This is a genomic window from Vibrio sp. SCSIO 43155, assembly GCF_023716605.1.
GTDB lineage: Bacteria > Pseudomonadota > Gammaproteobacteria > Enterobacterales > Vibrionaceae > Vibrio > Vibrio harveyi.
In genome coordinates, this window is the sequence record NZ_CP071852.1 from 2,475,186 (window position 1) to 2,590,528 (window position 115,343).

General features: G+C 44.9%; 107 protein-coding genes, 1 tRNA gene and 2 pseudogenes (2 of these 110 cut by a window edge). 49 read left to right on the plus strand and 61 right to left on the minus strand.

Translation table 11 applies throughout. The features are described from left to right. The 7 genes from rsxC to J4N44_RS11870 form a co-directional block, all read left to right on the plus strand. On the plus strand, window positions 1–576 hold the 3' end of the coding sequence (rsxC, locus tag J4N44_RS11840) for an electron transport complex subunit RsxC (RefSeq protein WP_252044490.1). It extends 2,265 nt beyond the left edge of the window; only the last 576 of its 2,841 coding nucleotides appear in the window; its start codon lies beyond the left edge, outside the window; it ends in the stop codon at window positions 574–576. Continuing rightward, a complete protein-coding gene (gene rsxD / locus J4N44_RS11845; RefSeq protein WP_009702728.1) occupies window positions 576–1,622 on the plus strand; it encodes an electron transport complex subunit RsxD in 1,047 nt (348 codons plus the stop codon). Before rsxC ends, rsxD begins: the two co-directional genes overlap by 1 nt. A 7-nt stretch (window positions 1,623–1,629) precedes the next feature. Then, the gene (gene rsxG / locus J4N44_RS11850; protein WP_005444679.1) at window positions 1,630–2,268 is read left to right on the plus strand and encodes an electron transport complex subunit RsxG; all 639 of its coding nucleotides are present in this window, start codon (window positions 1,630–1,632) and stop codon (window positions 2,266–2,268) included. After that, window positions 2,261–2,953 (plus strand): electron transport complex subunit E, encoded by a 693-nt coding sequence (locus tag J4N44_RS11855; RefSeq protein WP_009698515.1) that lies wholly within the window; start codon window positions 2,261–2,263, stop codon window positions 2,951–2,953. Before rsxG ends, J4N44_RS11855 begins: the two co-directional genes overlap by 8 nt. 79 nt (window positions 2,954–3,032) lie before the next feature. After that, a complete protein-coding gene (nth, locus tag J4N44_RS11860; RefSeq protein ID WP_005444675.1) occupies window positions 3,033–3,674 on the plus strand; it encodes an endonuclease III in 642 nt (213 codons plus the stop codon). 32 nt (window positions 3,675–3,706) lie between these two features. Further along, on the plus strand, window positions 3,707–4,123 hold the full coding sequence (gene gloA / locus J4N44_RS11865; protein ID WP_009698517.1) for a lactoylglutathione lyase: 417 nt from the start codon (window positions 3,707–3,709) through the stop codon (window positions 4,121–4,123). 136 nt (window positions 4,124–4,259) lie between these two features. Then, window positions 4,260–4,694 (plus strand): DUF2753 domain-containing protein, encoded by a 435-nt coding sequence (locus tag J4N44_RS11870; protein ID WP_005444671.1) that lies wholly within the window; start codon window positions 4,260–4,262, stop codon window positions 4,692–4,694. Between the two features lie 109 nt (window positions 4,695–4,803). Here J4N44_RS11870 and motY read toward each other — a convergent pair whose 3' ends face one another. After that, window positions 4,804–5,685: a flagellar protein MotY gene (gene motY / locus J4N44_RS11875; protein ID WP_009698518.1), complete on the minus strand. Its 882-nt coding sequence runs from the start codon at window positions 5,683–5,685 to the stop codon at window positions 4,804–4,806. Window positions 5,686–6,041: 356 nt separating this feature from the next. On the opposite strand from motY, the gene rnt reads away from it, so the two are divergent. After that, window positions 6,042–6,686, plus strand: a complete 645-nt coding sequence (gene rnt, locus J4N44_RS11880; protein WP_009698519.1) for a ribonuclease T — start codon at window positions 6,042–6,044, stop codon at window positions 6,684–6,686. A 28-nt stretch (window positions 6,687–6,714) separates the two neighbouring features. Next, entirely contained in the window at window positions 6,715–8,040 is a 1,326-nt protein-coding gene (locus J4N44_RS11885; protein WP_005444668.1) for a Na+/H+ antiporter family protein, read from the plus strand. Window positions 8,041–8,129: 89 nt separating this feature from the next. Here the strand turns inward: J4N44_RS11885 and J4N44_RS11890 are convergent, their stop codons facing one another. Continuing rightward, window positions 8,130–8,759, minus strand: coding sequence for a DsbA family protein (locus J4N44_RS11890; RefSeq protein ID WP_005444667.1), 630 nt, complete (start codon window positions 8,757–8,759; stop codon window positions 8,130–8,132). Between the two features lie 75 nt (window positions 8,760–8,834). After that, entirely contained in the window at window positions 8,835–9,170 is a 336-nt protein-coding gene (locus J4N44_RS11895; protein ID WP_005444666.1) for a Grx4 family monothiol glutaredoxin, read from the minus strand. A gap of 242 nt (window positions 9,171–9,412) precedes the next feature. Here J4N44_RS11895 and sodB point away from each other — a divergent pair, with 242 nt between their 5' ends. From sodB to J4N44_RS11910, 3 genes are all read left to right on the plus strand, one after another. Next, window positions 9,413–9,997, plus strand: coding sequence for a superoxide dismutase [Fe] (gene sodB / locus J4N44_RS11900; RefSeq protein WP_005444665.1), 585 nt, complete (start codon window positions 9,413–9,415; stop codon window positions 9,995–9,997). Window positions 9,998–10,154: 157 nt separating this feature from the next. Further along, window positions 10,155–10,658 (plus strand): VC2046/SO_2500 family protein, encoded by a 504-nt coding sequence (locus tag J4N44_RS11905; RefSeq protein WP_009698520.1) that lies wholly within the window; start codon window positions 10,155–10,157, stop codon window positions 10,656–10,658. A gap of 134 nt (window positions 10,659–10,792) precedes the next feature. Then, window positions 10,793–11,536 carry an SDR family oxidoreductase gene (locus J4N44_RS11910; protein WP_017189356.1) on the plus strand — a complete coding sequence of 248 codons (744 nt, stop codon included), beginning with the start codon at window positions 10,793–10,795 and terminating at the stop codon, window positions 11,534–11,536. Between the two features lie 149 nt (window positions 11,537–11,685). On the opposite strand, the gene adhE is transcribed toward J4N44_RS11910, so the two are convergent. Beyond that, window positions 11,686–14,388 carry a bifunctional acetaldehyde-CoA/alcohol dehydrogenase gene (gene adhE / locus J4N44_RS11915; RefSeq protein WP_005444662.1) on the minus strand — a complete coding sequence of 901 codons (2,703 nt, stop codon included), beginning with the start codon at window positions 14,386–14,388 and terminating at the stop codon, window positions 11,686–11,688. A 651-nt stretch (window positions 14,389–15,039) separates the two neighbouring features. Here adhE and J4N44_RS11920 point away from each other — a divergent pair. Together J4N44_RS11920 and J4N44_RS11925 are read left to right on the plus strand one after the other, a co-directional pair. After that, window positions 15,040–15,678, plus strand: coding sequence for a YchE family NAAT transporter (locus J4N44_RS11920; protein WP_005444661.1), 639 nt, complete (start codon window positions 15,040–15,042; stop codon window positions 15,676–15,678). 62 nt (window positions 15,679–15,740) lie between these two features. Next, complete coding sequence (locus J4N44_RS11925) at window positions 15,741–16,589, plus strand: ion transporter (RefSeq protein ID WP_005444660.1); 849 nt, start codon at window positions 15,741–15,743, stop codon at window positions 16,587–16,589. A 311-nt stretch (window positions 16,590–16,900) separates the two neighbouring features. On the opposite strand, the gene asd is transcribed toward J4N44_RS11925, so the two are convergent. Further along, entirely contained in the window at window positions 16,901–18,016 is a 1,116-nt protein-coding gene (asd, locus tag J4N44_RS11930; RefSeq protein WP_005444658.1) for an aspartate-semialdehyde dehydrogenase, read from the minus strand. Window positions 18,017–18,453: 437 nt separating this feature from the next. On the opposite strand from asd, the gene nhaC reads away from it, so the two are divergent. Then, complete coding sequence (gene nhaC / locus J4N44_RS11935) at window positions 18,454–19,890, plus strand: Na+/H+ antiporter NhaC (RefSeq protein WP_085319961.1); 1,437 nt, start codon at window positions 18,454–18,456, stop codon at window positions 19,888–19,890. A gap of 84 nt (window positions 19,891–19,974) precedes the next feature. Here nhaC and J4N44_RS11940 read toward each other — a convergent pair whose 3' ends face one another. The 3 genes from J4N44_RS11940 to yejK all read right to left on the minus strand — a co-directional run bounded on the left by J4N44_RS11940 (window position 19,975) and on the right by yejK (window position 23,706). After that, window positions 19,975–21,138, minus strand: a complete 1,164-nt coding sequence (locus J4N44_RS11940; RefSeq protein ID WP_252044491.1) for a chemotaxis protein — start codon at window positions 21,136–21,138, stop codon at window positions 19,975–19,977. A gap of 111 nt (window positions 21,139–21,249) precedes the next feature. Beyond that, window positions 21,250–22,599: an Hpt domain-containing protein gene (locus tag J4N44_RS11945; protein WP_252044492.1), complete on the minus strand. Its 1,350-nt coding sequence runs from the start codon at window positions 22,597–22,599 to the stop codon at window positions 21,250–21,252. Between the two features lie 108 nt (window positions 22,600–22,707). Continuing rightward, window positions 22,708–23,706 (minus strand): nucleoid-associated protein YejK, encoded by a 999-nt coding sequence (gene yejK, locus J4N44_RS11950; protein WP_252044493.1) that lies wholly within the window; start codon window positions 23,704–23,706, stop codon window positions 22,708–22,710. A gap of 85 nt (window positions 23,707–23,791) precedes the next feature. Between yejK and J4N44_RS11955 the strand changes: the two genes are divergently transcribed. The 3 genes from J4N44_RS11955 (at window position 23,792) to J4N44_RS11965 (ending at window position 26,080) form a co-directional block, all read left to right on the plus strand. Next, complete coding sequence (locus J4N44_RS11955; RefSeq protein WP_005444651.1) at window positions 23,792–24,019, plus strand: YejL family protein; 228 nt, start codon at window positions 23,792–23,794, stop codon at window positions 24,017–24,019. A 22-nt stretch (window positions 24,020–24,041) separates the two neighbouring features. Continuing rightward, a complete protein-coding gene (locus J4N44_RS11960) occupies window positions 24,042–25,850 on the plus strand; it encodes a DUF3413 domain-containing protein (RefSeq protein ID WP_009698525.1) in 1,809 nt (602 codons plus the stop codon). Between the two features lie 139 nt (window positions 25,851–25,989). Further along, window positions 25,990–26,080, plus strand: a tRNA-Ser gene (locus J4N44_RS11965). Between the two features lie 554 nt (window positions 26,081–26,634). On the opposite strand, the gene J4N44_RS11970 is transcribed toward J4N44_RS11965, so the two are convergent. Then, window positions 26,635–26,793, minus strand: coding sequence for a hypothetical protein (locus J4N44_RS11970; protein WP_005444649.1), 159 nt, complete (start codon window positions 26,791–26,793; stop codon window positions 26,635–26,637). A 109-nt stretch (window positions 26,794–26,902) separates the two neighbouring features. Beyond that, the gene (locus J4N44_RS11975) at window positions 26,903–27,826 is read right to left on the minus strand and encodes a histone deacetylase family protein (RefSeq protein ID WP_050938527.1); all 924 of its coding nucleotides are present in this window, start codon (window positions 27,824–27,826) and stop codon (window positions 26,903–26,905) included. 281 nt (window positions 27,827–28,107) lie between these two features. Between J4N44_RS11975 and J4N44_RS11980 the strand changes: the two genes are divergently transcribed. The 3 genes from J4N44_RS11980 to J4N44_RS28155 all read left to right on the plus strand — a co-directional run bounded on the left by J4N44_RS11980 (window position 28,108) and on the right by J4N44_RS28155 (window position 29,295). Then, complete coding sequence (locus tag J4N44_RS11980) at window positions 28,108–28,797, plus strand: SDR family oxidoreductase (RefSeq protein WP_038899686.1); 690 nt, start codon at window positions 28,108–28,110, stop codon at window positions 28,795–28,797. Window positions 28,798–28,949: 152 nt separating this feature from the next. Beyond that, a complete protein-coding gene (locus tag J4N44_RS11985; RefSeq protein ID WP_005444646.1) occupies window positions 28,950–29,156 on the plus strand; it encodes a hypothetical protein in 207 nt (68 codons plus the stop codon). Window positions 29,157–29,169: 13 nt separating this feature from the next. After that, the gene (locus J4N44_RS28155; RefSeq protein WP_256592977.1) at window positions 29,170–29,295 is read left to right on the plus strand and encodes a hypothetical protein; all 126 of its coding nucleotides are present in this window, start codon (window positions 29,170–29,172) and stop codon (window positions 29,293–29,295) included. Window positions 29,296–29,509: 214 nt separating this feature from the next. On the opposite strand, the gene J4N44_RS11990 is transcribed toward J4N44_RS28155, so the two are convergent. The 3 genes from J4N44_RS11990 to J4N44_RS12000 all read right to left on the minus strand — a co-directional run bounded on the left by J4N44_RS11990 (window position 29,510) and on the right by J4N44_RS12000 (window position 34,302). Continuing rightward, window positions 29,510–31,474: a DNA topoisomerase III gene (locus J4N44_RS11990; RefSeq protein ID WP_017817824.1), complete on the minus strand. Its 1,965-nt coding sequence runs from the start codon at window positions 31,472–31,474 to the stop codon at window positions 29,510–29,512. Window positions 31,475–31,577: 103 nt separating this feature from the next. Then, window positions 31,578–32,126: an NAD(P)H nitroreductase gene (locus J4N44_RS11995; RefSeq protein ID WP_005444644.1), complete on the minus strand. Its 549-nt coding sequence runs from the start codon at window positions 32,124–32,126 to the stop codon at window positions 31,578–31,580. Window positions 32,127–32,289: 163 nt separating this feature from the next. After that, on the minus strand, window positions 32,290–34,302 hold the full coding sequence (locus J4N44_RS12000; protein ID WP_009698533.1) for an NADPH-dependent 2,4-dienoyl-CoA reductase: 2,013 nt from the start codon (window positions 34,300–34,302) through the stop codon (window positions 32,290–32,292). Window positions 34,303–34,528: 226 nt separating this feature from the next. Between J4N44_RS12000 and sppA the strand changes: the two genes are divergently transcribed. Continuing rightward, the gene (sppA, locus tag J4N44_RS12005) at window positions 34,529–36,379 is read left to right on the plus strand and encodes a signal peptide peptidase SppA (RefSeq protein WP_005444641.1); all 1,851 of its coding nucleotides are present in this window, start codon (window positions 34,529–34,531) and stop codon (window positions 36,377–36,379) included. A 112-nt stretch (window positions 36,380–36,491) separates the two neighbouring features. Then, window positions 36,492–37,505 (plus strand): asparaginase, encoded by a 1,014-nt coding sequence (gene ansA / locus J4N44_RS12010; protein WP_005444639.1) that lies wholly within the window; start codon window positions 36,492–36,494, stop codon window positions 37,503–37,505. Window positions 37,506–37,577: 72 nt separating this feature from the next. Here ansA and J4N44_RS12015 read toward each other — a convergent pair whose 3' ends face one another. Beyond that, window positions 37,578–37,862 carry a YeaC family protein gene (locus tag J4N44_RS12015; protein ID WP_005444637.1) on the minus strand — a complete coding sequence of 95 codons (285 nt, stop codon included), beginning with the start codon at window positions 37,860–37,862 and terminating at the stop codon, window positions 37,578–37,580. A 101-nt stretch (window positions 37,863–37,963) separates the two neighbouring features. On the opposite strand from J4N44_RS12015, the gene J4N44_RS12020 reads away from it, so the two are divergent. Then, on the plus strand, window positions 37,964–38,785 hold the full coding sequence (locus J4N44_RS12020; protein ID WP_005444635.1) for a DUF2989 domain-containing protein: 822 nt from the start codon (window positions 37,964–37,966) through the stop codon (window positions 38,783–38,785). Window positions 38,786–38,888: 103 nt separating this feature from the next. Here the strand turns inward: J4N44_RS12020 and msrB are convergent, their stop codons facing one another. Next, a complete protein-coding gene (msrB, locus tag J4N44_RS12025) occupies window positions 38,889–39,302 on the minus strand; it encodes a peptide-methionine (R)-S-oxide reductase MsrB (RefSeq protein WP_005452043.1) in 414 nt (137 codons plus the stop codon). A 334-nt stretch (window positions 39,303–39,636) separates the two neighbouring features. Here msrB and gap point away from each other — a divergent pair, with 334 nt between their 5' ends. Both gap and J4N44_RS12035 read left to right on the plus strand, forming a co-directional pair. Further along, window positions 39,637–40,632, plus strand: coding sequence for a type I glyceraldehyde-3-phosphate dehydrogenase (gap, locus tag J4N44_RS12030; RefSeq protein ID WP_005452046.1), 996 nt, complete (start codon window positions 39,637–39,639; stop codon window positions 40,630–40,632). Window positions 40,633–40,786: 154 nt separating this feature from the next. Next, window positions 40,787–41,671, plus strand: a complete 885-nt coding sequence (locus tag J4N44_RS12035; RefSeq protein ID WP_005452049.1) for a D-hexose-6-phosphate mutarotase — start codon at window positions 40,787–40,789, stop codon at window positions 41,669–41,671. Window positions 41,672–42,033: 362 nt separating this feature from the next. On the opposite strand, the gene J4N44_RS12040 is transcribed toward J4N44_RS12035, so the two are convergent. Next, entirely contained in the window at window positions 42,034–43,002 is a 969-nt protein-coding gene (locus J4N44_RS12040) for a nucleoside hydrolase (protein WP_252044494.1), read from the minus strand. Between the two features lie 339 nt (window positions 43,003–43,341). Here J4N44_RS12040 and J4N44_RS12045 point away from each other — a divergent pair, with 339 nt between their 5' ends. From J4N44_RS12045 to J4N44_RS12085, 9 genes are all read left to right on the plus strand, one after another. Next, a complete protein-coding gene (locus J4N44_RS12045) occupies window positions 43,342–45,378 on the plus strand; it encodes a methyl-accepting chemotaxis protein (RefSeq protein ID WP_009698536.1) in 2,037 nt (678 codons plus the stop codon). A 110-nt stretch (window positions 45,379–45,488) separates the two neighbouring features. Next, on the plus strand, window positions 45,489–46,331 hold the full coding sequence (rlmA, locus tag J4N44_RS12050) for a 23S rRNA (guanine(745)-N(1))-methyltransferase (RefSeq protein ID WP_252044495.1): 843 nt from the start codon (window positions 45,489–45,491) through the stop codon (window positions 46,329–46,331). Between the two features lie 83 nt (window positions 46,332–46,414). Beyond that, a complete protein-coding gene (locus tag J4N44_RS12055; protein ID WP_252044496.1) occupies window positions 46,415–47,362 on the plus strand; it encodes a ChaN family lipoprotein in 948 nt (315 codons plus the stop codon). Window positions 47,363–47,558: 196 nt separating this feature from the next. Continuing rightward, window positions 47,559–47,918 carry a hypothetical protein gene (locus tag J4N44_RS12060; protein WP_005452054.1) on the plus strand — a complete coding sequence of 120 codons (360 nt, stop codon included), beginning with the start codon at window positions 47,559–47,561 and terminating at the stop codon, window positions 47,916–47,918. A 121-nt stretch (window positions 47,919–48,039) separates the two neighbouring features. After that, entirely contained in the window at window positions 48,040–49,938 is a 1,899-nt protein-coding gene (locus J4N44_RS12065) for a BCCT family transporter (protein WP_252044497.1), read from the plus strand. Between the two features lie 174 nt (window positions 49,939–50,112). Next, window positions 50,113–51,690, plus strand: coding sequence for an alkaline phosphatase (locus J4N44_RS12070; RefSeq protein ID WP_005452058.1), 1,578 nt, complete (start codon window positions 50,113–50,115; stop codon window positions 51,688–51,690). Between the two features lie 139 nt (window positions 51,691–51,829). Continuing rightward, the gene (locus J4N44_RS12075) at window positions 51,830–52,126 is read left to right on the plus strand and encodes a ribbon-helix-helix domain-containing protein (RefSeq protein WP_029790484.1); all 297 of its coding nucleotides are present in this window, start codon (window positions 51,830–51,832) and stop codon (window positions 52,124–52,126) included. Window positions 52,127–52,209: 83 nt separating this feature from the next. Then, window positions 52,210–52,605 carry a VOC family protein gene (locus J4N44_RS12080; RefSeq protein WP_005452061.1) on the plus strand — a complete coding sequence of 132 codons (396 nt, stop codon included), beginning with the start codon at window positions 52,210–52,212 and terminating at the stop codon, window positions 52,603–52,605. A 25-nt stretch (window positions 52,606–52,630) separates the two neighbouring features. Then, window positions 52,631–52,915 (plus strand): putative quinol monooxygenase, encoded by a 285-nt coding sequence (locus J4N44_RS12085; protein ID WP_005452063.1) that lies wholly within the window; start codon window positions 52,631–52,633, stop codon window positions 52,913–52,915. 62 nt (window positions 52,916–52,977) lie between these two features. Here J4N44_RS12085 and J4N44_RS12090 read toward each other — a convergent pair whose 3' ends face one another. Then, window positions 52,978–54,669 carry a mechanosensitive ion channel family protein gene (locus J4N44_RS12090; RefSeq protein ID WP_252044498.1) on the minus strand — a complete coding sequence of 564 codons (1,692 nt, stop codon included), beginning with the start codon at window positions 54,667–54,669 and terminating at the stop codon, window positions 52,978–52,980. 325 nt (window positions 54,670–54,994) lie between these two features. Here J4N44_RS12090 and J4N44_RS12095 point away from each other — a divergent pair, with 325 nt between their 5' ends. Beyond that, window positions 54,995–55,246 carry a GlsB/YeaQ/YmgE family stress response membrane protein gene (locus J4N44_RS12095; protein WP_005452067.1) on the plus strand — a complete coding sequence of 84 codons (252 nt, stop codon included), beginning with the start codon at window positions 54,995–54,997 and terminating at the stop codon, window positions 55,244–55,246. A 54-nt stretch (window positions 55,247–55,300) separates the two neighbouring features. On the opposite strand, the gene J4N44_RS12100 is transcribed toward J4N44_RS12095, so the two are convergent. Both J4N44_RS12100 and J4N44_RS12105 read right to left on the minus strand, forming a co-directional pair. Then, window positions 55,301–56,011 carry a spondin domain-containing protein gene (locus J4N44_RS12100; RefSeq protein ID WP_252044499.1) on the minus strand — a complete coding sequence of 237 codons (711 nt, stop codon included), beginning with the start codon at window positions 56,009–56,011 and terminating at the stop codon, window positions 55,301–55,303. A gap of 184 nt (window positions 56,012–56,195) precedes the next feature. After that, window positions 56,196–56,633 (minus strand): YcgN family cysteine cluster protein, encoded by a 438-nt coding sequence (locus tag J4N44_RS12105; protein ID WP_005452070.1) that lies wholly within the window; start codon window positions 56,631–56,633, stop codon window positions 56,196–56,198. 221 nt (window positions 56,634–56,854) lie between these two features. On the opposite strand from J4N44_RS12105, the gene J4N44_RS12110 reads away from it, so the two are divergent. Further along, window positions 56,855–57,103, plus strand: coding sequence for a YkgJ family cysteine cluster protein (locus J4N44_RS12110; protein WP_005452071.1), 249 nt, complete (start codon window positions 56,855–56,857; stop codon window positions 57,101–57,103). Here the strand turns inward: J4N44_RS12110 and J4N44_RS12115 are convergent. The 3 genes and pseudogenes from J4N44_RS12115 to J4N44_RS12125 form a co-directional block, all read right to left on the minus strand. Next, window positions 57,100–57,758: pseudogene (locus tag J4N44_RS12115) on the minus strand (helix-turn-helix transcriptional regulator). The gene J4N44_RS12110 and the pseudogene J4N44_RS12115 sit on opposite strands and share 4 nt — an antisense overlap. 29 nt (window positions 57,759–57,787) lie before the next feature. Then, window positions 57,788–59,066: pseudogene (locus tag J4N44_RS12120) on the minus strand (L-cysteine desulfidase family protein). Window positions 59,067–59,080: 14 nt separating this feature from the next. Next, window positions 59,081–59,461, minus strand: coding sequence for a RidA family protein (locus tag J4N44_RS12125; RefSeq protein WP_005452076.1), 381 nt, complete (start codon window positions 59,459–59,461; stop codon window positions 59,081–59,083). Window positions 59,462–59,776: 315 nt separating this feature from the next. Here J4N44_RS12125 and J4N44_RS12130 point away from each other — a divergent pair, with 315 nt between their 5' ends. Continuing rightward, a complete protein-coding gene (locus J4N44_RS12130; RefSeq protein WP_005452078.1) occupies window positions 59,777–61,036 on the plus strand; it encodes an amino acid permease in 1,260 nt (419 codons plus the stop codon). A gap of 203 nt (window positions 61,037–61,239) precedes the next feature. Further along, entirely contained in the window at window positions 61,240–61,938 is a 699-nt protein-coding gene (gene aqpZ, locus J4N44_RS12135; protein ID WP_009698545.1) for an aquaporin Z, read from the plus strand. A gap of 53 nt (window positions 61,939–61,991) precedes the next feature. On the opposite strand, the gene recR is transcribed toward aqpZ, so the two are convergent. The 7 genes from recR to J4N44_RS12165 all read right to left on the minus strand — a co-directional run bounded on the left by recR (window position 61,992) and on the right by J4N44_RS12165 (window position 67,808). Then, window positions 61,992–62,591, minus strand: a complete 600-nt coding sequence (gene recR, locus J4N44_RS12140; RefSeq protein WP_017817816.1) for a recombination mediator RecR — start codon at window positions 62,589–62,591, stop codon at window positions 61,992–61,994. A 30-nt stretch (window positions 62,592–62,621) separates the two neighbouring features. Next, complete coding sequence (locus J4N44_RS12145; RefSeq protein ID WP_005432961.1) at window positions 62,622–62,951, minus strand: YbaB/EbfC family nucleoid-associated protein; 330 nt, start codon at window positions 62,949–62,951, stop codon at window positions 62,622–62,624. An 82-nt stretch (window positions 62,952–63,033) separates the two neighbouring features. After that, window positions 63,034–65,202 (minus strand): DNA polymerase III subunit gamma/tau, encoded by a 2,169-nt coding sequence (dnaX, locus tag J4N44_RS12150; RefSeq protein WP_252044501.1) that lies wholly within the window; start codon window positions 65,200–65,202, stop codon window positions 63,034–63,036. An 8-nt stretch (window positions 65,203–65,210) separates the two neighbouring features. Further along, complete coding sequence (apt, locus tag J4N44_RS12155; protein ID WP_005452085.1) at window positions 65,211–65,756, minus strand: adenine phosphoribosyltransferase; 546 nt, start codon at window positions 65,754–65,756, stop codon at window positions 65,211–65,213. A gap of 166 nt (window positions 65,757–65,922) precedes the next feature. After that, the gene (locus J4N44_RS12160; protein ID WP_005452088.1) at window positions 65,923–66,327 is read right to left on the minus strand and encodes a YbaN family protein; all 405 of its coding nucleotides are present in this window, start codon (window positions 66,325–66,327) and stop codon (window positions 65,923–65,925) included. A 15-nt stretch (window positions 66,328–66,342) separates the two neighbouring features. Then, on the minus strand, window positions 66,343–66,474 hold the full coding sequence (locus tag J4N44_RS28160; RefSeq protein ID WP_005452089.1) for a hypothetical protein: 132 nt from the start codon (window positions 66,472–66,474) through the stop codon (window positions 66,343–66,345). Window positions 66,475–66,701: 227 nt separating this feature from the next. Beyond that, on the minus strand, window positions 66,702–67,808 hold the full coding sequence (locus J4N44_RS12165) for a response regulator (RefSeq protein WP_005452090.1): 1,107 nt from the start codon (window positions 67,806–67,808) through the stop codon (window positions 66,702–66,704). A 284-nt stretch (window positions 67,809–68,092) separates the two neighbouring features. On the opposite strand from J4N44_RS12165, the gene J4N44_RS12170 reads away from it, so the two are divergent. After that, complete coding sequence (locus tag J4N44_RS12170; RefSeq protein WP_005452091.1) at window positions 68,093–68,968, plus strand: LysR family transcriptional regulator; 876 nt, start codon at window positions 68,093–68,095, stop codon at window positions 68,966–68,968. Window positions 68,969–69,043: 75 nt separating this feature from the next. Here the strand turns inward: J4N44_RS12170 and purF are convergent, their stop codons facing one another. The 10 genes from purF to fabB form a co-directional block, all read right to left on the minus strand. Continuing rightward, window positions 69,044–70,558 (minus strand): amidophosphoribosyltransferase, encoded by a 1,515-nt coding sequence (purF, locus tag J4N44_RS12175; RefSeq protein WP_009698549.1) that lies wholly within the window; start codon window positions 70,556–70,558, stop codon window positions 69,044–69,046. Between the two features lie 36 nt (window positions 70,559–70,594). Beyond that, window positions 70,595–71,086: a CvpA family protein gene (locus tag J4N44_RS12180; RefSeq protein ID WP_005432921.1), complete on the minus strand. Its 492-nt coding sequence runs from the start codon at window positions 71,084–71,086 to the stop codon at window positions 70,595–70,597. Between the two features lie 61 nt (window positions 71,087–71,147). Beyond that, window positions 71,148–71,741, minus strand: coding sequence for an SPOR domain-containing protein (locus J4N44_RS12185; RefSeq protein WP_152163109.1), 594 nt, complete (start codon window positions 71,739–71,741; stop codon window positions 71,148–71,150). 14 nt (window positions 71,742–71,755) lie between these two features. Next, complete coding sequence (folC, locus tag J4N44_RS12190) at window positions 71,756–73,018, minus strand: bifunctional tetrahydrofolate synthase/dihydrofolate synthase (RefSeq protein ID WP_005452094.1); 1,263 nt, start codon at window positions 73,016–73,018, stop codon at window positions 71,756–71,758. A gap of 46 nt (window positions 73,019–73,064) precedes the next feature. Then, complete coding sequence (accD, locus tag J4N44_RS12195) at window positions 73,065–73,991, minus strand: acetyl-CoA carboxylase, carboxyltransferase subunit beta (RefSeq protein ID WP_005452095.1); 927 nt, start codon at window positions 73,989–73,991, stop codon at window positions 73,065–73,067. 196 nt (window positions 73,992–74,187) lie between these two features. Next, window positions 74,188–74,982: a tRNA pseudouridine(38-40) synthase TruA gene (gene truA, locus J4N44_RS12200; RefSeq protein WP_009698551.1), complete on the minus strand. Its 795-nt coding sequence runs from the start codon at window positions 74,980–74,982 to the stop codon at window positions 74,188–74,190. Between the two features lie 87 nt (window positions 74,983–75,069). Next, entirely contained in the window at window positions 75,070–79,713 is a 4,644-nt protein-coding gene (locus J4N44_RS12205; RefSeq protein WP_252044502.1) for a FimV/HubP family polar landmark protein, read from the minus strand. 199 nt (window positions 79,714–79,912) lie between these two features. Then, window positions 79,913–80,926: an aspartate-semialdehyde dehydrogenase gene (locus J4N44_RS12210; protein WP_005448028.1), complete on the minus strand. Its 1,014-nt coding sequence runs from the start codon at window positions 80,924–80,926 to the stop codon at window positions 79,913–79,915. Then, window positions 80,923–82,056 (minus strand): 4-phosphoerythronate dehydrogenase, encoded by a 1,134-nt coding sequence (locus J4N44_RS12215; protein WP_005448026.1) that lies wholly within the window; start codon window positions 82,054–82,056, stop codon window positions 80,923–80,925. The genes J4N44_RS12210 and J4N44_RS12215 overlap by 4 nt, the downstream gene beginning before the upstream one ends. Before the next feature lie 328 nt (window positions 82,057–82,384). Then, window positions 82,385–83,596 (minus strand): beta-ketoacyl-ACP synthase I, encoded by a 1,212-nt coding sequence (gene fabB, locus J4N44_RS12220; protein ID WP_252044503.1) that lies wholly within the window; start codon window positions 83,594–83,596, stop codon window positions 82,385–82,387. 128 nt (window positions 83,597–83,724) lie between these two features. On the opposite strand from fabB, the gene mnmC reads away from it, so the two are divergent. Continuing rightward, a complete protein-coding gene (gene mnmC / locus J4N44_RS12225) occupies window positions 83,725–85,743 on the plus strand; it encodes a bifunctional tRNA (5-methylaminomethyl-2-thiouridine)(34)-methyltransferase MnmC2/FAD-dependent 5-carboxymethylaminomethyl-2-thiouridine(34) oxidoreductase MnmC1 (RefSeq protein ID WP_017817811.1) in 2,019 nt (672 codons plus the stop codon). Window positions 85,744–86,020: 277 nt separating this feature from the next. On the opposite strand, the gene J4N44_RS12230 is transcribed toward mnmC, so the two are convergent. The 3 genes from J4N44_RS12230 to J4N44_RS12240 all read right to left on the minus strand — a co-directional run bounded on the left by J4N44_RS12230 (window position 86,021) and on the right by J4N44_RS12240 (window position 87,532). Then, a complete protein-coding gene (locus J4N44_RS12230) occupies window positions 86,021–86,545 on the minus strand; it encodes an NADPH-dependent FMN reductase (RefSeq protein ID WP_005448020.1) in 525 nt (174 codons plus the stop codon). Between the two features lie 177 nt (window positions 86,546–86,722). Further along, window positions 86,723–86,986: a YfcL family protein gene (locus J4N44_RS12235; RefSeq protein WP_005448019.1), complete on the minus strand. Its 264-nt coding sequence runs from the start codon at window positions 86,984–86,986 to the stop codon at window positions 86,723–86,725. Window positions 86,987–87,001: 15 nt separating this feature from the next. Then, window positions 87,002–87,532: an elongation factor P hydroxylase gene (locus J4N44_RS12240; protein WP_005448017.1), complete on the minus strand. Its 531-nt coding sequence runs from the start codon at window positions 87,530–87,532 to the stop codon at window positions 87,002–87,004. Window positions 87,533–87,859: 327 nt separating this feature from the next. Between J4N44_RS12240 and J4N44_RS12245 the strand changes: the two genes are divergently transcribed. Next, complete coding sequence (locus J4N44_RS12245) at window positions 87,860–88,483, plus strand: trimeric intracellular cation channel family protein (RefSeq protein WP_005433103.1); 624 nt, start codon at window positions 87,860–87,862, stop codon at window positions 88,481–88,483. 83 nt (window positions 88,484–88,566) lie between these two features. Here the strand turns inward: J4N44_RS12245 and aroC are convergent, their stop codons facing one another. Together aroC and prmB are read right to left on the minus strand one after the other, a co-directional pair. Then, window positions 88,567–89,652 carry a chorismate synthase gene (gene aroC, locus J4N44_RS12250; RefSeq protein ID WP_005448015.1) on the minus strand — a complete coding sequence of 362 codons (1,086 nt, stop codon included), beginning with the start codon at window positions 89,650–89,652 and terminating at the stop codon, window positions 88,567–88,569. Between the two features lie 221 nt (window positions 89,653–89,873). Further along, window positions 89,874–90,806, minus strand: coding sequence for a 50S ribosomal protein L3 N(5)-glutamine methyltransferase (gene prmB / locus J4N44_RS12255; RefSeq protein ID WP_005433096.1), 933 nt, complete (start codon window positions 90,804–90,806; stop codon window positions 89,874–89,876). Window positions 90,807–90,867: 61 nt separating this feature from the next. Between prmB and smrB the strand changes: the two genes are divergently transcribed. Then, window positions 90,868–91,398 (plus strand): endonuclease SmrB, encoded by a 531-nt coding sequence (gene smrB / locus J4N44_RS12260; RefSeq protein ID WP_009698558.1) that lies wholly within the window; start codon window positions 90,868–90,870, stop codon window positions 91,396–91,398. A 103-nt stretch (window positions 91,399–91,501) separates the two neighbouring features. On the opposite strand, the gene sixA is transcribed toward smrB, so the two are convergent. Beyond that, window positions 91,502–91,966, minus strand: a complete 465-nt coding sequence (gene sixA, locus J4N44_RS12265) for a phosphohistidine phosphatase SixA (protein ID WP_005438776.1) — start codon at window positions 91,964–91,966, stop codon at window positions 91,502–91,504. Between the two features lie 377 nt (window positions 91,967–92,343). Between sixA and J4N44_RS12270 the strand changes: the two genes are divergently transcribed. Together J4N44_RS12270 and J4N44_RS12275 are read left to right on the plus strand one after the other, a co-directional pair. Beyond that, window positions 92,344–95,121, plus strand: coding sequence for an insulinase family protein (locus J4N44_RS12270; protein ID WP_252044504.1), 2,778 nt, complete (start codon window positions 92,344–92,346; stop codon window positions 95,119–95,121). Between the two features lie 96 nt (window positions 95,122–95,217). Further along, window positions 95,218–95,490 (plus strand): hypothetical protein, encoded by a 273-nt coding sequence (locus J4N44_RS12275; RefSeq protein ID WP_005447997.1) that lies wholly within the window; start codon window positions 95,218–95,220, stop codon window positions 95,488–95,490. Window positions 95,491–95,567: 77 nt separating this feature from the next. Here the strand turns inward: J4N44_RS12275 and fadJ are convergent, their stop codons facing one another. Both fadJ and fadI read right to left on the minus strand, forming a co-directional pair. Next, the gene (gene fadJ, locus J4N44_RS12280; RefSeq protein WP_029790285.1) at window positions 95,568–97,682 is read right to left on the minus strand and encodes a fatty acid oxidation complex subunit alpha FadJ; all 2,115 of its coding nucleotides are present in this window, start codon (window positions 97,680–97,682) and stop codon (window positions 95,568–95,570) included. Continuing rightward, entirely contained in the window at window positions 97,682–98,989 is a 1,308-nt protein-coding gene (fadI, locus tag J4N44_RS12285; protein ID WP_252044505.1) for an acetyl-CoA C-acyltransferase FadI, read from the minus strand. The genes fadJ and fadI overlap by 1 nt, the downstream gene beginning before the upstream one ends. 631 nt (window positions 98,990–99,620) lie before the next feature. On the opposite strand from fadI, the gene J4N44_RS12290 reads away from it, so the two are divergent. The 4 genes from J4N44_RS12290 to J4N44_RS12305 all read left to right on the plus strand — a co-directional run bounded on the left by J4N44_RS12290 (window position 99,621) and on the right by J4N44_RS12305 (window position 104,101). After that, window positions 99,621–100,196 carry a sigma-70 family RNA polymerase sigma factor gene (locus tag J4N44_RS12290; protein ID WP_026000239.1) on the plus strand — a complete coding sequence of 192 codons (576 nt, stop codon included), beginning with the start codon at window positions 99,621–99,623 and terminating at the stop codon, window positions 100,194–100,196. Next, complete coding sequence (locus J4N44_RS12295; RefSeq protein ID WP_009698563.1) at window positions 100,189–100,920, plus strand: DUF3379 domain-containing protein; 732 nt, start codon at window positions 100,189–100,191, stop codon at window positions 100,918–100,920. The genes J4N44_RS12290 and J4N44_RS12295 overlap by 8 nt, the downstream gene beginning before the upstream one ends. Window positions 100,921–101,218: 298 nt before the next feature. Then, window positions 101,219–102,499, plus strand: a complete 1,281-nt coding sequence (locus J4N44_RS12300) for an outer membrane protein transport protein (RefSeq protein ID WP_045489676.1) — start codon at window positions 101,219–101,221, stop codon at window positions 102,497–102,499. A 309-nt stretch (window positions 102,500–102,808) separates the two neighbouring features. After that, window positions 102,809–104,101 (plus strand): outer membrane protein transport protein, encoded by a 1,293-nt coding sequence (locus J4N44_RS12305; protein ID WP_038898824.1) that lies wholly within the window; start codon window positions 102,809–102,811, stop codon window positions 104,099–104,101. A 90-nt stretch (window positions 104,102–104,191) separates the two neighbouring features. Here J4N44_RS12305 and J4N44_RS12310 read toward each other — a convergent pair whose 3' ends face one another. The 14 genes from J4N44_RS12310 to J4N44_RS12375 all read right to left on the minus strand — a co-directional run. Beyond that, the gene (locus J4N44_RS12310; protein WP_009698566.1) at window positions 104,192–104,971 is read right to left on the minus strand and encodes an MlaA family lipoprotein; all 780 of its coding nucleotides are present in this window, start codon (window positions 104,969–104,971) and stop codon (window positions 104,192–104,194) included. 198 nt (window positions 104,972–105,169) lie between these two features. Next, complete coding sequence (ccmI, locus tag J4N44_RS12315; protein ID WP_252044506.1) at window positions 105,170–106,387, minus strand: c-type cytochrome biogenesis protein CcmI; 1,218 nt, start codon at window positions 106,385–106,387, stop codon at window positions 105,170–105,172. Further along, window positions 106,387–106,872 carry a cytochrome c-type biogenesis protein gene (locus tag J4N44_RS12320; protein WP_005447981.1) on the minus strand — a complete coding sequence of 162 codons (486 nt, stop codon included), beginning with the start codon at window positions 106,870–106,872 and terminating at the stop codon, window positions 106,387–106,389. Before J4N44_RS12320 ends, ccmI begins: the two co-directional genes overlap by 1 nt. Further along, window positions 106,869–107,423, minus strand: coding sequence for a DsbE family thiol:disulfide interchange protein (locus J4N44_RS12325; protein ID WP_005447979.1), 555 nt, complete (start codon window positions 107,421–107,423; stop codon window positions 106,869–106,871). Before J4N44_RS12325 ends, J4N44_RS12320 begins: the two co-directional genes overlap by 4 nt. Further along, window positions 107,424–109,409, minus strand: coding sequence for a heme lyase CcmF/NrfE family subunit (locus J4N44_RS12330; RefSeq protein WP_005447977.1), 1,986 nt, complete (start codon window positions 109,407–109,409; stop codon window positions 107,424–107,426). Then, complete coding sequence (gene ccmE, locus J4N44_RS12335; RefSeq protein ID WP_005447975.1) at window positions 109,406–109,891, minus strand: cytochrome c maturation protein CcmE; 486 nt, start codon at window positions 109,889–109,891, stop codon at window positions 109,406–109,408. The genes J4N44_RS12330 and ccmE overlap by 4 nt, the downstream gene beginning before the upstream one ends. Next, window positions 109,888–110,094, minus strand: coding sequence for a heme exporter protein CcmD (ccmD, locus tag J4N44_RS12340; RefSeq protein WP_005447974.1), 207 nt, complete (start codon window positions 110,092–110,094; stop codon window positions 109,888–109,890). The genes ccmE and ccmD overlap by 4 nt, the downstream gene beginning before the upstream one ends. 11 nt (window positions 110,095–110,105) lie before the next feature. Further along, entirely contained in the window at window positions 110,106–110,849 is a 744-nt protein-coding gene (locus tag J4N44_RS12345; RefSeq protein WP_005447972.1) for a heme ABC transporter permease, read from the minus strand. A gap of 109 nt (window positions 110,850–110,958) precedes the next feature. After that, window positions 110,959–111,627, minus strand: a complete 669-nt coding sequence (ccmB, locus tag J4N44_RS12350) for a heme exporter protein CcmB (RefSeq protein ID WP_005447970.1) — start codon at window positions 111,625–111,627, stop codon at window positions 110,959–110,961. A gap of 1 nt (window position 111,628) precedes the next feature. After that, window positions 111,629–112,246: a cytochrome c biogenesis heme-transporting ATPase CcmA gene (ccmA, locus tag J4N44_RS12355; RefSeq protein WP_199450426.1), complete on the minus strand. Its 618-nt coding sequence runs from the start codon at window positions 112,244–112,246 to the stop codon at window positions 111,629–111,631. A gap of 199 nt (window positions 112,247–112,445) precedes the next feature. Next, on the minus strand, window positions 112,446–112,937 hold the full coding sequence (locus J4N44_RS12360) for a DUF2802 domain-containing protein (RefSeq protein WP_005447967.1): 492 nt from the start codon (window positions 112,935–112,937) through the stop codon (window positions 112,446–112,448). 14 nt (window positions 112,938–112,951) lie between these two features. Next, on the minus strand, window positions 112,952–113,446 hold the full coding sequence (locus J4N44_RS12365) for a chemotaxis protein CheW (protein WP_005438733.1): 495 nt from the start codon (window positions 113,444–113,446) through the stop codon (window positions 112,952–112,954). Between the two features lie 36 nt (window positions 113,447–113,482). Then, on the minus strand, window positions 113,483–114,598 hold the full coding sequence (locus J4N44_RS12370; RefSeq protein ID WP_252044507.1) for a chemotaxis protein CheW: 1,116 nt from the start codon (window positions 114,596–114,598) through the stop codon (window positions 113,483–113,485). Continuing rightward, window positions 114,588–115,343, minus strand: the 3' portion of a protein-coding gene (locus J4N44_RS12375) for a ParA family protein (RefSeq protein WP_005448395.1). It continues 24 nt past the right edge of the window; only the last 756 of its 780 coding nucleotides appear in the window; its start codon lies beyond the right edge, outside the window; it ends in the stop codon at window positions 114,588–114,590. The genes J4N44_RS12370 and J4N44_RS12375 overlap by 11 nt, the downstream gene beginning before the upstream one ends.

Sequence of the window (115,343 nt, forward strand, 5' to 3'; positions counted from 1 at the left end):
GCGCCTGCAGAGCAAGTTGAAGATCCAAAGAAAGCCGCAGTTGCCGCTGCGATTGCTCGTGCAAAAGCGCGCAAAGCTAAGCAAGAAAACTCTACAGAACCTGTAGAAACTGAAGCTCCTGCTGAACAAGTTGAAGATCCAAAGAAAGCCGCAGTTGCCGCTGCGATTGCTCGTGCTAAAGCACGTAAGGCTCAGCAAGAATCACAAGCTGAATCCATTGAAGAAGCGCCTTCTGTAGAGCCAGAAGTGGATCCGAAGAAAGCTGCAGTTGCCGCTGCCATTGCCCGCGCTAAAGCACGTAAGGCTCAGCAAGAAGCACAATCTGAATCCGTTGAAGAAGCGCCTTCTGAAGAGCCAGAAGTGGATCCAAAGAAAGCTGCAGTTGCCGCAGCCATTGCCCGCGCTAAAGCACGTAAGGCTCAGCAAGAAGCACAATCTGAATCCGTTGAAGAAGCGCCTTCTGAAGAGCCAGAAGTGGATCCGAAGAAAGCTGCAGTTGCCGCTGCCATTGCCCGCGCTAAAGCGCGTAAGGCTCAGCAAGAAGCGAATAAGAACAATACTGAGGAGAACGAGTAATGTCGTTTTTTATTGCCAGTTCACCACACGCTCACAGCCGTCGTAGTACGCCTGATTTGATGAAATGGGTAGCGCTGTGTGCAATTCCTGGCTTAGTGGCTCAAACCTACTTCTTTGGTTGGGGCACCATCATTCAACTTGTGTTCGCTATTGCGGTCGCGGTGTCGCTAGAAGCGCTAGTCATGCTTGTGCGTAAGCGTTCACCAATGCGTGCACTTCGTGATAACAGTGCCATCGTGACAGCATGGTTATTAGCCGTTGCTATCCCACCATGGTCTCCGTGGTGGATCATGGTCATCGGCTTGATTTTTGCCATCGTGATCGCGAAGCACCTATACGGTGGTATTGGTCAAAACCTATTTAACCCAGCGATGGTCGCCTACGTGGTGCTACTTATCTCCTTCCCTGTCCAGATGACAAGTTGGAGCGCACCTGTTTCATTGATGTCTGAGCACGTTAGTTTTGCAGACGCGTTATCTCTGATCTTCACTGGTTATGATTTTGATGGCTTGTCACTACAACAAGTTCGCGCTGGAGTGGATGGCGTGACAATGGCAACCCCATTAGACGCATTTAAAACCGGTATCCACACTGGTGCGACACCAAGTGAAGTGCTATCACAACCTATGTTTGGTGGTCTTGCTGGTATCGGTTGGCAATGGGTAAACCTTGCTTACTTAGTCGGTGGACTGGTTATGATCAAAAAGCGCATCATCCAATGGTACATTCCTGTTGGCTTCCTAGGCAGTTTGGCGCTGTTTAGCACAGTATTTAGCTTAATCACACCAGGAGAAACTGCTTCACCAATCTTCCACCTACTTTCGGGTGCTACGATGTTGGGCGCATTCTTTATCGCAACTGATCCTGTATCAGCATCCACTACCGTGAAAGGTCGTTTGATTTTTGGTGCGCTGATTGGTGCATTGGTATTTATTATTCGTAGTTGGGGCGGTTTCCCAGATGGCGTTGCCTTTGCCGTTCTGCTTGCCAATATGTGTGTACCGTTGATCGACTACTACACCAAACCAAGAACTTACGGTCACTGAGGTAAACATGTTAACCGCTATTAGAAAAAATGGTCTGACACTTGCGATCTTCGCTTGTGCTACAACCGGTCTTGTGGCACTGACTCAGTACCTAACAAAAGATCAAATTAAACTTCAGGAACAAAAGCAATTGCTGTCGGTTCTTAACCAAGTGATTCCGGAAGAAATGCATGACAACAATCTTGTTACAGCGTGTACGATGGTGTCAGCGCCCGATCTAGGTACGGTTCGAGCGATGCCAACTTACATCGCAACTAAAGATGGTCAACCAACGGCAATGGCGATTGAATCCATCGCTCCAGATGGCTACAACGGTGAAATCAAAATCATCACTGGCATCGATAACCAAGGCAAGATCCTTGGTACTCGTATCCTAAGCCATCAAGAAACACCGGGGTTGGGCGATAAAATCGATTTACGTGTTACCGACTGGATTTTGAGTTTCACGGGTAAACAAGTGACAGAAAGTAACTGGAATTCTTGGCGCGTTCGTAAAGATGGTGGCGATTTCGATCAGTTCACTGGTGCTACGATTACCCCTCGCGCGGTAGTGAAAGCGGTAAGAAACACGGTAAACTATGTTAATAAATCTCGTGATGAGATTCTGAACCAGCCCCTAGACTGCGCAGGAGGCAACCATGAGTGAAAATAAACTGCTAATGAAAAACGGCATGTGGAGTAATAACCCAGCCCTAGTGCAACTTCTGGGTTTGTGTCCTCTACTTGCGGTTTCTTCCACCATTACCAACGCGCTTGGTTTGGGTATTGCGACTTTGTTGGTGCTTGTCGGTTCGAACGTGACGGTTTCACTGATTCGTAACTACGTACCAAAAGAAATCCGTATTCCCGTTTTCGTTATGATCATTGCTTCTTTGGTAACTTGCGTTCAACTGCTCATGAATGCTTATGCCTACGGCTTGTATCTATCTCTTGGTATTTTCATTCCTCTGATCGTAACCAACTGTATTATCATTGGTCGTGCGGAAGCTTACGCATCTAAAAATGATCCACTGCCAGCAGCACTAGATGGTTTTTGGATGGGTCTGGGAATGACAACTGTACTGGTTGTACTTGGCGCAATGCGTGAACTTATCGGTAATGGCACCCTGTTTGATGGTGCAGACCTACTCCTTGGCGATTGGGCTGCAGCACTGCGCATTCAAGTATTCCACTTCGATAGCAGCTTCCTACTTGCATTATTACCACCAGGCGCTTTCATCGGGGTAGGACTTTTGATAGCGTTGAAAAATGTTATCGATAGCTCAATTCAGGCACGTCAGCCAAAAGAAGAAAAACCAGCCATTGAGCGTGCTCGCGTAACTAACGCATAATGTAAAAATTCTAAAATCAAGGCTCTACCACTCGTAGGGCCTTTTTCATAAACCGCAAAGACGGGTTTGGAAGTCAGCAATGAACAAAGTCAAAAGAATTGAAATTCTCGAACGATTAAGAGAAAACAATCCTAATCCTCAAACGGAGCTCAATTGGAGCACTCCGTTTGAACTCCTTATCGCCGTACTGCTTTCTGCGCAAGCGACAGACGTAAGTGTGAATAAAGCAACAGATAAGCTCTACCCAGTTGCCAACACACCACAGGGCATTCTTGATTTGGGCGTCGATGGTTTAAAGGAATACATCAAAACCATCGGTCTGTTTAACTCAAAAGCCGAAAACACTATTAAAACTTGTAAGATCCTGCTCGAAAAACACAACGGTGAAGTGCCAGAAGATCGCGCAGCGCTTGAAGCGTTACCCGGTGTAGGTCGTAAAACAGCTAACGTTGTACTGAACACCGCATTCGGTTGGCCAACAATTGCGGTAGATACACATATCTATCGTGTTTCGAATCGTACAAAGTTTGCGATGGGCAAAACTGTCGACGATGTGGAAGAAAAACTTCTTAAAGTGGTGCCAAAAGAGTTTAAGCTTGATGTACACCATTGGCTGATCCTTCATGGTCGCTACACCTGTGTTGCACGAAAGCCGCGTTGTGGTAGTTGTATCATCGAAGACCTGTGTGAATTCAAAGATAAAGTGTATCCAGACGAATAACCCTGTCTGAAACAATCGCTAGGAGCAAAAAAATGTCAAACGGTCGAATTCTTCACACCATGCTGCGCGTGGGTGACTTAGACAAATCTATCAAGTTCTACACTGAAGTAATGGGCATGCAATTGCTTCGTACCAATGAAAATAAAGAGTACGAATACACCCTTGCATTTCTTGGCTACGGAGATGAGTCTCAAGGTGCTGTCATTGAACTAACGTACAACTGGGGCACAACTGAGTATGACCTAGGCTCTGCATTTGGTCACATTGCGATCGGTGTAGACGATATTTACTCAACGTGTGACGCGATCAAAGCGGCAGGTGGGAACGTAACTCGTGAGCCGGGTCCAGTTAAAGGCGGTACAACCCACATCGCTTTTGTCAAAGACCCCGATGGTTACATGGTAGAACTGATTCAAAATAAACAAGCTTCGGCAGGTTTAGAAGGTTAATCCCTTTCTCTATTGAAACATATCATGTTGTTGCAGGCAGGTCTGAGACCTGCCTGTTGTTTATAAACAAATTGCTTTACTTGATAATGGTTATCGTTTAGATTTGTCAGCAACATCGATATGTGGGATAACGATAATGATCAGTGAATGGGAAAAACACACACTTCTAGCCGATACAGCACTTCAACTAGATGACCCTGTTCGCAGCATTCTTCATTACCAGCAAGCCCTTAGCCTGAGTGAAGATATTAGCGAATGCGTGGAAATAGAAGCCGATGAGAGACTATTGATTTCGGTGATTTCATGCCACAACCTAGCTCAGTTTTGGCGTTGGGCAGGTGATACAGAGTACGAGCTCAAATACCTTCAGTTAGCGTCTGAAAAAGTACTGACACTGATCCCTCAGTGTCCAAACAAAGATTGCGCAAGCTTTATTGATTCAATTGGATGCTGTACAAAAGCCTTGATTGACTTTATGAAACGCCATCCAAACCCAACGATTGCCAAACAAGTTGAGAAGATTGATACCGCGACGAATTGTGAGATTATCGCCAAGTTCCGACTCAACTAATTTTCGGCAATAAGCCAATACGATTAACAATAGTATTCAAACAACGTCAAATAGCGACAAAAACGCCAGAGTTTATTCTCTGGCGTTTTTTATTGTGTCAAATGTCAGATTAAACCTGAGTTCGCCCAAGTGAAATCACTACGCGACGGTTTTTATCTTTGCCAATTGGTGAGCCATTGTCTGCGATCGGGCGACGCTTACCATAACCTTGGACCTGAATCCGATCACCAGATAAACCAAGAGACTCAAAGTAAGTACGCAGCGATTCAGCACGTCGCTCCGATAAGCTTTGACTTGCGCTCTTACCGTCAGTTGAATCGGTGTAGGTCGCCACCAGCACCAAATCGATATCTTGATTGTGACGCACATAATCTGCGATTTGCGATAAGCGTTTCTTCGATGCTTTGGTGAGCTGATCCCCTTGGCGTTCATAATGAAGGATCGTAAACGCAATATCCTCGAAGCTGTACTTCAACAAGTTAGAAATACAGTCACTAAACGCGTTGTATTTGTTCTGAAATAGTACCGATGACAACGCCACTTCAATACGCTGATCCCGACTCTGCCAATCTTGGTAGCTGAACGTTGGGTAACGTCCCTTTTCTAACTCAGAAAGAATGCCCCAAGCGGTTTGCCCACCAACATAACCATCAAACTGTTTGAAGAACTTGAGGTTAGTAATGCGATCAGCATGCTCGCCGGGACGCCATGGAGGTGGCATAGAAATCAAACTGACATTACGTGTTTCACCCATAGGTCGACGCATCTTCAGCTCAAAATCCAAGTTTATCTTTTTACTCGCACGAGACGAAAATACCGCATCACCAAACCCAGGGATAGGATGCACAAGTTGGCACTCCAATGGCGTATTCATCACCATCTCCCACTGTGATTGTTGCGGTGTGGCGACATAACGCTTGCCCATCGACGCAAAACTGTTTGCGCTAAGCAAAGACATCACGATACCACTGGTTACTAGCCATTTATTCATCTAGGTACATCTCTCAAACGGCAGTCTATTGCCACTTACTTGAATCAATTGAAAACATGCAAAACAATGCAAAAATCCCGCCAACATGGAATTTACAAGTGGTTATAAGGAGTTAACGCTCACTTTGGCAAGTGTATATACCCAAGTAACATCGAGATGCTTGCTTCAACGAGAATGACTTGGGTATAAAATGGTAAATAACATCACGAGAATAACAGGTGACCGACTCCCTTGTTTTTGGTTATAACCCTCACTGGTTAATGGGGAATAGAATTCTACATTTCTCCCAAATTGCGGTTTTTCTCATCGGTAGAATCTGCAATAATGCAGCCTTCGTCACACAAATATAAGCCAACATGACAATAGAAAATGAAGCTCTAACCCTGAAAAAGCGTTTTCGTGGTTATTTTCCAGTGGTAGTAGACGTTGAGACCGCAGGTTTCAATGCTCAAACTGATGCACTTTTAGAAATCTGCGCCGTCACCCTAAGTATGGATGAAAATGGCGATCTGCATCCTGCCTCAACCATTCATTTTCATATCGAACCTTTCGAAGGCGCGAACTTAGAAAAAGAAGCGCTGGAGTTTAATGGCATTCGTGACCCATTCAGCCCTCTTCGCGGTGCAGTTTCCGAACAAGAAGCACTTAAAGAAATCTACAAACTGATTCGCAAAGAACAAAAAGCAGCAGACTGTTCGCGTGCCATCATGGTTGCACACAACGCCGCTTTCGACTTAGGTTTTGTTAATGCAGCGAATGAACGCTGTAAACTTAAAAGAGTCCCTTTCCATCCATTTGCCACTTTTGATACCGCAACATTAAGTGGGCTTGCTTATGGTCAAACTGTTCTCGCTAAAGCATGTAAAGCAGCAGGGATGGAATTCGACAATCGTGAGGCACACTCAGCCCTCTACGATACACAACAAACTGCAGAGTTATTCTGTGGCATCGTCAACAAATGGAAGGCCCTAGGCGGTTGGCCGCTTGTAGACGAAGAATAATAAGTAAACACAACATATTAGGAAAAGTATGAATCCTGTCGTTATATCTGTGTGCGTCATGCTCGTGTTAGCATTGATGCGCGTGAACGTGGTGGTTGCCCTCACGTTTAGTGCCATCGTTGGTGGCCTTGTTGCAGGCATGAGCCTTGGGGATACCGTTGCTGCATTTGAAAGCGGTCTGGGTGGCGGTGCGACTATCGCGCTAAGCTACGCAATGCTTGGTACTTTCGCTGTTGCAATTTCTCGTTCTGGCATCACTGACCTTTTGGCAAAAAGCGTTATCAAACGCCTAAATGGTAAAGAGAGCTCTGCGTCGACTACGGGTCTAAAATACGCAGTATTGGTTGCTCTTGTACTTGTTACCATGTCATCTCAAAACGTGATTCCGGTACATATCGCCTTCATTCCAATTTTGATTCCACCTCTTTTGGGCGTATTCGCTAAGCTGAAGTTGGACCGTCGTTTGGTTGCTTGTGTGCTTACCTTTGGTTTGATCACGCCATACATGGTTCTACCAATAGGTTTTGGTGGCATCTTCCTAAACAACATCCTATTGAAGAACTTACATGACAATGGTCTAACAGATGTCGTGGCAAGCCAAGTTCCAACGGCAATGCTGTTGCCGGGCGCGGGTATGTTGTTTGGTCTTCTAACTGCAATCTTCTTTAGCTACCGTAAGCCTCGTGAATACAAAGAAACTGAACTGACCGTTGTTCAAGAATCTGAAGAGAAGCTAAACAAAAAACATATTGTGGTTGCAGGCTTAGGTATTCTTGCTGCGCTAAGCGTACAGCTATACACGGGCTCAATGATCATCGGTGCACTAGCTGGCTTCATGGTGTTCACTTTCGGTGGTGTTATCGCATGGAAAGAGACGCACGACGTGTTCACTAAAGGTGTACACATGATGGCAATGATTGGCTTCATCATGATTGCGGCGGCAGGTTTCGCTGCAGTAATGAAGCAAACCGGCGGCGTTGAGACGCTTGTACAATCGCTATCAACCAGCATCGGTGACAACAAGCCTCTTGCAGCACTATTAATGCTGATCGTTGGTCTGCTGGTAACAATGGGCATCGGCTCATCGTTTTCTACAATTCCAATCCTTGCAACTATCTATGTGCCGCTTTCACTAGCATTTGGTTTCTCACCGATGGCGACAATCGCACTAGTAGGTACAGCAGCAGCACTAGGTGATGCAGGCTCTCCGGCTTCTGATTCAACGTTAGGTCCAACATCGGGTCTAAACGCAGATGGTCAGCACGAGCACATCTGGGAAACCGTAGTGCCGACATTTATCCACTACAACATCCCTTTGATCATCTTCGGTTGGATTGCTGCAATGGTGCTGTAGTCGCATCAATTAAATGGATACAATTCGTTACGAAAAAGCCGCTCATTGAGCGGCTTTTTGTTATTTGGGCTTTGAAAACCAGTTTCAGTTTACTGCGCTGGCATGTTGTCGATGATGCGCTCGCGGATAAGCTTCAACGTATTTTCTGTCGACAAATAGTCCACTTCAATTGGGAAGTAAGCATCGTTAATTTGCAGTACCAAACTCGGGTAAGAACTAACACCCAAGCTCTTTGCAAGACTGAGTTGGTCTTGGAAAACACCTTCCAGCAAAGTGCCATCCATATCATTCTTAAACTGTTGAACGTTTAAGCCAATCTCTCTTGCGAGTTGCAGATGGGTTGCCTCTTCATGAGGAGGCATCGCACGTAAATAGTAAGCGTGCTGAATCGCTTCCAGCATCTGCTCATAAGAATCTTGGAAACCTGCAGCGATAACTGCACGGCAAGATTGGTAAGTACTACGTACTGGTGTACACAACGTCCAGAAATCATAGTTAAACTTGGTACCAAGCTGACTTTCGATTTGCTTCCAAATCTGTTCAATCTTTTGCTGCATTTCCGGAGGCATCGGCAGATTAGTATCTGGCGCAAGCCCACCCATAACATACTCAAACTGAATCACACCTGGCAGTTGCTGCTTCAATTTTTCGATGGTTGGTTTGTAGCCCCAACACCAGCTGCACATTGGATCATGTACGTAGTAAAGCTTCAAGTTCATTCCACTAACCTAAAAAAGAAAAAGGAGCCAATGCGGCTCCTTTGTATTCTATCGCCAAATGTGAGTATTTACGAATTACTCAGCGTCACCTTCAACGCGTGCCGCAGCTTCTTTGATAAGAGGCTGAAGTTCACCTTTTTGGAACATTTCCAAAATGATGTCACAACCACCGATCAGCTCACCTTCAACCCACAGTTGTGGGAATGTAGGCCATTGAGCGTATTTTGGTAGCTCAGCGCGAATATCTGGGTTTTGTAGAATGTCTACGTAAGCGAACTTCTCGCCACATGCCATTAGAGCTTGTGCTGCTTGAGAAGAGAAACCACAGCTAGGTAGTTTCGGTGATCCTTTCATGTACAGCAGGATTGCGTTTTCAGAGATCTGCTGTTTGATTTTATCGATAGTTTCCATCGCTTCCTCATTCATGGACGTGAACTTTAATTATTGCCACATTCTACTCAATAAACACAGAATAAAAACCATATAATTAGTAAGCCTTTGCCCCTTTCCTCTTAAAATATTTTCATATCGGGGTTTTAATAAAGTAAAAACTTGCTAAAATACTTTTCAAGTCAGTCGTAACGACTACATATAAATAAAAACACTGGAAGCAATCGAAAGGTAACCCTTTCATATCTATGGAGAATCGAGCAATGGCATTTGAACTACCAGCTCTTCCTTACGCGAAAGACGCACTAGAACCACACATCTCTGCAGAGACTCTAGATTTCCACCACGGTAAGCACCACAACACTTACGTTGTTAAGCTAAACGGTCTTATCCCTGGTACTGAGTTCGAAGGCAAGACACTAGAAGAGATCATCAAGACTTCTACTGGTGGCGTATTTAACAACGCAGCACAGATCTGGAACCACACGTTCTACTGGCACTGCCTAGCGCCAAACGCGGGCGGCGAGCCAACTGGTGCAGTTGCTGATGCAATCAACGCTGCATTCGGTTCTTTCGAAGAATTCAAAGCGAAGTTCACTGACGCAGCAATCAACAACTTTGGTTCTTCATGGACTTGGTTAGTTAAGAAAGCTGACGGTTCTCTAGAAATCGTTAACACTTCTAACGCTGCTACACCTCTAACAGAAGAAGGTACGACTCCACTTCTAACTGTTGACCTGTGGGAACACGCGTACTACATCGATTACCGCAACGTACGTCCTGATTACATGAACGGCTTCTGGGCGCTTGTAAACTGGGATTTCGTAGCTGAGAACCTAGCGAAGTAATTAACTTCCCCCTAAGTTCAATTTAGTCATATTCAAAAAGCTCGCATTGTTGCGGGCTTTTTTATTACATCTCCAACCGATTTCTTCAATTAATCCCCTCTTTTTCCTAAAGTTCTTCTCTCCGTTGCCGCTAAAAGTGCATCAAGCGAGGAACATCATGCAAATCCATACTTTAGACAAAGCAGCAATCATCAACGAACTTCAGTTCGGTAATGGTATTAACCATGCCGTACACGAAGGTCGTCGCGCTGATTTCTCGTTGATTCTGTCTATGTTTTCTAACGATGTCCGCGATGTGGTTCCGGTTGAAGAAGTCCAAGAAGTGATCACCAGTGATGACATTCTTCGTCAACAATTCGGTTTATCTCAACCTCAGTCTCTACGTTCTGATAGCAGTAGCTATGAACTCGCAGCAGAACAAGCGAAACAGTTTCATGATGCTGGCTTGCCTTCGGCAAAACTGAGCCACTACCTAAAGCCTGATGCACTCACTTACCTTCCTGAAGACACATTTAATCTACCAGAAGAGGTTTATCACAACCTTTCAGGTCACGAACGCCGCAGCTTAGGTGAGCGCAACAAAACCCTTATTCCCGATGCAGGTTTGTACAATCAACTAGTGACGGCTCAACGTCATTACCAAATCCAAACTCAAGCATAACGTTTCACTTTTCCGCCAAGCGCTTACATTCCAAGCACGTCAGAAATGTGACGCCTTACAAATTCCTAAACAATAATTGTCGCGCAAAAGCGTTAGTTTGAGCCTTTTCACACTGAGCTCAAATAAATTCATCCATGCTGATAGCACAAACCACTGATGTATTGTTTAACACAAGAAATTACAGTGAAGGTGCTATGGATATTAAAGACTCAATCATTCTCGTCACATCTGCAGGCTCTGTATTGGGCAGAACTTGCTCCAACCACTTTGCCCATCTTGGGGCAACGTTGGTACTTTGTGATCAGAACCCTAGTGCCTTGAAGGCAAGCTACGAGCAAATCAGTGCGTTTTCCGACAGGGTATATGCGATGAATGTGTGCAATGACAACACGACATCCATCAACTTATTGTTCGACCAAATAGAGTCGCAATTAGGTGCGACTCCCGATGTAATCGTAAACTGCTGGACTAGCTCACCAATGCCAAGCTTAATGGCTCCAGAGCCAATGAGTACCTACATTGACCACCTTTCTTCTGCGGCTCGCTTTCTCTATACCTATGGGCAAGTCAGTGCAGAACGATTTCGTTCGAGAGAGAAGAAAGGCGTGATCGTTAACGTTATCTCACATGACAACCATGAAGATCTCACTGGAGTAGAGAGCATGGCAGCACTGGTGTCTGGCTTTACTCACAGCTGGGCAAAAGAGCTGACCCCTTTCAATATTCGTGTGGGTGGCGTCATCCCATCAGTAAACCATACCAGCGAAGATCTAGACGAGCGACATTGGGCTCAGATCCAAGATGAGTTGGTAAGAAATACCGCCTACATTGTCGCAAATGAGTACTTTAGCGGACGCGTCGTCACGACCGAAGTCTAAGTAAACCTTCCTACCTAAATCCGCCACCTAACAGAGCCGTTGGTAATGTAAAGAACAAAAAAAAGCCCCAGTCTTTCGACTGGGGCTTTGAGTTTTCCCGATTGTAAGCTTCGTGCTAGCGAAAACCTACTTCATAACTAACGTCGTACTTATGCGTTAGCTTTTTCTTTCTTAGCTTTTGGTGCTGCTTCTTTCGCTACTTGGTCTGCTTTCTTCTTGATAACAGTTGTACCTTCGAAAGTTTCGCCTTCAACGAATGCTTTACCGTAGTAAGAAGCCATTAGAACTTCTTTTAGCTCAGTGATTAGAGGGTAACGAGGGTTAGCACCTGTACACTGGTCATCGAACGCTTCAACAGCTAGTTCGTCTAGTTTCGCTACGAAGTCAGCTTCAGAAACACCTGCTGCTTGGATAGACATTGGGATGTCTAGGTCGCCTTTCAGCTCGTCCAACCATGCTAGTAGACGTTCAATCTTCTGAGCAGTACGGTCACCTTCTTGGCTTAGGCCTAGGTGGTCAGCAACTTCAGCGTAACGACGACGTGCTTGTGGACGGTCGTATTGAGAGAACGCAGTTTGTTTAGTTGGGTTGTCGTTCGCGTTGTAACGTACAACGTTCGAGATTAGTAGTGCGTTCGCTAGACCGTGAGGTAGGTGGAACTCAGCACCAATCTTGTGCGCCATTGAGTGACAAACACCTAGGAATGCGTTAGCAAACGCGATACCAGCGATAGTTGCCGCGTTGTGTACTTTCTCACGAGCGATTGGGTCGTTTGCACCGTTCGCGTAGCTTGAAGGTAGGTACTCTTTAAGCATCTTAAGCGCTTGTAGAGCTTGACCATCTGAGTACTCGTTCGCAAGAACAGATACGTAAGCTTCTAGAGCGTGAGTTACTGCATCGTAACCACCGAATGCTGTTAGAGACTTAGGCATGTTCATTACTAGGTTAGCATCAACGATAGCCATGTTTGGCGTGATTTCGTAGTCAGCTAGTGGGTACTTAGCACCAGTCTTGTCGTCTGTAACAACAGCGAATGGAGTAACTTCTGAACCAGTACCTGAAGTTGTAGTGATACATACAAGCTCAGCTTTCTTACCCATTTTAGGGAACTTGTAGATACGTTTACGGATGTCCATAAAGCGCATTGCTAGTTCAGCGAAGTGAGTTTCTGGGTGCTCGTACATTACCCACATGATCTTCGCAGCATCCATTGGTGAACCACCACCTAGAGCTAGGATTACGTCAGGTTGGAAGCTCTTCATTGCTTCTGCACCTTTCTCAACAACAGATAGTGTTGGATCCGCTTCTACGTCGAAGAATGTTTGAACTTCGATGCCTTGCTCTTTAAGCAGTTTAACTACTTCATCAGCGTAACCGTTGTTGAATAGGAAACGGTCAGTTACTAGGAATGCGCGTTTCTTACCTTCTAGGTCGCTCATTGCGATTGGAAGGCTACCACGACGGAAGTAGATAGACTTAGGTAGTTTGTGCCACAACATGTTTTCAGCTCGCTTAGCTACAGTTTTCTTGTTGATAAGGTGCTTAGGACCTACGTTCTCAGAGATAGAGTTACCACCCCAAGAACCACAACCTAGAGTTAGAGAAGGTGCTACGTTGAAGTTGTAAAGGTCACCGATACCACCGTGAGTAGTCGGGATGTTTACAAGGATACGTGCAGTCTTCATCTTGTCACCGAAGTAACGGATGCGGTCTGCGTTTACGTCTTGGTTAGTGTAAAGACCAGATGTGTGACCGATACCACCGATTTCAACCATTGTTACCGCTTGAGCAACTGCATCTTCGAAGTTGTCAGCACGGAATAGACCTAGAGTTGGAGATAGTTTCTCGTGAGCGAACTCATCATCGTAAGAAACTTTACCTAGACCTTCACCTACAAGAACTTTTGTGTCAGCAGGAACTTTAACGCCAGCCATTTCAGCGATTGCTGGAGCAGGTTGACCTACGATTTTCGCGTTTAGTGCGCCGTCGATAAGAAGTACTTTACGTACTTTATCAGCGTCAGCTTTAGATAGAACGTGAGCTTTATGAGAAGCGAAACGCTCTTTCACTTCGTCGTAAACTTCGCTAACTACGATTGCAGCTTGCTCAGAAGCACATACTACGCCGTTATCGAAAGTTTTAGACATTAGGATAGAAGCAACAGCACGTTTGATGTCAGCTGTTTCATCGATAACTACAGGAACGTTACCTGCACCTACACCGATAGCTGGCTTACCAGAAGAGTAAGCTGCTTTAACCATGCCTGGACCACCAGTTGCAAGGATAAGAGCGATACCGTCGTGCTTCATAAGAGCGTTAGAAAGCTCTACAGATGGTTGGTCGATCCAACCGATGATGTCTTTTGGTGCACCAGCTGCTACTGCTGCATCTAGAACTAGTTTCGCCGCATCGTTAGTTGAGTTCTTCGCACGTGGGTGTGGCGAGAAGATGATGCCGTTACGAGTTTTTAGAGAGATTAGAGATTTGAAGATAGCAGTAGAAGTCGGGTTAGTCGTTGGAACGATACCACAGATGATACCTACAGGCTCAGCGATAGTCATTGTGCCTAGGTTGTCATCTTCTTCTAAGATGCCACATGTTTTTTCGTCTTTGTATTTGTTGTAGATAAATTCTGAAGCGAAGTGGTTTTTGATTACCTTATCTTCAACAATACCCATTCCAGATTCAGCAACTGCTTGTTGTGCTAGTGGGATACGCGCATGGTTAGCTGCAAGAGAAGCTGCGCGGAAGATTGCATCTACTTTCTCTTGAGAAAATGTTGCGAACTCTTCTTGTGCTGCTTTAACGCGTGCTACTAGAGCATCTAGTTCAGCTAAGTTAGTTACAGGCATGGTGGATCTCCTAAAATAATAAATATTAAAAACTTTTTAGTAAGGTTATTGTCTTTCGTTTTTACTGTTTATCAGCGACTTAACTAACAACCATCTTAGTAAATTGCTTTCAGGGCTGAGTATAATATTTCAGAGTGTGAAAAAAATTGACTTGGATCAGTTCTCACAACTGAAATACCCCCAAAGTAGTGGTTTACCACAACAAAACAACATAAATCATTGATAAACAAATAAATTAAACTTCATTTTTTATTGAGCAAAAAAGAAGCAAACGAACTAAAAACTAAAAAAAATAACAACAATCTGTAAAAAAGTTTCATTTTTAGCCAACAAAATTACATGTGGACCCTAATTTTTGTGCTACTGAGAGTATATCGAATACGTCTTATCTCTCTACAAACCACCTTTCTTTTTGTGAAAAATGTGCGAATGTTAACGTTTGTGTAAATCAGTATGCTCTCTCATCAATTTTCTACGTAACAATTCGTTTCCAGATTGAATACATTTTCTTCAATAATTAGTTTTTCTCACAAATACTAGCCCAAATACGTTAGTTTTTTTCATTTCTTCCTACCGCACTTTTGCCTTACATTACCGCCTAAAATTACCCCCTCTCTTTTTCACTATTGTGAACGTTTACGAGTAAGCAACATGCAGACTTTAGAGTTAGCTATTTTCCTACAGTTTTTCTTAGGTTTGGTCGCAGCAGTGAACCCTGTTGGTATCATGCCTGTGTTCGTATCACTAACCGGTCATATGACACCAGAAGAGAAAAATAAGACCGCCACGACAGCCAACGTTGCGGTTGCGATTATTTTGATCATTTCTCTTTTTGCTGGTCAGTTGTTGTTGGATATGTTCAGTATTTCTCTGGACTCTTTCCGTGTTGCGGGCGGTTTACTACTTCTGAGTATCGCGTTCTCGATGATGAGCGGTAAACTGGGTGAAGATAAGCAAAATAAACAAGAGAAGTCGGAATACGTAAGCCGCGAACAAATCGGTGTAGTACCGCTAGCGATGCCTTTGATGGCAGGCCCAGGTGCAATCAGCTCAACCATTGTTTATGGCGCACGTTACCCAAGTGCACTCGACACGGTTGGTATTAGCGTTACGATCATGCTGTTTTGTTTTTGCTCTTGGTTGTTGTTCCGCTCTGCGCCTTTGATCGTTCGTTTCCTTGGTCAAACAGGCATCAACGTGATTACCCGTATTATGGGTCTAATCTTGGGCGCTCTTGGTATTGAGTTTATTGCTAACGGTTTAAGAAACCTATTCCCTGGTTTAGCCTAAATTTCATAACTTCTGGTATGATGTTGCAATCCGTTTCATTTTAACGCTGACAGTGCAACATCATGCCTCGCAAGTCTTTCAAGCATCATTTATACGTCATTATTTTCGGTACTCATACACGTGCTGGGCGTGCCTTCGATATCGCACTGATTATTGCGATCATTACTTCTCTCGTGGTTTTGATTCTAGAATCACTGCCATCGGTAATGACTGAATGGTCGCGAGAACTGCGTTACATCGAATACACCTTCACAGCCCTATTCACTATTGAGTATTTATTAAGACTGTACTGCTCTCCAAAACCTAAGTCTTACGCCACCAGCTTTTATGGTGTAGTTGATCTGTTAGCGATTCTGCCTACCTATTTAGCGATCTTCTTCCCTGGTGCTTCGTTTATGGGTGTAGTGCGATTACTACGTGTCATGCGTATCTTCCGCATCTTGAAATTGGTGCGCTACCTACAAGATTCCAACATATTGCTACGCTCTCTATTGATGGCGCGTCGTAAGATTCTTATCTTCTTTAGCACCGTAGGTATTCTGGTCACCATTTTCGGCGCACTGATTTTCGTTATTGAAGGTCCGCACAACGGCTTTACGAGTATTCCTAAAAGCATCTACTGGGCGATCGTAACGATTACCACTGTTGGGTATGGCGACATGGTGCCGCAAACTCACCTTGGGAAAGCCATCGCATCATTAACTATGCTGCTCGGTTATTCGATACTTGCGGTCCCAACCGGCATTATCACTGCAGAACTCAGTAATGAGATGAATGCGCACAAACAATTAGTAAAGTGTCCGAATTGTAATCGCTCTGGTCATGATTCAGATGCGATGCACTGTAAGCATTGTGGCAGTGAACTAGCAGATCCTGATAATCGCGTCGTGAGTGCGGACGAGGAAGAATAGAACAGGAATCGGCTTTCGATGCCTAAAGTGGAGCGCTCCCGAGTCTCAGGGCGTAATGCCTCCAACAAGAGATTCCCGACTGCGCTCCTTCGTCGCTTTCGGGAATGACGCGGCGTTAGTTTGGAGAACAATATCTCTCACTCTCACTCTCAAGAACGAGGGCGCCAGCCCCCTCTATTTGTCTCTCTTAATAAAGAACTTTCGCAAAGTACAGTCCGTTCCGTACTCCAGACTTACGATCAAAAAAGCCGATGAATTCACATCGGCTTTTATATAGCTTTTAGCTCTCAAGAAACGCAGTGTTCGTTCTTTTAAGCTTTCTCAGCAAGAATGATGCGTAGAGTACGGCGTAATGGCTCTGCTGCACCCCATAATAGCTGGTCACCGACAGTGAACGCATTTAGGAAATCATCGCCCATTGCCATTTTACGTAGACGACCAACAGGGATTGACAAGGTACCTGTTACTTTCGCAGGCGTAAGTTCTTGAGCCGTGATGTCGCGGTCATTCGGAATCACTTTTACCCAGTCGTTGTGCGTTGCGATGATTTCTTCGATTTCATCCATTGGCACATTTTGCTTAAGCTTGATAGTCAGTGCTTGAGAGTGACTACGCATTGCACCGATACGAACACACGTACCATCAATTGGCACTGGTGCATTTTGGAAACCAAGGATCTTGTTCGCTTCTACACCCGCTTTCCACTCTTCTTTACTTTGACCGTTGTCGCGCTTGACGTCGATCCAAGGAATCAAAGAGCCAGCTAGTGGCACACCAAACTTATCGGTTGGGAATGAAGAGCCGCGCATGGTGTCGGCAACTTTTTTATCGATATCGAGAATTGAACTCGCTGGATTTGCTAGTTCAGAGCTTACTGAGTCGTTGATTACGCCCATCTGAGAAATCAGCTCACGCATGTTTTGCGCGCCTGCACCAGATGCCGCCTGGTACGTCATCGCACTCGTCCACTCGACAAGACCTTTCTCAAACAGACCGCCAAGACCCATAAGCATCAAGCTAACGGTACAGTTACCACCAACAAACGTGTTTGTACCACCGTGAATGCCTTGTTGAATTTGTTTCAGGTTAACAGGGTCCAGCGTAATGATAGAGTCGTCGACCATACGAAGTGTCGAAGCAGCATCGATCCAGTAACCTTTCCAGCCAGCTTGACGAAGCGCTGGATAAACTTTCTCTGTATAACCACCACCTTGACACGTAATCACTGCATCAAGTTGTTTTAAACTGTCAATATCGAACGCATCTTGAAGTAAACCAGCTTCTTTACCTAAGTTTGGAGCTGGGATACCTATTTGAGACGTACTGTAGAAAACTGGCTCGATCAAATCGAAATCTTTCTCTTCAACCATACGTTGCATTAGGACTGAACCCACCATGCCGCGCCAACCAACTAAACCTACTCTCATCGCACTAACTCTCCATGTATATTTTTGAAACTTTCTCCATAGTTCAATTTTCGACACAAAATCTCAAGCCCTAATTTGCAAATAAACACAACTTTTTTAACGTTTACCGCGAATTTTTATAATCCAAGGTATTTTCTTCTCTTTTCTTATCGGTTCAGCACTAAAACCTACCGAGAAAACTGCCAACACTGTGCTACATGGTCTTACCACTCCGCGATAAAACAACATTTGCAGCACATATTTTTTACATCACAAAACATTTCAAACTATTAAACTTAAAGTTTTTTAGTTATTAATTTCACAAGCAAACGTTTTATCGGATGAAAGTCAAGATAAAGCACCAAATGTTCGAAATATAATTTTTGTTAATGTATGTTATGCGCGATTAAAACAGGGAGCGGCCTTCCTCTATTGCTCCATGAATGACAGAGGCACATATGAAGCAAGTTACAACACGTCTTCCTAGTCTGATACAGGTATTTATCTCACTAGGTTTGTTTCTTCTTTTGGCATTTTCATTTACTGCCAAATTAGACCTTCCAATCCAGCTTGCGCTGTACATTGGTTGGTTCATTATCATGTTATTGGGTCTAAGATTAGGTCACCAATACAAAGACCTTGAAAAAGCAGCACTAAACGGGATTTCTAATGGTTTAGGTGCCGTGCTGATCCTTCTTGCTGTAGGTGCCTTAGTCGGTACTTGGATCTCTGGTGGTATCGTACCAACCATCATCTACTACGGCTTAAAAGCCATTCACCCTTCTATCTTCTTGTTAGCGACAATGATCATCTGTTCTTTGACTGCGTTAGCAACAGGCACTTCTTGGGGTGCGGCAGGTACTGCTGGTATTGCCATGATGGGAATTGGTCAAGGTCTTGGGGTTCCAGCACCAATTACAGCTGGCGCGGTTTTATCAGGTTGTTACTTTGGCGACAAAATGTCTCCACTTTCTGATTCCGTGATTCTTGCTTCTTCAATGTCAAACGTAGAAGTCGTAGAGCACATCAAAGGGATGCTGCCTATTGCCCTGATCAGTTACATCATTACGGGTATTATGTTTACTGCATTTGGCTTCCACTTCGCAGGTAAAGTGGATATGAGCCAAGTTGACTCAGTAATTCAGGCTATGGAACAACAATTTTTCATTACGCCTTATTCTTTTGTTCCAGTCATTATCGTATTGGCTCTACTCGCTATGCGCATGCCTTCTTTCCCTGTGATCAGCTTCGGTTCACTACTAGGTATTATCTGGGCAGTAATGATTCAGGATGTAGACTTCCTAACGGCATTCAATACCGCTTGGGCACCATTTGCAATTTCTTCGGGTGTGGATTTCATTGACTCGATTCTGAACCGAGGCGGTATGTCTTCTATGCTAGGTTCTGTTGCAGTTATCGTATTTGGTCTTGGTTTTGGTGGCTTGCTAGATAAGGTGGGCGTGCTTGAGACAATTGCGAAACTGTTCGAACGACGTGTTCAAAGTGCGGGTTCTCTGGCGACAAGCACCATTGGTACAGCTTTCATGGGTAACATATTCGGCTCGGCGATGTACGTATCACTGATTCTGACACCAAAAATCTGTGCGAAAAACTACGATCGCCTTGGCTACAAACGTAAAAACCTATCTCGTAACGCCGAGTTCGGTGGTACGTTAACGTCAGGTATGGTGCCTTGGAGTGATAACGGCATCTACATGGCGAGTATTCTGGGTGTGGCAACATTGTCTTACGCGCCATTCATGTGGTTGAGCTTCGTGTGTATTATCGTCACTATCTTCACGTCGTACATGGGTTGGTTTGTCGATAAATGCGAACCAACAGCACCAGCAACAGAAGAACAAGCAGAAGGTGAACTAAAGCAGCAAACGGCTTAAATAGTTCTAACTTTCAATAGAATAGAAAAAGGACCGACGATTCGGTCCTTTTTTATGTTTGTCGTTTGGCTAAGCTCCGGCTAATCAGGCAGATTTGGTACCTGCTCTTACCGCTGAACGTTTACCTAAGGCATAGCCCAAAACAAGAGGAGCAAAGAAGATCACTAGGATGAACAAAATGAAGTAGATGATGGTGCTCTTCACCAGTTCGATCAGTTTATCCATTGCAAGGTTCACAACCTCTTGCGAAACGTGGTCGAGGTCTTGCGCAAACTTCTCTCTTTCGTTTGTAATAATTTGAGCAATCTCTTGGCGTTCTCTCGCCACCATTTTTTCTAGTGCTTGTCGCTCTTCACTCAACTGAACCAAGCGCTCTTCTGTTTTCTGGTCGATATCTTCAACAAGTGGCTGCAACTGCACTGCCATTTGCTGTGCCAAGTTACGCATATACTCTGGGTTATTATCGATAAAGTCTTTCAACGACTCAGAAGTAACCTTCAAGCTGTTTAGCGCTGCATTTACTTGTTCGATACTTGCTGAGCTATTGAGTGCGAGCAACTGCGCTTTCCACGTCATGATTTTTGGTGTTTGTTCAGACACTAAGCTCAAACGATCAGACACATCACCGATAGCCTCAGGCATCGTACCCAATGTCGTTACAGCTTCCTCTTCACTGATCTGATTCACTTGTAACCAAGCTCGATAAGCTGGTGTACGGATCATACTCAAATCCGCGAATGGGTATTTCTCAACAAAGTCAGCCACAAACACTTTGGTTTTCGAGTACACGTATTTTTTCAACAAAGATTGTGCAAGCTTATCGACTTCCTTGGCTAAGTGAGCAGACACTTGTTGTGCTTCCCCGGTAGTGAATAGATCTTTCCCTGCACCGACACTGAAGAACTGGTCCATTTGGTGAGTAAATACCCACGTGTCAATCAGCGCCGCCATTGGCGAGACTTGGTAAGCGGCAGCTTGAAGCCCTTCTTCCGCATTGATTTTCCAAAGTAAAATATAAGATTGGTTTATTTTATCGTTAGGCTCGTAGTTGTCTTGGAGCACATCGGCAGCTTGCTCTACTTGAGCAAAGAACTGCTGAGCGTATTCACGCGTCATAATGCGCATGTTTAGCTCTTGTTTGGTGAGCGGTACAGTTTGACTATCGATTTTTACTTCTAAGAGAGAGCATCCCGAAAGGCTTAAAACCAGACAGGCTATCAACCAAGAAGACAGTCGGCGGATGAACATGAAATTACCTATGATCAAATGGTGTAGGACAGGAACAGTGACGAACCAAAGCATAAGGTTCGCAAGCGCCCCTTAATACCTGAATCTCTACTATTTTAAGTCAGAGGAATATCAATCTGTTAGCACTTCTCGAATGTTTTCACTATTAAGAACTGCCTCAGCAAAAAGTGTCGTTTTCTGCAGGGTATCTTCCAACATATCCAGCTTGCCTGTAACGACTTCCTGACCTTGTTTAATTAAAGATTCGATATCCCCAGATATATAGTGTAGAGGCATCGCCCCAATGCTGCCTGACACTCCCTTCAAGCTATGGGCGATACGCTGAGCGTGTTCTTCATCCTTACCCTCGGCTATCAATGTTCTTAGCTTCGTACCATCTTCAGAATGATCTTGTATGAAAACCTCTAACAACATACGCACAGACTCTTCATCACCAGAGAGCGAATCAAGCATTTTCTCTATATCGATATAAGGCTCATCCGTCTCCACGCTCACACTCGCGGCTAAAGAAGATGCATCGTCATTCTCTTCTTCTAGAGGTGTGGTTGGTTTTACCACATCCACAGGCATGCGCTCCTCACCACTTGGCTCGGTAACTTGCTTCTCTGTCGGCAAAATCACTTCAGGTGGGTTCGGCTTCATTGGTGTATCCGTTTTTTCACAAGGTTGAATTGGAGCATCTAAGACTGGAGTTTCCTTGTAGAACAAAGCCCAAGAAACCACCGCGAGTAAGGAACCACTTACTAACACTAAAAAGGAGATGTAAAACATCAGCTTTTGTTCAAGAGAGCTAATGACAGAGGCAAACTGATTAGAAAATTCAGGGTTAAGCAATTGGTTAGCGAGGTGGCTGCCTTGAGCATGAGCGGCAAGCACATTTGACGTTTGAGCCAATCGACGTTGGAACGCCCCTTGCTCTTTTTGCTCTAGCTTTTGTGACTCGGTAAAAAGAGAATCAAGCTCTTGGTAAGTATCTGAGCTTGTCGCTGCATCGCTAAACATGGCTTCTAAGACCAAAGCACCTAAGCGATAGTACATGGTTCTCAGTTGCTCAGAGTTACTGGCTGACTCTCGGCTATTATGGAGTTGGTCAGCCAGTGCGACTAGCTCACTATCGCTACCGATAAATGTTCTCGCGCCTTCAAGAAAGCGATCAGTTGAATAAAGCAGTTGCGTTAAGTCTGGACCACCCCAGCGGTCAGAGTACTCGCTCTGCAACTGCAAACGAACTGCATAAACAAGCTGAAGTTTGAGAGAGACTTGGTCAACGTGCTGAGCACGATAAGGCAGCTCAAAGTTAAAGATATGACGCACTTCATCAACCTTGCTGCTGAGTTCATCAACGGTTGAAATCGTACGTATGGTTTGTTGAGCTTGCAGCCAAATACCCACAGCAAGGGCACACCATACCGCAAACAAAAACCAGATTGCTTGTTTTATTCCCTCTTTGAATTGCAGCAACGCCCATTCCTCAATTATCTCTATTAATAACAAGCATATACCATGAAATGCGCTTTTAGTGTGCACACTTCACATAAAAAAAGAGAGCACAATGCTCTCTTCTTTCAATTAATTACGGCTCAACTGATCTTTCAAGTTTGGCGGTGTGCCTTTAATCGTAAGCGTGTCTGTCTCTGGATCGTAGAAAATACGCTCACCCAGCAACAGGCTATCAAAGCTAATATTTAAGCCGCCACCAGCACCAACGTACTTAGTTAGTTTACGCACTGTAGAACGGTCGCCTGGGAATGACTCTTCCAACTCGTAACCTTGCTCTTTGGTGAAATCCATAAAGCTAGTACCATCTTGGCTAGGAGGAAGCTCACCAGACAGTTCAGAGATTTGCACCTCGTCGCCTGATTTAATTTGCTCGTTACAGTAATTGTAAACCTGCTTTTTGTATTCGTTCGCTTCTTGCTTTTCTAACTTAGAATCGGCACAGAAATCTTCCACCGCCTGCATCAGCACTTGGTTTTGCTGTTTAGTGTCTAAACCAACATCCGCTTGCAAGAAATCCAAGAAGAAGTCTGCCACTTTACGACCTACGCGACCTTTGATGTAAGAAAGGTAACGGTTTGAATCACGATCAGTGTCATAACTCGATAGATCGATGCGTGCCGCGATGTCCATCTTAGTGATGTCTAAATAATCCGTAGCATCGATATCTAAGCCTTCTGTCACTTTTAGGCTTTGGTTCATTGGTAAGATACCAATAAATAAATAATCCGTAGCCAAGCTCTGATACTCAGCAAAGACTAAGATACCTTCGTCAGCAAATGGGTACTTGATCAACTCTTCTTTCAAGCGATTTGCACTAATTTGTGAGAAATCATAAAAATCTCTCTCTCCTGTGCGCATTTCTTGAAGCCAAAACTGAAATTCGCTGTCTGATTGGAAAGAGCCGAAGCCTTTTCCTGCTTTAGAATGGAATACGCGATGCAGTTCCGCGACAAGGTTTTCTGTTGAGGTATCGTTTTCTAACGACGCCGGGCGAAGTTTAACAACCAGTTCGTCCTGATCGTTTTTGCACAATTGATGCAGAATAACGTTTGAAAGATGAAGGCTCATAGTGATTTTATCTTGCTACAAGGTTTAAGTTGTTGGGCATTGTAGGTTATCATAAGCCGCTTTTACTATCATTATTAGAGTCTTTATGCCGATTACATCTAAATATACTGACGAACAAGTAGAGAAAATTCTTGCTGAAGTGGGTGCTGTTCTTGAAAAACACGCTGCTTCTCCTGAGTTGACGCTAATGATTGCCGGAAATATCGCAACCAATGTCTTAAATCAACAAGTTGCTGCTTCACAACGCAAAGTTATTGCTGAAAAATTTGCTCAGGCACTGATGTCTTCTCTTGAAGCGCCAAAATCACACTAAAAACGGATAATAGAACAAGTACATGGTAGACAGCGGAAACTCATACGGCGAACGCGTATCCCGACTAGTAGGTTGGGGGCATTGGTTTGCATTCTTCAACATCGTCGCTTCGATGTTGATAGGTACACGCTATATCGTTCAATCGCCTTGGCCAGAAACCCTGATGGGTCAATTCTATTTGGCGGTTTCGTGGGTGGGGCATTTTGGCTTTCTTGTTTTTGCTCTGTACTTATTGGTTCTATTTCCGCTGACGTTTGTCCTGCCATCTAGGAAACTCTTCCGTTTGGTGGCAGTGATATTTGCTACGGTTGGTCAAACCGTGCTGCTGATTGATACTCAAGCGTATCAATCAATTAATCTGCACCTAAACCCTGTGGTTTGGGAGTTGTTGTTTAGCGAAGACAAAAGCGCACTCAGCTCAGATCTCCAACATTTATTTGTTGTGATGCCGCTGATCTTCCTTGTTCAACTCGCTTTATCTGAATGGGTATGGCGTAAACAGCGCAAACTTTCTCATAAACACGTTGGTCGACCATTGGCTGCCGTGTTCTTCTTAAGCTTCATCGCGAGCCATTTGGTTTACATCTGGGCTGATGCTTACTTCTACAATCCTATTACCAGCCAACGCTCTAACTTCCCACTGTCATACCCTATGACAGCGAAGAGCTTTATGGAAAAACACGGTCTTCTTGACCGCGAAGAGTACCTAAAACGCTTAGCTGAGAACCAAGGTAATATTGATTTAGTAAGCTACCCACTAGAGAAGTTAGAATTCAATCGTCGTGTTAACAAGTTAAACGTGCTGATGATCAGCGTGAACAACTTACGTGCCGACGCATTAAACCAAGACGAAATGCCGAGCTTGTACCAGTTCGCACAAGACAATCAAAACTTTGTTAATCATTACAGTTCGAGCAATGATACATACGGTGCATTTGGTCTGTTCTATGGTTTACCGAGTAGCTACGCAAGTAGCATCAAAGCTCAAGGTAGCGCACCAGTTATGCTAGATGTACTGAAAGATCAGGGTTATAGCTTTGGTTTATTCAGTGGCAATGGCTTTGAAGAAGACTTGTATTCTGAAGTTATCTTCCGCGGCTTAAACTTGGCAAACTCACTCGATGGAAGCCAAGCTCATACCGATCCACAATCTATTTCTGCTTGGAACACATGGCTAACAGAGCAAGCCCAGCAGCCTTGGTTTAGCTTCATTGAAGTGACAACCGTTGATAACTTCGAATCAGAAACGATGGCAGCAAATGAAGAGCTCCCTGCTAGCGAGCGGTTCAAGCAAGCTTACGAGCAAGCGGTAAAATCGGCTGATAAAACAGTTGCGAAGATCATCGCAGACCTAGAAGAAAAGCAACTGCTTGCAAACACGATTGTGGTTATTACCTCAAACCATGGTAGCGAGTTCAACGAAACCAATACCAACAGTTGGGGCGCAAACAGCAACTACAGCAAATATCAACTGCAAGTGCCTATGGTTATCCATTGGCCAGGTATGCTACCAGCGGAATTTACCCACAGTACAAGCCACTTAGACTTGTCAGTGACACTGTTGCAAGACATGCTAGGCGTATCTTCAAACCCATACGATTACAGCAGCGGGCGTAATTTGTTTGATGAAAGTCGCCGTCGTTGGATCTTAGCTGGCGATACACGTGAAATCGCACTGATCACCGGCTCTCAAACGACCGTTATCGATAAGTTTGGTAACTACAAGCTGTACGATGACAATTACAAGCGTTTGCGCGAAACATCGCCTAAACTGCCTGTTCTAATGCAAGGTTTGACAGAGCTTCAACGCTTCTATTCTAAAAGCAATTAATTGAACAAAAGCTCTCCACCCGGAGAGCTTTTTTGATTCTTTTCTCCACAAACAACACAAAATCGTGCACTAAACGTCCAAACGATTCATTTTAGGGTTTACAAGATTTTCAAAGCCTTATATTATGCGCCTCAACAACGGAGAGATGGCTGAGTGGTTGAAAGCACCGGTCTTGAAAACCGGCATACGTTAATAGCGTATCTAGGGTTCAAATCCCTATCTCTCCGCCACATTTAGAAAGCCCGTTGAGAAATCAGCGGGCTTTCGTCGTTTTAGCGCTCGGAGAATTACGGGATTTCTAAATCCCTAGTTGAGCGCACCCCCGGACTAGGCGTCCCCGCACTCAGCCACATTTAAAAAGCTCGTCGAGAAATCAACGAGCTTTTATCGTTTTAGCGCTCGGAGAATTACGGGGTTTCTAAATCCCTAGTTGAGTACAACCTCGATACGTAGCCACTCTTAGAAATGTTCGTTGCGATGCGAATCAAAAAGAGTGCCACTACTCCAAACATTTATCACTCCTCAACTGATAAGAAAAAAGCCCACAACCTGAAGTGTAGGTGTACCTTGAGAGTGACTTACATTTATTATTAGGCGAATTATAAGGTGTTTATAACTGTTGCTAAGGTTACAGCTAGCCTAATATTTATCTCGGCAAATGACAGGACTCTCTTTCTGGCATGTGCTAAATCCATCTATTTGTTGCTTAGACAACGTCAAAGGCTAGGAAAATAAAAAAGGGAAAGGATTCCCATCTTAACATCCCAATCAAGTGTAAAACCCGTTAATTATTGATGTCGTCTTCATCGCATTCCCGCGACTTGGTTAACCCTTCTTGATTTTGCTTTTCATGCAAAGCTTCGATTAACTTTTTATCAACTTCTGCAAAATATAGGTCTTCGATTGCTTTCTCCCGCAAACGCAGCTTTTCCGTAAAATCCATACGCTGCCGCCTCTTTTTTGACAATACTCACCTTAAGTATAGGTCTTAGGCTTGCCACAATAAAAAAGGTGAGACATCAGTGCCTCACCTTTCACAATCATTGGTTCTACTATCGTGGTTTATATACGCTTTCTGCGGCATTGATAAGCTGCATGTGAATGGGTACTAAATCTGAGTGATTACTTCGATACCCACCACCAACAACAGCGGCAACAGGAACCCCTTTATCTTTCATCAACTGCATTATGAAACGGTCTCGTTCATATATCCCTTGCGTGGATACGTCAAAATAACCAAGTTCATCGTCGGTATGTATATCTACACCCGCATCATAGATAACCATATCCGGGCGGTGCAGGTTGAGCGCCATTTCAACCACTTCTTTAAACGTCATTAAGAAAGTATCGTCACTGGTTCCTCGGCTCAACGGAACGTCGAGATCTGAATCCGGTTTCCTCGCGGGAAAGTTCTTATCACAATGGAAAGACAGGGTGATGATATCAAGCTCGTCTGCACATAAAGTTGCAGTACCATCACCGTGGTGCACATCGCTATCAATAATAAGCACTTTGTCTACGTGCTCTGTCTCCAGCATGTGTTTTGCCGCGATCACCAAATCATTGAATAGACAAAAACCACTTCCAAAATCTTTATGCGCATGATGGTAGCCACCGCTAAGGTGAATCGCGACACCGTGCTCTAATGCCTTTTCTGCAGTCAAGACGGTGCCCGCTGTCGACATAAGCGTCCGCGCGACTAAGGTCTCACTCCAAGGAAATCCTATTCGACGCATTTTAGCTGCCGGCATATCGCCACTAACAAGCAAATCCACATACTCCTCACTATGAACCAGCTTGATCTCATCCACGTTAAGCGGTTGAGGTTGGGAAAATTCGATATGTTGTCCCCAATCTTGTTGAACCAACTTGTCCTTCACTGCTTGATAAAGGTATTGGTACTTCATAATTGGATAACGGTGACCTTCCGGCAGTTCCAGTTGTGAGTAGATGGGATGATAGATCAGTGGCAACATAAGACATTCTTTTCAACAATCATTGTGAAATAGTACCAACTCCAAGAGTTGATTAAAAAGGGAATTAATTGATAATGATTTTCAATATCAATTAATTCCCTTTCATTATGAACAAAACGTTATATACGATCCTTGGCGCTTTCTTTGGCTCTTTTTGCGCGATATCGCTTTTCATGTCAATGATGGTTGGAGCTTGGTGGCTGGTTGATTTTATTGCTCTGAGCTAACACAATGATCTTACTTCTATATCACCTAATTGAATCACACAGATAGGCACCCCCATGAGTCAGACAGTCTTTATCACCGGAGCAAATCGCGGCATAGGTTTGAGCCTAACAGCACTGTATTTACAACAAGGTGCTCACGTACATGCGACCAGTCGCAATCTAGCAGAAAGCAAAGATCTGCAAGCGTTAGCATCAAACTATGACACGTTAACTTTGCATGAGTTAGACGTCACAAATTACGATGATGTCACTGAGTTAGCTAACCAACTCCCTGCTATCGATCTGCTGATCAACAATGCTGGGTATTACGGACCGAAAGGTTATGGTTTTGGGAATACAGACGTTGATGAATGGCGTCAAGTATTCGAGATAAATACGATCGCGCCCTTAAAGCTTGTCGAGAGCTTCTATCCTGTAATGAAAAAAGGGACAACTAAGAAGATCGCATGTATCTCTTCTAAAGTTGGCAGCATGACAGAAAATACCTCTGGAGGAGGTTACATCTATCGCTCTTCTAAAGCTGCACTAAACTCAGTAGTAAAAAGCTTAAGTAATGATTTAACAGGAGAAGGTTTTACCGTACTCGCTCTACACCCTGGTTGGGTACAAACAGCAATGGGCGGACCAAACGCCCTTATCGATACTCAAACCTCCGCAGCAGGTCTTGCAAAAGTAATAGAGCAAAGCTCGCAGGAAAACTCTGGTCAGTTCATCAACTACGACGGAACCATGCTTCCTTGGTAATCTTTCGCAATCAATAGCTTAAAGTTGGGTCACGACAATCTAATCGTGTCGTGATCTTTCTATCCCCCCCCTCTTTATCTCATCACTTTACTTGAATTTCACTCATTCCTATCCAGACTTAGTGAGGATATCGACCACTAAGGAGAGTAACCATGGCTGCAGATAAAGATCTGGTCAATTTCAGTGAAGATCATGAGCTCAATTACTGCTTGAGAAGTGCAGGTAAACGTCAAACTCAAGCGAACCGAGACACGCTTGTCGACTTGGGACGACAAGTAAAGCAAGATTTAGGAAAGCGTGTTTTAACGCAAGATGATGTGCGCGGTGCGATACAAAGTAATGGGGAGCTATTTGATTAGCAGCGATCCATAAATGACAAAAAGCGGCGCTCCAGGTGCCGCTTCGCTTATTGATTATTTAGACGCTTTCTACCTACGTAACCTCGAGATGCTAGGTTCAGCGAGAATGACTTGGTTTGTAGACGCGACGGCGCTTTAAAGATCTAGTCATTCTAAATCAAGAATCGGCAACAAAGTATACAAGCCAAGGCCCTTATATTTGCAAAGAGTGCCCTTTGGGAGCGTGTCTTTGACTCGCTTTTTTAGTCAAACAAATGGCTGCGTCAAACAACTTGGAAAGAGCTGGCTATTACGCTGCGTTGTTTTCCTTGACCTCGAATCAATGACAACGCTCTGAATCCTGCATCTTGAAGTCACTTGGGTATACGTTTGCCTGTACTCGACTTTGATGTACTCTTTTTGGAATAGCTGCGCTTCTTGCGTTTAAATGCAGGACGCTCGACTTTAGGAAGGTGACGTAAAGAATCTGGAATAGGACCGGACTTCACCTCGCCCATCAAACCATCGATACGTTGCTCTAACGCCTGCATAAAAGGTTGATAAGCTTGATTTCGCTCTGCCATACCCTGCAATTGGTGTTCCCAATGTGCTGTCATATCAGGATAAGTCGAGTCCATCGGCAAAGCATGGATCAAACCACGCCCTGCTGGTGAGCTTAAAATCGACTTTCCCTGACGCGTTAAAAGTTGGCGCTTAAACAAGGTGTCTAAAATGCCGGCTCTGGTCGCTTCTGTTCCCAAACCGTCTGTATCGCGTAAGATCTTCTTCAGTTCTTTGTCCGCTACGTAACGCGCAATCCCAGTCATCGCTTGCAGCAATGTCGCTTCAGTAAAATGCTTTGGAGGTTCTGTCTTACGGTCTTTAATTTCCCCTTCCCGACACGTCAGTACCGTACCTTCTTGTAATGGCGGTACAGCATCGATGCCCTCGTCCTCTTTGTCCGTTTTCCCCATGAGTGCTTTCCACCCCGGAGAAACCAACTGGCGACCTTTAGCAATAAACGTGCCACCAGCGATATCAAATACAAGCTTCGCTTCTGCGTAAATGGCAGCTGGATAGAATTGCATTAAATATTGACGTGCAATGAGTTGATACACCTTCATCTCATTACCTGACAACGCGTTCACATTTGCTTGTTTAGGCGTTGGGATAATTGCGTGGTGAGCATCAACTTTTTTGTCGTTCCACGCTTTGGACTTAATTGACAAATCCGCACCTTGCACCGCACTTTGTAGCTCTTTGGCATTGTTGGAGATAGCAGAGGTAACAGAACCCGCTTGTGCGTAATGCTCCATAGGCAAGTAACGACAATCCGAACGCGGGTAAGTGATCAACTTATGTTTTTCATAGAGAGCCTGACAGGTATCTAGTACTTGTTGTGCGCTCATCCCATAACGTTTAGCAGCATCGATTTGTAACGCAGATAGTGAATAGGGAAGCGGAGCCGATTGCTTGGTTTGCTTTTGTTCTGATTCGGTCACTTTGGCGGGCTGATTGGCAATGCGATTCGCCACGTTCTCTACGAGCTTTCTACTCAGAACGCGCCCCTCTTCGTCTTGCCATGGTTTACACGCCTCACTAGGTTTCCAACGCGCACGTATATCAAACGAACCATTTTGATCTTGATATGGAATTAAAGCATGCAGCGTGAAGTAGTCTTTCGGCACAAAGTTCTCGATTTCTTCGTCACGACGCACCACCAGACCTAACACTGGAGTTTGCACCCGCCCTACTGACAAAACACCTTGATAGCCCGCTTTTTGGCCCAGCAAAGTGTAAGCACGCGACATGTTCATTCCGTAAAGCCAATCGGCTCGAGAACGCGCCAAAGCAGAAACAGAAAGAGGAATAAAGTCGCGGTTACTGCGCATCGAGCTTAAGGCTCGTTTTACTGCGGGCAAGTTCAAGTCCGAAATCAACAATCGTTGAGTGGCTTCTTTTTTGGTTTTGGAGAGTTTGCAATAGTCCAGAACCTCATCCACTAACAGTTGCCCTTCTCGATCAGGGTCTCCTGCATGAATGACCTCCGTAGCCTCTTTGAGAAGTTTACGGATCACTGTGAGTTGTTTACTGGCACTCTTCCTCGGTCTCAGCTGCCATTGCTGTGGAACAATCGGTAAATCAGCCAGATTCCATTTCTTATACCGTTCGTCATAAGCGTCAGGTTCTACTTGCTCTAACAGGTGACCAATACACCAAGTTACGACATCACCGTTTCCACAGCGGATAAAGCCTTGATCTTTCTTTTGAGGATTTGGCAACGCAGCCGCTATAGCGCGACCTAGACTTGGTTTTTCAGCAATAAACAGACGAGACATAAAGTTCAGAAAATCAAAACAATGAGGGGGACATTATCTAATGTCCCCCTAACAAATCAAGAAAAACTGTACAGATGAACAGTGATAAGGTCACGATTCTAGATTATTGAAACTCAACGAATTGAGACAGTTCACGCTCTGGCACTTTCATTGGCGTACAACCAGGGGTGCCTAAATACAGGAAACCTACGATTTGGTCTTTGCCTTCAAGACCAAACGCTTGATGTACTTCTGGATGGAACATCCACTTTCCTGAACGCCAAAAGCCTTGGAAACCTTGGGCAACCGCCGCCATTTGCATCGCTTGCACCGCACAACCTGCAGACAGATATTGTTCCAGTTCTGGGACTTTTTCGTGTTCTGTCACTTTAGCAATCACAGTGATAACCATAGGCGCGCGAAAAGGCGCGTTTTTCACTTTTTCTATCACCGCGTCTTCGCTGTTTTCAGCTTCTGCTGCTCTCACAAGGATATCTGACAACTTTTTAAGACCATCCCCTTGAGCAATAACAAAACGCCAAGGCGTCAATCCTGCGTGATCTGGCGCTCGCAGACCTGCACGAATGATATTTTCTAGAGCTTGCCCTTCTGGTGCAGGCTCAGACAACTTGGCAATAGAACGGCGGTTGAGCAAAAGATCGAGAGCTTCCATGAACAAGTCCTTATTAGGTGAGTTATTATTTTTACGCGTTCACTTTAGCATAATCCACTTTGGCAAATAACACTCTGTTTTATAGGGTTTAAAACCATAAAAAAAGCTGCGCACAAGGCGCAGCCACAAAAGGTTAAGAATGAAAAAGATCCGTCACAGATAACTACAGTTTTACAGCAAGTTTGACGCCTTGACGGATAGCGCGCACCGCATCAAGTTCTCCTGCATGATCTGCGCCGCCAATAATATGCAGTTTTTCACCAAGCTCGTGCCACTTGTCCTCAAATGGACGAACCGACTCTTGACCGGCGCAAATCACCACTTTATCTGCAGCTAACAATTGTTCTTTGCCATTCACATGAATGTGCAAACCAGTATCATCTATCTTGTCGTAAGACACGCCACCATATAAGTGAACACCGCGTTTCTCTAATGTGCGTTTATGAATCCAACCCGTAGTTTTACCCGGACCTTTACCGACACGACCTTTACGACGTTGTAGAACCCATACTTCTTTATCACTAACAGCATCGGGATAAGGGTATAAACCGCCCGGTTGAGACATCTCTTTGTCGATTCCCCATTCGTGTAGCCAATCATCCAACGTCTGACCAACTGGTTCAGTGAGCATGGTGGCTACATCGACACCAATACCACCAGCACCAACAATGGCAACTTTCTCACCTACAGGAGTTTTATCTCGAATGAGTGTTTGATAGTCGATCACTTTTTCTGGATTATCGATGCCATCAATTTTAACTTTACGAGGTTCTACACCCGAAGCCATCACCACTTCATCGTATTCGGTCAATAAGTCATAGTTAGCTTCTGTTTCTAGGTGAAGGTTAACGCCCGTTTCCTCAATGCGATTTGCAAAGTAACGAATCGTTTCACGGAATTCTTCTTTGCCCGGGATTTGCATCGCTAAGCGGAACTGCCCTCCAATGCGGTCATTTTTCTCAAACAGATCCACTTTGTGTCCACGCTCAGCCAATGTAGTAGCACACGCAAGACCGGCAGGACCCGCCCCAATAACGGCAATGTTTTTCTTCTTGAATGCGGGCTCTACGACAATTTCTGTTTCATAACAGGCGAGCGGATTGACCAAACAGCTCGCTCGCTTGCCTTTAAATACGTTATCCAGACACGCTTGGTTGCAACCAATGCAAGTATTAATCAATTGGGACTTCTCTTGTTCAGCCTTAGCGACAAAGTAAGGATCAGCTAAGAAAGGTCGCGCCATTGATACCATATCAGCGTGTCCAGAAGAGAGAATACGTTCAGCTTCGTCAGGGGTATTGATTCGGTTACAAGTAATAATAGGAACCGAAACGTGAGGTTTGACTTTTTCAGTAACCCAAGTAAACGCACCTCGCGGAACTTGAGTCGCAATCGTTGGGATACGAGCCTCGTGCCAACCGATACCCGTATTGATGATGGTTACACCCGCTTCTTCTAGTGCCTTTGCCAGTTCAATCACATCATCAAAGGTGCTGCCTTGCTCAACCAAATCAAGCATAGAGAGTCGGAAAATAATAATGAACTTTTCACCAACCGCTTTGCGCACCGCTTTGACAATTTCAACCGGGAAACGCATGCGTTTTTTGTAGCTGCCGCCCCACTCGTCATAACGCATGTTGGTGCGCTTACATAAAAACTGGTTAATCAAATAACCTTCAGAGCCCATCAGCTCCACGCCATCGTAACCCGCAAGCTGTGCCAATTCAGCACTGTTAGCAAAAGCGTCGATGGTCTTTTTGATCTGACGTTCGCTCATTTCACTAGGTGCAAATTTTGCGATCGGAGCTTTGATTCCCGAAGCACTTTGCGCGAATGGGTGCATCGCATAACGTCCGGCATGAAGAATTTGCAAAGCGATTTTGCCACCATGTTTATGTACGGCTTCTGTCACAACCTGGTGTGCTTTAGCGTGTTTCGGCTTACTAAACTCAGCACTCAAAGGGTGTAGTCGACCACGTAAGTTTGGAGAAAAACCACCCGTCACGATAAGACCTACACCGCCCTTCGCACGCTCTTCATAGAACGCCGCAAGCTTTTGTAGTCCTTCTTTGTGTTCTTCTAAACCGGTGTGCATTGATCCCATCAAGACGCGGTTTCGTAGCTGTGTAAAACCTAAGTCCAATGGTTTTAACAAATTTGGGTACATGGCAGACATCACTAAACATCCATTTTTATTGTTGTGGTCTGACCACAGTACGCCGCAAAAACCAAAAAATCAAACAAGCGTTTACATTTTTGCAACACACGTCAATCTCGCGCTAAACTATGCCAATTGTTGAATGAGCGTGATAAGCTAAAAAAATTGTTATCTTTTGAGATCTTAGAGATAAGACCCCATACTTTGTAATATTAGGGAATGACTATCTCGTTATGGAGACAAGATGAAAAAAATCTTCCAATTTATTGGTCTGATATTTAAGGGAATATGGAAAGCCATTACCTTTGTCAGACTTGCTCTGGCAAATTTGATCTTCCTAGTGATGATTGCCGTCTTTTACTTTGCTTTTACATACACTGGTGAAGGTCAACCTACTGTTGAAAAAGAATCGGCTCTTGTGATGAACCTTTCTGGTCCTATCGTTGAGCAGCGCCGTTATGTTAATCCGATGGACTCCGTCGCAGGTTCAATCCTAGGTAACGAAATTCCGAAAGAAAACGTACTCTTCGATATCGTCGATACCATTCGTTACGCCAAAGACGATCCGAAAGTTTCTGGCTTAGTCCTAGCTTTACGCGATATGCCGGAAACCAACCTGACCAAGCTTCGCTACATCGCCAAAGCGTTGAACGAATTTAAAACGTCAGGCAAGCCTGTCTATGCCGTCGGGGACTTCTACAACCAGAGCCAATACTACCTGGCAAGTTATGCAGATAAAGTGTTCCTAGCACCTGATGGTGGCGTGTTGATCAAGGGTTACAGCTCTTACTCAATGTACTACAAAACCTTGTTAGAGAAGCTGGACGTATCAACACACGTATTCCGTGTTGGTACCTACAAATCCGCAATTGAGCCCTTCATCCGTGACGATATGTCTGATGCAGCGAAAGAATCAGCAACACGCTGGATAACCCAACTTTGGAGTGCCTTTGTCGATGACGTTGCGACTAACCGTAACATTGATGCAAAAGTACTAAACCCAACAATGGATGAGCTCCTTGCTGAAATGAAATCCGTTGATGGTGATCTTGCACAACTTGCTGTGAAAATGGGTCTAGTAGATGAACTTGCAACGCGTCAAGACGTTCGAAAGTTATTCGCAAAAGAATTTGGTAGTGATGGCAAGGACAGTTACAACGCAATTGGTTACTACGATTACCTAGCGACCATGCGCCCTAACTTAATGCCGTCTGAAAATGACATTGCTGTTGTCGTAGCGAGCGGTGCGATTATGGATGGTCAGCAACCACGTGGCACTGTTGGTGGCGATACGGTTGCAAGCCTACTGCGCCAAGCTCGTAATGACGACAAGGTAAAAGCAGTCGTACTTCGAGTGGACAGCCCTGGCGGTAGTGCATTTGCTTCAGAAGTGATCCGTAATGAAGTGGAAGCGCTTAAAGAAGCAGGTAAACCTGTGGTCGTATCTATGTCTAGCCTTGCTGCTTCAGGTGGTTACTGGATCTCAATGAGCGCAGACAAGATCGTTGCTCAGCCAACAACACTGACAGGCTCAATTGGTATCTTCAGTGTGATCACTACATTTGAAAAAGGCTTCACTAAACTTGGTATCAGCACCGATGGCGTAGGCACTTCACCATTCTCAGGTGACGGTATCACAACGGGATTGTCTGAAGGTGCGTCTCAAGCATTCCAGCTTGGCATTGAGCACGGTTACAAGCGCTTTATTTCACTGGTGGGGTCCAACCGTGATATGTCTGTGGAAGACGTCGACAAAGTGGCGCAAGGTCGAGTTTGGACAGGTCAAGACGCAATGTCATTCGGCTTGGTGGACCAAATGGGTGACTTCGATGATGCGGTAGAACTGGCTGCGAAATTAGCAGAAGTCGACAACTACGATATCTACTGGGTCGAAGAGCCACTATCGCCAACAGAACAACTGATCCAAGAGTTTATGAATCAGGTCAAAGTATCTCTCGGTATCGACGCGACTGCGTTTTTACCAAAGAGCCTTCAACCTGTCGCTCAACAATTTGAGCAAGACGCAAGCATGCTGCAAAGCTTTAACGATCCAAAAGGTCAATATGCGTTCTGTTTGAACTGCCAAGTGCAATAGCTTTCCTAGCTTAGCCAAAAAGGGGCGTCTCTGTGCGAGATGCCCCTTTTTATTAGGTTTCATTTCGCTATAATCCCCGCCACTGTTCCCCTACATGAAGTAAAGTAGAACGATGACTAGAAAACATATCTACATCGCTTACACCGGTGGCACCATCGGTATGCAAAAATCGGATCACGGCTACGTGCCTGTGGCTGGCTTTATGGAAAAGCAACTAGCCAGTATGCCCGAGTTCCACCGTCCAGAAATGCCGGAATACACTATCCACGAGTACGAACCACTGATCGACTCTTCAGATATGACGCCTGCTGACTGGCAGCAAATCGCAGACGACATCCGTGACAACTACGAAAAATATGATGGTTTTGTGATTTTGCATGGTACTGACACCATGGCATACACCGCTTCAGCCTTGTCTTTCATGTTGGAAAATTTAGGTAAGCCCGTTATCGTGACAGGCTCACAGATTCCGTTGGCTGAGCTACGCTCAGACGGACAAGCAAACCTCCTTAATGCTCTGCACATTGCGGCCAACTACCCAATCAACGAAGTAACACTGTTCTTCAACAACCAGTTGATGCGTGGTAACCGTAGTACCAAATCTCACGCAGATGGATTCAATGCCTTTACTTCACCTAACCTGCCACCGCTTTTGGAAGCAGGGATCAATATCCAAATCAGTAACAATGTTACGGTTGGTGCAAAACCAGAAGGTGAGTTCAAAGTACACAACATCACACCACAGCCAATTGGTGTGATCACCATGTACCCTGGCATTTCACACGAAGTAATCCGCAACACGCTACGCCAGCCAGTTAACGCAATGATCCTGTTGACGTTCGGTGTAGGTAACGCACCACAAAACCCTGAGCTACTTGGCCATTTAAAAGAAGCCTCAGAACGTGGAGTGATCGTCGTAAACCTGACTCAATGTTTGGCAGGTAAAGTGAACATGGGCGGCTATGCGACAGGTTGTGCCCTGGCAGATTCTGGCGTGATCAGCGGCTTTGATATGACACCAGAAGCGGCACTTGCGAAACTTCACTATCTTCTAAGCCAAAACTTGTCGTATGAAGAGATCAAACTGAAGATGCAAGAAGTGCTTCGAGGTGAAATGAGTTTATAACACGTTAATGACTCCACCGAACACGAAAAAGCCCAATCGAAATGATTGGGCTTTTTACATCTAAAAGGTGAATCAGTTGAGGTTTGGATTAACTCGAACGATGTCACTCTCTTCTTGTTTAAACTGTTTTTTCAATTCTTGCTTGGACTTAAAGCTGATTTCACCACCAGCGGCAACCGTCATATGTTGAGCTTCAGTATTATGTTTTGATTGATACAACATCACAGCTTGCATACATGAGTCTCGCTGCTCTTGAGAAAGTGGTGTACCCTCGGGCCATCTACCTGTTTCTACTGCGTAAACCAATCGATCATAGACTTCTGGAGTTATCGCATCTAATAATTGTTCTGCGTCCATAATGTACCTTCTTATTACATTCTATTTACAGAACATAACGGTATAGAAAACAGAGTCAAGAACCTGAAAATGAATTGGTGTAACGGATCACAAGCAAAACCATGAAACGAACATACTGGTTACTAGCAAGCCTTTTCAGCCTAACATTAACTGGCTGCTTTGAAGGCAATGTCACAACGGAAGAATTGTGTCAAAACAACCCCAAACTTCGCTGCGAGAAGTTAAATATGGACGATGGTCAATGTCGAATTCCGCGAACGAATCTTGTCTGGCATCGTTTTGAATTGCTCAAGAGCCCGACCGAAGCCAATCAAGTGATCGAATATGGCTTGGTGGCAGAGTACCGCAAGTGTCTAGAACTCGCTTCGCAAATCACGCCTATCGATCAAAGTGCGTTAAAGCGTAAACGCTTTGATGCCTTGGTGCACAGCATTGATGAACTAGATCGCATTGTGAATGAGCTCAAAGGTACAAAAGACCCTGCCACTCTCTATTTTTTATGGTCGCAAACAGGTGACACACAAGCTCGCCGACAGTTTTTACAAATGGAAGGTTCGCCAGAACTGAATACAGCAGAAATGCAATACGCCTTGGCAACGTTCTATACCAACCGCGATCAGCAAAAAACATTAACATTACTTCATAATTCACTATCGATGTCGAATGAGGACAACTTAAACCCTGAGATTTTAAAATCCTTAGCAAGCATCAACCAAGGTCAGGGAAACAAAGCACAAGCGTACTTGTGGGCAATGGTGGCTAAACGCTTCGATGTTCCCCTTGCAGATGAGCAGCAGTTAAAACGCATGTTCAACTTTGCACAGCCAGAGAAATATGAACAATTAGACGATCTTGCTAAATCAATATCTAAGGCAATAGAGAAAGGAAATTATTCACCAAGGATGATTCCAAGCGATTTATAAAATAAAAAACTCCCATTCATATAGGGAGTTTTTTTATTTGTAGAGTAATCGTTTGTCTTATATTAATTGAAAGGATGAAACATTCTTTCAGTCCAAAATGGCGTTATTGGTCGGATTTGTTGAAAATTAACGACACTGAGTTTACACAATAGCGTTCGCCTGTTGTTTGCGGTCCATCTTCAAAAACGTGACCTAAATGGCTGTCACAAGCCGCACATCGGATCTCTGTACGAACCATTCCGTGACTTAGATCTTTTAGATAGCGCACCGCGGTATCATTAATTGGTGCATCAAAACTTGGCCATCCACACCCTGAATCGTACTTGTTATCGGAGATAAATAGAGGGGCATCACAACATGTGCAGGTATACACACCTGTGTCTTTATTGTGAAGCAGTTTACCGCTGAACGGAGCCTCTGTACCATGCTCACGACACACGCGAAACTCTTCCTCTGAAAGCTGCTCACGCCACTGTTCATCGGACTTCGTTACTTTTCTTCCGCTTTGTTCTACCAATTTCTGTTCCTTATTTCTTATTTTTGGCAATGACTTTTTTAGCAAAAAACTTGCTTCTCGTAACAGTTGTAGCACATACTTTCTCACCAGGACACCATGTGTAATTAATTTGATACGAGTTCTTATCTCGAAAGTTATATTACGCCAACTGGAATGTAGAATAACCAGTTAAAAGTTTAAAAAACGAGCATTTGCGAAGAATTGTTAAAAAAAGCGTCGCTTTTTTTTGACTTTAAACAAGTTAAGTCCGATTATCTGTTGCAGATGTTTACTGGATTTTGTAATTTTACTACCAGTTATCTTTAATCAGAAATTAAGTTGTGGAGCAACTATAATGACTATCAAAGTAGGTATTAACGGTTTTGGCCGTATCGGTCGTTTCGTATTCCGTGCAGCGCAAGAGCGCAACGACATCGAAGTTGTAGGTATTAACGACCTTATCGACGTAGATTACATGGCATACATGCTTAAGTACGACTCAACTCACGGCCGTTTCAACGGTACTGTTGAAGTTGAAGGCGGTAACCTAATCGTTAACGGTAAAACTGTACGTGTAACTGCAGAGCGCAACCCAGAAGACCTAAAATGGGACGCAATCGGTGTTGACGTAGTAGCTGAAGCAACTGGTCTTTTCCTAACTGACGAGACTGCACGTAAGCACATCACTGCTGGCGCGAAGAAAGTTGTTCTAACTGGTCCTTCAAAAGACGCTACTCCAATGTTCGTAATGGGCGTTAACCACGCTACTTACGCTGGTCAAGACATCGTTTCTAACGCTTCTTGTACTACTAACTGTCTAGCGCCTATCGCTAAAGTTCTTAACGACAAGTTCGGTATCGAATCTGGTCTTATGACTACAGTTCACGCTACTACAGCAACTCAAAAAACTGTAGACGGTCCTTCTGCTAAAGACTGGCGCGGTGGTCGTGGTGCTTCTCAAAACATCATCCCATCATCAACTGGTGCTGCTAAAGCTGTAGGCGTTGTTCTTCCAGAACTAAACGGCAAACTAACTGGTATGGCTTTCCGCGTACCAACAGCTAACGTTTCTGTAGTTGACCTAACAGTTAACCTAAAAGAAGGCGCATCTTACGAAGCTATCTGTGCAGCAATGAAAGAAGCTTCTGAAGGCGAACTAGCTGGCGTACTAGGCTACACTGAAGACCAAGTTGTTTCTCAAGACTTCATCGGCGAAGTTCAAACTTCAGTATTCGATGCTAAAGCTGGTATCGCTCTAACTGATAACTTCGTTAAAGTTGTATCTTGGTACGACAACGAAATCGGTTACTCAAACAAAGTTCTAGACCTAATCGCTCACATCTCTAAGTAATTAGACAGTTAGCAATTAGCGAATAACTTCGTTAAAGAAAAGGCGGCTCTAGAGTCGCCTTTTTTGTATCTGGAATTTGAGAGAATATAAAATCGATATAACATCTGTTCTGCAAGTATCGACAACGCTCTCCCCCAGCTATAGGAAATAACACATGGATTTAAAAACTCTCCCAGCACTCACTGTGTTATCTGACAACGTCACTATCGTTGAAGTTGATCAGGTTAAAGTCGTCCGCGTTATTCATGAGAAAGCAACGGCAGGCATCGCGCTACATGGCGGTCACGTTGTGTCATTTACACCAGCGGGTAAAGAAGACCTCATCTGGATGAGTGAGAAAGCAATTTTTGATGGTAAAGCAGCACTTCGCGGTGGTATTCCTGTCTGTTGGCCTTGGTTTGGTCGCATTGCGGCACCGGCTCATGGCTTTGCTCGCACGGCGGAATGGGAACTAGTTGAACACCGCGAAAATGATAATGGCGTGATCGTTGAACTCGCTCTATTCCCAACTGAAGAAACTCACGACATCTGGCCACACATGTTTGATGCTCGCTTGATGGTTGAAATCAGCGACCAATTGAAAGTGACATTAAAAGTCACCAACATCGATGATGCAGAGTGGACATTCTCTGGTGCACTTCATACCTACTTAAACGTTGGTGATATCAAGCAAGCACAAACAACAGGCATGGGACCTGAATACATCGACAGCTTAAAAGAAGGTGAAATCTGCCAAGGCGGTGATGTCCTTCAACTGACTGATACGATTGACCGTGTTTACACTCAACCAGAAGCACAAATCTTGGTGAAAGACGCGGTACTGAATCGCACACTAAGTGTAGAAAACCAAGGTCATAACTCTGCGGTATTGTGGAACCCTTGGGCTACAGGCGCACAAGGCATGGGTGATATGGCAGACAATGGTTACGAGACCATGCTGTGTGTTGAGTCCACGGTACATGCACCAAGTATCAAGCAAGGCAAAACCTTGCAGCCAGGCGAGACTCACGAGCTTATTACTGTGATTTCTGCCCATTAACACTACTCAAAGGTCGGTTCAACCGACCTTTTTGCCACCAGCAGGTACAAGGTTTGGGTAGCCAGTGCCATACTTTAAAGTACAAGCATCGGAGCAAAAGCACATTCGTCTAAAAAAGGTCCGTATGATGAAACACACGGTTTTCTTGATACCACTGTTCGCTACCCTTTTATTTGGATGTATACCCAAGTAACCTTTGAAAGGTTCTACGAGACGAACAAACCGTTTAAGAAAATTGAAGGGCTAACCTTCGACAATCAGAACCAAGCTTCAAAGATGAATGCTTTCATACGTCCCGTCGAGTCAGACAACCAGTGGAAATCAGTCCAAGTCATCGACTATTACCGATAAACTCATCTGTGTTATTTCGTGCCATAACGAATAATCGATTCTCGATAAAGCGAAAGTAGTGCCTCGTTCTTCACTCCTACCCCGACATTTTGCGCAGAGAATACGCTCCATTCATCATTCATATATTTGCGCTGATCGGCTTTCTGGATCGTCATACCTTCTGCCGGTCCATCTGTAACCACTCTTACAGCCCCACAACGCAGATTGAAGAGTGTTGGGTCAATCACATAGGCAATAGCGGAAGGATCGTGAACATGACATCCATCCATCCCTACCTTTTCCGAATAAAACTTCAGGTAGTAACGGCTCACATCCCAAATAAACTGCCCCACTTCCCCTGCATCATCTCGAAGTTGATCAAGGTATTGACCAGTAAAGAAGCTCTCCTCTGTGACATCTAACCCAATAATCACCACCGGCCATGATGCAGTAAATACCTTGTCTGCGGCATGAGGATCATCATGAATATTTGCTTCTGCGTATGGCGTGACATTGCCTCTATGGTCGTTCTCACCAAAAGCGCCACCCATCACAACCACTTCCTTAACTAAGTGAACAATTTCAGGGTCCGCTTCCAGTGCCAGAGCAAGGTTAGTAAGTGGGCCAACAGCCACTAAGGTAATCTCTCCCGGCAGCTCACGAACGCTATCGATAATGTACTGATAAGCGGGCTTATCAATAGCAGTTACATTCAGTGAGCTTGGTGCCTTCACATCGCCAAAGCCTTCTTCGCCATGCACGACAACCGTCGCTCCGACAGGTGCTTTTATTAAAGGTTTATCCGCCCCCTTGGCAACGATAGCATTCATACCAAACTTCTGTTTTAGGTACAGCGCGTTGTGAGTCGCATTGTCTATGGTCGCATTACCATAAACGGTAGTGATACCCATAAGCTCGACATCCGGATGAGCTTCTGCAAAAAGAATAGCCATCGTATCATCGATACCTGGGTCTGTGTCTAGAATGATTTTCTTTGTCATATGAGCATCTATTTCACGCAAGAAAACACTAACAATACCTATAAAAAACAAGGGTAAACGTGACAAAAATCTAAGGTATGAGTTTTGTCATCTTACATCTCTAGGTGACAACTCGATCTAGCGAAAGGAAATTGGTCATCATTGCTCCAACTTAAAATCAAAGTTTCGAGCTTTTTTTGAAAGAAAATTGCTTAATTAACGGTCAGTTAGTGCCTAAGCTATTGGTTGCGGTGGTTTTTTGACAACTAACTTAATAAAAATCAAAAAAACACGTCATATAAATCGATAGCATGCCGATACAAGATTTATAACATCGAAAAATATCAGGAATGACACTACATGCTAGACAATTATCGAAACCAAAGTGTCGGTTTTCAGCTAAAGCTGGTAATCACGCTGTGTCTACTCATCGCATTTTCAAGCATTGCTGCGCTTGTTTATCAAAACGCTTCTAACGTACTTTTAGAAAACACCCTCAAAGAACACCAATCTAAAGTTGAATCGATGGCAAAAACCATTGCCGGTCAATTCAACGCTTATTTACACACGGCAGAAGTTCTGGAATCAACTTTCCGTAATGGGTATCTAGCTGGTGTATATGTAGAGAATTACACTGTCGACTTTCAAGGTCACCAGGTTCCAAACATTACCCAATACAGCGAAAGCCTGATTGGTGATACCAAATTGGTGGATACCTTTACGCGTGATACTGGCGCTATCGCAACGCTATTTGCCCCACTAGGAAATGATTTCATTCGTGTTGCAACATCATTAAAAGATCCTCAAGGTAAGCGAGCTCTGGGAACGACACTTGGTCAAAATCACCCGGGCTATCAGAAACTTATGAGTGGTCAGCCTTACTACGCACAAATCAAACTTTATGGTGAACGCTACATCACCTACTACGCCCCTTTAAAAGATGCAAATGGTAAGGTCCAAGGAATTTCTTTTATCGGTCTCCCTGTTGAGCGCGCGACACAAGATCTCTTCAACTCATTAAAGACTGTAAAATGGGGAGATACGGGTTACACCATTATCTTGGATAATGAGAAAAGTAACCAAGGTCACTACCTTCTTCATCCAACACGAACAGAAAGTGAGCCACCGATTCAAGAAGTTGCTGACTACAACGGTAACAAGCCTTTCCACCAATTATTCGAACAAGACAGTGGTCTGATTCGATACCCATTTGAATATCAAGGAACGGTAGGTGAGAAATACCTTGTTTACACTCAAGTGCCTGGTTGGAATTGGAAGCTGTTGGGTGGCACATTTATCCACGAAGTGACCAAAGGCAGCCAAACGTTGCTTAAACTTATCGCGACTATCTCTGTCATTGTTGCTGCGGCGACATTTTTGGTGCTGACATTGGTTCTAAACCGCATGCTAAACCCACTCACTGTACTGAACGGTTATATGAACCGCTTAGCGAAAGGTGAAGTAAGTATTGATATTCCTGCATCAGGAAAAGCGTCTAAAAATGAAATCATTAACCTGAACAACGGCGTCGCTAACATGGCGGGGCAATTGAACGAGTTAGTTGGTCAAATTCGAACAACAAGCGACCAAGTTGAGAGCAACTCAACAAGTGTTGTGGATGATGCGAACCGCAACTTGATGCAATCCGATCTTCAGCAAGAACAGGTTGAACAAGTTGTGACTGCGATTGAGGAGATGGCATCATCCGCTCAATCCGTTGCACAACAGGTTGAACAAATTGCAGAAAACGTCCGCTCTGCAAATACAGATAGCCAATCTGGTTTGGGCGTAGTTGAAGGGGTTTGCATTGATGTGGCACAGCTCAACGATCAGCTAGACCAATCTGCGGCAGCGATTGAGCAAGTAAACCGTGATAGTGAAAGCATCCAAACTGTCACGAAAATGATTGATGAAATTGCTGAGCAAACTAACCTACTCGCTCTTAATGCTGCAATTGAAGCGGCGCGAGCTGGTGAGCAGGGTCGTGGCTTTGCGGTCGTAGCAGATGAAGTTCGTACACTGGCTCATCGCACTCAAACCTCGGTGAAAGACGTTGTGGAAATCATTGAGAAACTTAAAGGCTCAACAAGCAATGCCGTAAGCATGATGACGGAAAGTCAGCAAAACGCGAATAAGGTACTTGATAAGGCACAAGAAGCAGGCACTGCGCTTGAAGCCATTGCGGGTCAAGTTCAATCCATCGCCTCTCAAGCAGACGCAATTGCGGCAACGTCTGAAGAACAAGCACAAGTTTCTCAAGAAATCGCGGCAAATGCTCACTCTATCAGTGAGTTGAATCGTGAAAGCCGTGACACAAGTGCAAAAACATCACACAGTGCGACCGAGCTGCAACAGCAAGCACAAAACTTGAAACACCAAGTGGACTTCTTCCACTAAGCCATCAAGTAAAACCATCAAAGAGCCGATATTTTCGGCTCTTTTTTGTTTCGCTTACCCACCCCCTTTTTGATAGAATCTGCCGCCCTACTTCTTGTCCAGAGATCGTCATGAACTATCAATGTCCTCTATGTCATCAACCTCTTGAGCTCACCGCAAAGACGTTTAAATGTGAAAACAATCATCAATTCGACCTAGCGAAAGAAGGCTACGTAAACTTGATGCCAGCACACCACAAACGCTCAAAAGATCCAGGTGACAACAAAGAGATGATGCAGGCGCGTCGTCGCTTTCTTGAGGGAAATCAATACGACCCAATGCGCCAAGAAGTCGCTCGTCTTTGTGCAACCTATACTCAAGGTACAAGTCATCAGTTATTGGATATTGGCTGTGGTGAAGGTTACTACACAGACCAAGTTCAGCGCTCATTACATGCACAAGATGAAAACGCCAATGTCTATGGGTTAGATATCTCAAAAGTCGCTATTCGTTATGCGTCTAAACGCTACCCACATTGCGATTTCAGTGTTGCATCAAGCCATCGGCTACCATATGCAGATCGGTCTCTGGATGCTATTTTGCGCATCTATGCACCATGCAAAGCAGAAGAATTGCAGCGTGTTATCAAAGACAATGGTGTGGTGATCACTGTGACGCCAGCGGGTCGCCACTTGTATCAGTTCCGCGAACGCATTTATCAAGAAGTTCGCCTGCACAATGAAGAGCCAGAGCACATCGAAGGTTTCGAATTAGAGTACCAACAGAAGCTGAACTACACCATGGACTTAAAAGATGGCGTCGCATTCGATTTGCTGCAAATGACACCATTCGCATGGAAAGCCAGCGATGAACTTCGTGACGAGCTAAAGTCATCTACACTTTTCCAATGTGAGGCTGACTTTATGTTGCGTGTCTACCGTAAGAAAACGACTCAAGCAGGTACCGAAGAATAAATGTAACGCTAATTATTCTCATTACCATTGATTCATTTATCAGCCTCCATTAATATCGTTCGGACATTTTTGGAGGCTTTTTAATGCGCTTTTCTACACTAAGTCTGATTTTTGCAGGCTTGCTAACTGGCTGTGCTTCAAACGCACCCACCGCTCCTGACGCGATAACTGGTGACGTAACCAGTTTCTATGACTACCAGCTACATGACCCTGCTGGTAAAGCCATCTCAATCAAACAATTACCCTCTGAATTACAACAAGCAGACGTTATTTTAATTGGTGAATGGCACACTCACGCAGGTATCCATCGTTTTCAAACAGATATGCTCAAACAGCTGTCAAAGACAGACCGTCCTATAGCACTTTCAATGGAACAAGTTACTCGCGACAAACAAGCTATCTTAGACGCTTACCTTGATGGAGAGATTGGCGAGCAGTACTTCATGAAGCAGAGCAACGCATGGCCGAACTACGAAAGCGATTACCGTCCTTTGGTGGAATTTGCTAAGCAAGCCGATATTCCTGTGATCGCTGCAAACGCACCGAAGAACATCGTTCGCTGTATCGGTCGTCAGGGTGCAGATTACATAAATAAGCTCGACAGTGACGAGCGCAACTTCATCGCTGATGAAGTAAATACGGCAAACAGCCCATACAAAGAAAAGTTCATGGCATCTATGCACCATGGCAAGCCAGAGCAAACAGAGAAACAATACGCCGCTCAGGTTACTTGGGATGAAACGATGGCGGACTCGATCGTCAAATACCTTGCAAAACACCCTGACACTCAAGTCGTGCATATAGCCGGTAAGTTCCACACAGAAGATGGTTTGGGCACTGCTGCTTCCATTTTACGCCGTAACCCAGACCTAAAAGTCGTTGTTATTACCCCAACAGCAGAGGTTACTTCGGAAAGTTCGGATTACCAACTAGAAGTACTTTCTCCACCAGTGCGTTATGTACAAGATGCCAACCGAATGGCAGCGTACAAGCACCTAGCAACACGCAACAGTGACCTTCAATGTAAGTAATCAGAAGCATCTTACAACCGATATAGAGAAATAGGTCTGCTTTTTGCAAGCAACTTGGTTTGTATACCTAAGAAGCGGCAAAAACAGACCTATTTTTTTCTGATTGATTCAAGATATATCTATTGCCGTCGATATAAAGATAACTGCTTTTTACCTGCACTCAATCAGAGAGTGTCGTTGTTCGAAGGGGTAACAGATGAATCCAGTAGGAAGCAATTCAGTCAATACATACGCTGCTCAACAAAATAAAGTTGAACAAGCGAAAGCCAGCGAAAAAATCACCGATGGCGCACCATTAAAGATTGAGCAAAATAAAGTATCACTCTCTAGTGAAGGGAAAGCACTACTCGCTGCGCTTCAGCAAATCGATCATGAAAGCAAGAAGGCGGAACTCGAAAACCAAACCGTTGGCGACAAAGTCGAATCTTTTGCTCATGGAGCGCTGGGTATGGACCATCCTCACACTATCGAAGAAGAGGAAGATGGCTCTTACTCTGCAGGTCAATATCTTTCAGCAGCCCTCACGGTTGGTGGTATCATCTTAGCTCTTGTTTAGGCGTTAACCGTTTAGCATCAGGTTAAACAAGAGTTTCTTTCGTTACGATAAGTAACCTCATTTGAACGCTTTTTTTGTCCAAGTCCATAATGGAAAACTATTCATTAACGGACGATGAACTGTGAAAAACGCATTTTCGCTCATAGACAAACCCACTTTTTTTGGCGCTATCGCGCTGCTCCTTTCGATTGTTTTCCCTTTAATTTTGTTTCCGGCTGAAGGTGCACAATGGATTGCCGTTGCTAAAACCTTTATGACTGACAAGCTCGGTTTCTTATACCTTGCACTAGGGCTTGCCGCTTTTATCTTCATGATTTATGTCGTTTTTAGCGACATGGGTCAAATCAAGTTAGGCGATCCTGATGAAAAGCCAGAATTCACCACGGCATCGTGGGCCGCAATGCTGTTCTGTGGCGGCATCGGGGCAAGTATCCTCTATTGGGGCTGTATCGAGTGGGCATACTATTACCAATCTCCTCCGTTTCAACTAGAGCCTGGTAGCGAAGAAGCTGTACGTTGGGCTGCAACTTACGGTCTGTTCCACTGGGGAGCAATTGCCTGGTCTATCTACCTTATTCCTGCATTACCAATTGCGTACTTCTTCTACGTACGAAAACAACCCGTACTGAAAGTCTCCAGTGCATTGATGCCAGTACTTGGCGAAGAACGCAGCAAAGGTACCGCTGGCAAGATCGTTGACGTACTGTTTATCTTCGGTCTACTTGGCGGCGCAGCAACCAGTTTAGGCTTAGCTGCACCTTTGATCGGAGAAGGTCTGCATTACCTCTTCGGCATGCCTAAAAATACTTACAGTCAAGTGCTTGTATTGCTGATCTGTACTGCGATCTTTGCTTACTCCTCTTACGCAGGCATGGAAAAAGGCATCAAAGTACTAAGCAACATTAACTTCTGGGGAGCGATGGGACTACTAGCCTTTGTGTTGGCAGTAGGACCAACCATCTTCATGCTGGAGACTGGCTTAGATTCGATTGGTCGTATGTTATCTAACTTCTTTGTTATGGCGACATGGGCAGAGCCATTTGGTGGATACGGCACTTTTGACAACACACATTTCCCACAAGATTGGACTATCTTCTACTGGGCGTGGTGGCTAGTCTTCGCTCCAAGTATGGGACTGTTTGTCGCTCGCATTTCTCGCGGTCGTACCATCAAGCAGATGGTTTCCGGTTCCATCTTCTTTGGTTCACTGGGCTGCTTCCTATTTTTCATGATCTTAGGTAACTACGGCTTGTCTTTGCAGTTATCCGGAGAACTCGATGTCGTCGGAATTTTGAATGCCGAAGGCGCTACAGCAGCGATATTCTCGATGCTTGATGCATTACCGATGAGCTATTTTGTTATCGCTGTATTTACCTTGCTGTGCATCATTTTTACAGCGACGACTTTTGATTCGATTTCATACATTCTGGCCTCTGTTGTACAAAACAACGTCACTGAGGAGCCAATGCGTTGGAACCGAATGTTCTGGGCATTTACGTTGTCTTTCCTGCCTACTGTTCTGATGTTTATGGGGGGACTAAGCACCTTACAAACAGCGGCAATTGTTGGAGGCTTACCTCTACTTGGCATCTCAATTATGCTCATGGTGTCGGCTGTTCGAGCGACAACATTGGATATTCGACATCAGGAAGATTACATCGAACCAACCATTAATATTGAAGAGCTACCAGAGTTTGATCCTTGGTCAACAGAAGGGATGGCAATGGCTAGGTTTGAACGCGCACGAGACGCCGCTCAAGAAGCCGCGGAGCAAGAGCGTGACGCACTGGCACAATTGATGACACTGCGTAAACGCATCCGTGCTTTCGCTCTTGAACATAGCGACGACAATGATTTTGCCGATCATCACTTACCGCAGGATATGCAAGAGGAGTTGCAAGCCCTATTGGATAATGTGATGAAGGCAAAAGAGAGAAAACTCGAGTTATCGGAAACTGCCCAGCAATCCAGAGCCGAGTTTAATCAAATCGTGGCCCAAAGTACCTCTTACGCAGTGTAGCTTTAGCCCATGACTTTCAACTCCTAAACATAACTCAAAGCTCACTTCGGTGAGCTTTTTTTGTGTCTGACGTAGTATGCGCCTGTGTATCTCATATGAATCTTTTGTGACGGTAGTATTTTTGTCATAAATCCTTGTTGTAATTCGAGCGCTTTTATAAATAAGGAATATACAATGAAGCACTTAGCGACCCCAATCGTCACAGCAGTGGCGGCCTCTACGCTCTCTTTCAGCGCTCTGTCAGCAGAGATCAAAAACGTTATCTTAATGATTGGCGATGGTATGGGACCTCAACAAGTCGGTTTGCTTGAGACCTACGCGAATCATGCACCTAATTCAATCTACAAAGGCGAAACCACCGCACTTTATAAACTGGCACAGGAAGGTGTTATTGGTTCATCGTTAACCAACCCTGAAGATGCCATTGTGGTGGATTCTGCTTGTTCTGCAACCATGCTTGCCACTGGCATTCCAACCGCTTCTGAAGTAATTGGTATCGACAGCCAAGGCAACCACGTTGAAACGATCTTAGAAAAAGCTAAGGCAAAAGGTAAAGCGACAGGTCTTGTTTCTGACACTCGAATGACGCACGCGACCCCAGCCGCTTTCGCCTCGCACCAACCTCACCGCTCACTAGAAAACAGTATCGCCGTCGACATGCTAGAGACGGGTGTTGATGTCATGCTTTCTGGCGGTCTTCGTCATTGGATCCCAAAATCTACCAACGACAAAGGCGACACATATAAGCAACTTGAAAAGCTCACCCAAGGCGATGTTTACCTAAAATCAAAGCGTAAAGATGAGCGCAACTTGCTGACAGAAGCGCAACAGCAAGGCTACAGCTTAGCGTTTAATCGCGACATGTTAGAAAACGCTAAAGGAGAAAAAGTTCTTGGTCTATTTGCTTACTCAGGAATGAACGATGGCATTGCTTACAGCCATAGCAAAAATGACCCGAAACGCACCCAACCATCCCTTAAAGAGATGACAGAAAAAGCACTGGATGTGCTATCAAAAGACAAAGATGGCTTCTTTTTAATGGTAGAAGGCGGTCAAATTGACTGGGCAGGTCACAGCAACGATGCAGGTACCATGCTTCATGAGTTGATCAAATTTGATGAAGCCGTCAATTCCGTTTATGAATGGGCGAAAGGTCGTGAAGATACGCTAGTAATCGTCACTGCCGACCATGAAACAGGCTCTTTTGGCTTCAGCTACTCCTCAGCAAACCTTCCTAAACCAGAAAAGCGCAGTGGCGAAGCTTTTGCTAAGCGTGATTACGCACCAAACTTCAACTTTGGTCAGTTTGACATTCTCGATGGACTCTACAATCAAAAACAAAGTTACTACGGTATGATCAGCGAGTTCCAAAAACTCGATAAAGCGCAGCAAACACCAGAAAAGTTAGCAGAAATCGTGAATGCAAGTAGCGACTTTGCCATTACTCCGGAGCAAGCTGAGCGCGTATTGGCAAGTAAGCCAAACCCTTACCGACTGGCAAGCCACAAGTACCTGAGTGAAGAGAATGTTCCAGCAATCAATGATTTTGATGCTTTTTTCCCATACAACGATCGCGGAAACTTGTTGGCTCGAGAACAAGCGACCAAACAAAATACAGTGTGGGGAACGGGTACACACACGCATACGCCGGTCAATGTATTCGCTTGGGGACCTGCGGGGACCATCCTGCCAGTATCAAAGATCATGCATCACTCACAACTGGGCGAATACCTCATTCAACAAATTAAATAATTTCCGCTCTGCACTTACTTTCATCTTCTGATGAAACTTCAACGCCCTCGTTTGAGGGCGTTTTTTTACATTGAAACGGTTGACGCTTCGCGCTTCGCGCTCCACTATTTGCCAAATATTTATAAAAATGACCAATGCTATGTGTGAAATATTTGCCAAACAGCCCCAGGAAAATTATCAGTTTGTGACCCGTTCGATTCGAATTGATGGTCATGCAACCAGTGTGAAGCTCGAATCAAGTTTCTGGCTGACACTAGAAGAAATTGCCTCAGCACAAGACATGACGGTACCAAAATTCATCAGCACTGTTTACCAAGAAGCGCTGGAACACAACGGTGAAGTCAACAACTTTGCTTCCCTACTTCGTTGCGCTTGCCTCACCTACGCCCGCCAACCTCAGGCAACGATTGAAAGAGCTTTGAGCGAGCAACACTGATCCCTGCATTTTATTGTCGTACCTGAGTACTACCCATTGCGCGTCGAAACTGACTAGTCTAGGCGCACGATTAAGGAGTACTCATGACAAAAATAATTCATACCATGATCCGCGTAAGCGATCTGGAGCGTTCTCTTAAGTTCTACCGCGACGCACTTGAGCTAGAAATCAAAGACCAATACGTATTCGACGGCTTTTCTCTTACTTACCTAGCGAACTCAGAAACAGGGTTCGAACTTGAACTGACTCACAATCATGACCAAAGCGAACCGTACACTCACGGCTCGGGTTATGGTCACCTTGCGGTGAGTGTTGAAGACATTGAAGCCGCACACCGCCGCTTAACATCACTTGATATTGAGGCAAGTGATATCAAGGTGTTTGACCACCAGCAAAAACACTTAGCAACCTTCTTCTTCGTCACCGATCCTGACGGTTACAAAATCGAATTCTTACAACGACAAGGTCGTTACCTTTAATAACAACAAAGAAGTAAACATAACTATGATTCATTTAACTGCTGCATTTCACGCAAAACCAGAACACACATCGACACTTAAGCAGGCACTAGAAGCTATGTTAGTGCCAACTCGTAATGAAGAAGGATGCGTGCGTTACCAACTTTTCCAAGACAAAAATGACGCTTGCCAATTTTTGTTCCAAGAGCAATTTGCTGACCAAGCGGCTTTTGACCAACACTGTAATACTGAACATTTCCAAGCTCTGCTTAGTACTATCGATGGTTTACTAGCTAGTGAGCCAAAAATCACCTTCTTTGAAGAGCTATAAGCGTTAAAGCACAAAAATAAAAAAGGCACTCAAGTGAGTGCCTTTAGTTTCTGTTGAGAGAGTTACGCGTCTTTCTTGTCGACCATATGTAAATGAACATCTTGTTGCGGGAAAGGAATCGAAATACCTTCGCGGTCAAAACGCAATTTCACTTCTTTTGTCACATCCCAGTACACATCCCAATAATCGTCGGTTTTCACCCAAGGGCGAACAATAAAATCAACCGATGATGTATTTAGCGTATGAACCTTGATGTTTGGCTCTGGTGAGCGAAGCACTGAAGGGTGAGACGTGACTATATCATTCAGAACTTCTTCTGCTTTTAGCAGATCATCGGCATAGCCAATACCAAAGACCATATCAACTCGACGAATACGCTCGTGCGTCACGTTCTTAATCACATCGCCCCAAATCTTGCTGTTTGGCACAATGATAATTTGGTTATCGAATGTACGAATCGTAGTATTCACCAAACTCATGTGGCTTACCTTACCGTCAACACCACCCGCGTATACGAAATCGCCAACATCAAATGGGCGATAGATCAGCAGCATCATGCCTGCCGCAAAATTCGATAATGTATCTTGTAGGGCAAAACCAATGATCACACCGGCGATACCGAAACCAGTTAGGATTGGAGCAAGGTTTAAACCGATTTGAGACAAACCGACCATGATACCGATGATCCATACCGCCTTGCCCGACATCGAAATAAAGAAATCTTGCATCAAATGCGACAATTTCAAATTCTTAGAGGCTACCGTTTTACTCACGACTTTTCGGGTTAACTTCGCCAATGAACGAGCAATCAATAAGATCAGGGCAAAGACAAAAAGCTGGAAAACATGCTGTGGCGCATTCTCCGCGAACCAATCTACCGCAGAGTTCGACCAATGACTCAGGATAGACAGAATGACTTTTGAGTTCAGAAGATCATGGGTGATGCTACCTGTCACTTCAAATATCTGACGTTTATACTCAGACGTCTCCAGCCCTACTTTGTCACCAATCGAAATTAATTTACGAAGGCTATCGGTAGCAATATTAAGGCGTTGTTTAAGGATCAGTTGGCTCAGTTGTAAAGACGCTTTTTCAGATTCTGGGCTGGAAGAGACTTGTGAACCGATGATTTCGCTTTGCTGGTTGAGGTACTCGATAGACGCAGATAGCAGACGCATACGCTTATCTACGCCCTCTTTAAACTCAGCATCAGCATCTTCGTCTTGAACGTATAACTTCTTCAACCAGTTTAAATTTTGCCAACTCGATTCATAACTCACATCCAAATACTGTTGCAGCTCACGATAGCTATTGATTAAAGAAAGCTTATCTTCGTCTTTTGACTTATTGATTTCCTCATTCAGCGCTTTGATTTTGTCATCGAGATAAACCACGGCACCTTCCGAGTACTTCTCTTGAGTTTGTACGAGCTCAATCAACTTCTCATGAGGAATGGACTTATTACTGATCGCAGTAGCGAGACGACTTCTCAATTCTTCGTTTTTCTGGAAAAGCTGTAGTTGAAGTGCATCGCGTTCGTCTCCACTAGCTAGCTTTAAACTTTCAGATAAGTCGAGAATGTCTCGGTTAATATTATCAATAGCCTTCTCTGCTGCAGAAACTTTTGGCATATCTACTGTGGTCTCAACGCTTTCCGTAGCTTGTACAATGAAAGGGCTCATTGTCAGAGTCAGCAGAGCCATTAAAACCAACCATGGGGTCAAACGCACTTTAAAGGGGGATAGTAACGTCATTTTTACCTCGTAAGAGACAATCCCAATCAACACGATCGAGAAATGGAATGTAAATCCTTGAAATTAGATGCTCTAAGTTTACAACACGAATTCGCAAACCGAGCAGCATTTAGTAAATTAAGCGTCAAAATTCATAATCAATGTCCATTATTTACTCTGTTTTATTCGCTATTAGCTCAAACCTATGACAAGTTCCATTGTGTTGATATTGATACAAACTGAAGATTAGGTGTGCATCACCGTCGCCACAAATACAGCACCTGAGTAAGAATGGACTATGATTGAACGGAGTGAACGCTAATTGTTTCATCAATAAGGAGAAATCATGGGTTTTCTATCTTGGATCATTCTGGGCTTGATAGCCGGAGCACTCGCTAAGTGGCTGATGCCAGGCAATGATGGCGGCGGTTGGATCGCGACTATGGTGTTGGGCATTGCTGGTGCCTTCGTAGGCGGATTCTTGGGAAGCTTTGTCGGGCTGGGCGGTGCTGATGGCGTAAATATCGGCAGCATCATCACCGCCACATTAGGCGCGTTTGTATTGTTGTTTGTCTACAACCGCTTCTTGAAAAACTAATGTAATGCATAGCAGATAGAGCCTATCAAAACATCACGATAGGCTCGTTATTACTCATTGACGCTTAAATGTAAACGTACCAATGTGCTGCCCAGATGAGCGATGAACACCATTTGAAAAATCAGTATCTGAAGCCGCAGACGTTAACAGAGTTATGTTTTCTTTAGGAGAGGTATCTGCATTCCCTGAAGTAAATGATACGCCGTCGTCGGTTCCTGCATCATAAGTTTTGAGTTCAACAACCAGTTCATCAACCCATTGACCATTTTGGAACAAGTTAAGACTATCGACGCCAACAAACCAGTCTGGGCTTGGCGCAACCATAGTAATCACACTAACTAAACTGAAATCTTCGTCTAAGCTAAAGGTAACTTCAACTTGAGTCTGGCCATTCGGCAAATCCCCACCTTCAATTAAAGACTGGCTGAATCCCGAATTCTGAATGTTACCAATTTCACTTTTTATGCTATTCGTTGAACCTGCCTCTGCTACAATTTCAACCCCAGAAGTCGCCAACTTACCAGTGCTAAAAAGGGAAGCTGAAGCGTTGTGCGTCATGCCAATCAAAGGAGAAAAATGTGCACTCCCGCTCGGGTAATTGGTAGGGAAGTTTGTCGTATTCCAGTCGCTCTTAAAAGTAAGCTTATAGGTAACACCATTGATAGCAGTAGAACCGGAGCTATCCCCAGAACTATCTCCCCCACACCCCAGAAGCATAAGACTCAATACAGAGACAGTTAGAACATTATTCCTCGTAGGCTTCATCGCATCTCTCCCCAGACAAAAGTTAACAAAGTGTTAACCAGAAAACTTATCTCAAGTAAAGCAGCTTTGTTCACAGATGCAAATGAAACGGACTTCTACAATATCTAGTCAACAAAGTGAATTATCCTCCCCCAATAACAAACAAGCCTTTCACTCACATGAAAGGCTTGTTTTTATTCCGATATTATCGATTAGGGTGATTTAAGATATGGTCTTCCCAGTCCACCACGTCTATCTCGTACACCACTTTGTTTCTGACACTTTCGCCAGCAGCATGCATGGCTGACTTGGAACCCGTTATCAGTGGGTGCCATTCTGGTAGTGGTTGGTCCTCTGCGAGCAAACGGTAGGCACAAGTGTGCGGTAGCCAAGTAAAGTCATCAATATCTTCACGTGTTAGCTTGGTGCACTCTTCCCCTGAAGTGAAACGATTCGGGTAATCTTTGCACGAACACGTTTTGCTGTTCAGCCAACTGCAAGCAACATTGGTGTAATAAATTTCGTCCGTATCTTCATCCATTAGCTTGTGTAGACAGCACTTGCCACACCCATCACAGAGAGATTCCCATTCTTCTTCTGTCATGTTCTCTAACGATTTACTTTGCCAAAATGGAGTGCTCATACGCTTACTACTTATTACTGAGTGGGAATGAATTGGGTGCGTTTTATACCCCTCTGGGCATCAAAATTCAAGTTTTACGGTGTGAGTGAAGTGATAGGAATATTGAGTAAGATTTGTTCGCATTTAGCAATGCGATCATATTGCGATGAATTTACGCGCGCCTCTTCCAATCTGGCGAGAAATGTCCATAATGCCCCCTTCATTTTTACGAGGGCTTTAAGATGGATTGTCGATTAGGTTGTGGGGCATGCTGCATAGCACCGAGCATCTCTTCCCCGATTCCAGGCATGCCAAATGGCAAACCAGCAGGTGAACGTTGTATCCAATTAAATGACGATAATCTGTGTAAGCTGTTCGGAAAACCAGAACGCCCGAAAGTTTGCCACGACTTCAAACCATGTCCGGTTGTGTGTGGCAAAACAAATCAAGAAGCGTTAAACAACATTACAGAATTAGAGCAACTCACTTAATCGTTCCCCAGCTCTCTTAGGTACAGGTAGATCGTATCGCGTGAGATACCGAGATGATTTGCCACCATCAAAACCGCATCTTTGTATTTGAAAATACCCAGCCCTTGCAAACGGGTGACCAGTTCTCGGTTACGTTTGGATGGTGTGATCGCTTCATTCATCCACACTTCTGATTGAACAGTTTCAATCGTGCTAATGATGGTCTCATCAATATTACGCGCGAATGTCTCAGGTGAACGCGCTCCTGTACAACATTCGTTTTGCTGTTGCGGCATAATTGAACGCAAGAAATCTTGCATTGGTACGTCCATGTCCACGTTAATACACAGCAATCCGATCGGTTTATTTTTAGGGTTGCGAACTATCGTGGTAATGGAGTGCAAGGTCTTTCCACTCGCCGTTTTCGTTAAATACGAGTCTGAAACGTCATTGCCCTCTAACAGCTTCATTCTTGCTAAGTTGGTAATCGGTGCACCTTCACCACGTTCAGTAATGTGACCATTGGCAATTTTGATAATTTCCGGTGCTTCCGCATCAAGGCTGTGAAGAACGACTTCGGTGTGCTCACCATACATGCGTGCAATACCATCCACACGACGTTCTTCATTGAATTCAAAATATCTAAATCACTTTTAGTGAGTTTCTTAAGCAGCAATGTTACTTCCCTTAGCAAAAACGTTGAGGCTAGGCTGACATAATATCGATAATAGATTTATCAGTATACGGCATACCGAGTCTAACCATCGAGCCTACATTTCTAATCGTTTGTTCGACTTCGTTACCTACTATACCTTGATTCTTCACGCTGTGGTTACCCATAGCCATCAAATATGAGCGTACTGCGGTGGTAGAGGAAGTGCAGACTTTCATCGCGCAGGACGATTTCGCTCCATCACATACCATGCCCCGAACTGTCGCTAATCACGTTCTGAATCGCATAACATGACTGTTCAAACGAACCTCCCGCCAAATATACTAGCGCCATGGAAGCTGCGGCACTGGTGACCGTATTACCACAAAACGCCGATAGCGGTGGGTAGTACGATTTAATGTAAATCGCACCTAAGTGACTCATGATTAACGCACGAGCTAATTGCTCTTCAGTACTTTGGAAAACCTCTGCTGCAATGACCACTGGCATAGTAGCCGCGATACCTTGGTTACCACTGCCAAAGTTACTCATGGCTGGTAGCGTAGCTCCCCCCATACGTGCATCCGAGGCGGCAGAGGTCATCATTTGGATACGGCTCATCAAATCATTACCAAGCAACCCTTGCTCGATATTACCTTTTAATGTACGACCGATCTCCAATCCATAACCATTATCGATACCCTCTTGCGCTAATGAACTGTTGAGCTCGGCCGCTTGTAGGATAAATTTGATCTCTTCAAAAGGCGCTTTAAGTGCAAAGTCGTAGATTTGTTTGATAGAGATGTCCACACCTTCACAAACAGACCCAGTTGCAACTCGTTGCTGTTGGGGCGCATCAAATGTCACTTTGCCATTGTGAGTGATCTGAATAATGTTGGTGTGTCCACCACTGATTGTCACTGATACCGTGTCTTCTCCAGCAGCCATGGTGACGCTGCAAAAGATGAATTCTTGGGTATCAATGCGCGCAACGCTAACGCGCTCTTCATCAATCAGTTGTTGAGCAGCAGTCACATTGTCTTGATTAATATGGGCAAGAACTTCCAATTCGGCATTAGGGTCACCGGCCAACGCACCTACAGATGCGGCAATCTTCAGACCAATCTTTCCGGTTCCAGGGACATAAACTCCCATTGAGTTTTTAAATAGATTGTCAGAGACACGGACTTCTATCATCTCTGGGGTCTGGCATCCAAGCTCACGTTTTGCAACTGCTGCCGCGTATGCAGCAGCAATGGGTTCTGTACATCCGAGTGCAGGTTTTACAACTTGCTTAATGATTTGGATATATTGGTTCCATTGCTGATTCATGTTTTTTCTCCGTATTACTTTTTGCAAGCAATCGCTTCAACTTCAATCAATACGCCTAGCGGAAGATCTTTTACCGCAAAGCAGCTGCGCGCAGGACACTCTTTATTAAAGAACTCAGCATAGACTTTGTTAAACTCAGCAAAGTCACTGATGTTCGCCAAATAACAAGTTGTTTTCAAAACAGTGTCAATGCTACCACCGCCTGCTTCTAAGACGTGTTTTAGGTTCGTCAAAGATTGATGACTCTGAGCAGTAATGCCCCCCTCAACTACTTTGCCTACTGCACTATCAACTGGCAGTTGACCAGACGTAAAAATCAAGTCTCCGTAAGCAGTGCCGTGCGAATAAGGGCCAATAGCAGCTGGAGCGTGCTCTGAAGTAATCAATTCTTTCATTTTAATCCTCACATAATTTTTAATTTTAATAAGAAAACTCTTAAGTAAGTTTTCATTTCAAAGCTATTCTTTCAACTATATGCGAATACAACAACTACTTCAGATCACATAAATCGATCTTTTTTCAGATTTTATTGAGTATTTTTGCCGAGATCTCAAATTTATCTGAATTTTCCACAAAAAAATTGTTGTTGTTCTTTTTCTCAAATAGATTTGAGAAAAATTCATACTAACAAAGAGACAACGACAATGAGCGTTACTGTACCTACACAAACTCTTCCAATAACCAAAGAGCCGCCTCACGTTAAGGCGGGAATGACCGTAGAAGAATGGAAAGCCGCAACCAAGTTTGACAGCACAGACTGGGGTTGGGTGATCATGAGTATCGGCATGGCAATCGGTGCTGGTATTGTTTTTCTTCCTGTAAAAGTTGGTGTACTGGGCATTTGGGTATTCCTTGCTTCGGCAGTTATTGGTTACCCTGCCATGTACTTATTCCAACGATTATTCATTAACACCTTATCGACGTCACCAAAATGCCAAGACTACGCTGGTGTCATTTCAGGGTACCTAGGAAATAAATGGGGGGCTCTGTTGGGGATACTCTACTTCATCATGCTGGTGATTTGGGTGTTCGTTTACTCCACAGCAATCAACAATGACTCAGCCTCTTTCCTACATAGCTTTGGCATCACTAAGGGGCTATTGTCGGAAAACCCGCTGTATGGTCTTGCTTTAGTTTGTGCTTTAGTGGCCATCGCGTCACGTGGTGAAAAGATCTTATTTAAAGTGAGCACTGGTCTGGTTTTGATCAAGTTATGTACCGTTGCCTTACTTGGCGTGATGATGATTGAAAAGTGGGACTTTGCTAACGTCGGCTCTGTACCTGCGGCAGGTGCAGGTTTGAAAGACGCCATTGAACTATTGCCCTTCACTCTTACTTCAATCTTGTTTATTCAAAGCTTGAGCCCAATGGTTATCTCTTACCGCTCTAAAGAAAAATCAATTGAGGTTGCACGTTTTAAAGCGATGCGTGCGATGAAGATTGCTTTCGGTATTCTGTTTGTCACCGTGTTCTTCTATGCAATCTCGTTCACCCTTGCGATGTCTCACGATCAAGCAGTAAAAGCAGCTGAAGAGAACATCTCTGCATTAGCGATGGTCGCACAGGGTATGGACGGGACAACATTGAAATTGCTTAGCTTAATGTTGAACATTTTCTCTGTTATGACGGCGTTCTTTGGGGTGTACCTAGGGTTCCGCGATTCTTGCCAAGGTCTTGCAATGCTGGCTCTTAAGAAAGTCATGCCTGAAGAGCAGATTAACCGTAATTTGGTAACCAAAGGCATCATTCTATTTGCTATTTTGATGGCTTGGGGCGCTATCGTGTTGAACTTGCCAGTATTGAGTTTTACTTCAATATGTAGCCCGATCTTTGGTTTGATTGGTTGTTTGATCCCTGCGTACTTGGTGTATCAAGTTCCTTCACTGCATAAATACAAAGGTGCTTCACTCTACCTAATCATTGCGACAGGTATTCTACTGTGTATCTCACCTTTCATCGCATTTAGTTAACCCTTCCTCTCACCTCGGTTATTCGTCTTCATGATGATGACCGAGGTTCTCTACGTTTCCACTTCATAGAGTATTTCGTTTCATATCTGAGACAAAAACCCGCCGATCTGGTTATTCGCTTAATTTCCGTGCTTCGAATCACACTTTTCTGACAATTCTCTACTATGTTCAGCGGGTAATCTAAATCCGAAATAGGAAACAACATGAATAAATACATGGCAGAGGTTTTTGGTACTTTTTGGTTAGTGCTTGGTGGTTGCGGCAGTGCGGTATTAGCTGCGGGCTTTCCAGATATTGGCATCGGTCTACTAGGTGTTTCTCTTGCGTTCGGCTTAACCGTACTCACCATGGCATTTGCGATTGGTCATATCTCAGGTTGTCATTTAAACCCAGCTGTAACAGTCGGTTTATGGGCTGGCGGTCGTTTTGATACCAAAGACGTTATCCCTTATATCATCGCACAAGTGATTGGTGGCGTGATTGCAGGCGGTGTGCTCTACGTTATTGCAACAGGTCAAGCTGGCTTTGATGTAGTTGGTTCTGGCTTCGCATCAAATGGCTACGGTGAACATTCTCCAGGTCAGTACTCAATGGTAGCAGCACTTGTAACAGAAGTTGTGATGACAATGATGTTCCTTATCGTGATCATGGGCGCGACCGACAAACGTGCTCCTCAGGGATTTGCACCTATCGCGATTGGTCTATGTTTAACCCTGATTCACTTGATCAGTATCCCTGTAACGAATACGTCCGTTAACCCTGCGCGTAGTACTGGTGTTGCCGTATTTGTTGGCGATTGGGCAGTTTCTCAGCTTTGGCTATTCTGGGTAGCACCAATTGTTGGTGGTATCTTAGGTGCGCTTATCTATAAGAATCTTCTAGGTGTAGAATCAAACGACTAATTGATTATCAAACCGCAAGATCAAAAAAGCCGCTGAATTCAGCGGCTTTTTTATTAAATCTTGTGTCGACCTAAGAGTGAGTGTGACAAGGTTGTCCCATCTACGAGCTCAAGCTCCCCACCTACAGGTACACCATGTGCAATGCGGCTGGCGTCGACCTGGTGTTCTTTACATAATTCTGCAATGTAGTGTGCTGTTGCTTCCCCTTCTACCGTAGGGTTGGTAGCAAGGATCACTTCAGAAATATCACCTCGGCGCAGACGGTAGTCAAGAACATCAAGACCAATATCACTTGGACCAATTCCGTCCAGCGGTGATAAGTGCCCCATCAGTACAAAGTATCGACCTGAGTATTGACCGGTAGCTTCTACTGCAGCGATGTCTGCCGGGCTTTCTACTACACAAATTTGACCGTTTTCTTGGCGTTTTGGGTTAGTACAAATATGACAAATTTCTTCTTCAGTGAAGGTACGACACTCGGTGCAATGACCGATTTCTGTCATTGCTTGGCTCAGCGCGTCTGCTAGTTGCAGACCGCCTTTTCTATCACGCTGTAACAAATGAAAGGCCATACGTTGCGCCGACTTGGGACCTACCCCAGGTAGACAACGTAAGGCCTCCATCAATTGTTCCAGCATATGACTGGTACGCATTGAAAATCCGCTTAGTTAGAATTCAGCAGATTAGAATGGCATTTTCATACCTGGTGGTAGTTGCATACCGCCAGTTACAGAAGCCATTTTCTCTTTTTGAGTCTCTTCAACGCGACGTGCTGCATCGTTGAATGCTGCAGCGATTAGATCTTCTAGCATCTCTTTGTCGTCTTCCATCAGACTTTCATCGATTTCTACACGACGCACACTGTGACTGCCAGTGATTGTAACTTTAACTAGACCAGCACCAGACTCGCCAGTTACTTCCATATTCGCGATTTCTTCTTGAAGCTTTTGCATGCGATCTTGCATTTGCTGGGCTTGCTTCATTAGGTTGCCCATACCGCCTTTACCAAACATGTTTATCTCTCTGGTTTAATTAGGTGTTGCATCTGTTAATGGGGTTATCACTTTACGTTTTCAACCCCATTCCGTTCAATTTTTAGATAGGGCGTACACTATCTTTATCAAGCTCTGCTGTAAATCGACGTTCGATGAACTGTACGTGTGGATCGTTTTCTAAACTGATCAGAGCCTGTTGTAATTTCTCTTGGTAGAGCCTATCTCTTAACTCTAGCGGGGTTTCACCATTTTCACCGACATCAATGCTTAAATGGCACTCTTCCCCTAGCACTGTATTGAGAGCATTTAATAACTCGCTCTGCGCTCTATCGGTGTTGAGGTGAGCTTGATTGCCTCTTAATTGTAGTGAAACCGTTGAACCTTCTTTATCAAAGTGCGAGTTCAAAGCCAATTGTTCCACCAATTTAGGTGTGTCCATTTGGCTAATTAGATTCGCCCATTCACTTCTTTCTAGAGATTCATCCACCAGCTTTTGCGCCATTTCTGGCGTTTTTTCATGTTCTAACGCTTGTTTGAGCTGCGTCGGTGTCAGTTCCGTATTGGCTTTCTTTTCGACCGGTTTTGTTGGTCGCCAACGGTATGCCTCATCCTCTGGCTCTTGATTTTCAGCTTGAGGAGTAGATTTAGGCGACACCTGTGCAGAATTGCCATGCAATTGCGCTAAACGGTCAATAACCGATTCTTTTTGTGCAGGTGCCGCTTTAGGCTTTTTTGGACCACCAGTCGGAGCCGTTGCTTGTTGTTGTCCTTGACGCTGTGAGCGCAATTGATGGCGTAAACCACTCAAATTACCGCGAGAAGGCGCACTTTGTTGTGGCTGAGCCTGTTGAGGAGCGTGCTGCGTTGGCGCAGGATTCTCACTCATTGGTGGAGCCATGTCATATTGTGGTGGTGCCATATCGTATCCACCCTGATACTCAGGTTGATACTGTGGCGCTTCGTTCTGCGTCGCTGGTTGGCTCATCGGTTGAGAAGCTGCATGCTGTGGCGCTGATTGCGCTGGGCGGCTTTGCATCTGCTGCATTGGCGCTTGTGCTGCAGGTGTTTGTTGCTTCGATGGCTGCAGTTGAGGTGATTGCTGCTGTGGAGCAATTTGTGGTTGGCTCACTGTCGCAGTCGGCGCGACTTGAGGCTGCGATGAGGTAGAAATTACGTTTGCGTTGTTATTTGCTGACGGACGGAATGCCATCATACGCAATACAATCATTTCCATGCCGACGCGACCATTTGGTGACAGCGTCAGGTCTTCACGACCTTTCAAGGCGATCTGGTAGTAAAGCTGAACATCTTGCGGTGTCAGAGCTTTACTTAATAATTCAATTTTTTCAGCATCAGGCTGCGATTGATCCAAAGTCGAAGGCAGAGCTTGGTGCATCGCAACACGATGAAGCTGAGAAGCTAATTGCTGTAGTAACCCATCCCACTCTACACCATTTGATGCGAGTAGTTGGATTTTATCCATCGCTTGTTGAGGTTGCTTACTACTGATTGATTCCAGCAAATGGATAGCTTGGTCTGTATCAATCGTACCAAGCATATGGCTAACGATGTCAGTTTGAATCGAACCGTTACCAAGGGCGATAGCTTGGTCAGTTAAGCTCAGTGCATCGCGCATACTGCCATCTGCAGCGTGCGAGATCATGCCAAGTGCTCTTGCTTCTGCAGAGACTTGTTCTTTTTCCAGAATATGGTCAAGTTGCTGATGGATATCATCAACACTGATTGGCTTAAGATGGAACTGTAAACAACGTGACATCACTGGCAGTTTCTGTGGATCTGTCGTTGCCAACAAGAACTTCACATACTCTGGCGGCTCTTCCAATGTCTTTAACAGCGCGTTGAAAGAGTGGCGCGAAAGCATGTGTACCTCATCGATGAGGTACACTTTAAAACGTCCGCGAGCGGGTTTGTATTGAACGTTGTCTAACAGTTCACGAGTATCTTCAACTTTAGTACGAGAAGCTGCGTCGATTTCAAGTAAGTCTACAAAGCGACCCTCATCAATCTCACGACAAGTATCACATTTCCCACAAGGGTTAGCAGTGATCCCTGTTTCGCAGTTCAAGCCCTTAGCAAACAGGCGGCCAATTGACGTTTTACCAACGCCTCGCGTGCCACTGAATAGGTACGCATGGTGTAAGCGATTTTGCGCTAACGCGTTTTCCAGAGCAGTTAAGACATGACTTTGTCCAACCACTTGATCAAACTTGTTAGGACGCCATTTTCGCGCTAAAGCTAAATAACTCATTGAATGTATTAGTGTCCTTCAAACTCGCAAATGCTGTATACGTTAAGACCTAGACCTTCTAGGCGCTTATCACCACCAATTTCTGGTAGGTTAATAACGAACGCAGCGTGCTCTAATTCACCGCCAAGCTGACGGATCAGTTTTGTTGTTGCTTCGATTGTACCGCCAGTCGCTAGCAGATCGTCAACAACCAATACTTTATCGCCTTCTACGATTGCATCAGTATGAATCTCTAGCGTATCCACACCGTACTCAAGCTCATAAGATTGAGCCACAGTAGGACGAGGTAGTTTGCCTGGCTTACGCACAGGGACAAAACCCACACCCAGTTCAAGTGCTAGAGGCGCACCAAATAGGAAACCACGAGCTTCTGTGCCGACCACTTTCGTGAAGCCCATGTCTTTGTAACGTTCAACTAATAGGTTAATCGTTGCTTGGTACGCTTTTGCGTCTTCCAGTAGGCTAGTTACGTCGCGGAAAAGAATGCCTGGTTTTGGGTAATCTTGGATGCTTTTGATGCTAGATTTGATCAGCGAAATTGTTTCTGTAGTCATAATACCGATTTACTTAGATTGGCTCATCACCCTCTGTTCTTATCGCAGTATATATGAGGGCAATAAACAATAGGTTTTCAGCGCGACGTACTCATTATTTTAAAAGTTACAGGCGCTGAAAATACAAACGCCCACTCGAAGAGCGGGCACACTATTCTCTACAATCTTAGTGATTTTCTTCTCGGTCAGCAACCAGCTCAGTCACAGGTAGACGCATAAACCAGCTCAGTAAAACGATTAGCATCACTAAAAGCGCAATTTTTACCCAGACAATGGGAGCAACCAGAATAGATACGGTAAAACTGAGCACGATAAATACAGCACCACGCTGCTTCACTTTTCGTGTAACCGCTCGGTGTTTGTGCCAGTTTTCTAGCATAGGTCCGAACGTTTTATGCTCATGCAGCCAACGATGAAAAGCAGGACTACCACGCATAAAACAGGCGCTGGCTAATAGAATAAAAGGTGTGGTTGGAAGTAATGGAAGGACGATACCAGCAATGCCAAGTATCATGCAGAGTCCACCAGCAATATTGAAAAAGTAACGCTTAATACGAATGGTGGACTCCAAAAAACAATCGTTTAATTAAAAACCTGCGTAACCGTTCAGTACGCGAATCCAGGTTAGCGTTGCAGGTAAAGTTGGGATCAAAAGAACTGCAATGAAACCTAAAAAGTAAAAAATATTATAAGGCTCTTTAAAATCTTTGTCTGCCATGATGCTTCTTCTCACTTGTTGACTTAGCTTTCTCCCAATCACATATCGTTAAATTATCGTTACGCAAATGGGTCATTATTGTTTTAAGCGCTGACTATACCTTAAACAGCAAACGCTAAACACCAACAAAAAGTAAGGCTATTGTGAGAATGATTATTAATAAGATATAGGATTTTAAACAATAAAAAAAGCAGCACATGAGTGCTGCTCATGAATTTCTGAATTCATTACATTAAACGATTCAATCGTACAATGTTTAGGCTAAAGCTTGAGGTCCCTAAGCAGCCAATTGAAAGCTGTCCACCTGTGGTAATTGGAAGTTCGCGGGTAATAAAATTCTTCATACTACCATCACCAAGACGATTGCCGGCCGCGATGTGTTGATTAACATGTCCATCAGACCACTGGCTGTCCAGACCTGCCGGCAATATAGAGACTGACGATGATGCTAAATCAGCCACGCCGAACACTGCATTTACTGCACCTGCACACTCTGAACATTGTATGCCCTTTTCAATGATCTCAACCATGTCTTTAAGATCGGCACTAAAGCTTTTTAAGTTGCGTAGATAATCATCAAACAGAGCTCTCACCAGTAATGTGGTTGCTACGCCGTCTTGCTGCAGTGAAGCCGAATCCACAAGGTAGAAAGCAAATTGCCCGTTCATTAACCATCGGTAGTCAAACACCAATGGCATCACGTCTGTCGATTGCAGTAATCGGTACGAGCACTTCCAATCTCCCTGAGAGGTGTCTTTCTCAGGCAATAGAGCGTGCAACAAATCACGCGCTGCATTCGGGTTTTGCTGTAGATACTCAAGATGCCAATGAAGCTCTTGGTCATCTGGCATCTCTCCACCATCATCAACTCGGAACCACTGGCTCGAAAAATCTCGTTGTTCTGCAAAGTGGCAGTCCGAATCTTCCAGCGTATTGTCAATCGCTTGAGAGAGATGGTGATAATTTCCAATAGGTTTTGGTAGGAAGTCTTTGATACCAAATCGAAGCGCTTTTGCCACGTCAGACATTTCGTCTGTACCTGACACCACGATCAATGGCATCGATGGATATTCTAGGCTTACTTCCTCCACAAACTCGATTCCGTCTAAAACGGGCATGGATAAATCGCATAAGACAAGGTCAGGCTCGCACTCACGCAATTGCTGCAGTGCTTCTAAACCGTTTTCAGCTTCTACTACCTTGTAACCCTGACTTTCTAAATAGGCACTAGTTACTCTACGAAATATGGGGTCATCGTCCACCAACATGATGAGCTTGTGATTGACCACTTCCTGCGCCGAGACCATTGCCGTTTGACCGTGAGTCTTAAACATACCTTTGCACCTCACAAAGCTCAGTCAAAAAACAAATTTATACGTTATTATTTTTGTTGTATTCACATCTTACAAAACGTTGTGCAGCAAGACGTCAGGCCCTTTCACCTTGTTATAAACCGTAGCCTTAAATTGACGTTTATACAAATATTCCATGGTTTATCAGTATTTACTAAGAGCGTCCTGCTGTGTTCAAATGGTGCAACATGTTGACTTAAAGCAAACTTTGATCACAAAGTTAATTATAAATTAGCCATAAACGGTAATTTAATGTGTCTGGAAATATGAAATTAGATGATCTAAACCTGTTTCGATTGGTTGTCGAAAATGGGAGCTATACCGCAACTTCGCGAAAAACCATGATTCCGGTGGCAACCATCACCCGACGCATTCAAGCGCTAGAAGACTCTGTCAATCTTCGATTGCTGAACCGTCATGCGCGTAAGCTTTCTCTCACTGAAGCTGGAGAACGCTTTTACCATGAATGCTCACCTCTGCTGCAACGCCTAACCTCGACAGCTGAGGAAATTACGGATGACTGCCGCGGTGCATCGGGCAAAATCAAAATTTCTGCGCCGTACAATCTGACGAAGCGCATGATGATGCCAATGTTCAATTCGTTCATGAAGCAGTACCCAGATATCAACATTGAGTTGACGACGGAAAGCAATGCGGATCAACTTGATCCGACCGAATGGGACGTGATCTTCCGTGTTGGTCCGCAACGTGATTCAAGTCTGATTGCACGCAAAATTGGTGAAGTAAAAGATATTTTGGTTGCAAGCCCTGACTACTTAACGGCGAACCCAGCTCCAAATCACGCTGAGGAGCTTTCTAACCACTCTTTGCTAAAAGGCTCACCGCTTATCAAGTGGACACTGATTAACAGCAAAGGAGAGTCTGTGGTGAACGTAGAGCGCGGTCGTTTTCAAGCAAACGCACTTAACGTGGTTCGTAGCTCTTGTTCAGAAGGTTTAGGTATTACTTTGATGCCTGACGTGATGATCAAAGAGTACATCGAAAGCGGCGATCTTGTGCGCGTACTACCAGATTGGAGCGCAAACCCGCGTGACATCTACATGCTGTACAACCACAAAGACCACTTACCTGAAAAGGTACGCTTATTCATCGACTTCGTGATTGCTTACAACATTCACTAAGCTAAAAACATAAGCCGATAGAAAACAAAAACCAGAGCCGAAGCTCTGGTTTTTTTATCTCTTGAGAAGTGCGATTTAAGCGCCTTCGTTGTGCAACTCTAAGTTTGCTAGGTCTTGCTGGATTTCGCGCTGTGTTTTCGCATCATCGTTGCGCAGACCATCAAGGAAATCCAGATATTGCTGGTCAATATCACCCGTCACGTACTCACCGTTAAATACGGATGTATCAAACGTAGTGATATCTTGGTTACCAAGACCAACTGCCTCGACTAAATCATCGAGACGTTGATAAATCAGAGCATCCGCACCGATTTGCTTGCAGATGGTCTCGTTATCGCGTCCATGAGCAATCAGTTCTGTTGCGCTTGGCATGTCGATACCGTAAACATTCGGGAAACGAACTTCTGGCGCGGCAGAAACCATAAACACTTTGTTCGCACCGGAATCACGAGCCATCTCAATGATCTGCTCTGAAGTCGTACCACGTACGATAGAGTCATCGACTAGCAGGACATTTTTGCCCTTGAACTCAGAGCGGATTGCATTGAGCTTACGACGTACCGACTTCTTACGTTGCTGTTGTCCCGGCATGATAAAGGTACGACCTACGTAACGGTTTTTCACAAAACCTTGGCGGTATGGCTTATCAATCGCTTGAGCAATTTGCAGTGCGATATCGCAAGACGTTTCTGGAATAGGAATAACCACGTCGATGTCTAAATCTGCGTAGTCTTCGCTGATACGCTCACCGAGCTTCTTACCCATTTCAACACGAGCACTGTACACTGAAATCTTATCGATGAATGAATCTGGACGAGCAAAGTAAACGAACTCAAAAATACATGGGTTCAGCTTAGGGTTGTCAGCACACTGCTTAGTGTATAGCTCACCGTCAAATGTCGCGTAAATTGCCTCACCAGGCGCCACGTCGCGAACAAAATCGAAGCCAACAGCATCCAATGCGACAGATTCTGACGCCACCATATACTCTGTTCTGCCGTTTACTTCTCGCTTGCCAAGACAAAGAGGACGAATGCCGTGAGGGTCACGAAATGCAATCATACCGTGACCAATGATCATCGCTGTTACTGCGTATGCACCGCGAATAGTGCGATGCACATTAGTCACCGCGCGGAACACGTCTTCAGAAGTCACGTTACCTTTAACGGTGTCGATTTCATGAGCCAGTACATTAAGAAGCACTTCTGAGTCTGAAGTGGTGTTGATATGGCGGCGGTCTTTTTCAAACAGTTTCTGACGAACTTCATGAGCGTTTGTCAGGTTACCGTTGTGGGCAAGTGTAATACCGAAAGGAGAGTTTACGTAGAAAGGTTGAGCTTCTGAGGCGCTTGAACTACCTGCAGTAGGGTAACGAACATGACCAATACCCACCTCACCTTGCAAGCGTTGCATGTGTCTTGCTTCGAACACATCCTTCACTAAACCGTTCGCCTTGCGCAGACGAAAACGATTGCTTTCTATGGTACAAATACCAGCGGCATCTTGGCCACGATGCTGTAACACCGTTAACGCGTCATAAATAGACTGGTTTACAGGCGTTGTGCCCACGATTCCAACAATACCACACATGTCCTAATCCTCGATTTGCGACAGTAGCTGGCACTACTAGATAGTGCCAGACAGAAAACTTGATGTTGCTTTTAAATGCTCGAAGAATGGGGCGATGATACGGCTGAACTCAGGGACCAACTGTGACTCTTTCCACCAATCCGAGCTTGGGAATGCAGTAAACGCATCCATAAAAAACAGCACCGCAGAAACAATCAGTACTCCGCGTAAACCACCAAACACCACACCGAGAATTCGATCGGTTCCTGATAGCCCTGTTTTTTGTACCAGTTGACCAATGACGTAATTCACCACTGCACCAACCACTAGGGTTGCGACGAATAACGCCGCAATTGCGGCTCCGTTTCGAAACATTTCATCTTCGATGTTGGTGAAGTACACCGCCAATTTGGCGTAGTAGTTACTGGAGATAAAAAATGCTCCGAACCAAATCACCAAAGACAAAGCTTCTTTAGCAAAACCGCGAACTAAACTGATCAGAGCTGAAAATCCGATCACACCTAAAATGACAAAATCTAACCAATTCATGTTTTCTTCATCTTAAGTTGGCGCGCATTTTAACAGAAAAAATGCTGACGCAAACGTTTTCTTATGGATTTAATGGCTTAAATTTAAGCAATTGACCTTTTGAGCCTGTAATTTTTTGTAATTCCTTGACCTGTCGTTCAAGTTTACTTTTTGATACATCAGGACCAACAATTACTCGAGTAAAGGTATTCTCTTTTTTTACATGAGCTTGATACCCGCGCTTCTGTAAATCCTCTACCAATGCAACTGCATTCTCATGATTTTTCAGTGCCATCAATTGAATGATCCAAGCCGAATCCTCATATTGATTTTTTTCTTCAACCGGACGAACAGCGACCTCTACCTTTTCAGGCTGCTTGTTCGCGTGTTCAGGTTGAGTAGCAGGCTCTGTTTGTACAGAAACGTCAACTGGAGACACTTCAGATTCATCCACCGTCGCAGTTACCGGAGATTCTGGTAACGAAACGTTGTCTTCTTCAGGTTCCAAGATTTCAAAGTTTTCCACATCGCTATCAAGTTCTGGTTTGATAGGAATGCTGGCAAACTCTTCTTTGTAGTGCAGTTTCTTACCATCTAGGACGTCAGGGAGCACAATGACCCCCACCGCTACTAGAATGATGGTGCCGACTAAACGACTTTGGAATTTACTTGCCATCAAATTACCTTTGATTACTCATTATTTGATTGCCAATGCTCCAACACCTCGCCCACAGTATGGAAGGAACCAACCACCAAAATGACATCGTCGTGAGCTGCGTGAGTCTTCGCGCTCTCAAACGCCTCTACTGGAGCTTGGAACTCAACTTGACCTTGAGGTAAGTATTGGCACAGTTCATCTGCTGTCGCTGCTCGTGGACCTGTCAGCGATGCTGGATACCATTGCGTTGCAATTGGAGTTAATGCTTCGATTGTTGCTTTGATGTCTTTATCGTGCAGCATAGCAACCACAACGTGGATGTTCTTATCCGCGTATTGACGTTTCACCTTCTCAACCAAGTATTCAGCTGAATGAGGGTTGTGTGCAACATCAAGGACGATTTCCGGACCTGTTTGCAAAACCTGCATTCGGCCAGCCAAGCGAGCATTATTCAAGCCATTAACGATATTAATGTCAGTGATTTGCAATTCTGACGCGCCGAGAGCCATTAACGCTGTTGCTGCATTCGGTAACGGTAGAGATGGCAATGGCAGATCTTCTAAATCAAATGCGCCACTGCTCCACTTCCAACCTTTCTCAGTTATCTGGTAATCAAATTGAATGCCGACTTGGAAAAACTCAGCTTGAATATCATCAGCATGGGCAGCAACCGTCGCCGGCGGTGTTGGCTGACCACAAATTGCAGGTTTGCCCGCACGGTAAATACCGGCTTTCTCGAAGCCAATCACATTGATGTCATCGCCCAGCCAATCAACATGGTCGATAGCCAAGCTAGTGATAACAGACACGTCATGGTCAACCACATTAGTCGCGTCTAAGCGTCCACCTAGACCAACTTCTAACAGGACCACATCCACTTTCTCAACTTGGAAAATACGAAGTGCCGCTAACGTACCAAATTCAAACAAACTTAGGCTTATCTCGCCGCGCTGTTTTTCGATGTAATCGAACGCCTCACAGTGTTTGCTATCTTCTGCATCGACGCCATTGATACGTACTCGCTCATTGTAGCGAATCAGGTGTGGTGAACTGTAAACACCGACAGAGTAACCGGCATCTAATAGAATGGCTTCCATCAACGCACATGTTGAGCCCTTGCCATTGGTGCCGGCAACAGTAATCACAGTAGGAGCTGGTTTGGTAAGGTTAGCCTTTTGCGCCACCGCTTGAACGCGGTCTAAGCCAAGGTCAATCGCTGAAGTGTGGAGATTTGTTAAATAATCAAGCCACATCGTTAGAGGAGATGTGGCTTGAGGAATAGAGTTTTGGGTCATCTAACTTTAACCATTAATTTCTTTGGTTTTTATGTTAGTTGATACTTTACCCTTTTTCGTCCGCTTCTGGTACAGAATATGGCTCTTCATTTGGAGATTCGTTAACCGAAACCACCATAGGAGACTTGTGGTTAGTTAGCTTAGCTACTAGACCACCCACACGCTGACGCATTTCACGACGGTCAACGATCATATCGATCGCACCGTGCTCAAGAAGGAACTCGCTACGTTGGAAGCCTTCAGGAAGATCTTCACGTACTGTCTGTTCAATTACACGGCGACCAGCAAAGCCGATAAGTGCTTTAGGTTCACCAATGTTGATGTCACCTAGCATTGCCAAACTTGCTGATACACCGCCCATTGTTGGGTCAGTCAGTACAGAGATGAATGGCAAGCCTTTCTCAGAAAGACGCTCAAGTGCCGCACTGGTTTTCGCCATTTGCATTAGAGACATCAACGCCTCCTGCATACGCGCACCACCACTTGCTGAGAAACAAACAAGTGCACAGTTGTTTTCAATTGCTGCTTCTACTGCTTTTACAAAGCGCGCACCAACAACAGAACCCATTGAACCGCCCATGAAAGAGAACTCAAAAGCACACGCCACTAGTGGCATGCCCAACAATTCACCTTGCATTACGATCAGTGCATCTTTCTCACCACTGCTCTTTTGTGCAGCAGAGATACGCTCTTTGTAGCGTTTAGAATCTTTAAACTTCAGTTTATCTTGCGGCTCAAGCTCAGTACCAAGTTCCACACGGTTACCTTCATCTAGGAATGTTTCTAGACGACGGCGCGCTTTCATACGCATGTGATGGTTACACTTAGGACAAACTTCTAGGTTACGCTCAAGCTCAGCGTGGTATAAAACCTGCTCACAAGAAGTACATTTGGTCCACACGCCTTCAGGAATAGAAGCTTTACGTGAACTTACTAGGTTGCTTTTCTCTAAAATCTTTTCAAGCCAACTCATGGAAGACCTTTTCTCTCAACTCTTCCGCTTCATTGCGAAAGATATAAATTCGGGAATATTGCGGATGGATTAAAACATATCTTGCCGCGACTGTAGATAAAAAACTGGTTGTACCTATTTTTGATATCATTAATAACGCACAGTTTCAGCACGTATCCAGCCTAAAGTACCGATATTTTGAAACAAAATCGCAAATTTAGTTCAAATTATCTGGCAAAAACAACGGACCGATCGGCACAAGTGGCAATCCAAACTCTTCTGGGTAGTCCACATCCACCAAATATAAGCCTTCAGCTTTGGCGGTCGCGCCTGCTAATTTGCGGTCTTTCGCTTCTAGTAGCCATTTTATCCATTCTGGTTTTTCTTCACCACGACCCACTTTGATCAAGCTACCGGTGATGTTGCGCACCATATGATGAACAAATGCATTGGCTTTGATATCAATCACGATGTAGTCACCATGACGAGTTACGTTAAGGTGCATCAAGTTACGGAATGGACTCAATGATTGGCAATGCGCAGCACGGAATGAGCTAAAGTCGTTCTCACCCAATAGATACTGCCCTGCTTCATGCATTTTCTTCTCGTCAAGTTCACCATGGTAGTGGCTCACCCCAGAATTCAAAATACCTGGACGCAGTGCATGATTGAAGATGATGTAGCGATAACGACGCGCAGTTGCAGAGAATCGAGCATGAAAGTCATCGTTCACTTCCACTGCCCAGCGGACAGCGATATCACTTGGCATGTTTGCATTTGCACCCATAGTCCAAGCCACCATTTTACGACTCACGTTGGTGTCAAAGTGAACAACCTGACCAGTGCCATGCACACCAGCGTCTGTACGACCTGCACACTGAACTTCAACAGGGTGATTAGCTACCACAGACAATGCTTTTTCTAGCTCTTCTTGGACGCTTTTCACTTCTCTTTGACGTTGCCAGCCAAAGTAGTTTGTACCGTTGTATTCGATACCTAATGCGATTCTCATTTTAACCTTCGAACTCTAAAATGGGGCGGGAAGTATATACGTAAGTCCTTCCAGATACAAAAAGGGCAGCGTTTGCTGCCCTTTTAGTTACCGACCGTTAATCGTATCGATAAGGTTTTTAGCCTCTCGGCGAATATCATCTTCTCCGTAGACAATCGCTTCTTCTAGCAACTTAATCGCGCCTTGAGGATCGTTCATCTCAAGGTAGATTTTTGCGAGATCCAGCTTACCTGCAGCTTCTGCATTGGTATCTACATCGACATCGCCAATATCACCAATCACGTCAGGAAATTCGTTCAGACCCACATCGAGTTTGAGATCTTGCTCTTCAAACTCGCCACCGTCTTTGTCCACTTGCGCCATCAACTCATCAATCGTCATGAATTGATTCTTCTTAGGATCAAAGTCCGTTAAGTCTTCTTGCTCACCCCAGTTTTCTTGCGCGATTTCTGGCTGTGCTAACGCGTCAGACGAACTCCATACTTCACGCTGATCTTCTGGTACCTCTGTTGCTGATGAAGTACTTTCTGGCGACAGTTTAAAGCCGTCCCAGTCATCACCAACATCCAGCATAGTCTCGAAGTCCATACCAGCGCTTGCAATCGTGTCACTATCTAGCTTGCCATCAAAGACCTCAGATTCAGCATTTTCCGATAACAGGTTCGCCATCGCTGATTCTTCGAAGTCATTTAACTCTGACTCAAAGGCATTGTTCGCTTCTGGCTCCACATCGGCACTGAAAGCTTCTGGTTGCGCAAAGACTTCGAACAAAGCATCGTGGTCATTATCAGCTTGCAACACTGGCTGAGGCGTTTCTAAGCGCTCATTCGATGCTTCTGGACTAATAGTGTCAGATTCAGCAGTTGATGGCTCTTCTGCCATTGACGCTAACGCATCTTCTTCGCTGAACTCAGGAAGCTCTAAGTCGTCGAAGTTGAACTCTTCTTCTGCTTCCGCAACTGACGCTTCAAGATCGGCTGTTTCCGATTCTGTTAGCGCTGGCTCTTCTGCCATTGACGCTAACGCATCTTCTTCGCTGAATTCAGGAAGCTCTAAGTCGTCGAAGTTGAACTCTTCTTCTGCGTCCGCAACTGGCGCTTCAAGATCGGCTGTTTCCGATTCTGTTAGCGCTGGCTCCTCTGCCATTGACGCTAGCGCATCTTCTTCGTTGAACTCAGGAAGCTCTAATTCATCGAAGTTGAACTCTTCTTCTGCTTCCGCAACTGACGCTTCAAGATCGGCTGTTTCCGATTCTGTTAGCGCTGGCTCCTCTGCCATTGACGCTAGCGCATCTTCTTCGCTGAATTCAGGAAGCTCTAAGTCGTCGAAGTTAAACTCTTCTTCTGCTTCCGAAACTGGCGCCTCAAGATCGGTTGTTTCCGATTCTGTTAGCGCTGGCTCCTCTGCCATTGACGCTAACGCATCTTCTTCACTGAACTCAGGAAGCTCTAATTCATCAAAGTTGAACTCTTCTTCTGCTTCCGCAACTGATGCTTCAACATCGGCTGTTTCCGATTCTGTTAGCGCTGGCTCTTCTGCCATTGACGCTAGCGCATCTTCTTCGCTGAACTCAGGAAGCTCTAATTCATCAAAGTTGAACTCTTCTTCTGCGTCCGCAACTGACGCTTCAAGATCGGCTGTTTCCGATTCTGTTAGCGCTGGCTCTTCTGCCATTGACGCTAGCGCATCTTCTTCGCTGAATTCAGGAAGTTCTAAGTCGTCGAGGTTGAACTCTTCTTCTGCGTCCGCAACTGGCGCTTCAGGCTCAACCATTTCCGATTCCGCTAACTCTGGCTCTTCTGCCATTGACGCTAGCGTATCTTCTTCGCTGAATTCAGGAAGTTCTAAATCGTCTGGGTTGAACTCTTCTTCATCGATATTAGATGCAGTTGAGTTAGCTGCAACTGGCTCTTGCTCTGTTTTGCCCTCTGGCTCAATATCATCAACTAGCCAATCTTCCTCTTGAGGAATACCAAATTCATTTTCAACAGTGTTCGGTGTCGGAGTGAAAGCAGGCTCTTCTTCAATATCAGAAGTTGCAATAGATTCACTTTCAGCTTGGTTCACTTGTGGCACGTCGTCTGATGGAAGCTCCGCTGTATCAATCTGCTCAACAGATTCTTCCACCACTGCTAGTTCTTCAACTGATGTTTCTGGCTCGGATTCAAGCTCCGCCTCATCCGCGAATTCCGTTTCACCGCCAATCAATGCGTCAAGCTCTGCAGCAAAGTCCGCACCTTCTTGCTCTGCAGGTTTTAGAGCTTCGCTGTCGGTATCGAAGAGATCATCCAGCTCCGTCATTAACGGGTCATGCTTTGGTGAAGCATCTTCTAGGTCACCAAAGAAATCATTGCTGTTGAAATTAACATCGGATTCAGACTGCTCGGCTTCAGCTTCTGTGCTGAGAGGCTCAGTCTGAGGCTGACTTTCAGCCTCTGGTTGGTTGTCACTAAGCAGCGCATCTATATCCAAACCGGAATCTAATCCAAGTGCCGCTTTTTCATCTTCTAAATCTAATGTTGATTCGACGCCAGCAGTAGGTTGAGGAGTCGAAGTTAACGCTTCCTCTTCTACAGGCTCTAAATCATCAAAACCAAGCGAGGCAAGCAGGTCTTCATCATCTTGAATGTTCTCTGGTTCGTCATCTTCACGAATTAGATCATCAAATGGGTCAATTTCACTGTTCGGTTCGCTATGCGATTCTTCGTTATCGTCATCTAACAGCTCGTCCAACAAATCAACGCTATTTTCATCAATGTCTGCCAGAGCATCGTCATTCTCGAAACCTGATAGTTTTTCTAGCTCATCAAGCGGATCAAAGTCATCGTCGGATGAGTCCTCATCATCAAAGCCAATCAACTCATCGAGTAAATCGGTACTGTCTTCGTCGATCGCAGGCTCTTCGCTCAAGCCCGCGATATCCTCTAGCTCTTCAAGAGGGTCAAGCTCGTTAAGGGACTCACCATCATCTTCGCCGATCAACTCATCAAGAAGCGCCGATGCGTCATCTTCACTTGAGTCGTTTTCTGTTAGACCGGAAAGCGCCTCAAGTTCATCAAATACATCATCATCTGATTCGCTTGATGTTGGTTGCTCGTATTGTGCTAGCAGTTTATCGATGTCATCGTCCGTTGCTTCACCAGCTGAAAATGCGTTCTCAGTTACAGCTGGCTTATCTTCTTCAACGTCCAGATTGAGATCATCACCATCTAGGTCAGCAAACAAGTCGTCCAACATTGCTTGGTCTACGCCATCTGTTTGCAGCTCTTCTGCCGGTTCATCAGCTGCGAGTAATTCAGCAAAAGCATCATCAGACATCGCATCAGAACCATCTTCGTCAGAAAGATCGAAGCCAGCATCATCGTCATCTAGCACTTCAAGTTCAGGAGCCACCTCATCCAAGGCGCGCTCCATTTCTTCAAGACCCAGGGCTTTTTCTTCGCCATTAACCTTGATGCCATTGCTAGAGGAATCAAATTCATCAAAGCCAACATCTAAATCGCCATCGTCACCGATGCCAGCAAATGGGTCCTCGCCATCATCACCTTCAAGATTGAAGTCAAGCTCATCATCATCAAGGTTCCCGAAGACATCCTCTTCTTCAGTTTGCTGTTCTTCTTGTTCGAATAGGTTTTCAGCTTCGTCATCATCTCCGAACAAGTCGTCATCAAGGCTCAGCTCTTCGTCTAATTCATCTGCAGCTGCTAAACCAATTGGCGCAGCAAGAGGATCTGTACTTTGCTGCTCTTGCGCAGCCGCTTCTTCCTCTTTCGCTTTCGAGCGACGACCAAGCATCATCACGACTAACAAGGCGATTAACGCACCCGGAATCAACGCAGCAAGACCAACAAGCCAGCCATTCGATAGAATTTTATCCATCGTACTTGGCTGCATACGCTGTTGCTCGGCAACACGCTGACGCTCTTCAGCTAACAATTTTTCAACTTCTGAGCGAATACGCTCTTCGTCATTCAACGATGTTTTCAGCGTTTCAACTTCGCTTTGTACTTCAGAAAGCATCAAACGCAGGCGATGATTCTTCTCTTCCAAAGACTCCAATTCACTTTGCGAGCCTTGTAGCTTGTCTTTCAGCGCACTGACTTGCTTCTCGCCTTCTGGTGAGGTGGTCACTGCAGGCACTGGCGTCTCAGGTTTTACCACTTTTACCAGCTCTGGTTTCGGAGCTTCTGGTTTCGCAGCCTCTGGTTTTGGATCTGGCTTTGCGGTTTCAACCACTGGTTTTGGCGGCTCAACTTTCGGTTTTACAGGTTGAGTAGGCGTTGCTTTTGGCTGAGTGAGTCGAGCTTCATGCGCTTTCATAATGGCAACAGCTTGCGCAGTTGTTGCGCTTTGCACTTGCTCCAGAGAAGGGACACGTAATCGACTACCAGGAATCAGTTCGTGGATATTCTGTTTATCAAACGCTTGAGGGTTGATTCTATAGATGGCGAGCAGCGTTTGTTGTACGGAAACATTTCGAGAAGGTCGCAATTGAGAAGCGATCGACCATAAAGTCTCATTTTGACCTGTCGGGCCAAAGAAGCGCGACGGTTGGTCATTTTTAGGTGGAGCGGGCAACGCTCGTTCAATCTCCTCAGCAAAGCTCGGAGACGCTTGTACTTCACCAGAGGGTCCTACAAGACGAATACCTTCGGCTTGAACCAATGACGATGTCTGAGTCGCGCTCATCAGCACAAGGGCTGCTAACAAACGCTTATAATTTTGACGCATAGAAGGCTCAGTTTGGTGCTAGTAACAATTTGAAATAGTGATCGGTTAAATATATCGGATATAGCCCTCAAAACTATAGCTTTGAGGGTAAAAAATGTGTGGCTCTCACCATATTCGTACTAATCTCACACAATTTTACGCTATTCGAACAAAAAAGCCTCGCATAGTGCGAGGCTTTAAGGTTCTTAACGTGGTCGACTTAGTAGTAATCGCGAATCAGAACTTCTGCAATTTGAACTGCGTTGGTTGCTGCGCCTTTACGAACATTATCGGCAACAACCCATAGGTTCACGCCACTGTGATGACTGATATCGTTACGAATACGACCAACCATTACATGGTCTTTGCCGCCCGCATCACGAACTTGTGTTGGGAAGTCTTCACCGTGGAATACTTCAATACCATCTGTTTGCTCAAGTAAGTTAATCACTTCTTGTGCATCGATTGGTGAGCGAGTCTCAATATGAACCGCTTCTGCGTGACCATAGAATACAGGTACGCGTACACAAGTTGGGTTTACTGTGATTGATGGGTCGTTAAAGATCTTTTGCGTTTCCCACACCATTTTCATTTCTTCTTTGGTGTAGCCGTTTTCCATCATCTGGTCGATTTGTGGAATACAGTTAAACGCGATCTGTTGAGAGAATTGCTTCTTGTCAGCAGGTAGACCATTTAGCAGCTTCGCTGTTTGACCTGCTAGCTCATCAATACCTGCTTTACCTGCACCCGATACAGATTGGTAAGTTGAAACGTTAATACGTTCAATGCCCACTGCATCATGAATTGGTTTTAGTGCCACCAGCATTTGGATGGTTGAACAGTTCGGGTTTGCAATGATATTGCGGTTACGAAATTCTGCAATCGCTTCTGGGTTTACTTCTGGCACAACCAAAGGAATGTCATATTCGTAACGGAAGTTCGACGTGTTATCGATAACGATAACGCCTTCATCAGCGGCAATTGGTGCCCATTTTGCTGACAGTTCGCCACCAGCAGAGAACAGTGCGATGTGAGCTTGAGACCAATCGAATTCTTCTACGTTTTGAACACGTACCGTTTTACCATTGAAGCGGTAAGTCTTGCCTTCACTACGCTCACTCGCAAGTAGGAAGATTTCACCTACCGGGAATTTGCGCTCTTGAAGCACTTCCAAAATTGTTTCACCGACCGCACCGGTCGCACCTAATACGGCAACATTGTATTGCTGGCTCATTGACTTACCTCAACCTGAAAACCTAGTTCTGCTAATGGTGCAAGATTGCATGTTTCGTTACCCATTAGCGTGACAGCGCTGTACTCGCGGCGATCCCAGTAGTTTTTACGCATCAGGTCAAAAGAGCCTGGCTTACTGATTTCGCGGCGGAAAAGAGCGTCATCTTTACGCACATCATAGATTAACTGCGTGATGTTGTGCAGCGTTGCTTCATCCCATGCTCTGTCCAATACCATAGTAGGAACAGGCGCGGTTGGCAGTAAATCGCTGGCATGCGCACGTAATTCGTTATTTAAGAACTCACAGTAGCTGTTGAAAATCATTGTTGTACCGCGAGCTTTCCCTTCCAGACCATAGCCTGCAACGTGAGGGGTTGCGAATGCTAGCAGAGGCAGAAGCTCCATATCAACCTCTGGTTCAAACTCAAACACATCGAGTGCCGCTGTAAAGCCGTCGTTTTTCAGTAAACGTTGCTTTAGCGCTTGGTTGTCAACGACCGGACCGCGCGCGGCATTGATAAGAATTTGATCGCTACGAAGACCATTTAGCACTGCCTCATCAATCAGGTGATGCGTTGGATGTGGACCATCTTTAGTGATAGGCGTATGCAGCGTAATGATGTCAGAACGTTCGATCAGCTCGGCTAGCGGAGTGAAGCTGCGAGAATCACCCTCTTCTTGTTTAAATGGATCATTGATGAGCACGTTTATGCCCATGCCTTTCAAACATTTTTCAAGGTAGCTACCGACTTGACCCGCGCCAATAATACCAACGGTTTTATCGAAAACTGAGAAGCCTTGTTGTTGTGCTAGCACCATCATGACGCTGAACGCGTACTCGGCAACACCAACTTTGTTACAACCAGGTGCTGCGGTGAAGAAAATACCTTTCTCTTGCAATAGCGCTTGATCAACATGATCCATACCTGCGGTTGCTGTACCAACGAACTTCAGCTTGTTTGCTTTGCTGATCAGTTCTGCGTTTACTTTGGTAACTGAGCGAATCATTAGCGCGTCGACATCGACTAAATCATCGGCGGTTAGTGTACGACCAGGTTTTAGAATCACTTCACCGAGTTGGCTGAATAGCTCTTCAGCGTACGGCATATTTTCATCAACAATAATTTTCATAGCGCCAGCGTTTAACATCCATTTGTATGAGTTCGTTTATTCGCAAGATGCGAAGCTAAAGCGATTGTGCCCTTTTCTTGAAAAATCTCAACAACTATACCCAAGTGACTTTCCTAAACAGGTTTCAGAAAAGAAAAAGCCCGGCTAAATTAGCCGGGCAAAGTTCCAGAACAAAAGGATCCTATCCCGCTCTCCTTGGGATAGAGTCTGCGTCTGTTCGATCAGTTTGACTGATCAAGCTCTGGAAACTGGTTTGTCGGTCCGTTGACGCCATTTGAGAAAACCATAGTGACATTCCGACCAACAAATTCAGTTAGCTTTGAGTCGCTTACGCTTGGTACTTTTTGATTACCAATGTCGCGTTTGTACCACCAAAACCAAAGCTGTTTGACATAACCGTCGTTAACTCAGCTTCACGAGCTTCCGTTACGATGTCTAGACCTTGTGCTGCTTCATCCAAGTTAGAGATGTTCACACTTGGGGCAATGAAGTTGTTGTCTAGCATTAGCGTTGAGTAAATCGCTTCGTGAACGCCAGCTGCACCTAGTGCGTGACCTGTCATTGCTTTTGTCGCAGAGATTGCTGGGCTGTTATCACCGAATAGTTCTTGGATAGCGCCTAGCTCTTTCACGTCACCTACTGGAGTAGAAGTGCCGTGGGTATTGATGTAGTCGATAGCATCAATATCTTGCATTGCCATCTTCATACAACGAACGGCGCCTTCACCTGATGGTGCTACCATGTCGTAGCCATCAGAAGTCGCACCGTAACCTACGATCTCACCGTAGATTTTCGCGCCACGAGCTAGAGCGTGCTCTAGTTCTTCGATAACTAGCATGCCGCCGCCACCAGAGATTACGAAACCGTCACGGTCTGCATCGTAAGTACGAGATGCTTTGTCTGGTGTTTCATTGTATTTAGTTGATAGTGCGCCCATCGCATCAAACATCATAGTTTGAGACCAATCTAGCTCTTCACCACCACCTGCAAAAACGATGTCTTGTTTACCAAGTTGGATAAGCTCCATCGCGTGACCGATACAGTGTGCAGACGTTGCACAAGCTGAGCTCATTGAGTAGTTCACGCCACGAATCTTAAATGGTGTTGCAAGACACGCTGATACTGTTGAAGACATAGTACGTGGAACCATGTATGGACCTACGCGTTTTACGCCTTTTGCACGCATCGTGTCAGTTGCTACTGTTTGGTTTAATGCAGAAGCACCACCAGAACCAGCAACGATACCTGTACGATCGTTTGAAACTTGTTCTTCAGATAGACCAGCGTCTTCAATTGCCTGCTGCATTGATAGGTATGCATAAGCAGCCGCATCACCCATAAAGCGCATCTGCTTACGGTCAATAAATTCTGCTGGGTTGATTTTCAGATCACCCCATACCTGCGAACGCAGACCGTTTTCTTTAAACTGCTCAGACGCAGTGATGCCAGATTTGCCCGCTTTAAGAGACGCTAGAACTTCTTCGACGTTGTTACCGATACTTGAAACAATACCCATACCGGTGATTACGACTCGTTTCATTATGACATTCCTATAATTCAAAAATCCGCTAGATAATAACTAAGATAGTCAACAAAAGTGGTCAGCTTTCCCAGAAATTCGTACAATCGCCGAATTCTAACCGCGCCAAATCACATATTTGCACCATTATGACTTCGATTAAAAACGCAGAACTTGGTTGGAACGAAGCTGGTACACCGGTTTCTGACCAATTTGATGATGTTTATTTCTCCAACGTAAACGGTCTCGAAGAGACGCGTTACGTGTTCCTCAAACAAAATCATCTACCAGAAAGATGGCAGGAATTTGACCAAAGACGTTTTGTTATTGGTGAAACCGGATTTGGCACAGGGTTGAACTTCTTAGCCGTGTGGCAATGGTTTACCGAATTTCGTCGCGAATATCCAGAGGCAACCCTAAAAGAATTGCATTTTGTTAGCTTTGAGAAGTACCCACTAAGCAAAGCTGATTTAGAAAAAGCGCATCAATCATGGCCAGAATTGGCAGAGTTTGCCGAAAAACTGCAACAGCACTATCCAGCAGCAGTGCCTGAGTGTCATCGCATTGTTTTAGAAGACGGCGCTATCACACTCGATCTTTGGTTTGGCGATATCAAAGACTGCATGCCGCTTGTTCCTTATGAAGAGCAAGGCTTGATTGATGCTTGGTTCTTAGATGGTTTTGCACCGAGCAAAAACCCAGAAATGTGGAACCAAAACCTATTCAACGGCATGGCAAAATTGGCGAAACAGGATTGTACGGTCGCAACCTTTACGGCAGCGGGTTTTGTGCGTCGCGGCTTAAACGAAGCGGGCTTTGCAATGAAAAAAGTCAAAGGCTTCGGCACCAAACGTGAAATGATTGCAGGTTCGATGGAGCAGCGTGAAGCGCATTCAAACCACCTACCTTGGTTTAACCGCACTGCCTCGACCAATCATGATTCCATCGCGATTATTGGTGGCGGTATCGCTAGCGCGGCTTTGGCTAAAACGCTGATTCGTCGCGGTCAAAATATCACGCTTTACTGCAAAGACGCTCAACCTGCAGAAGGCGCATCAGGCAACCGCCAAGGCGCAGTGTACCCATTATTAAATGGTCCACACAAAGGCGTTTCTCGTGTATTCGCTCCGGGCTTTTTGTTTGCCCGTCAGTTTGTTGACCAAGCAGCGCAAGATATCCAATTTGATCACGATTGGTGCGGCATTACTCAGCTGATGTGGGATGACAAATCTGCAGATAAATTAGAGAAAATGCTTGCTGGCAATTTCACACCAGAGTTAATTCATAAACTATCTGCTGAAGAGACCGCAGAGAAGATAGGCTTGCCGATTGATATGGCATCGGTTCACTATCCTCTTGGCGGTTGGTTATGCCCTGCTGAACTCACGCGAGGCTTGATAGCTCAATTGGATAAAACAGAACTTTTTGAAGCGAAGTTCGAGCATCAAGTCGAGTCGCTCACTTGGGACGAATCGCGCAAGGTTTGGATATTGAAAGCGAACGGTCAAAGCTTTGAACATTCAACTGTAGTGGTTGCTAATGGCAGTGAGTTCCAAACACTAAGCCAAACCGCTGATTTACCAATGGGTCAGGTAAAAGGACAAGTTAGCCACGCACCAGCGACAGAAACTTTGTCCAAGCTGAAAACGGTACTGTGTTACGACGGTTACATGACACCTGTTAACCCGAATAATCAGCACTTGTGCATCGGTGCAAGCTACGACCGCAGCCACCTCGATTACGAGTTTGACGAGGATGCGCAAAAAGACAACGCTGAGAAATTGGTGAAGTGCCTGCCGAACCAAACTTGGACGAAAGAGGTGGATACCTCTGGTAACTTGTCACGCCAAGGTATTCGCTGTGTTAGCCGTGACCACCTTCCGTTTGTAGGGAACGTAGGCGACTTTGAAACCATCAAAACGCAATATGCGGATCTGCAAAATCAACAAGAGCAAGACGTTGACGCGATTCACCAGTTCCCTAACCTATTCTGTTTCCTAGGTTTAGGCTCTCGTGGTTTGAGCTCAGCACCTCTAATGGCAGAAGTGTTGGCATCACAAATCTGTGGCGATCCGTTACCACTGCCTGTTGATGTCCTGACTGAGCTGCATCCTAGCCGTATGTGGGTAAGAAAGCTACGTAAAGGGAAGGCAATTACTGAGGTGTAATTTGCTTTTAGTATTTCGCTGAAAGCAAAAGTCTGTTGCTATTCCTGTTAAAGACGAACGAATGCAGTTGGGGGATCTCTCGATTCATTACACAAAAAAGATCCCCTACTCAATCATTCTTCCTTCTAGGGAATGTTCGAATTTAAGTCATTAACTTTAACAGCGAACAGGAGCAATTCATTCAGCGACCTTCTAAACGAAAACTCCCTCGTCATTCCCAATAACGACGAAGGAGTGTAGTCGGGAATCTCTCGGTTAATGACACAAAAGAGAGACCTTAATTCAATGTCGCCACTGCTGCTTTCACTTGATCTGCAAGTTCCGCATTACGGAACTTGCCCGCTTCTAAATCAAAGTTATCGTAGAAGCTTGGAATAGATTGCGATGCTTTCACTTCCGCACCAAAGTAAGGTGCAGAGCCTGTCGCCGCAGCGAGTACCGTTTGTGCACCACCAGGACCTGGTGAAGTCGCTAAGTACACCGCTGGTTTATTTTGGAATACGTTACGCTCGATGCGTGTCGCCCAATCGAATAAATTCTTATACGCTGCTGGGTAAGAGCCATTATGCTCAGCAAAAGAAATCACCAAAGCGTCTGCTGTTGCGATGTCAGCAAGAAACGCTTTTGCGCCCTCTGCCTGACCAATTTCCTTCTCTTTGTCTTCGCTGAACAAAGGAACATCGTAGCTATTGAGATCTAACACTTGCACGTCTGCACCTTCAACAAGATTGGCTGCGTAAGTCGCGAGAGTTTTATTAATAGAGGTAGAGCTAGTAGAAGCGCCGAATGCGATAATTTTCATGGTTGTAGTCCTTTGTTCACGTTTTGTACTAACAAGAGTAAGAGGTGAACGAGTGTGCTACAACCACAAAAATTTTAAGGAGAGATTCGAAAATTTCGAAGGAGTTTAATTCAACTCTTTTTGCTTCAACCAGAGGTTTAGCGCAACCTGTCGAAGCTTATAAAAACTGATGGTGGCTTAAGCTTGTGCTTGAAGCTCTTGCCAAAGGTCGTTAACAATCACGCGGTCTGCTGGTGTTAATTCTGAACGCGCTTCTTCAAGACTGTTTTCGATGCGAGATTTCAACTCAGCCACATCGTTAATGCCTTCTTCTTCACACGCCGCCGCAGACAGAGAAATGTGACCACGTAAATAACCACCAGCAAACAATTCATCATCCGATGCGGTTTCAATGCGTGCATCAATCAGTTCTAGTAGTTTTTCTTCAAATTCAATAATCATGGAGCTTCTCTGAGGTTATTTAACGATAAAGTCAGACGTTTCCAGCGGCTTGGTTTGGTAAAAGGCACGCAACGCATCCGATAGCATTTGTACGCGAGGCGGAAGACCGTTTTCTAAAATACCCATTACTTCATTGTGCACTTTGTGCATAAAACCAAGACGATCTGGTTCAAAATCGCCGTGTAGATTGTCACAACTAACGTTAAAAGGGAAGTCAGCACTTTTCGCGAGAATCCACTCATAAGCTTGGGGGCGAACTTCAACTTTTTCGAACTCAGCTTGAACCTCTGCTGTACGACCATCTGGCTCGTACCAGTAACCAAAATCTTCTAGCAAACGGCGCTCTGGTCCTGCTACACACCAATGGGCAATCTCGTGTAGTGCTGACGCGTAAAAGCCACGAGCAAAAATAATCCGATGATGTGGGTGCGCTTCGTCAGCTGGTAAGTAGATAGGCTCATCACCACCAAGTTCTAATTTGGTATTAAAAGACTCAAGAAACGTGTCGTTGAAGATGGTGATAAGGTCTTGATATTCGTGATTCATCATCGATTCTGTACTTCAAATTGGTATGCGGTGCGCATTGTCGCTGTTTTTCTTACACAGGTAAAGCCACACAACATGTTTGGTTATTAGCTGAGTTAATCTGAAAGTCGCTTTCTCCATACAATTTCTCATTCGTCACAGATCACATTTCCCACTACACTCACGCCTTATTTTTACGCTTAATGATGGCGACTTCAACGCTACTTAAAGCGAGATTCTTTTTGGATTTAAGCCTATCCCCAAGGCTTAGATCTTGTTGGTAAGTTTTGCTGCTGTTTTCCTTAACCTCAAGGACATAACAGAGCCCTTTTATTTGAGTGTCCCCTTATGCTGCTAAGTGTGTTGTATATCATTGGTATCACGGCTGAAGCCATGACTGGTGCATTGAGTGCTGGTCGAAGAAAAATGGATTGGTTTGGTGTTATGTTGGTAGCCAGTGCAACGGCAATCGGCGGCGGTACAGTACGCGACATTTTGCTAGGTCACTACCCATTAGGTTGGGTAAAGAATCCTGAATTCTTAGCAATTACATGCGTTGCGGGTGTACTGACAACTGGCTTGGCGAAGTGGGTAATCAAGCTGAAAGGTCTGTTCATTCGTTTGGATGCGCTAGGCTTGATCGTATTTAGCATCATCGGCACCAAGGTAGCGATTGGCATGGGCTTACACCCTGGCATTTGTATGGTGTCAGCACTTGTAACTGGCGTATTTGGTGGTCTGCTACGTGATTTAATTTGTCGTCAAACGCCGCTTGTGCTGCATGAAGAGCTTTACGCCTCTGTAGCACTTATCGCATCAGGTTTATACCTAGCGTTACTTGAGTTCAACGTACCAGACGTGACCGCAACGATTGTGACTCTGATTACTGGTTACATGCTGCGTATGGCGGCAGTACGCTTTAAATGGCGCTTGCCTTCATTCCACTTGGAAACCGAAGGGTCGATTCACTGATTCAAATCGAAACCTATCGAAAGACATGAAAAAGGCTGCTCATTGAGCAGCCTTTTGTGTTTCTATCGAGTTAAGCTTCAAACTTAAATCTTTGGAGTCTCGGTTTGTACGCCATGGTTTTGACCACGGTGGCGTAGCAAATGGTCCATAACGACAATAGCCAGCATCGCTTCTGCGATAGGCACCGCACGGATACCCACACAAGGGTCATGACGACCTTTAGTGATCAACTGAGTTGGTTCACCTTCTTTAGTGATAGTCTCACCTGGCACTGTAATGCTTGAGGTTGGCTTAAGCGCGATGTTTGCAACAATCTCTTGACCAGTAGAGATACCGCCAAGAATGCCGCCCGCGTGGTTACTACCAAAGCCTTCTGGTGAAAGCGTATCACGGTGCTCGCTGCCTTTTTGGTTTACCACATCAAAACCGTCACCGATTTCCACGCCTTTCACCGCATTGATGCTCATTAACGCGTGCGCGATGTCTGCATCCAAACGATCAAATACAGGCTCACCAAGACCAACAGGCACGTTGGTTGCCACGACCTGAATTTTAGCGCCGATAGAGTCGCCTTCTTTTTTCAGATCACGGATAAGTTGATCAAACGCTTCCACTTTGTCTGCATCTGGGCAGAAGAACGCGTTGTTTTCGATTTCATTCCAATCCACTTTATCGATTGAAACGTCACCCATTTGCGACAAGTAAGCGCGGATTTCTACACCGAACTCGTCTTTTAGGTATTTCTTAGCGATTGCACCAGCCGCCACACGCATTGCCGTTTCACGAGCAGACGAACGACCGCCACCTCGATAGTCGCGCACACCGTATTTTTGGTGGTAAGTGTAATCAGCGTGTCCTGGACGGAACTTGTCTTTGATGTCTGAGTAGTCTTTAGAACGTTGGTCTGTGTTCTCGATCATCAGACCAATTGAAGTACCTGTGGTTTTACCTTCAAAAACGCCAGAAAGAATTTTTACTTCGTCCGGTTCACGACGTTGGGTAGTGTAACGTGATGTGCCAGGACGGCGACGGTCGAGATCCGTTTGCAGATCTGCCTCAGTGATTTCCAAACCTGGAGGGCATCCGTCTACGATACATCCTAGTGCGATACCGTGACTTTCTCCGAATGTCGTTACTCGGAAATGTTGTCCGATACTGTTTCCTGCCATTACTTCCTCAAGTTCTTGTCGCCACGCTCTCCATGAGCGCAACTGCTTTTCAATTCTTCGTGGAATCATAGTGGCGGTATTACGTTTTGATGTAAAGCCCGATTTGGCGGAAAAAACAAAACAGCCGAAATTTTCCAAGCTCAGTGCGAAGCGGATAAAAAAACACCGAGCACTGGGCTCGGTGTTTTCATTGTTTATTCGAATGGTTTATTTCGACAGACTTAGTCTTTGTACAGTTTGAACTCTTCTGCACACTCAACCAATTGGTCACGCGTTAGCATGAATACGCCGTGACCGCCGTTCTCGAACTCAATCCAAGTGAATGGAATTTGTGGGTACTGTTCCATCATGTGAACCATTGAGTTACCTACTTCACACACAAGAATACCGTCGTCTGTTAGGTAGTCAGGTGCGTTAGCAAGAATACGGCGAACCAGTTTTAGACCGTCAGTACCAGCAGCTAGACCTAGCTCAGGCTCGTGCGTGAACTCGTCTGGCAGGCTGTTCATGTCTTCTTCATCCACGTAAGGTGGGTTAGACACGATCAGGTTGTATTTCTCTTTTGGAAGATCGCGGAACAAGTCAGAGCGGATTGGGAACACTTGTTGCTCCATGCCGTGATCTTGTACGTTTTGCTCAGCCACTTGTAGAGCGTCTGTAGAGATATCGATCGCGTCAACTTCTGCTTCAGGGAAAGCGTGCGCACAAGCAATCGCGATACAACCAGAACCCGTACATAGGTCCATGATGCGCGTAGGCTCTTCCACCAACCAAGGTTGGAATTCCGCTTGAATCAATTCGCCGATTGGAGAACGTGGCACAAGAACACGCTCATCAACGAAGAACTCAAGACCGCAGAACCATGCTTTGTTCGTTAGGTATGCTGTTGGTGTACGCTCGTTGATGCGTTTTACTACGCGCTCAACGATACGCAGACGCTCGCTTGTCGTAAGGCGAGAGTTCAATACGTGCGGAGGCACATCAATCGGCAAGTATAATGTTGGCAGGATAAGCTGAACTGCTTCATCCCACGCATTATCAGTGCCATGACCGTAAAACAGGTTAGCTGCGTTAAAGCGGCTTACCGTCCAACGAATCATATCTTGAAGGGTATGGAGCTCCGATACCGCCTCTTCTACAAAAATCTTATCCAAAATTGCCTCCGAAAAGCGCTACAATACTGCCATAAATTGTAAAAATGAAATTGTTTACCTAATGAGCAAAAAAGACACCGAACACGATGACGATTTCGCCTTGTTTAAGGATGCAGTACAGGGCGTAAAAAAGTTGCGACAGGATACCATAATCCAGCAACCAAAAAAAAATACTAAGCAAAAAGAAATCACACGCTCAAACCGTGAAGCGAGTGATTCTGAGTTTTACTTTTCTGATGAGTTTGTTCCGCTTCTTAATGAAGAGGGACCAACTCGTTATGCGCGTGACGATGTGTCCACTTATGAAGTGAAACGTCTTCGTCGTGGCGTGTACGTGCCTGACGTCTTCCTAGACATGCACGGCATGACACAGCAAGAAGCCAAGCGAGAACTCGGTGCGATGATCGCGTACTGCGTGAAAAACGAAATCCACTGTGCGTGTGTACAACACGGCATCGGTAAGCACATTCTGAAGCAGAAAGCGCCGCTTTGGTTAGCTCAACACCCAGACGTAATGGCATTCCACCAAGCGCCTCTAGAGTTTGGCGGCGATGGTGCCCTACTGGTGCTGCTGTCTATTCCAGAAAAATAACTCACCAACTTCGAGAAGTACTTCTCGAACGAGCAAGAACGACAAAGGCAGGTTAACCCTGCCTTTTTGTTTTTCTCGAGCCATTGTCTCAAGAGCTAGTGTTCTATGGCGTGATATGCCAAAGCACTTCACCGCGTTGTGTTTGCGGATCAAATTCAATGCACACCAAGCCAGATGTTGGAAACATTGGTGGCGTCATGTCTTTCACAAATTCCGAGGTAAGGTAGCCCACCAGCGGCAAGTGCGACACAAACAAAAGAGATTCAAGCTTCTCAACTTCAATCAACGCATTAGCGAAATCAAACACTTGGTCGGATTGACCGTAAGGCGTGATGTCTTCACACGTTTCGATGCTCTTAGCCGAAAAGTGTGCGCTGATTTCTTGCCAAGTTTGCTGCGCTCGAATGTACGGGCTCACCAGTACTTTGTCGAATTGAGCAAAACCTTGCTCTTTACATGCTCGGGCAACTGCTTCCGATTCAGTTCTGCCTCTTGGGGTCAGTTGTCTTTCTGCGTCGGTGTTCGCAAAATGCTCAGCTTCACCGTGACGCAAGATAAATATTTTCATGTTATTTCCTAGGGATAGCTAACGCTACCAAAAGGTTGACTGCTATCTTTATACGGATAGCGGGCTAACTTTAATAATGTCGAAACAAAAATACTGATATAATTATCGGTTCATTATACCAATTCGCTTGCTAAAGATAGCGACTTTCTTAACAATCTATTAAAAAGAATATACTCAGTTCATCACATTCTACGATGAAGTTATGAACTCAGTGCATTCCTTCAAATAGCTCGAACCCCATAGCAATTTGCTGATGGGCTTATGCAGTACTCTTACGAATAACAAAAATGCGGCAAGCAGTATTTGTCGAAGCGCAAACTTTGCGCCTCCCCACTCGGGGATCATAATTACTGTAATGCGAAATCTGGAGACGCATCGTGCACCTAAGTCCAAACGATTCAAATCAATACCGCTACATTACATTGAGTAATGCCCTGCGCGTGTTGCTGATTCATTCCGACACGGCTCAACAGTCGGCAGCAGCCCTAGCAGTAAACGTTGGACACTTCGATGATCCGATGGATCGTCAAGGTCTGGCACACTATCTAGAACACATGCTTTTTTTGGGTACGGAAAAATACCCTAAAGTGGGCGAGTTTCAAAGTTATATTAGTCAACATGGTGGCACCAACAACGCTTGGACGGGCACCGAGCACACCTGTTTCTTCTTTGATGTCACACCAACTGCTTTTGAAACTGCGCTTGATCGCTTCAGCCAATTTTTTACCGCACCACTGTTTAACGAAGAAGCGTTAGACAAAGAACGCCAAGCGGTCGACTCCGAATACAAGCTCAAACTGAATGACGATTCTCGGCGTCTGTATCAAGTCAACAAAGAAGTCATCAACCCAGAGCACCCGTTTTCAAAATTCTCTGTCGGTAACTTAGATACACTTGGCGATCGCGATGGCAAATCCATCCGCGACGAGATAGTTGAATTTCACCACTCGCAGTATTCTGCTGACTTGATGACGCTGACTTTGTTTGGTCCGCAATCTCTTGATGAGCAGCAAGCGTGGGTAGAAAGCATGTTTGCCGACATCCCAAACCACCAGCTACGCGGCAAGTCGATCGATGTGCCTATTGGTACTGAAGAAAGCACAGGCATCTTGGTTCAAGTCGAGCCAATCAAAGAGTTCCGTAAACTGATTCTCACGTTCCCAATGCCGGGAATGGATGCGCACTATAGCGTGAAGCCTCTCTCCTACTTTGCTCACCTGCTGGGTTACGAAGGCGAAGGCAGTCTGATGCTTCAACTCAAAGAGAAAGGCTGGATTAGCTCCCTCTCAGCAGGTGGTGGTGCGAGCGGTAGTAACTACCGCGATTTCACAGTAAGTTGCACCCTTACGCCAAACGGCTTGGACCATATCGATGACATCGTTCAAGCGGTATTCCAATATCTCTCCATGATCAAACAAGATGGTATGGATGAGTGGCGCTACTTGGAAAAACAAGCGGTGTTGGAATCTGCTTTTCGCTTCCAAGAGCCCTCGCGTCCAATGGATTTGGTCAGCCATTTGGTGATCAATATGCAGCACTATCAACCGGAAGACACGGTTTATGGTGACTACAAAATGGCAGGCTATGATGAAGCGCTTCAACGCTCGTTGTTGCAATATCTTTCGGTTGAAAATGTTCGCGTTACATTGATAGCGAAAGGCTTGGAATACAACCAAACCGCAGAGTGGTACTTCACGCCTTACTCGGTAACACCGTTTAGCGAAGAGCAGCGCCGTTTCTATCAACAAATCGACCCAAGTTGGCAATTCGTTCTCCCAGAAAAGAACCCATACATTTGCTACGAACTCGATCCAAAACCGTTTGAAAACGGTGGCTCATTGCCGGAATTGGTGGAAGATGTAGAAGGCTTCCGTTTATGGCATTTACAAGACGATGAATTCCGAGTACCAAAAGGCGTCGTTTACGTCGCCATTGACAGTTCACACGCTGTAGCATCACCGAAAAACATCGTGAAAACGCGACTATGTGTTGAGATGTTCCTCGACTCTCTGGCAAAAGAGACGTATCAAGCGGAAATCGCAGGTATGGGTTACAACATGTATGCCCACCAAGGCGGTGTTACGCTGACATTATCAGGCTTTAGCCAAAAGCTACCTCAACTGCTAGAAATGATTCTGCATCGCTTTGCTGCGCGTGAGTTCAGTCCAGCCCGCTTCGAGACTATTAAGCAACAACTGTTACGTAATTGGCGAAATTCATCACAAGATCGCCCTATTTCACAGCTTTTTAATGCACTAACAGGCTTGCTCCAACCGAACAATCCTCCATTTGCAACTTTGGTTGAAGCATTGGAAGAGATTGAAGTGGATGAGCTGTCAGTGTTCGTTGAATCGATTCTGGCTGAGCTACACGTTGAGATGTTCGTTTATGGCGATTGGCAGCGTCAGCAAGCTCATGACATGGCAACGACATTAAAAGACGCATTGCGCGTGAAAGAACAACGTTACGAAGAAGCGCTTCGCCCACTCGTCATGCTGGGTGAAAACGGCAGTTTCCAACGCGAAGTGAACTGTAACCAACAAGACTCAGCTGTAGTGATTTATCATCAATGCGAAGACATCTCGCCTCGTAATATTGCACTTTACTCGTTAGCGAATCACTTGATGTCGGCAACCTTCTTCCATGAGATCCGAACTAAACAACAGTTAGGTTACATGGTTGGCACGGGCAATATGCCGCTTAACCGTCATCCGGGGATTGTGCTTTACGTGCAGTCACCGAATGCTGCACCAGCCGAACTGGTTACCTCAATCGATGAGTTTTTAAATGCGTTCTACATGGTGTTGTTAGAGCTCAATGAATACCAATGGCACAGCAGTAAGCGCGGATTATGGAACCAGATTGCAACGCCTGACACCACATTGCGCGGAAGAGCGCAGCGCCTATGGGTAGCAATTGGCAACAAAGACACCGACTTTAATCAGCGTGAAAAAGTGTTGGAAGAGCTTAAAGAATTGACCCGCACCGATATGATTCGCTTTGTGGTCAATGAGCTTAAACCTCGTACTGCTAATCGTTTGGTGATGCATTCACAAGGCATCGCCCATGAAGACGCGCCGCGAATCAATCTTGGCTTAGAGATTGGCTCGATAGAAGAGTTTCAACTGCGCCCGAAAGACTTCGGTCTCGGGTAAAAGCTCAAATACAAGAATGGCATGAAATGGTAAAAGTAGTCATTTCGTTTATGCTGTAATTACCTTGTTCAATAAATACGCAAACACGAGGGTTACATGAAAAAGCTACTTTTACTTGCTGCTGTACTAATGCCACTGGCACCTGCTGCTTACGCTGATATCACCATTAAAGGTGATGATTTCGAGCTAAGTGAAGACTGTTTGCGCCTTGATGGCGATAACGTATCAATTAAGTCAGACGACTGTTCTGGCAAACACGACAAAGGAAAAGGTAAAGGCAATGCCAGTATCCATGGCGACGACAACCCGGGTAAAGGTCATGGAAACGACAAAGGAAAAGGAAAGAACAAAGGCAAGAATGACGACTGATTCTCTGTCAATTGCCACTCTTTCAGAAACAAAAAAGGCTTGCGTCATGCAAGCCTTTCTATTTTTGGCGCTAGCCATTAATCGTAGAAGTTACGACCTTCACCCGCACGAGTGAGTAAGCCATCACATGGCGCGTAACGATCACCGTATTTCGATGCAAACTCGTTCATTTTCTCAACCAGTTCTTTCAAACCGAATTGATCCATGTAACGGAATGGACCACCTAAGAATGGTGGGAAACCAATACCAAAGATCGCGCCGATATCACCATCGCGTGGAGAACGGATAATACCGTCGTCTAAACAGCGAACCGCTTCGTTTAGCATTGGCAGTACACAACGCAATGCAATGTCGTTGTCGCTCAGTTTAGATTCTGGCGTCAGGTTCAATAGCTTGTACACGGACTTATCGACTTCTTTCTTCTTACCTTTGTAGGTGTAGAAGCCTTTCCCACTCTTACGACCTTTTCGACCGTCATTCAGTAGTGTGTCGAATACGTCTGGACCTTTAAATCGTTCGCCTAATTCGTTAACCAAGATCGGCATGATCTTAGCACCGATATCAACACCGACTTCATCCAACAATGTGATAGGACCAACTGGGAAACCAAAATCAAGCAGCGCACCATCAAGTTGTTCGATTGGCTCATTTGCCAGCAAGATGTGCGCAGCTTCGTTCATGTAAGGCGCAAGAATGCGGTTTACATAGAAGCCTGCTTTATCTTTCACGACAATTGGTGTCTTGCCCTGTTTCTTAGCAAGCGCAACAACCGTAGAAATGGTCTCTTCTGACGTAGTTTCATGGGGAATCACTTCCACCAGTGGCATTTTTTCTACCGGACTGAAGTAATGCAGACCGACGATGTTTTCTGGACGCTCTGCTTTTTCTGCAATTTTGTGAATTGGTAACGAAGACGTGTTGGTCGCAAAGATGGTCTCTGGTTTTGCATTCGCTTCAATATCCGCAACCATCGTCTGTTTAAGGTCAAGATCTTCAAACACCGCTTCAATAACCACATCAATATGATTGAAGCTTGTGAAATCAACGCCTCCAGACAGTTGCAGCATTTTCGATTGCAGGCCCGCTTTAGAGATAATACGGCGCTTACGCTGCTTTTCGAACAACTTATAGTTGTAGTTCAACGCGTTAAGCACGCCATCATTGCTGACGTCTTTAATACGTACTGGCACTTTCGCCTTCGCAACAGATACATGGCTGATGCCTGCCCCCATTAGACCACCACCCAACACGCCAACTCTGTTGACAGCTGCTGGCTCGGCTTCCGCACCGTTTTCTTTCTTCATTTCAGTGGTGGCAAAGAAAATAGAGCGCAGTGCTTTCGATTCCGAGCTCATCACCAATTCGCCAAAGCGCTTCGCTTCAAGCTCTTGACCTTGAGCAAAGCCTTTTTCAAGACCGTGCTGAATGACTTCGAGAATCGCAACCGTTGCTGGATAGTTACCGCGGGTCTTCTCATTGGTTTTCTTCGCGGCTTGCTCAAACACAAACTTACGACCTAAACCACTGCCCGACATCAACTTCTCTTTTGTCGATTGCTTCTTCTTACCTTTGTTCTTCCCTTTTTCGATAAGCTGCTTAGCTACATCAAGAAGAATCGTCTCTGGTACACACGCATCGACAACGCCAAGTTTTTTCGCTTTCTTGGCACGCAGTTGTTTACCTGTAAGGATGAGGTCTAACGAAGGCAACAGACCAATCAGACGAGGAAGGCGCTGAGTACCACCAGAACCAGGCAACAAACCAAGTTGCACTTCAGGCAAACCAAGACGCGTTTTATCGGAATCGGTACACACACGGTAGTCACACGCTAACGCAAGCTCTAAACCACCGCCTAAACATGGACCGTGAATCGCAGCAACAACTGGATAAGGCAGATCAGACAGTTGCTGGAATAACTCTTGCCCCTGCTTAGCTAATGCTTCAGCTTCACTCGCCGTTGTGCACGCTTCAAGCATACGAACATCGGCACCGGCAACAAAGTTATCTGGTTTTAGGGAATGAATGATCACCCCTTTCACGCCGCTGGTGTCTTTTAGTTGAGCGAAGATCTCTTTCATCTCATCTGCAAACGCCGCTTGCAGCGTGTTCATTTTCTCATTTGGCACATCGATGGCTAGCCAAGCAATGTTCTGCTCATCAATCTTTAGACTAAATGCTTTTTGCTCGCTCATTACTCAACCTCCAAAATCATTGCTGCACCAAGACCACCTGCGGCACATGCGGTATTCAACGCAAGACCACCGCCACGACGTTTAAGCTCACGCAGCGTTTGCGTCATCATACGTGCACCAGTTGCGGCAAATGGGTGACCGTAGGCAATGGAACCGCCAAGGACGTTGAACTTATCCATATCGATTTCACCTATCGCTTTCGAGCGACCTAGGTTTTCTTGGGCAAATTTATCAGAAGCAAACATCTTCACGTTCGCCAATGCTTGAGCAGCAAAGGCTTCGTGCATATCGATAAGCGTTAGGCCTGAAAGTTCTAGACCTGTGTTCTCCAACACTTTTGCTGTCGCGTATGTTGGTCCCATTAGCATGTCCATTTCCACACCAATGGCTGAGAATGCATAACCGCGAATGTAGCCAAGTATTTCCATACCAAGCTCTTTCGCTTTGCCTTCACGCATTAGCATCACCGCCGCACCACCATCGGTTAATGGTGTACTGTTCGCGGCTGTTACGCTGCCATATTGACGGTCGAAAGCCGGACGCAGTTTTGCGTAGCCCTCTAATGTCGAATCATGACGAATGTTGTTATCTTCAGAGATCCACTTTTTGTAAGGTTCTGGGAAAGCCGTCATCACTTCGTCTTGGATTTTGCCGTCTTTCCAAGCTTGCGAAGCTAGAGAGTGAGAACGGTGCGCCAAAGCGTCTTGCTCTGCACGAGTAATGCCGTGTGACTTCGCCATTTGCTCAGCAGTTTGACCCATTGAAAGACCCGTCGAGTACTCAGCCACAGCCGGCGGTACTGGCATTAAATCTTTAAAGCTGAGTTTTTTGAGAATGTTGAGCTTTTGACCCAGCGTTTTGGTTTTACTTAGCGCAAGCAAATTCGCGGCAAGTTTCTTAGAAACACCAATTGGTAAAACCGATGAAGAGTCCGCACCACCCGCGATACCAACATCAATGCTACCCGCCATAATGCTCTCAGCAACGTTAACTGCAGCTTGGAAGCTAGTCGCGCACGCGCGAGTAACGCTGTAGGCATCAGTATGGATGTGCATTCCTGTGCCAAGCACAATTTCACGTGCAATGTTTGGCGCTTCTGGCATTTGAACTACTTGTCCAAATACCACTTGTTCGATGAGTTTCGGATCGATGTCTGTGCGAGCAAGCATTTCGCTCACTACCATTTTGCCTAAATCGACCGCTGGCACCTGGCTGAACTCAGTGCTTTGACGAGCAAAGGGGGTTCGTAGCCCTGCGACAATAGCAACACGTTCACCGTGGCGTGTTTTCACTTCCTGCTTGCCCATTGTTTCTCCTTAAATACAAGAGGTCTGACCTGATGCATTGTAATCAGTTTGTTAAATTTATCAAACATGCGTTTAAATAAACGTGAAGCGAGTAGATCTATTGCTCTAGTTCATTGATTCTTAGGCGATTAAGAATGATTAACTATAGTGAGTTAAAATGAAGAGAAGTGTGCGGAAGGTAAAATTGAAGCAAAAAAAAACCACACAAAACTGTGTGGTCGGAATATCTATAAAACAATTAACATACGCCAATTGTAAAATTAATCAGTTTCCTGATTAGGAGAAAGTAAAGTCAGCCTTCAAAAGGAAGTGTCATCTTGCTCAACATGTTAGTCGTCAATGACTAACTAGATGACAAGATGTACTATAGCCCCTTCACTGCATCAGATTTTGAAATAGATCAATTTTATGGTGATTTTATAGTTTCTGAACGTATCAAAGTACGAAAGAGTCTTGATCACTCTAAAATAGTTGCATGAAAACGCTTATTAAAACTATATAGAATAATTTATCATCACTTCAAATAAGTGCTTGATCATTGAAGAAGTATATTGTGCTGCTGCGACACTACATCTCGATGTAGTCGGATCGTTCATAAATACAATCGGTATATATGACCTCACAGAGCAAGATGGAGGCTCCTGTGGCAATATTTAAAATGTTTGGAAAGAAAAATTCCAACAGTCCGGTCAACTCTGATATGGACAGACAAAGAAAATACGAAGCTCTTGTTCGGGGCTATCACAGAGACTTGTATCGCTACGCTTACTGGTTATGCAAAGACAAGGCGATTGCAGAAGATTTGGTTCAAGAAACCTGTTTGCGCGCATGGAAGTCACTGGATAGTCTTCAAGATGAAAAGGCAGCAAAATCTTGGCTTATTACTATATTGAGACGAGAAAACGCGCGCCGCTTCGAGCGTAAACAATTTGATTTGGTTGATATCGATGACTACGGCAATGATGCTAAAGTTAGCGATGACCCACATCATCAGCAGGAGTGGCTACAAGCTCAGATAATGAAGCTTGACGTCGAATACCGTGAGCCTTTGTTTCTTCAAGTTGTTGGTGGTTTCAGTGGAGAAGAAATCGGCAGCATTCTTGATCTAAACAAGAACACTGTAATGACGCGCCTTTTCCGCGCCCGTAATCAATTAAAAGAGATGTTGGATTCTCAAGATACTCAGAGAGGACAAAAAAATGGATGATTTAGAATTTCGTCGTCGTATTTTGTCGGATCCAAAACAGAAGGATGAAGAGATTCTTCAAGCTTTAGCTGAGAACGACGCTAACAGTAAGTTTGTTGATGACGTTTTGGATCTCGACCTTAAAATCAAGCAAGCCATGAATGTGGATGTGCCTGAAGATCTAGCCGACAAAATTCTGTTTAATCAAACGTCAAATGCGCTTGATGACGATAATGTGGTTAGACCGAACTTTGCTCGCAAAGCAATGGCATTGGCTGCATCGGTTGCTTTTACTGCTGGTTTATTGGTAGGTCAAATCAACTGGGGGAACGTTATTGTCTCTCCAGCTCAAGCGAGCCTAGCAGATACCGCAATGAAACACGTGGTGGCGGAAGAGTCATTTGTACGCAACCTCGATGAGGATGTTTCAAGCAAGCAAGTAAACGCGAAAATGATGCCGTTCCATTACCAACTTAATGGTAGCTTTCCATACCATGTTTACTACTTAAACCATTGCGGCTTTGGTGAGTCAAACGCCCTTCATATGGTTTTCCAAGGTAAAGAAGGCAAAGTAACCATGTTTGTTACTGACGTGAAGAGCGACCAGAAAGTCGATTTTGATAAAGATGGTATGAGCGGTGTTGTGAAGCCTGTGGGTAAAGCCAGCATGATTCTTGTTGGTAACAGCGGTGAAGACATCGATGCTATTGCAGCAAAACTTGCTCCAATGATGGAGCCGATGTAATAACTTCAGCGAAACGACACTACTAGCTACTAAAAAGCCGCTAAATTTCGAAATTTAGCGGCTTTTTGTTTATGAATAATACAAAAAGCATTCACGCCAACTATTGAGTTTAGAGTCAAAACTCTAAATTATGCACTTTAGATGCAATTTCCCGACATTTAGACATCATTTCTGCAATTTTTATTCAAATTTATCCAATGGTCGGATTTGTATGGTCCACTCTTAATACTACTATCTGCGCCACTGAGCAAAAGCTCAACTTATCGTCCAAAGAGACGAAACTAATAAGGAATAAAAAATGACTCAGAATACGCGTCTGTTTAAAAAGACTCTCCTAGCAGTGACGGTTGCAATGGCATCTGGTCAAGCAATGGCGGCTGGTTTCCAGCTAAACGCACAATCAGCGACTGGTATCGGTCGTGCATTCGCCGGTGATGCGGTAATTGCAGATAACGCTTCTGTAATGGCTCGCAACCCTGCGGCAATGGCTCTATTTGACAAAATGGAACTGTCAGTAGGCTTTGAAAGCATCACTTCGATGATTGAAGTTAAAGATGCAAAATACTGTGGTGTTCAATGCCAAGCAACAAACGGCTTGGTTAAACCAACAGATTCAAATTATGACGATGCTGGCGATACTTCTATTGCACCAAATATCCACCTTATCGTGCCAGTTAACGACAAGTTTGCATGGGGTGTAAACGCATACTCTAACTTTGGTACTAAAACAGAATTCGGTGATAGTTTTGTTGCAAAAGAATACGGCGGTCTTACCGACGTTAAAAGTGCAAACTTCGGCGTTGCAGGTTCTTATCGCCTAAACGATCAATGGAGCTTTGGTGCTGGTCTGGACCTAATCTATGGTGAAGGTACGATGAAGCGTGAACATGGCATGCTTGGTACACTTGTAGACGTAGATAAAGCTGATGGTTGGGCTGTAGGCTTCAACCTAGGCACTGTGTATGAATTAGATGAGAACAACCGTTTTGGTTTGTCTTACCGCTACAGCCCAGAAATGGAAGCAGAAGACGACAAAGGTCAGAAGATCACATTGCCTCTACCAGATATGGCTGAGTTCTCAGGTTTCCACAAAATCACCGACACTAAGTTTGCAGTTCACTACTCTATCCAATACATTGGTTGGAGTGACTTTGACCAAATTGAGTTCCGCAACCTTAAAGGTTCTCCACTTGGCTCAAGCTACGACAAGCAGTATGCATGGCAAGATGGCTGGCACTACTCAATCGGTGGTACTTACTACCTAAACAATAGCTGGACACTTCGTACTGGTTACATGTACGACACAAGTGCTCAAGATTCACTAACTTCAGTATCAGTACCTGACTCAGACCGTCAATGGTTCTCTGCAGGTTTCACATACCATATCGATAGCAAGTCTAACGTCGACTTCGGCTTTACTTACTTGATGGGTAAAGATGTGAAAGTTAATGAGTCAACACCAAACCCAGCACATGTACCGGGCAACCCTTTAACTGGACCAGAAAACATTTCATCATTGTCAGCGACAACGCATGCAGATGCTATCCTATTCGGCTTACAATACAGCCGCAGCTTCTAAGCATCACGTAGCAAGCTAATATAAACACTCTCTATATAAAAGGCTGGAATTCCAGTCTTTTTTCTTATCTATCGTTTTACATTCACCCAATTTGGGCGCACACGTGTAATCAAAACTCACAATTATGACTCACAAGTGTTCGCTGAGTTTTTTTCACACCGCCATTACAGTTAGTTAGATATTCTGTATAGATTAAAATATATAGATAATTTACCTGAAAACACTGCTTTATTGGCTTTTCATTTTTAAAGTAATAACTCTAGACGTAAACTTTCGCCCCACGTTATAAATAACTCAGCGAACATTACAATGAAAACCAACAAGACTCTCCTATCAACAGCAGTGGCATTCGGTCTACTTAGTACTTCGGGCGTTGCAAACGCAGCAGGTTTCCAACTTGCAGAATACTCTGCGACTGGTCTAGGTCGTGCATACGCTGGTGAAGCGGCAATGGCTGATAACGCAAGTGCACAATGGCGTAACCCAGCTATGCTAACTTACCTAGAAGGCACACAAGTGTCTGTTGGCGCTATCTATGTAAACCCAAACATCGATGTTGATGGCACGTCGACTTACGTGAATGGTCCAAACGCTGCAAACTCTCATGACTTTGCACACGATGCTGTCATTCCGAACTTCTACTTTTCTCACCAATACAATGACAAATTTGCTATTGGCTTTGCCCTTGGCACTAACTACGGTATGGAAACGGACCTAGGTAAAGATTTTGCCGCAGCTAACTTTGGTAACCAAGCTAGCGTATTCTCAATGGAAGCGAACCTAAATGCAGCATACAAGCTAAACGAAAAGCTTAGTGTTGGTGGCGGTATCCGCTATGTCATGGCAGATGGCAGCTTCGGCGCAGTTATGCCACCACAGATGGGTGACAAGCTAGCAGGAACCACTCTTAAATACATGGAAGGTGACGATACGGCATGGGGCTGGCAAGTAGGCACTGCATGGCAAATCAACGCTAATAACCGTATTGGTTTTGCTTACAAATCTGAAGTAGATCTAACACTAGAAGGTTATGCAAAAGGTCTTGGTTTCAACCCAGCAGATCCAAATGCTCATAAAAATGGCTCGATGGACCTAGCTCTGCCAGCAACAGCGGAACTAGCAAGCTACCATCAGTTAAATGAACAATTAGCGATTCATGCAAGCATCAACTGGACTAATTGGAGTAGTTTTAAAGAGCTAGTAGCCGACTTCCCAGGTGAAGCATCAAATTTGATCAAAGAAGAAAACTGGGAAGATAACTACCGCTTCGCTGTAGGTACTACTTACAAACTTGACCAAAAATGGACGCTACGCTCAGGTGTTGCATACGACACTTCTGCTGTGAGTGACGAAAACCGTACAGCTACTATCCCTGAAACGGATCGTCTATGGTTAAGTATTGGTGCTGGTTACGAATGGTCTAAGAATCTAACACTAGACGCTGGCTTTACCTATATTTTTGCGAAAGATGCTTCAATGTATGAAGGTCGCACTGATGGTATGCCACCAATGAAAGATCCTGCTACATTTGGTGGAGAATTCTCTGGTGAAGTAACAGGTAACGTATGGCTAATCGGTGTTCAAGCGAACTACAAGTTCTAATCTGAACGCTATTTATCGATAAAAGAAAGTTACCGATAAAAAGAAAGGCTTGGTTTTCACCAAGCCTTTTTGTTTTTCTGTATAAAGCGATTAGAAGTCTTCTTCTAAATACTCGTCTAAGTACGCTTCTTCTTCCGCATCTACTTCATCAGTCGTACTGATTTCTGCTTTAAAGTTTTGACGTTGAATGTAAACGTCACGAGTTAATACATATGGATCAGGCGATGCTTCAAGCTGTGCTTCTTGTGGTACTAACAGAGCACGTTTTTCCATACCTTCCAGCGCCCATTTACCTAAGCCAGCCCAGAAGTTTAGGTATGAAAGTGGCAAGTACATACCATCCACAGTATCTGTCACTTCACGCAATGTATATGGACCGTAGCCCGGTACCATAAAATATGGACCGTTACCTACACCATAGTGACCAACCACACTACTAAACTCTTTGTTGTCGTACTTGGTGATACCAGCAGCCGTTGCAACGTCAAACAGACCTAAGATACCGAATGTCGAGTTAATCCAGAAGCGGTTAAAGTGATCAACGGCTTTAGTGCCATTTCCCATGACTAGGTTATTCACCACACTCGCAGGTTCGTCTAAGTTAGCTAGGAAGTTAGCAATACCAGAGCGAATTGGCACAGGCGTGTAATCAACATACGCAAGAGACACTGGGCGAACTAAATACGGGTCAAGATAATCGTAGTTCAGTTCCCACATTGTGCGGTTGAAACTTTCCAATGGGTCATAAACATCAGAAGTTGTTTGATTAGTTTCGTTTTCTTCTGTTACCGCTTCCTCGGGTGCAGTTGAACAGCCAACCAGTCCAACAGCGAACAGCAACAAGAAGATGGATTTACCCTTGTTATACATTCTACGTTCCATAACGACGATTAATACCCCTAAATGACCTGTGTTTTACGTACGTTTAGTACTTTGGAAAAAGTCATTTGGGTATATAAGTAAAGGCCAGCATGCGCTGGCCTTTATTATTCTACTCGATAGTTGGTAGTCATACCACAAAACCGTCCTAACAATCCTTAAGTGTCAATTATTAGAGACGTTCATGAATTATTGATACTGTTTATCTATCATCACTTCTACTGGCTGACCAAAATCAACGACTTGGCTTTCACCATGCCAATCTTGGTCACGAGTTGCAACGTTACCATCCGAGTCAACACGAACGCGAACCATCAACTTATCTAGAGAAGATAGCTTCTGACCGTCCATCATCGCATTACCATCATCTAGTACAACTGTACGAGGGAATGTACCTAATGGGTAGCGAGCTGCCGCGACAGGCATCGGAGAACCATCTGCGCGATGTACTGACACAATCAATACCGCATTTGGATCAAGTTGAGCTTCTGGAGCTACGTTAATAGTCACTGCCACACTCTTGTCTGGAGAAACCGCTTCACCCATTTGCTTACGTGCACTTTCGATACTGCGACCTAGCATTTCATAGCGGCTATCTTCAGGACCGATCATTTGCTGCATGATACCCCAATACTTAATCGCGGCTGGGAAATCTTGGCGCTCAAATGCATCAAACGCAAGCAGAGAGAAGACACGTAGGTCAACGTAATCTTGTTGCATCAGTTTACCAAGCAGAGAACGAGCCGTAGCTTGATCCATCTCGTCTTGGGAAAGCATCAGAGCTTGTGCGTAACCAAGTTGAACATCTGGATCTTTTGGTTCTAGCTTGTACGCTTTTTCCATTGCATCAATGGAAGTCGTCACATCTCGGTTCGCCAAAGCAATACGACCTAATAGCAACCAACCGGTTGAGTCTTCAGGTTGGTAATGCAGGCGTGTACGCAGAGCCAAAGAGAGATCAGCCATTTCATCATCACTGAGTGGCTCAGATGCTGCAGACATTAGCTTTTTAGAAAGTTCAGGAAGGTTATCGTTTACTTCCTGCCACTTCACAACGTCTTGAGATGCGCCAAACTTGTAGTAAAGGCCGTAGCTCAATACCACTGTCAAAATCACTGATGGGATCAAAACAGCAATCGGAGAAACATGTGTTTCCTTTTGCTTTTTATCATCAGGGATATCGTCCAGAAGAGATTGCTTCAGATCGGAAATCAAATCATCTTGGCTCTCGACTAGACCTTCGTCTGTTTCTTCAGCAAGCTCAGATAGGCGGTCTTTATAGAACGCTTTGTTAAGCTCATCACGTAACACTTCATCGTTGTTGGCTTTTTGCTTAAGCAGCGGCAGTGCAACTAAGACACAAGCTATCAGCGTAAGAACAACGGTAGAAACCCAAAATAGTGTCATTACTTCTTATCTCCGTTGTTCTCTTCATCAAGCAATGATTTGAGACGCGCTTCTTTTTCTTCGTCCCATTGTTCGTTACTTGCTTGAACTGCTTTTGCTTTTGATTTACGGCTACGCAGCACGATTAAACCAAAGCCACCTAATACCACTGCTAGTGGACCTAGCCACAGAATTGCAGTCGCAAAAGTAAACGGAGGATTGTACGTTACGAAGTTGCCGTAACGAGCAATCATGTAGTCCACGATCTCATCTTTCGACTTACCTTCTTTGGTCATTTCGTACACCTTATGGCGTAAGTCTTGAGCCAATTCTGCATTCGAATCAGAGATGGTGTTGTTCTGACATTTAGGACAACGAAGAGTATGACCAAGCTCTTTGAACTGCTGTTCTTGCTCTAGATTGTCAAACTCATACACTTCAATCGCTGCATGAGCAGCAAGAGAAAATGTCATCGCAGCAAAAGCCGCTAAGAAAAACTTTCTCATTGCTTCGCCTCCTCAACCAACTTGGTGTACAGCGGCTCCAACGTTTCCGCCCAGTTGCGAGGGTTTACATCACCAACATGACGGTAACGGATCACACCGTTTGCATCGATGATAAATGTTTCAGGAGCGCCATATACGCCAAGGTCTAGACCTAGCATGCCGCTACCATCAAACAAGCTGATTAGGTATGGGTTGCCTAGGTCATTTAGCCAACCCACTGCTTTGTTGCGATCATCTTTGTAGTTCATGCCGATGATCTTCACACCTTTCCCTGCAAGCTCATTGAGGTACTTATGTTCAGCGTAACAAGTCGGACACCAAGTCGCCCAAACGTTAAGCAACAGTGGTTCGCCTTTAAAGATCGACTGATCGTACTGTTTACCAGGTTCAGCTAAATCCTCTAGATGGAACTCAGGTACTGGCTTACCAACCAGTACTGACTCAAGTTTCGTTGGATCGTCACCCTCTTGGTTGCGAACCAACTGAGTTGCGAAGATACCCGCCAATACCATGAAAGCTACCAACGGGATAAATAAGACTTTCTTATTCATTTATTTTGCCTCCTGCTCCGCTAGCTTTGACTTATCGCCTTTCTTAGCCGTTTTGCGGAAGCGGTAACGTCTATCAGAGATAGCAAGCGCACCACCCAAAGACATGATCAATGAACCAGCCCAGATCCAACGAACGAATGGTTTGTAGTAAATACGAACCGCCCAAGAACGGTTATCTTCTAGACGTTCACCCATCGCAATATATAGGTCGCGAGTGATACCGCGGTCGATTGCCGCTTCAGTCATCATCGACTTCGCCGTACGGTAGAAACGTTTTTCAGCGTGCAACGTGTTCACATACTTACCATCATTCGTGATCTCAAAGTCCGCGATGTAACCATCGTAGTTTGGACCATCTTTGTCACGTAGACCTGAGAAGTAGAAATCATAGCCGTAAATCTTGAAGTGCTCACCCGGAGCCAAACGCACGTCACGTTCGATACTGTAGTTTTGCACCATGGCAATACCAATCACAGTAACGGCTAGACCAATGTGACCAAGCATCATTGCCCAGTGGCTACGTTGAAGTTTACGAACACCTTCGCCGAAGCTGTGACGGTGAGTAGCACGCTCGTACAGTTCAAAGCCATGCATTGCAATGATCCAGATTGCCATTACCCAACCGATGTAAGCCATCGCTGAGAAGAAATCGGCGAACAGGAATACACACACAGCACCTAGTGCGAAAGCAAGCACACCAGAAACAATCATTGGCTTAATAAGCTTAGATAGATTGTCGCGTTTCCAACGAATCATAGGACCAATACCTAGTAGGAAGGCGAACGGCATCATCAACCACGCAAACAGCATGTCGAAGAATGGTGCACCGATAGATACTGAACCAAGACCAATTTGTTTGTGAACCAATGGTAACAAGGTACCAACCAAAACTACGACTAGCGCAGCAATCAGAAGCACGTTGTTAGCAAGCAGCGCGTTCTCACGCGACACCAAATCGAAATTACCACGTACGCGAACCGCTGCCCCTTTCACTGCGAATAGCAGGAGTGAGCCGCCGATAACAAAGACTAGGAAACCTAGGATAAACATACCGCGTGATGGATCAGACGCGAACGCGTGTACCGATACCAAAATACCGGAACGCACTAAGAAGGTACCTAACAAACTCAAAGAGAATGCAGAGATAGCAAGAAGTACCGTCCACGCTTTAAATGTACCGCGTTTTTCGGTTACCGCTAGAGAGTGCATCAGTGCTGTACCCGCTAGCCAAGGCATGAATGATGCGTTTTCTACTGGATCCCAGAACCACCAGCCACCCCAGCCAAGTTCGTAATATGCCCACCAAGAACCTAGTGCGATACCTAGTGTTAGGAATACCCAAGCAGCGGTTGTCCAAGGACGAGACCAACGAGCCCAAGCCGTATCAAGACGACCAGTCATCAAAGACGCAATCGCGAACGAGAAGGCAACCGAGAAGCCTACGTACCCCATGTAAAGCATAGGTGGGTGAACAATCAAACCTGGGTCTTGAAGAAGCGGGTTCAAGTCACGACCATCTACCGGGAAGAACGGCAAAGTGCGTAGGAACGGGTTCGAAGTCAGGATGATAAATAGTAGGAAGCCCACTGAGATCATGCCCATAACAGCAAGTACACGCGCAACGGATTCTTGTGGCATACCACGACTGAAAGTAGCGACCGCGACTGTCCACGCAGCTTGGATAAGTACCCAAAGCAGTAGTGAGCCTTCGTGCGCGCCCCAAACAGCCGTTAAGCGGTAGTACCAAGGCAGTTGGCTATTTGAGTTACTTGCAACGTATTGGAGCGTAAAGTCGTTGGTGTAGAATCCCCAACATAAAATCGCAAATGAGAAAAACAGCATGACGAACATCGACCATGAAAGTGGTCGTGCTGTGTTCATCAGCATAGTGTTGTTATTTGATGCGCCCCATAACGGCAATATGCTTAGCAACAATGCCATTGCTAACGAAAGTATGAGGGCAAAGTGACCGATTTCAGCAATCATTGGCCGCTTCCTTGTTTCTGTTCTGATGTGTACTGCAGAGGCTCGTGAGTCTTCTTCATTGCTTCTGCAATTTCAGGTGGCATGTACTCTTCATCGTGTTTTGCCAACACTTCAAAAGCTTTTACGGTTGTTGCGTCTTCAAGAACACCTTGAGCAACAATACCCTGACCTTCGCGGAACAAATCAGGAAGAATACCTTCGTACACGATCGTCACTTTAGGACCCACGTCGTGCAGATCAAAGCTCACTTTTAGTGACTCTGGGTCACGGCGAACTGAGCCTACAACCACCATGCCGCCGATACGCAAACGCTGACCAACTTCTGGTTTAGTACCGTCAGGTTTACCATTTACCAATTCCGTCGGCGTGTAGAATAGATCCATATTTTGGTTCAACGCATAAAGCATCAAACCAATGGTTGCACTAATACCGATAAAGATAGCCAGAACGATGCCTAGCCTCTTTTTACGTCTCGGGTTCATAACGTGTTCTCCATATTCTTCGCCGCGTCGACTCGCGCTTGACGATCAATTTTCGCTTTCACTTCTTTTAACAACGCATCCCCACGGCGGATACTCGAAATTAAAAGAATGATCATAGATAAGAAAGTAATACCAAACGCGCTCCATACGTAACCTGCGTAGCCACCCATGGCAAAGAGTTCGCTCAGAGATTCAAAATGCATATTCAATTACCTCACTGAGTTTTTTCAGCCGCGAGTTTTTGCACCCAAGGGCGATGACTCTCTTTGCTGATAATTTCGTTACGGAAGCGCACCATCGTTACCGCGCCAAAGAAGAACGCAAAACCAAAAATGTTTAGCAGCAACGGCCAAAGCATATTGGATGAGATGGATGGTTTTTCAAATTTGGTGATTGTCGCGCCTTGGTGAAGCGTATTCCACCACTCAACAGAGAAGTGGATAATCGGTAGGTTGACCACACCAACGATTGCCAAAATACCCGCCGCTTTTGCCGCTGTCTTTTGATCGTCAAACGCGTGGTAAAGTGCAATAACACCAAGGTATAAGAATAGAAGAATAAGTTCAGAGGTTAGACGAGCATCCCATACCCACCAAGTGCCCCACATAGGTTTACCCCAAACGGCACCCGTTAACAGAGCAATAAAGGTGAATACCGCACCAATAGGCGCCATGGCCAGTGCTGCCATGTCAGATAGACGTACTTGCCAAACCAAGCCGATAAATGCAGCTATAGCCATCGACATGTACACGCCCATAGACCAAATAGCCGAAGGTACGTGGATGTAAATGATTCGGAAACTATCGCCTTGCTGGTAATCCGAAGGTGCAAATGCGAGCCCCCAGACGGTACCAACCGATAGGCATACGAGGGCCAATACAGAAAACCAAGGAAGAAACTTACCGCTCAGGTGATAAGCTGCTTCTGGCTTGGCATAAGGATGTAGCCATTTCCACATGTTAAGTTCTCACTCTTACTTCAGGGACACTGTCCAGAGGGTCGAGACCGTAGCAGTGCTTTAATAATAATTCTTTGATCAAACGTCGCTAAACGCGCACTTTACTGAGTTAGTTAACACTAACTCTCAATGCTGCGCTGATGGCGAATGGTGTGAGAGTGACAGCCCCCATCAACATTGCGCCTAAAATCGCTAATTGCCCGTTATACGCCATACCCAGTGCTGCGGCATCAATCGCGGACGTAGCGAAAATTAGAATTGGGATGTAAAGCGGGAGAATTAGCAAACTTAAAAGAACGCCGCCTTTTTGTAACCCAACAGTCAGTGCTACACCAATAGCACCGATAAAACTCAACGTCGGTGTACCGATGACCAATGTCAGTACAACAGACAGCCAAGTATTAAAATCAAGAGATAATAGAATCGCCAACAATGGACTGATTAAGATCAGAGGCAATCCCGTTAACAACCAGTGAGCTATGACCTTGGAAATCACAACAAGTTGCAGTGGGATCGGCATTAGCATCATTTGCTCAAGCGCACCATCTTGATAATCATCACGGAATAGACGTTCTAATGATAATAAGGCGGATAGCAACGCAGCAACCCAAACAATGCCTGCTGCAATACGTGCTAACAAATTAGGCTCTGGACCGATGCTAAGAGGGAAAAGTGTGATAACAATGATGAAAAACCACAAAGGGTTCAAGATGTCTGCTTGACGGCGAAATGCAATCAAAAGCTCGCGGCGGATAATGGTCGACATTGCCGAAATCATATTAGTCACCCAGTTTTATTTTTCTAAGTTTCGGGCTGTCTGCAAACATATCTTGGTGTGTCGTTAAAATCACAATGCCACCATTGTCTGCATGATTTGCAAACAACGATTCAAGCACCTTCACACCTTGCTTATCGATTGCAGTTAACGGTTCGTCCAAAATCCATAAAATTTGATTACTTAGCCACAGTCTTGCCAATGCAACGCGACGCTGCTGTCCTGCAGAAAGTTGTGCTACAGGCACATCTTCTCTGCCTGCAAGACCCACTTGGGTTAAAGCAGCGAAGATTTCTTCATCTGAGGAACGATTATTATGGATAGATTGGTAAAAGCGTAGGTTTTCAAACGCAGTAAGTTCGCGTTTAACGCCAGTTTGATGCCCTAGGAACAAAAGGTCCTGATGGAAAACATCACGAGACTTTTCAACCTCTTCGCCTTTCCATTTGATGATGCCTTCTTCTCTGTCCCCTAACCCTGTCACAATACGCAGCAATGTGGTTTTGCCTGTACCGTTACGTCCTTCAATCTGGACCAAATCTCCAGGTTTAATTTCGAATTGCAGGTTTTCAAACAGGACCCTGTCATCACGGATCGCAGTTAGGTTAGAGACTTCTAACATAGGGCTTCAACTAAAAAATGAACGAGTCGCTATATTAGCACAGCTTAGTTGTGACAAAACAGGATAAGAAAGCGATGATGTATGTAAGTTCGTGAGTTTTTGTTAACTTATAGTCACATTTTAATAAAAATAACCATAAGTGATTATAAGTTTTTATTTTAAAAATAAAAAAAGAAGCCGAAGCTTCTTTTTTCATTCTTTATCGACGTCGTCCACGAGGTGGGTATGTCGGATCATCTGATGGTTGACCGCTAAGTGGAGGGATCTTCTCTTGACCTGCCAGTTTTTTCTGCAGAGAAAGCATCAATTCTGCTTCTGCTTTTGGCAATTCACACTCTTCAATCAACTCATTGATGTCAGCGCCAAGTTGAACCATTTTAGAAGCACGGCTGTACAAACGACCATCTGTATCTGCGTGCTCAAGTTCACGAATGCGCTCATTAAGATGTTGAATCACATCTTGTTGCTCAGTGACCTTTTGACCTAAACCAACGACCACTGAACGCACTTCCAACAATTGCTTGTTTAGCTTTTGCACTTCTTTTTCTGCGTGACGTGCTTGCGCACGCTGCTGGTCCATTTGCTTTTGCAGACCCGCACGAACGCGAATTTGCAACAAAAGCAAAATCAAGAAGGCAAATGCTAGACCGCCCACTAAGAGCGGTAAAGATAGGAAGGTTTCGTCAGCCATGATTCATCAGCCAATTATAGGTGAGCCATCTCATCCCATTCGTCATCAGTTAGCAGCTTGTTCAGATCAACAAGAATAAGTAGCTTGCCATCACGGTTGCTTACACCCTGGATGAATTTCGCGCTTTCGTCCGTACCTACAGAAGGCGTAGTGTCGATCTCAGAAGAACGTAGGTAAACAACTTCAGCGACGCTATCTACTAAGATACCGATAACTTGACGCTCAGACTCAATCACGATGATGCGAGTGTTGTCAGTAACTTCACCTTCCATCAAACCAAAACGTGAACGTGTATCGATAACCGTTACGACATTACCACGTAGGTTGATAATACCCAGTACGTAATCTGGCGCACCTGGAACCGGAGCGATTTCTGTGTAGCGAAGAACTTCGCGAACTTGCATTACATTAATGCCGTACGTTTCTTCTTCTAGTTGGAACGTCACCCACTGAAGAACTTCGTCGTTCGATGTATCTTTCTTCACTTCTACTTCAAAAGCTTGAGACATAGTTAATCCTCGTAATTGTCGTTCCCGACCAAAAATCTAATTCAGTGATTTTACATCTAAACCAGCGTTTAGCATGTCTATAAGTGCTTGGACATGAATTAAAGCACACATTTTTTCTTTCACCATGCCCGCTAGCCAAGGGCGCTTACCTGCTTGTTCACGCCAACGGACTTTGTCGATATTGAGAGTCTCAGTACCCATTAATTGGTTACTTGCCAACCCCCACATGCTTTCACCAAGCATAACGACGTATTGGTAGTTATCTTTGTACTCTTCGTCATGAAGCTTATCAGCCATCACCCACCTCGCAGTGTCGACAACATCAAATTGTTGCTCACGACTGGTTTGCAAACCTAGATACCATGCAGGACGACCAATCAAATGGTTCAGTTCCGTAATTTGATGGATACCACCGAGCTCATCAAGTGGAACAGCAAACGTCACACCATTAACATCAAAGTACAGCACCTGAAAATCTTCGCTACGTTGCGTGCTTTCCCAAGTGTTTGGCAACAGTGAGCCTGTTTCCGTTTCCAGTTCGGCTTCTGTCTCAATGTGCTGTTCGACTTCCACATCGGCTTCAACGTCAACTTCAGGCTCAAACGCTTCAGTTTCAGGTTGAGTCCAAACTGGTTCTGGCTGCTCGGTCTCAACAGCAGGAATCAATTCTTCTTCGATATCCCACTCTTGAATTTCATCCACGGCAACTGCCGCAGCTTCGATTTCAATTTCTGGTTCGATTGATTTAGCTTCGGCTGCGATATCAATCGTGTTTTGATCCAAAATGTCATCGATATCCAACTCTGCCACTACATTGGTGGATTCCAGCTGGCTTAACAATCGTTGAACGTCTTCCAAATTAGGCGCTTCTAACTCAGGTGAGTAAGTATCGCTGTATTGGTACGACTCTGGTTCCGCGTATTGTATTTGTAATTTTGGCTCTAGCTCTGGCTCTGGCTCTGGCTCTGGCTCTGGCTCTGGCTCTGGCTCTGGCTCTGGCTCTGGCTCTGGCTCTGGCTCTGCAGATGATAGTTCTTGAGCGAGTAAGTCAAGCTCTTCCTCTTGCTCAATGACCTCGACCTCTTCGCCAAGTAATGCGCTGAAGTAATCATCAAGCGCCTGTTCACTGGAAAGTACGTCGTTATTGCTCATCGAACGCCAACCTCTCCAAATAAATCAGCAGTTGCTTGTAAGCAAACACACCACGACTACCAGAAGCAAAGTGTGATGCTGGTAAATGCTTTAAGCTTGCATCACGGAATTTCGTGTCAATCGGCACCGCAGAAGTCCATACCTGATTTGGATAATCTTTCTTAAGCTGAGTCAGTGTCTGCAACGAAGCTCTTGTGCGCTTATCGTACATGGTTGGTACGATCGTCACTTTAAAGCCACCTGGACGAGACTTCTGCATAATGGTCAAAGTGCGCATCATACGCTCAAGACCTTTCATCGCTAAGAACTCAGTTTGAACAGGGATAAGGATACGATCACTGGCTGCTAGCGCATTGACCATCATTACGCCAAGAATTGGCGGGCAGTCGATCAACACATAGTCATAATCTTCTGCTACGGCTTGAAGCGCTCGTTTTAAGATCAAGCCCATGCCGCTGCGGTTTCCCATCACGCGGTCAAGCGTTGCAAGTGACATATGTGCCGGGATGATGTCCATTCCTTCAAGTTCTGTCTCGACGATTAACGGCTTTACTGTCTCACGTGAAAACGTCTTCAATTGGAACAAATCAAACAAGCTCGACGTTACTGCATCCGGATCATAACCAAGGTAAGTCGTCAGTGACGCATGAGGGTCTGTATCAACCATCAATACACGATGACCTTTTTGGCTCAATAGCCCAGCCAACGTCACAGTTGATGTCGTTTTCCCTACCCCACCTTTTTG

What these genes read in the sequence shown, in the direction of transcription:
- J4N44_RS12000 (WP_009698533.1), bottom strand. Translation starts at nt 34,302, where the DNA reads ATGTCTGCCATGTACCCAAATTTGTTAAAACCATTGGACTTAGGTTTT.
- fadJ (WP_029790285.1), bottom strand. Translation starts at nt 97,682, where the DNA reads ATGAGCGAGCAAAAAGCATTTAGTCTAAAGATTGATGAGCAGAACATT.
- smrB (WP_009698558.1), top strand. Translation starts at nt 90,868, where the DNA reads ATGAGCAAAAAAGACACCGAACACGATGACGATTTCGCCTTGTTTAAG.
- ansA (WP_005444639.1), top strand. Translation starts at nt 36,492, where the DNA reads ATGACTAGAAAACATATCTACATCGCTTACACCGGTGGCACCATCGGT.
- asd (WP_005444658.1), bottom strand. Translation starts at nt 18,016, where the DNA reads ATGAGAGTAGGTTTAGTTGGTTGGCGCGGCATGGTGGGTTCAGTCCTA.
- rsxD (WP_009702728.1), top strand. Translation starts at nt 576, where the DNA reads ATGTCGTTTTTTATTGCCAGTTCACCACACGCTCACAGCCGTCGTAGT.
- J4N44_RS11890 (WP_005444667.1), bottom strand. Translation starts at nt 8,759, where the DNA reads ATGAACTTGAAGCTTTACTACGTACATGATCCAATGTGCAGCTGGTGT.
- J4N44_RS12365 (WP_005438733.1), bottom strand. Translation starts at nt 113,446, where the DNA reads ATGTCTCAAGCTTTTGAAGTAGAAGTGAAGAAAGATACATCGAACGAC.
- J4N44_RS12305 (WP_038898824.1), top strand. Translation starts at nt 102,809, where the DNA reads ATGAAAACCAACAAGACTCTCCTATCAACAGCAGTGGCATTCGGTCTA.
- J4N44_RS11870 (WP_005444671.1), top strand. Translation starts at nt 4,260, where the DNA reads ATGATCAGTGAATGGGAAAAACACACACTTCTAGCCGATACAGCACTT.
- J4N44_RS28155 (WP_256592977.1), top strand. Translation starts at nt 29,170, where the DNA reads ATGACAAAAAGCGGCGCTCCAGGTGCCGCTTCGCTTATTGATTATTTA.
- motY (WP_009698518.1), bottom strand. Translation starts at nt 5,685, where the DNA reads ATGAATAAATGGCTAGTAACCAGTGGTATCGTGATGTCTTTGCTTAGC.
- J4N44_RS12105 (WP_005452070.1), bottom strand. Translation starts at nt 56,633, where the DNA reads ATGAGCACTCCATTTTGGCAAAGTAAATCGTTAGAGAACATGACAGAA.
- yejK (WP_252044493.1), bottom strand. Translation starts at nt 23,706, where the DNA reads ATGAGCCTTCATCTTTCAAACGTTATTCTGCATCAATTGTGCAAAAAC.
- J4N44_RS12215 (WP_005448026.1), bottom strand. Translation starts at nt 82,056, where the DNA reads ATGAAAATTATTGTTGATGAAAATATGCCGTACGCTGAAGAGCTATTC.
- J4N44_RS12360 (WP_005447967.1), bottom strand. Translation starts at nt 112,937, where the DNA reads ATGGCTGACGAAACCTTCCTATCTTTACCGCTCTTAGTGGGCGGTCTA.
- fabB (WP_252044503.1), bottom strand. Translation starts at nt 83,596, where the DNA reads ATGAAACGAGTCGTAATCACCGGTATGGGTATTGTTTCAAGTATCGGT.
- J4N44_RS12035 (WP_005452049.1), top strand. Translation starts at nt 40,787, where the DNA reads ATGGATTTAAAAACTCTCCCAGCACTCACTGTGTTATCTGACAACGTC.
- aqpZ (WP_009698545.1), top strand. Translation starts at nt 61,240, where the DNA reads ATGAATAAATACATGGCAGAGGTTTTTGGTACTTTTTGGTTAGTGCTT.
- J4N44_RS12275 (WP_005447997.1), top strand. Translation starts at nt 95,218, where the DNA reads ATGAAAAAGCTACTTTTACTTGCTGCTGTACTAATGCCACTGGCACCT.
- J4N44_RS12020 (WP_005444635.1), top strand. Translation starts at nt 37,964, where the DNA reads ATGAAACGAACATACTGGTTACTAGCAAGCCTTTTCAGCCTAACATTA.
- J4N44_RS11885 (WP_005444668.1), top strand. Translation starts at nt 6,715, where the DNA reads ATGAATCCTGTCGTTATATCTGTGTGCGTCATGCTCGTGTTAGCATTG.
- J4N44_RS12080 (WP_005452061.1), top strand. Translation starts at nt 52,210, where the DNA reads ATGACAAAAATAATTCATACCATGATCCGCGTAAGCGATCTGGAGCGT.
- J4N44_RS12180 (WP_005432921.1), bottom strand. Translation starts at nt 71,086, where the DNA reads ATGAATTGGTTAGATTTTGTCATTTTAGGTGTGATCGGATTTTCAGCT.
- ccmD (WP_005447974.1), bottom strand. Translation starts at nt 110,094, where the DNA reads ATGCATTTTGAATCTCTGAGCGAACTCTTTGCCATGGGTGGCTACGCA.
- dnaX (WP_252044501.1), bottom strand. Translation starts at nt 65,202, where the DNA reads ATGAGTTATTTAGCTTTAGCGCGAAAATGGCGTCCTAACAAGTTTGAT.
- J4N44_RS12040 (WP_252044494.1), bottom strand. Translation starts at nt 43,002, where the DNA reads ATGACAAAGAAAATCATTCTAGACACAGACCCAGGTATCGATGATACG.
- sixA (WP_005438776.1), bottom strand. Translation starts at nt 91,966, where the DNA reads ATGAAAATATTTATCTTGCGTCACGGTGAAGCTGAGCATTTTGCGAAC.
- J4N44_RS11985 (WP_005444646.1), top strand. Translation starts at nt 28,950, where the DNA reads ATGGCTGCAGATAAAGATCTGGTCAATTTCAGTGAAGATCATGAGCTC.
- J4N44_RS28160 (WP_005452089.1), bottom strand. Translation starts at nt 66,474, where the DNA reads ATGGCAGACAAAGATTTTAAAGAGCCTTATAATATTTTTTACTTTTTA.
- ccmI (WP_252044506.1), bottom strand. Translation starts at nt 106,387, where the DNA reads ATGACACTATTTTGGGTTTCTACCGTTGTTCTTACGCTGATAGCTTGT.
- accD (WP_005452095.1), bottom strand. Translation starts at nt 73,991, where the DNA reads ATGAGTTGGCTTGAAAAGATTTTAGAGAAAAGCAACCTAGTAAGTTCA.
- rsxG (WP_005444679.1), top strand. Translation starts at nt 1,630, where the DNA reads ATGTTAACCGCTATTAGAAAAAATGGTCTGACACTTGCGATCTTCGCT.
- J4N44_RS11855 (WP_009698515.1), top strand. Translation starts at nt 2,261, where the DNA reads ATGAGTGAAAATAAACTGCTAATGAAAAACGGCATGTGGAGTAATAAC.
- truA (WP_009698551.1), bottom strand. Translation starts at nt 74,982, where the DNA reads ATGAGAATCGCATTAGGTATCGAATACAACGGTACAAACTACTTTGGC.
- J4N44_RS12290 (WP_026000239.1), top strand. Translation starts at nt 99,621, where the DNA reads ATGGAGGCTCCTGTGGCAATATTTAAAATGTTTGGAAAGAAAAATTCC.
- apt (WP_005452085.1), bottom strand. Translation starts at nt 65,756, where the DNA reads ATGACTACAGAAACAATTTCGCTGATCAAATCTAGCATCAAAAGCATC.
- rnt (WP_009698519.1), top strand. Translation starts at nt 6,042, where the DNA reads ATGACAATAGAAAATGAAGCTCTAACCCTGAAAAAGCGTTTTCGTGGT.
- J4N44_RS12060 (WP_005452054.1), top strand. Translation starts at nt 47,559, where the DNA reads ATGAATCCAGTAGGAAGCAATTCAGTCAATACATACGCTGCTCAACAA.
- J4N44_RS12240 (WP_005448017.1), bottom strand. Translation starts at nt 87,532, where the DNA reads ATGAATCACGAATATCAAGACCTTATCACCATCTTCAACGACACGTTT.
- J4N44_RS12310 (WP_009698566.1), bottom strand. Translation starts at nt 104,971, where the DNA reads ATGTATAACAAGGGTAAATCCATCTTCTTGTTGCTGTTCGCTGTTGGA.
- J4N44_RS12205 (WP_252044502.1), bottom strand. Translation starts at nt 79,713, where the DNA reads ATGCGTCAAAATTATAAGCGTTTGTTAGCAGCCCTTGTGCTGATGAGC.
- J4N44_RS11955 (WP_005444651.1), top strand. Translation starts at nt 23,792, where the DNA reads ATGCCGATTACATCTAAATATACTGACGAACAAGTAGAGAAAATTCTT.
- J4N44_RS11920 (WP_005444661.1), top strand. Translation starts at nt 15,040, where the DNA reads ATGCAGACTTTAGAGTTAGCTATTTTCCTACAGTTTTTCTTAGGTTTG.
- J4N44_RS12320 (WP_005447981.1), bottom strand. Translation starts at nt 106,872, where the DNA reads ATGAGAAAGTTTTTCTTAGCGGCTTTTGCTGCGATGACATTTTCTCTT.
- sodB (WP_005444665.1), top strand. Translation starts at nt 9,413, where the DNA reads ATGGCATTTGAACTACCAGCTCTTCCTTACGCGAAAGACGCACTAGAA.
- J4N44_RS11975 (WP_050938527.1), bottom strand. Translation starts at nt 27,826, where the DNA reads ATGTTGCCACTGATCTATCATCCCATCTACTCACAACTGGAACTGCCG.
- nhaC (WP_085319961.1), top strand. Translation starts at nt 18,454, where the DNA reads ATGAAGCAAGTTACAACACGTCTTCCTAGTCTGATACAGGTATTTATC.
- J4N44_RS12125 (WP_005452076.1), bottom strand. Translation starts at nt 59,461, where the DNA reads ATGAAAGAATTGATTACTTCAGAGCACGCTCCAGCTGCTATTGGCCCT.
- J4N44_RS11910 (WP_017189356.1), top strand. Translation starts at nt 10,793, where the DNA reads ATGCTGATAGCACAAACCACTGATGTATTGTTTAACACAAGAAATTAC.
- J4N44_RS12300 (WP_045489676.1), top strand. Translation starts at nt 101,219, where the DNA reads ATGACTCAGAATACGCGTCTGTTTAAAAAGACTCTCCTAGCAGTGACG.
- J4N44_RS12130 (WP_005452078.1), top strand. Translation starts at nt 59,777, where the DNA reads ATGACCGTAGAAGAATGGAAAGCCGCAACCAAGTTTGACAGCACAGAC.
- J4N44_RS12055 (WP_252044496.1), top strand. Translation starts at nt 46,415, where the DNA reads ATGCGCTTTTCTACACTAAGTCTGATTTTTGCAGGCTTGCTAACTGGC.
- fadI (WP_252044505.1), bottom strand. Translation starts at nt 98,989, where the DNA reads ATGGGCAAGCAGGAAGTGAAAACACGCCACGGTGAACGTGTTGCTATT.
- J4N44_RS11925 (WP_005444660.1), top strand. Translation starts at nt 15,741, where the DNA reads ATGCCTCGCAAGTCTTTCAAGCATCATTTATACGTCATTATTTTCGGT.
- J4N44_RS12045 (WP_009698536.1), top strand. Translation starts at nt 43,342, where the DNA reads ATGCTAGACAATTATCGAAACCAAAGTGTCGGTTTTCAGCTAAAGCTG.
- J4N44_RS11960 (WP_009698525.1), top strand. Translation starts at nt 24,042, where the DNA reads ATGGTAGACAGCGGAAACTCATACGGCGAACGCGTATCCCGACTAGTA.
- J4N44_RS12145 (WP_005432961.1), bottom strand. Translation starts at nt 62,951, where the DNA reads ATGTTTGGTAAAGGCGGTATGGGCAACCTAATGAAGCAAGCCCAGCAA.
- rlmA (WP_252044495.1), top strand. Translation starts at nt 45,489, where the DNA reads ATGAACTATCAATGTCCTCTATGTCATCAACCTCTTGAGCTCACCGCA.
- J4N44_RS12015 (WP_005444637.1), bottom strand. Translation starts at nt 37,862, where the DNA reads ATGGACGCAGAACAATTATTAGATGCGATAACTCCAGAAGTCTATGAT.
- recR (WP_017817816.1), bottom strand. Translation starts at nt 62,591, where the DNA reads ATGCGTACCAGTCATATGCTGGAACAATTGATGGAGGCCTTACGTTGT.
- J4N44_RS11970 (WP_005444649.1), bottom strand. Translation starts at nt 26,793, where the DNA reads ATGGATTTTACGGAAAAGCTGCGTTTGCGGGAGAAAGCAATCGAAGAC.
- gloA (WP_009698517.1), top strand. Translation starts at nt 3,707, where the DNA reads ATGTCAAACGGTCGAATTCTTCACACCATGCTGCGCGTGGGTGACTTA.
- J4N44_RS12095 (WP_005452067.1), top strand. Translation starts at nt 54,995, where the DNA reads ATGGGTTTTCTATCTTGGATCATTCTGGGCTTGATAGCCGGAGCACTC.
- purF (WP_009698549.1), bottom strand. Translation starts at nt 70,558, where the DNA reads ATGTGTGGTATTGTTGGAATCGTGGGCACAACGCCTGTAAACCAGTCT.
- J4N44_RS11995 (WP_005444644.1), bottom strand. Translation starts at nt 32,126, where the DNA reads ATGGAAGCTCTCGATCTTTTGCTCAACCGCCGTTCTATTGCCAAGTTG.
- adhE (WP_005444662.1), bottom strand. Translation starts at nt 14,388, where the DNA reads ATGCCTGTAACTAACTTAGCTGAACTAGATGCTCTAGTAGCACGCGTT.
- J4N44_RS12245 (WP_005433103.1), top strand. Translation starts at nt 87,860, where the DNA reads ATGCTGCTAAGTGTGTTGTATATCATTGGTATCACGGCTGAAGCCATG.
- J4N44_RS12230 (WP_005448020.1), bottom strand. Translation starts at nt 86,545, where the DNA reads ATGAAAATTATCGCATTCGGCGCTTCTACTAGCTCTACCTCTATTAAT.
- J4N44_RS12345 (WP_005447972.1), bottom strand. Translation starts at nt 110,849, where the DNA reads ATGTGGAAATGGCTACATCCTTATGCCAAGCCAGAAGCAGCTTATCAC.
- J4N44_RS11980 (WP_038899686.1), top strand. Translation starts at nt 28,108, where the DNA reads ATGAGTCAGACAGTCTTTATCACCGGAGCAAATCGCGGCATAGGTTTG.
- nth (WP_005444675.1), top strand. Translation starts at nt 3,033, where the DNA reads ATGAACAAAGTCAAAAGAATTGAAATTCTCGAACGATTAAGAGAAAAC.
- J4N44_RS12325 (WP_005447979.1), bottom strand. Translation starts at nt 107,423, where the DNA reads ATGAATAAGAAAGTCTTATTTATCCCGTTGGTAGCTTTCATGGTATTG.
- J4N44_RS12100 (WP_252044499.1), bottom strand. Translation starts at nt 56,011, where the DNA reads ATGAAGCCTACGAGGAATAATGTTCTAACTGTCTCTGTATTGAGTCTT.
- sppA (WP_005444641.1), top strand. Translation starts at nt 34,529, where the DNA reads ATGAAAAAAATCTTCCAATTTATTGGTCTGATATTTAAGGGAATATGG.
- J4N44_RS12210 (WP_005448028.1), bottom strand. Translation starts at nt 80,926, where the DNA reads ATGAGCCAGCAATACAATGTTGCCGTATTAGGTGCGACCGGTGCGGTC.
- folC (WP_005452094.1), bottom strand. Translation starts at nt 73,018, where the DNA reads ATGACCCAAAACTCTATTCCTCAAGCCACATCTCCTCTAACGATGTGG.
- J4N44_RS11905 (WP_009698520.1), top strand. Translation starts at nt 10,155, where the DNA reads ATGCAAATCCATACTTTAGACAAAGCAGCAATCATCAACGAACTTCAG.
- J4N44_RS12110 (WP_005452071.1), top strand. Translation starts at nt 56,855, where the DNA reads ATGGATTGTCGATTAGGTTGTGGGGCATGCTGCATAGCACCGAGCATC.
- J4N44_RS12185 (WP_152163109.1), bottom strand. Translation starts at nt 71,741, where the DNA reads ATGGCAAGTAAATTCCAAAGTCGTTTAGTCGGCACCATCATTCTAGTA.
- J4N44_RS12070 (WP_005452058.1), top strand. Translation starts at nt 50,113, where the DNA reads ATGAAGCACTTAGCGACCCCAATCGTCACAGCAGTGGCGGCCTCTACG.
- ccmE (WP_005447975.1), bottom strand. Translation starts at nt 109,891, where the DNA reads ATGAACCCGAGACGTAAAAAGAGGCTAGGCATCGTTCTGGCTATCTTT.
- ccmA (WP_199450426.1), bottom strand. Translation starts at nt 112,246, where the DNA reads ATGTTAGAAGTCTCTAACCTAACTGCGATCCGTGATGACAGGGTCCTG.
- J4N44_RS12090 (WP_252044498.1), bottom strand. Translation starts at nt 54,669, where the DNA reads ATGACGTTACTATCCCCCTTTAAAGTGCGTTTGACCCCATGGTTGGTT.
- J4N44_RS11895 (WP_005444666.1), bottom strand. Translation starts at nt 9,170, where the DNA reads ATGGAAACTATCGATAAAATCAAACAGCAGATCTCTGAAAACGCAATC.
- aroC (WP_005448015.1), bottom strand. Translation starts at nt 89,652, where the DNA reads ATGGCAGGAAACAGTATCGGACAACATTTCCGAGTAACGACATTCGGA.
- J4N44_RS11990 (WP_017817824.1), bottom strand. Translation starts at nt 31,474, where the DNA reads ATGTCTCGTCTGTTTATTGCTGAAAAACCAAGTCTAGGTCGCGCTATA.
- mnmC (WP_017817811.1), top strand. Translation starts at nt 83,725, where the DNA reads ATGACTTCGATTAAAAACGCAGAACTTGGTTGGAACGAAGCTGGTACA.
- ccmB (WP_005447970.1), bottom strand. Translation starts at nt 111,627, where the DNA reads ATGATTTCGGCAATGTCGACCATTATCCGCCGCGAGCTTTTGATTGCA.
- J4N44_RS12170 (WP_005452091.1), top strand. Translation starts at nt 68,093, where the DNA reads ATGAAATTAGATGATCTAAACCTGTTTCGATTGGTTGTCGAAAATGGG.
- J4N44_RS12075 (WP_029790484.1), top strand. Translation starts at nt 51,830, where the DNA reads ATGTGTGAAATATTTGCCAAACAGCCCCAGGAAAATTATCAGTTTGTG.
- gap (WP_005452046.1), top strand. Translation starts at nt 39,637, where the DNA reads ATGACTATCAAAGTAGGTATTAACGGTTTTGGCCGTATCGGTCGTTTC.
- J4N44_RS12085 (WP_005452063.1), top strand. Translation starts at nt 52,631, where the DNA reads ATGATTCATTTAACTGCTGCATTTCACGCAAAACCAGAACACACATCG.
- J4N44_RS12370 (WP_252044507.1), bottom strand. Translation starts at nt 114,598, where the DNA reads ATGAGCAATAACGACGTACTTTCCAGTGAACAGGCGCTTGATGATTAC.
- J4N44_RS12330 (WP_005447977.1), bottom strand. Translation starts at nt 109,409, where the DNA reads ATGATTGCTGAAATCGGTCACTTTGCCCTCATACTTTCGTTAGCAATG.
- J4N44_RS12165 (WP_005452090.1), bottom strand. Translation starts at nt 67,808, where the DNA reads ATGTTTAAGACTCACGGTCAAACGGCAATGGTCTCGGCGCAGGAAGTG.
- J4N44_RS12235 (WP_005448019.1), bottom strand. Translation starts at nt 86,986, where the DNA reads ATGATTATTGAATTTGAAGAAAAACTACTAGAACTGATTGATGCACGC.
- J4N44_RS11940 (WP_252044491.1), bottom strand. Translation starts at nt 21,138, where the DNA reads ATGTTCATCCGCCGACTGTCTTCTTGGTTGATAGCCTGTCTGGTTTTA.
- J4N44_RS12295 (WP_009698563.1), top strand. Translation starts at nt 100,189, where the DNA reads ATGGATGATTTAGAATTTCGTCGTCGTATTTTGTCGGATCCAAAACAG.